The organism is Acidaminococcus hominis (assembly GCF_022484025.1).
GTDB classification, from domain to species: Bacteria; Bacillota; Negativicutes; order Acidaminococcales; family Acidaminococcaceae; genus Acidaminococcus; species Acidaminococcus hominis.
Genome location: NZ_JAKVMG010000001.1, coordinates 629,318 through 744,660, shown reverse-complemented (window position 1 = coordinate 744,660; position 115,343 = coordinate 629,318). Strand labels below are relative to the sequence as shown.

Sequence of the window (115,343 nt, the reverse complement as noted above, 5' to 3'; positions counted from 1 at the left end):
TATACGCCGGCTATGCCAAGAATGGTACGGCCAATCAGAACCAGGTAACCTTCAGCGGAGGCTCCTTGGGAGCCGATGCCTACGCCGGTTATGCCCGTAACGGCGCCGAGGGAAATACCCTGCTGCTCTCCGGCAATAGTGTAGTGCCCGGCAATGCCCTGGCAGGGTTTTCACAAACCACCGCAGCTACTGGCAATACCCTGGCCCTCAAGGACCACAGCGAAGTCAAAGGCAATGCCGCAGGCGGTGCTGTGTATATGGGCTCTGCCGCGAACAATACGGTCCTACTGCAAAATAATGGCCAGGTAGACGGCAAGGTTTACGGCGGCCTGCAGCAGCTGGACCCGGAAACGCAGGAAATGCTGGACAGTGCAGATGCGTATATAGAAGAAATAAGAAGCAGCGATCTTCCTGAGGAGAAAAAAGCGGAGCAGATTGCACAGGTCCAGGCGCGGGTGGAATACATACAACAAGCCAGTGCCGGTACAGCGGAGGGCAACCAGGTCCTGGTAAACGGAGGGGCCATTGCCGGCAATATCTACGGCGGTGCCGTGAATAGCGCAGGGGATGCAGTGGGTAACAGTGTAACCTTTAGCAGCGGCTATACCACCGGTGCCATCTATGGCGGCTATGCTGCCTACGGCAATGCTCTGGATAACACCGTTACCATCAAAGGCGGCAGCCTGGGAGGCACCTCCAGCCTCTACGGCGGCCGTCCAGGCAGTGAAGGCACCAGCTCCGGCAACACCCTGAACCTTTATACCAAGGGCAACACCGTTGAGAACCTGGACTATTTCCAGACCCTGAACTTCTACGTCCCCCAAGGCACCAAAGCAGGGGAGACCATGCTGACCGTAACCAAGAGCGCCAACGTCAGCGCAGCCGCAGTGAATGCAGGCGTCTACGATACCACCCAATTGAACCCGGGAGAGGTCATCAACCTGGTGTACAACCCCAACGGCATTACCACCGACGGGACCAGCTATAGCGTTATGGAAGGGTTGGATAAGGTTACCGACGCCAGTTTCCTGGAGCGCACTGTGCTCATCAAAAAGCAGGACCCCAACACCATCGTCCTGTATATTCCTGGCGACAGCAAGCCCACCCTGGACCCCGGCACCAAAGTCATCCCCGATGAACGGGATACCGGAACCAGCCTGGTGAACGAAGGCTCCGACCTGGCTGTCAACGATGGTTTTGAAAGCGCCCTGGCTGCCCACGAAGCAGGCTGGCTGGAAGACCATTCCATCAAAGCCAAGTTTACCCCCTATGTGGTCCTGAGCGGACACAACCTGCGCTACAACCGGAAGCAGAACCCGGTGGATACCAACGGCTTTAACGGCGAACTGGGCTTTGTAAAACGCTCCTACGAAGATGATTATATCGACACCAGCATGCCCTTCCTGGAATACGGCAACGGCAACTTTACCATCCATTATCCCACGGCCAGAGCGGACGGTGGGCAACACTACGCAGGGGCAGGCATTCTGCTGCGCAGGGACCAGAATAACGGCTTCCACTACGAAGGCATGGTCCGGGCAGGCCGTTTCAGCGGAGATATGCACGGCATCATCGGCAGCCGCAGGTTTGGCTACAATACCAGCAGCAACTACTTCGCCGCCCACCTGGGCCTGGGCAAAGTCTATACTGACGATACCAACGACTACGATTGGTACGGCAAAGTCTTCTACGCCCACCTGGGCAGCGATACCGTCCAAATCCGCACCAACGCCGGCACCACCCAGTATCAGCTGGACAGCGTGGATTCCCTCCGTACCCGGCTGGGCTTCCGGTGGACCAAGCACCTGGACAAAGAAACCTCTAGCGTCTACGCCGGCCTGGGCTGGGACTACGAATTCAAAGGCGAAGCCAAAGCCTACCACGGCGATTACACCACCCCCGCCGCCAGCCTAAAAGGCTCCAGCGAATTCCTGGAACTGGGCTGGCAGAGCAAAGACAACAAAGAGAACCCCTGGGGCGTGGACCTGAGAGTCAGAGGCTGGATAGGGAAGAAACAAGGGTTCACCTATACGGCAACGATCACACGGAGAATGTAGATGTGAACTAAATAAAAAGCATTCCCCCAAAAGTATAGAACTTTTGGGGGAATGCTTTTTTGTGTGAAATCGTGGGATGAGTGGGGGGCTGACAGGTATTGCTGAAGAAAAAAGGAGAACGTGCTACGCTTTCTACAAAAGCGTAGAGGTGTTTTTCAGAATAGATGGCGGCGCTAGCGCCGCAGAAGGAGCCTTCCCCACCCAGGGGCCTATGAATTATTGGAGTGGCCCGTCCCTCCCCTTCCTCATAGGCGGGGAGGGCATGGGGTAGTGCTGGCCGTTACGAGTGGTGATTTGATAGCTTATGTAGTGGTAATGCTATATTAACGACTAACAATTGACCAGTAGTGGTTTTAGAAGCTTCCTGCGAGCGTTGCGGCCGCATCCAAACATCCCCAAAAATATCCCAGAGGATGTTTGGTTAATAAGGCCCATGCGATAGCCGTCCAAGGAGCAAGTCCGTCAGGACGCAGCTGCTTGGAATACGGCGAACCGCTCAGGAAGTGTCGCCATAGGCGACGATAGAAGTTTAATCCAGGTATCATCTTTTAATCAATTATTCGCGGCCCTTGGCCGCAGTAGGAGCACTCTCTGTATAACCCTCAACGTTCACGGGGAGGGTGTCGCACAACGTGCGACGGGAAGGGCCGGTGCCACCTGCGCCCGCATGCGTGCGAGGTCAGTTACTTGAACAAATCCGCAATAATAATATATTTTGTGCTGCTTAGCTCCTTCCACATTGTGCTCAAAAATAAGTAATTTTAGAAACGTGGTAGTGCCTTATAGTTGACATCCATCAAGTGTGAGGGAGGTGGCGCCGGGAGGCGACGAAGAGAGTTTTCAAAGCACATAAATATCAAAAACGATATATTTTTCCTTTCATTCCAATATTTGCGGCCCTTGGCCGCTGCCTTCCCAGCCCAACAGCAGTCCCAGGCTGGGAAGGTGGGGCGCCCAGCGCCTCGGATGGGTGGCCCTAAGGCCGCTCCAGGCCCTCTGCTTGCAGGTCTCTAGCCATCCTTTCAATAGATTTTCTAAAGAATACAAGATATTTTCTCAATTCCTCGCTGAAACCGTCCAAATCTGCGTCCGTAATAACACCGTCATAGAGAAACCGCATCAGAAAATCAATCATGGTACCCTTGCTGACTTCACATCTGACCCCAGGATGTTTTTTGTCTTCACGCATTTTTTTCCAAAGGGTCCAAAATTTTGTTGATGCTGGATCCTTTCCTTGCAGGTACTGCGCGTATTCCTGAACCAATTTTCCCATATAGGCTTCCTGCCATTTCGGAAGTCTTTCCTGGTAAAGCTTCCAGTCTTTTTTGGTTACTTCATAATACACAGGCTCCATAAGCGCTCCTCCTTTACCTCAGTCGTCCTCGCCGCGCCGTTCCGTTAAAATCTCGTTCAAATCCCCACAATCCTAAGAAGGGGCGTCCCCTATATAGGGCACCGGTCTGGGAGGTCCCATTTTATACAGCTTGCAGTTCTTTGGCCCATAGCAAAAGCTCTCGAACCGGAATTTTTGGGAAACGCCCCAATCGTATTCAATGGCAACATTGGCCATACAAGCCCATTTGCAGGTGACGCATTTGCTGCCCCACCGTCTTTTGTCCAGCAGGCGGCAGCCGCGCCAGGCATAGACTTCCAAAGCAGGGACCTCTCCCACCCAGGGCGAATCCTTTGCTTCATCTACAAAAGCAGCTTCCGCCGTCTTTTTCAGAGCCCCGGCCCGATAGTAGTCGGCATATTCCCACTTGGGATACTGCTTCGTCCAGGCCGTTCCAGATATTTCATCACCAATATGAAAGCGCAGTCTGTTCTGCTGCCGTTCCGAAATGGCAATGGAAAAATCCCTGGCCTCACCGTCCGCCTTTCCCGTCAAAAACAGATTATAACCAATCATGCCATGGGTGCGGTTATCCAGCCGATAGCGCCAGACCTTGGAACGGGGCTGCACCGACAAAATACGGCCAAAAACTTGATTTTCTTCTGTTCGTTTTTCATAAAAATGCCTCCTTCAGGTGGAGTGCTTTTTGTCACAACCATTATACCCACGAAGCAATCCCAAAAGCAAACGCTAAAACGTTTGGAGTGTCCAGAAAGCCGGCAGTGTGGGATGCCCCGTGCCAACGCAAAGGGTTCCCAGGCCGCACCTACATAACCAAAATACGTACTTCACACACGTACAACAATCCTTATTTCGTACCATAAATTTGAGTACTATTACATAAATAATGAATTATATTACAAAACGCTGTACATATTATATAGTTATTTCGTATTCGTGAAAAATTCATTACATCATATTCTTTGTTTAATAACATAATGCTTATAAAATATAAAAACAATTAAAAGAAAACTGAAAAGTCATTGACAATTGTCCTCTAATGGAAGATAATTTGATACAGAGAACAGTTCTTAATTGTGCTCAAAATGGAATACGAGAAAAGGGGCGAGGTTTATGAACAAGGCATATCGAGTCATTTGGAGTCGAGTAAAACATTGTTACATCGTTGTCTCCGAACTGGCAAGAAGCCACACGAAAAAATCTGGGAACGCCAGAGCTGGGGGAAAAAGCATGGCAGCTCTTTGTACGTTCCTATTGCTCAGCAGTGCCGGTGTCGCAGGAGCAGCTGACACCACTGTTGGCGGCGGAGCAGGTGTGGCCTATGGGACGGGCAGTTCGGCACCCAAAGCGGAAAATGTGGCTATCGGGAAAAATGCCACCATTTCCTACTCTGGCGGCGTTGGGCAGCCATCTACAGGCGATATTGTTATCGGTGGTGGTGCACATACCAATAACTATATTGACCAAGGCGGTGGTATCGCAATTGGTGCCAATGCTTTTGTGGAAAATATGGTTGGAGGCTTAGAGCGATCTTTTGATTTTAATCAGGCCCAATATGATAGCATCTTTGGCATATCGTATGGATTCCCGAAAGATCCATCAAAAATGGTAACTGGTGTAGCTATTGGTCAGAATACCTATGCCCGTTCCGGCAGCGTCATGCTTGGTACTCATAATTATAAGGGAGCATTAGGCGACACAGAGGTCGATAGTGCAAATGCAAAGGCTGATAATATGTCGTTGTTTTCTACAACGGTAGGTGCCAATAGTTATACAAATGGATTATTTTCTTCCGTAACAGGCTCGTACTCCATTGCATCTTCTGATTATAGTGGTGGAACTACTAATGCTGTAAAGAATTTTGGCGCGACTATTACAGGTTCTTTAAACAGCATCGAATCGAAAACAGCATCCTCCGCTTACTCCGGCATCGCCAGCAGTATTGTTGGTGTGGCCAACAGGGTATACAATTCCAACGGAGCTTTGGTCTTTGGTGCCGGCAATGAAATTACCAATTCTGTTACTGATGTATCGGCTTTGGACCTTAATTTTGACAATGCATCGCCCAATGCACTGCGGGATAAGTTGAAAGGCATGCTGAAAGATGCCAACGGCGGCGGTTCTACCCTGGCCATTGGCGGCGGCAACACGGCGGATTATACCCTGCTGACCCAGATTTCCGGGGTCAGCAACACCATTACCGGTTCCTCCAGCACCCCTGCCAAGCTGAACTATATTGCCGGGTTCCAGAATACCATAACAAATGCTTCCAATAATATTGTCATGGGGGACAAGCATACAGTTACGGCAGAAAACACCATTGCCATCGGTGGTTTGTCCAAGGCTGAAACCCGTTCTGTGGCCAATACCACGTCCCTGGGTTATGATGCCCTGGTCAGCCAGGAGGGCGGCGTAGCCCTGGGCTACCAGTCCAAGGCGGCGGTAGACAAAGGCGCAGCGGGCTACGACCTGTCCACCAACGCAGCCTCCACCGATACCAGTTCCACCTGGAAAGCCACCGCAGCGGCCGTTTCTGTGGGCGATGCGGATAACGGCCTTACCCGTCAGATTACCAGCGTGGCAGCCGGCTCCGCCGATACCGATGCGGTAAACGTAGCCCAGCTGAAAAAAGCCGTAAGTTCCGCTGCTGGTTCTGCCGCCCACTACTATAGCGTAAAGAGCGACGAGCAGGGCGACGGTTCCAACTACAACAACGATGGCGCCAAAGGCCGAAACGCACTGGCAGCCGGCGTAAATGCTTCGGCAAAAGGCTTCGAATCGGTAGCCATTGGCTATGGCACTAAGACCACCGCAGACAACACCGTGGCCATCGGCAACGGCAGCCAGGCTATCGGCAAGCACGGCGTGGCCATCGGCGACGGTGCCACCGCAGGCTCCCCGGACAGCAACTACCTTTTTGGCAACATTGCCATCGGCACCGGAGCCAATTCCGCCGGCGGCGTTGCTATCGGTGATAATTCCAAGGCCGGGAATTACAGCTTGGCAGCTGGCCTCTATTCGGAAGCCGGCGACCGGGCCGCAGCTGCTGGGTATTCCAACAAAGCCACTGGCCAGTGGTCCTCCGCTTTGGGGGTAGGCAACGAAGCCTCGGCCCTTTCCTCTACGGCTGTGGGCAATGGCAACAAGGTGTCCGGCCTCAGCTCCGCCGCAGTAGGCGTGAGCAATAACGTAGCCCAAAATAATACCTTCGTCCTGGGCAGCCGCGTGACCACCACCCAGGCGAACAGCGTGGTCCTTGGAGCTGGTTCCGCCGACCGGGCGGCCACCAGTGAGACCAAGGGGACCATCACCCTTTCCGACGGAACCACCCGGGAATATGGGAACTTTGCAGGCACTAGCCCAACTGGCGTGGTCAGCGTAGGAGCTAAAGACAGTGAACGGCAGATCATCAACGTGGCAGCCGGAAAGATCAGCGCCGACAGCACCGATGCCGTCAACGGCAGCCAGCTCTACAGCCTGGCCAACGAAGTGGGCAAAAACGCAGACGCCATCAAGACCATTAACACCCAGATTACCAACGTCACCGCCGAAGCCGGTAAGCACACCACCGTAAAGGCCGGGGCTAACAAGAACCTGACCGTCACCGAAGGCACCAATGCTGCCGGCGGCAAGGAATATACTGTGGACCTTTCCGAAAATCTCAATATTGGTGGGCCGGGCAAAGACGGCAAGGACGGTACGGACGGCCATATGGGCATCGACGGCAAGGACGGCATCTCCGTCAAGGGCGACAAAGGCGAAGTGGGCATTAACGGCAACGATGGCATTTCCATCAAAGGCGCAGACGGCAAGGACGCAGTGGCCATTAACGGCAAAGATGGGGTCGGCCATATCGGTCTCACCGGACCTGCCGGGACCAACGGCAAGGATGGCACCAATGCCGTGGATATTTCCGTGAAGAACGGCTATAACGGCCAGGACGGCACAAGCGGCGCTGCCGGAGTAGACGGCAAGGACGGTATTACCCGCATCGTTTACGAAGACAAAACTGGAGAACATCAGGTAGCCACCCTGGACGACGGCATGAAGTACGGCGGCGATACCGGAGATGTCATCGCCAAGAAGCTGAACAACCAGGTGAACGTTATCGGCGGTATTACGGACCAGGGAAAACTCACCGCCGCAGATAATATCGGCGTGGTCTCTGACGGCAAAGACAACCTAAAGGTGCGGCTGGCCAAAGACCTGACAGGTATCACCTCCATCAGCAATGGAGGCAATACCACCATTACCCTGGGCGATAACGAAGTGAACGTGAACAACGCCAAAATCACCAATGTGAAGAACGGAGACATTTCCGAAGGGTCCAAAGATGTGGTAAACGGCGGCCAGGTCTATAATGTAACGCGGAATTTAGAACAAAAAATAGACAATTCCGCAGCACAGCTGGGCAGCCGCATCAACAAACTGGGCGACCAGGTAGAACGGGTAGGAGCTGGCGCAGCAGCTCTGGCCGCACTCCATCCCCAGGACTTTGACCCCGATGACAAATGGGACTTTGCAAGCCGGCTATGGCAATTACAAAGGAGCCAATGCAGTGGCCGTAGGCGCCTTCTATCGCCCCACCGAAGACGTGATGTTCTCCGTAGGCGGTTCCTTCGCTGGAGGAGAAAACCTGGTGAACGCCGGCGTCACCTTTAAACTGGGCCAGCACAACCACGTCACCCGTTCCCGGATAGCCCTGGCCAAAGACGTACTGGAGCTGAAGCAGCTGGTAGCCAAGCAAAGCGCCATAATCCAGCAGCTCATGGCCGGACAAACCCCAGCAAGCCCCGCAGCCCAGAACGTTGACTTCCCCGATGTACCTAAAGACCATTGGGCTTATACCTACGTGAAGACCTTGGCCGACAGAGGCTACCTGAAAGGCTATCCGGACGGCGAATTTAAAGGTAACCGTACGATGACTCGTTATGAATACGCAGCCATCATCTATAGAGCCCTGCAAAACGGCGCCCCTGTAGATGGCAATATGGGCCGCTCTTTGGGTGAATTTGGCCCCGAAATCCAAAAAGTCGCAGAAGCCGACCACTTCCGGGTAGACCGGGTTTCCGGCAAAGACAACGACCGGCATAAAATCGAACGCCTCCGGGTCAACGACCAAGACGACAAAGCCCAGCACGTATTCCGGGACGTGTACGGCAGCCAGATTAAAAAATAGAGAAAAAGCTAAGTCAAGTAAGAAAACAAACCCCACGAAAGCGTCAGTTGTTCGAAAGAATAACTGACGCTTTTTCACAGGGGGCTGGCGGGTTGTTGCGGCCAATGGACCTGAAGTGATGTGGTGCCGGGAATCCCCGCTCAGTCAGCCACTAGCGTGGCTGCCAGCTCCCCCCTAGTGGTTCGCGGCTAGCTGCGCAGCTACGTCCTACGGACTTGCTTTGCAGGCCGCTATCACAGGGGACGCATTAGCCGGCCCGCCTTTGGACCCATGTTATGGCGGACCGGATGCGTCTCCCAAAGGTTGGAGCCTTTAAATGGACGTGCGGTCAGCGGGGATGGGGGGATGAAAACAAAAATTGCTTCAAGTTGTTGAGGAATCAAGATGGAATATATGGCAGAACAGGAACCCCAACCAGGTCCTGCTTTAGAACCAGGGCAGGACCGACCTTCCCCTTCTCCAGTGCGTGCCGAGCAACGCACTGGTAAGTGGAAGGCAATGTGGCGCAAGCGCCACAAAAACATGGATGCGGACGTGCTGGTCGATAGTAGTGGAGATTTGAAAGCTAATGTAGTAATAACCGCTATACTATTGATTAATAAATGACCAGTGGGGGGTTAGTATGCCTTCTGCAAACGTTGCGGTCGTGTCCAAACAGCGATACGGGTATTCCAAAAGCTGTTTGGTGTATGCGAGCCATGTGATAGCTGCCTGTGAATCTAGTCTGCAAGACGAAGATGAACAGCTAGCAGCGAACTACTGAGAAGGTGTCGCATTTTCCTTTAAAGCCCCCTTCAAGCGTTGCGGTCACGTCCAAACAGCGTCACAGGTATTCTAGAAGCTGTTTGGTACACGTGCCCCATGTGATAGCCGTCCAAGAAGCAAGTCCGTAAGGACGCTGCTGATTGGAACACGGCGAACCACTAAGGAGGTGGCAGCCAAAGGCTGACGGAGGAAGTTTACTCGGTTTTTCGCGGCCCTTGGCCGCGATTTGCCTTCTCTTTACCTGTTCGCTATGCGAACAGGTAAAGGGGAAGGAAGGCATTGCCGAAGGCAATGCCAGGATGGGGTTCAAAACCAAGATACCTGTACTACACTCGTTGAGAACGTCGACCAAAAATCCGGTACAGAGTTTTCTACAGCTAGAGATTGCTTTACGTTCGAGATTTTGACCTAGTTGGACTACCGTCCTTCATGCACTAGCCCCAAAAGGGGATAGCATTTTCCTTTTCAGGGAAAATGCCGCAACCGGCAATAGGGGGATTCCCGGCACCAGCACACTTCAGGTACATTGGCCGCACCAACTGGTCCGATGTGTTTCCCTCCCTCCAAAACCCTGTTGACAAATATCCCCTCTTTATAGTATGATTTCTTCATAAACTGAATACTTCATCCAGAGCAGCGGAGGGAATTGGCCCTATGAAGCTGCGGCAACCCCCGGAAGGGAAGGTGCCAAATCCAACGGGAACAACCTGAAAGATGAAACCGCACAAAGGCAGCGTCATCTTTTCAGATGACGTTTTTTTCATACCTTCACGCTAGAAAAAACTGTTCTGGTTAAGTCATTCAAAAAAAGAAAGGAAGAGATGTGTATGAAACTGAAAAAAGTATTGCTGGGACTGGTTTCCGTCCTGGCAGCAGCCAGCCTGCTCACCGGCTGCGGCAACGACAAAACCGCCGACAAGTCTGCGGCACCAGCCGAAAAGAAGACCATTACCGTGGGCATTACCCCCGGCGACTCCGAACAAATCATGGAAGTAGTAAAGAAGGAAGCTGCCAAACAGGGCCTGAACGTAGAAGTCAAAGTCTTCTCCGACTTCGTGACCCCCGACCAGGCACTGGCCAGCAAAGAACTGGACCTGAACTCCTACCAGCATGAACCCTTCCTGGTGGCCTTCAACAAAAAGAGCGGCACCAACCTGGTGAGCATCGGCAAGACCTACCTGGCTCCCCTGCGTCTGTACTCCACCAAAATCAAGAACATCAACGAACTGAAAGATGGGGACAAAATTGGCATTCCCAACGATCCCTCTAACGGCGGCCGTGCCATCCTGATGCTCAGCAAACTGGGGCTGATCAAAGTAAACCCCAACGTAGCAGCTACCAGCCTGACCGTCAACGACATTACCGACAACCCCAAGCACCTGCAAATCATCGAACTGGAAGCAGCCCAGCTGCCCCGTTCCCTGGATGATACCGCAGCCAGCATGGTCAACGCCGGTTACGCCAACTCCGCCGGCCTGTCCCAGGACCTGGCCATTGCCAAAGAAGACAATACCAGCCCCTATGTGAACATCATCGCCGCCCGGGCAGAAGACAAGGATAACCCCACCTACCAAAAATTCGTGAAGATTTTCCAAAGCCCGGCTGTCAAAGAATATATCGAACAAAACTGCAAGGGCAACTTGATCCCTGCATGGTGAGAAGGTGCTGAAAAGTGAGTTTGACCCAAGAAGATGAAAAACTGGCTGCGCATTTGCAGGCCATGATTCGCTGTGCCACCGTGTCCAACTCCGACGTGAACAAGGTGGATTGGCAGGAATTTGAAAAACTCCATGCCTTGTTTGAAAAGTTTTACCCCCATATTTACCAGCTCATGGAACTGGACAAAGTGGGGCAGGCCGGTCTCCAATTCCATTTGAAAGGAACCGGCAGCGGCAAGCAGCCCCTGCTGCTCATGAGCCACCAGGACGTGGTGGAAATCGGCGACCGGAGCCAATGGAAATTTGACCCCTTCTCCGGGGATATTATTGACGGCTGCGTCTGCGGCCGGGGTACCACCGACTGCAAGCACCTGCTGCTGTCCGAGCTGGAAGCCGTGGAAAACCTCCTGGCCCAAGGCTGGCGCCCGGATTACGACTTGTACCTGAGCCTGGGCTACGCAGAAGAAGTGTATCTGGAAAACGATACCGACGCTGCCCAGCGCCTGGCCGAAAACCTGGAGAAAAAAGGCATCCGCATTGGCACCATCTTTGATGAAGGCGGCTTTATCCAGCCGGAAAAAGATGGCTGGCTGTCCGCCCGCATTGGCCTGGGCGAAAAAACTGCCGTGAACTACGAAATCTACAAAGATTCCCCCGGCGGCCACTCCAGCAAGCCCGGTGCAGGAACGGCCCTGGGCGCAGTGGCCAAAGCCATTGTGAACATCGAAACCCATCCCTTCCCGTACCGCTTGACCCCTCTGGCCAAGGACCAGCTGATTGCCAGCGCACCCCTGCAGCCCGAAGGCATCAAAGAAATCTACGCCGACCCTGAAGGACGCTGGGAGGACCTGTGCGCCCTGGCCAAGCAGAATCCGGCCCTGGACGCCTTGCTCCATACCACCATTGCCTTCACCATGGCTTCTGCCAGCACCCAGCCCAACGTGCTGCCCTCCCATGCTGCAGCCGGCTTCAGCGTCCGGGTGCTTCAGGGCGATATCGTGGAATCCGTCCAGAAATACTTTACCCAGTTCCTGCCGGAAGGAGTCAAGATTAAGCACATTTCTGGCCTGACCCCCACGCCAACCTCCACCCCGGACAGCCACGCCTTCCGGCTTACCGAGAAGATTCTCCACGAAATGTATGGAGAAAAAGTCCTGATGATCCCCGTTCTCATGCTGGGTGCCACCGACACCCGGTACTACCGGAACGTATCCCAGGACGTGCTCCGCTTCTCCGCCCACAAGAAAGACGCCCGGTGGGGCGAAGCCCATCAGGTCAACGAAAAAATCCCCATGGACGCTCTGCGCCCCAGCGTGGAATTCTTCGAAAAACTGTTGAAACTGTATTAAGAACTAAAAATCGCCCTGCAAAATCAATTGGTTTTGCAAGGCGATTTTTTAATTTCCCTACCCTTTATGCACATACCCCGTATTGCGCCCTTGGCCTACCTTGATGAGCAACCCCGACTGCAGCAGCTGGGACAGGGTCCGTTCCACGGTAATCTTGCTGATGTCCGGACAGCGGGTCATAATCTCTTTCTTGGTGATGATGCCCACGGTCTGGTCCAGCAGCGCCTTGATGCGCTCCGTCTTGGACAGCTTTTTGGCTCCCAAATACTCCACCCGGCTCTCAAACTCCCGGTACGCCTTGAGAATAGCTCCCAGCAAGTAACTGCAAAACGGTGCATAGGTGTTCTGGTTGTCGTGCCAGCCCGTGGAACTGGCCTGGAGCGCTTCGTAATACGTTTCCTTGGAATTTTCGATAATCATCTCCAGGCTGATATACTTGCCCACAATATACCCCGCTTTGTACAGCAGCAGGGTAGTGAGCAGCCGGCTCATCCGACCGTTGCCATCATTAAACGGGTGAATGCACAGAAAATCCAGCACAAATAGGGGAATCAGCAGCAACCGGTCGATTTTTTCCTCCTGCCAGGCCTGGTTGAAACTGGCGCACAAGGCTTCCAGGGCTTCTGCCGTCTGAAAAGCAGGAACCGGGACAAACCGCGTACGCTGCTTTCCTGCCGCATCCGTTTCTGCAATCATATTGTCCGCGTCCTTATAACTGCCCCCTTGACTGCTTCCTGAAAAAGAATATAAATCCCGGTGCAGCTGCAAGATGACCCGTGGAGACAGAGAAATGTAGGGGTAACTCTCGTGGATGGTGGCAAGCACTTCCCGGTAGCCAGCAATCTCCTGCTCCGAACGATTGTGGGGCTCCGCCTTGTGGCTCACCAGCTCCTTCAGCCGCTGGTCACTGGTGAAAATACCCTCAATCCGGTTGGAAGCTCCGGTGCTTTGGATTAGGGCCACTTCAGCCAGAGGTTGCAGTTCATCTCTGTTTGCTTCAAGAAATAAATCCTGCCGCCCTTTGCACTCGTGAATGGCCGTCAGCTGCTGCAGCAGTTCCAGCGACAATAGCTTTTGCACCATCGCCTCGTAGGCAAAATCCCGCATTCCAACACCTCCCTGGAAATTTTTCTACATCATTTTAACAATAAATGATGTAGAAAACAAGCAGGTGATGCAAGAAACCTAAATAAGCACAACCAGCGTTCCCGTATAGGCTTTTCTTCCTATGCGGGAACGCCTTTTCATTCCCCGCTTTTCCCTTTAAACTCTCCCCAAAACGCCTTTTCCGCTTCCCCCAGCTTCCGTCCTTTTTTCCGCACCAGGCACACCTGGCTTACCAGCTGGGGCTCGTTCACGGTCCGCCGGGGCAGCTCCGGTGCCAGGTCCAGCAACGACTCGGGGACCAGGGCAATGCCCAGCCCGGAGGCCGCCCACTGGAGGCAGGTCCGGGCGTCGTCGCAGAGGCACCGGAAGGAGAGGGACGCCCCCCAGCGGTCCCCCAGGTCCCGGAGAATGGCTTCCCACCGCCGGTACACCAATAGCGGCCGCCCCGCCAGCTCCTTCAGGGTCAGGGTGTCAGGCAGGCCGTAGAGCATGGTGGCTGACCCCGCCGCCGCAAAGGCTTCCTGGGTCAGTACCGTCCGTTCCAATCCGGCAGCAGGGAAGGGGGTGCGGATTAGGGCCAGCTCAATTTTTTCCTTATCCAGAGCCTCCAGGAGCCCATACGTATTGGCCTCATACACCTGGAAGGGCACGTCCGGGTGCTCCAGGGTAAAGTGGGTCAGACCCTTGAGGAATTTTTCCCCAGTCCCGGAGGAGATGATTCCCAGCCGCAGACTACCCTTGTTTCCCGCCTGAAAACTCCGCATATCGCTTTGGGCTGCCTGCTGCAGCTCCAGTATCTTTTGGGCGTAGTCGTACAGCACCTTTCCGGCTTCGGTGAGCCGAATCTGCCGGGCTCCCCGTTCCAGCAGTTTTACCCCGCATTCCTTCTCCAGATTCTTGATTTGCAGGGACACCGGAGGCTGGGACAGGTTCAGCCGCCGGGCACCCCCGGAAATGGTGCCTTCCTGGACCACCGCCGCAAAACAAATCAGCTGTTCTGAATTCATAGCGCTTCCTCCTATATAGAAATTAAATAGATATACACAGATGATATATAAATTATATACCATCTCCCGTGCTATGATAAGTACAGAAATTGATGAGGGGTGAAGAAAATGTTGAAAACCTTATGGCCCTATTTTAAGGGGTATGAAAAAGAGTGCGTGCTGGCACCGCTCTTTAAATTATTGGAAGCCTTGATGAGCCTATTGGTGCCGCTGGTGGTGGCGGACATCATCGACAAAGGCATTGTGGGCGGCAATACCCACTACATTTGGCTGTGCTTCTGGCTGATGCTGGGACTGGCCGTTTTGGAAGTGGGCTTCTCCTTTACCGCCCAGTGGTACGCTGCCAAAGGTGCCGTGGGCTTTACCACCAGCCTGCGCCAAGCCCTGTTCGACCACATCCAGGCGCTGTCCTATACCGAGCTGGACACCCTGGGCACGGACACCCTGATTACCCGGATGACCAGCGACATGAACCAGGTCCAGACCGGTCTCAACCTGGCCCTGCGCCTGCTGCTCCGGTCCCCCTTCGTGGTGTTTGGCTCCATGGTCATGGCCTTCACCATTGATGTGCGCTGCGCCCTGATTTTCGTGGTGGCCATTCCCATCCTTAGCGCTGTGGTGCTGGGCATTATGATCAAGAGCATTCCGCTTTTCACCAAAGCCCAGCAGGCCCTGGACCGGCTCCTGGGGACCACCCGGGAAAACCTCACCGGCGTCCGGGTAATCCGGGCCTTCTGTAAGGAAAAGGACGAAGTCAAGGAATTTGATGAAAAAAACGAATTTCTGACCCATATGAACGAAACCGTAGGGAAACTTTCCGCCCTGATGAACCCGGCCACCTACCTGCTGGTGAACCTGGCTACCGTGGTCCTGATTCGGGAAGGCGCCCTGCGGGTGAACCTGGGCGGCCTGGCCCAGGGCGATGTAGTAGCCCTTTACAACTACATGGCCCAGATGATCATCGAGCTGGTAAAACTGGCAGCCCTGATCATTACCATCAATAAATCCATTGCCTGCGCTGAGCGGCTGGAATCCGTCATGCAGGTAAAGCCCGGCATGGACTTCCCCAAAGCGGGTGTGCAGCTAACCAAGCCCCAGGCAGGAGTACCCGAAGTAGCCTTCCGGCACGTGTCCTTTGCCTATGCAGGCTCCGGCGCCGAAGCCGTTACCAATATAGACTTTGCCGCCCAGCCCGGTGAGACCATCGGCATCATCGGCGGTACTGGCAGCGGCAAATCCACCGTGGTGAACCTGATTCCCCGGTTCTACGACGCCACCTCCGGTATTGTGGAAATCGCCGGCAAGAACGTCAAAGATTACGCAGAAGGCGCCTTGCATGAACGCATCGGCGTGGTGCCCCAGCGGGCTACCCTGTTTGAGGGCAGCATCCGGGACAACCTGAAATGGGGCAAGGAAGACGCCACCGACGAGGAACTGTGGCAGGCCATAGATACTGCCCAGGCCCATGAGGTAGTGGAGGGTAAGCCCGGCCAGTTGGACTACCAGCTGGAGCAGAACGGCCGGAACCTGTCCGGCGGCCAGAAACAGCGGCTGACCATTGCCCGGGCCCTGGTGCGGAAGCCGGATATCCTGATTCTGGATGACTCCGCCAGCGCCCTGGACTTTGTCACCGACCTGAAACTGCGGCAGGCCATCAAAAAGCTGGAAGGCAATATGACCGTATTCATCGTGTCCCAGCGCACCAGCAGCGTCCGCTACGCCGACCAGATTCTGGTGCTCAGCGACGGCAAACTGGTGGGCAAGGGGACCCACGACCAGCTTATGCAGAACTGTGAAGTATATCAGGAAATCTATTATTCCCAGTACCCGGAAGAACGGCCTAAAGACCGGCCTTTGGTACTGGATGACGAGGAGGCAGCATTATGACGGACAAAAAGAACCTGAACCAAGAAGACGAAAAGCTCTTGGAAGAATTGCCCCAGGACGAAAACGTCACCAGCCTGACCACCCTGAAAAAAGTCCTGAACGTCATTGACGCCTACCGGATTCTTCTGGTCCTTAGCATCGTGCTGGCCGGCGTCAGCGTGGTGCTGCAGCTGTACGTACCCGTGCTCTTTGGCCGGGCCATCGACGGCATCGTAGGTGCCGGCCGGGTGGACTTCGCCCTGGTAGGCCGGTATCTTACCCGGATTATCGCCCTGGTGGCCCTGTCCAGCCTGGCCACCCTGATTATGAACCTCATCAACAACCGGCTGACCTACCGCACCGTCCGGGATATCCGGGCCAAGGCCATCCGCCAAATCCAGGTGCTCCCCCTGTCCTATTTGGACGGCCAGAGCATCGGCGACCTGGTGCAGCGGGTCATTGCCGATGTGGACCAGGTCTCTGACGGCCTGCTGCTGGGCTTTACCCAATTGTTTACCGGCATCATCACCATCCTGGTGACTCTGTACATCATGTTCACCAAGAACGTGGAAATCTCCCTGATGATCGTGGTGCTGACCCCCGTCAGTTTCTTCGCCGCCAAGTTTATCGCCACCCATTCCTACCATATGTTCCGCCAGCAGACCGCCGTTCGGGGCCGCCAGACCGCCCTGATCAACGAAATGGTGGGCAGCGAAAAAGTGGTGAAGGCCTTTCGGCACGAAGCCAAAGCCTCGGAACAATTTGACGTCCTGAACAAAGACCTGCAGCATTATACCCAGCACGCCCTGTTCTACAGCTCCTTGACCAACCCCTCCACCCGTGCCGTCAATAACGTCATCTACGCCCTGGTGGCCCTTTTGGGCGCCTTCCGGATCCTCAGCGGCACCATTACCGTAGGCGACCTGACCGTACTGCTGTACTACGCCAACCAGTATATGAAACCCTTTACCGACATCAGCTCCGTAGTCACCGAGCTCCAAAACGCCATGGCCTGCGCCGCCCGGGTATTTACCCTCATCGACGCCCAGCCCCAGAGCCCGGATCCCCAGGCGCAGCTGGCCTTTAAAGACGGCAAAATGGATATCCAGCACGTGTACTTCTCCTACGTAAAAGACAAGAAACTCATCGAAGACTTCAACTTCCACGTAGAACCCGGCCAAACCACCGCCATCGTAGGACCCACCGGCTGCGGCAAGAGCACCTTCATCAACCTGCTGATGCGCTTCTACGACGTGGACCAGGGCACCATCTCCATCGACGGCCAGGATACCCAGACCGTGGACCGCCATTCCCTGCGGAAAACCTACGGCATGGTCCTCCAGGAAACCTGGCTGAAACAGGGCACCATCCGGGAGAACATCGCCTTTGGCAAACCCGGCGCCACCGAAGAAGAAATCATCCATGCCGCCAAAGAAGCCCACAGCTGGGAATTTATCCGCCGGCTGCCCCAGGGCCTGGATACCGTAGTGGACGATGACAGCCTGAGCCAAGGCCAGAAACAACTCCTGTGCATCACCAGAGTCATGCTGGCCCTGCCGCCCATGCTCATCTTGGACGAAGCCACCAGCTCCATCGATACCCGCACCGAACTGAGAATCCAGGCCGCCTTCGCCAAACTCATGAAAGGCCGCACCAGCTTCATCGTAGCCCATAGACTCTCCACCATCCGCAGCGCCGACCAGATTCTTGTGATGCGGGACGGCAAAATCATCGAACAAGGCACCCACGACACCCTCATGGCCCAAAACGGCTTCTATACACAACTGTATAACTCCCAGTTTGCACAATGATGGGGGAGAATACCTACCAAGTAATTTCCCGCTGCCAAGCTGAAAGAAACCTCCCAGCTGGGCAGCCCGTTAGAACGCAGCTGCAGAAATCCCTTGCTGCAGCTGAAAAAGACCCTCCCGGGCCAACACCACCCAGGAGGGCCTTTCCCTATTTACATAAAGAGGACAAAATTTCACAGGATGTTGTCAATCTGTTTAGAAGTTGGTTAGAATTCTGCCGTATCCTAAAGAAAACCAAAAAGAGAAGGGGAGAACCCCATCCCGGTCCTGCTTTAGAATTAGGGCAGGACCGACCTTCCCCTTTTCCTGTTCGTACCAAGTGACGAACAGGTAAGTGGAAGGCAAGCGGCCGTAGGCCGCTAAAACCTGGATGGGGGACGGTGCTGGTCTGTGCAGCAGGTGGTTTGATAGTTAATGTAGTGGTGACACTATACTAACGATTACCAATTGACCAGTACATTCCTAGAACGCTTCCTGCAAGAGTGTAGGAAGTGTCGCCGCAAGGCGACGAAGGAAGTTTATCCAAGTATTTGCGGCCGCAGGCCGCTGCCTTCCCACAACAACAGCAGTCCAATGTGGGAAGGTGGGGCGCGCAGCGCCTCGGATGGGCCACTCATTCCCAAAAACACCTCTATACTTTTCGCAGAAAAGTATAGGACGTTACCTACCTCAAGTCACGTCTGTAATAACCCTATAAAATCTATCTTCAGGAGGTAAACCCCATGCTCCACACCCTACTGCATGGATACGACTCCCCGGAGGGCTAAATATTCCCAAAAACACCTCTATACTTTTCGCAGAAAAGTATAGGACGTTACCTTACTCAAGTCACTTCTGTAATAACCCTATAAAATCTATCTTCAGGAGGTAAACCCCATGCTCCACACCCTACTGCATGGATACGACTCCCCGGAGGGCAAAATATTCCCAAAAACACCTCTATACTTTTCGCAGAAAAGTATAGGACGTTACCTTACTCAAGTCACTTCTGTAATAACCCTATAAAATCTATCTTCAGGAGGTAAACCCCATGCTCCACACCCTACTGCATGGATACGACTCCCCGGAGGGCAAAATATTCCCAAAAACACCTCTATACTTTTCGCAGAAAAGTATAGGACGTTACCTTACTCAAGCCACGTCTGTAATAACTCTATAAAATCTATCTTCAGGAGGTAAACCCCATGTTCCACACCCTACTGCATGGATACGACTCCCCGGAGGGCAAAATATTCCCAAAAACACCTCTATACTTTTCGCAGAAAAGTATAGGACGTTACCTTACTCAAGCCACGTCTGTAATAACTCTATAAAATCTATCTTCAGGAGGTAAACCCCATGTTCCACACCCTACTGCATGGATACGACTCCCCGGAGGGCAAAATATTCCCAAAAACACCTCTATACTTTTCGCAGAAAAGTATAGGACGTTACCTTACTCAAGTCACTTCTGTAATAACCCTATAAAATCTATCTTCAGGAGGTAAACCCCATGCTCCACACCCTACTGCAATGTGACACGCAGCTTTTCATCTTCATCAACTCCCTGGCCGGCCACTCCGCCGTCCTGGACCACTTTATGAAACTGGTGAGCCAGTACGGCCCCTTGGCCTTCCTGCTGGTGTTTGCCGCCCTGTGGTTCAAAGGCAGCAGCCCCCAGAAACAGTTCGAAAACCGAATTTTCGTCATGCTGGCCGTCCTGGGCACCGCCCTGGCCCTGGCCATCGGTACCGGCCTTGGCACCCTCTGGTTTAGACCCAGACCCTTTACCGTTCTGGCCGTCACCCAACTGCTGCCCCACGCTGCCAATGCCTCGTTTCCCTCCAACCACGCCGTTGGCTGCTTTGCCCTGGCCGCCGCAGGCCTGAAGTATAGCCGGAAATTGGGCACCCCTCTGCTGGTACTAGCCGCCCTGGTGGCCATCTCCAGACCCTACGTGGGCGTCCATTACCCCTTGGACGTACTGGCCGGCGCCGCCCTTGGCTGGATTACCATGACCCAGGTCTATAAAGCCAGAGCCGCCTTGAGAAGAACCGCCACCCTGCTGGTCTATTGCTGCGAATGGCTTGGTGAACACTTCCCCGGTCTCAGAACCCTGCAAAAACGCTGAGAGAGCAGGGGAGCACAAGTGCTCTGGAAAATGGGAAGGCACCGCCGCAAGACAATGCACGAGCCAAAGCAAAAAACGACTCTGCAAAAGGGAAAACCAATTGCAGGCTCGTTTTTTACATTCTGTTTGGTTGTTAATTCTGAAGAAAGTAAAGAAATCTCTAGCTTCAATAACTTTCCTGCTTACTAAAGAAACTAAATAAGCAGGAAAGTCCAGCCAAGTTCCCCGGAATCCCCGCCATTTATATCTCAAATCCCCAACTTTTAGAATTTTTTGCCAAAACTGGTTATAAACGTGGTACAATTGTTACCAATAGCAATACCTGGCCGGAGGTTTCTCCCAGTCCGGGAAATACGCGGTGCTCAGCCGCAGTAACGAGGAGAAGACTAACATGAAACAATGTGACGCTAGAAACTTGTCCATGGTATTTGACCTGTACGAAATGACCATGGCCAACGGGTATTTTGAAGACAAGGAACGGGACCGGGACGACTACGTATCCTTTGATGTTTTTTATCGCAACAACCCTGACGATGGCGGCTTTGCCATCTTTGCCGGACTGGAACAGGTGCTGGACTACCTGGAAGACCTGCATTTCAGTGCCGAAGATATCGAATACCTCCGCAGCCTGCATACCTTCAGTGAGGATTTCCTGGAATGGCTGAAGGATTACCACTTCCGGGGAGACGTGTACGCCATGCCCGAGGGCACCATTGTGTACCCCAACGAACCCCTGCTGACCGTGTATGCACCCCTGATTGACGCCCAGCTGGTGGAAACCGCCATCTTGTGCCAGATCAACCACCAATCCCTGATTGCCACCAAGGCCCAGCGGATCGTAAAAGCCGCCGAAGGCCGTGCCGTCTCCGACTTTGGTGCCAGACGCGCCCACAACATGGACGCAGCCGTCTACGGCGCCCGGGCAGCCTACATTGGCGGTGCCGCCAGCACTGCAACCGTATTGGCTGGCCAAATGTTCGGCATCCCCGTCAGCGGCACCATGGCCCACAGCTGGGTCATGTACTATGACGACGAATATACCGCCTTCAAACGCTTCTCCGAAATCTATCCGGATAACGCCATCTTGCTGGTAGATACTTATGACGTACTGGATTCCGGCGTACCCAACGCCATCAAAGTGGCCCACGAAGTCCTGGAACCCATGGGCAAACGGCTGAAAGGCATCCGCATCGACTCTGGCGACCTGGCCTACCTGTCCAAGAGAGCCCGGAAAATGCTGGACGAAGCCGGCCTGCAGGACGCCATTATCGTCATCTCCAACAGCCTGGATGAATACACCATTGGCTCCATTTTGGACCAGGGCGGCTGCGTGGATTCCTTTGGCGTAGGCGAACGCCTGATTACCGCCAAAAGCGACCCCGTTTTCGGTGCCGTGTACAAACTGGTGGCCGTCCATAAGGACAAAGCCATTATCCCCAAAATCAAGGTTTCCGAAACCTTCGAAAAAATTACCAACCCCGGCCGCAAAGGCGTGTACCGGGTGTATGACCCCAATGGCCATGCCATTGCCGACCTGCTGACCATGGAAGACGAAAAGCCCGTGGATGGAGAAGAATTCCACTTTGTGGATACCCACCGTCCCTGGAAACGACTGTCCTTCACCGGCTGCAACTTCAAAGAACTCCAGGAACTGGTGCTGAAAAACGGCAAACGCACCAAACCCTCTCCCTCTTTGGAAAGCATCCGCAACTTCGTGAAAATCCAGCTGGTCAACGAAATCTGGCCCGAAGAACAGCGCTTCGCCAACCCCCATATCCACTACCTGGATATGAGCCCCACCTATTACAAAATGAAAATGACCCTGCTGGAAGACGCCAAACGGGTTAAATAACCTAGCAGTTACAACGCCAAGCAAAACGCCAAGCCCTTTTGCTTGGCGTTTTTCATGAGACAATGCGGGGGAGGAGGGGGCCCAGCGGGCCATCCCAGTTTTTCGCGGCCCCGGCCGCGATTTGCCTTCCACTTACCTGTTCGCTATGCGAACAGGAGAAGGGGAAGGGTGGCCGCAACCGAGAATAAAAAGCGGCCGGGATGGGGTTCAAAACCAAGTTTCCCAACGGGCACCGCCCGCACCCCACCAACCGTTGATTGACTTTTGTCTCCACACCCCATTTGCTGTATAATATACCTATCAACTCTATATATTTTGCGAGGCGACATCATGTCCAAATACCATCCCCATAACCTAACCCAGGCGGGACTTCTCATCGCCCTGGGCATTCTCATACCCTTTGTCACCGGTCACGCCTTCGGCGTCCAGGGAACGGTGCTGCTGCCCATGCACTTTACCGTGCTGCTGGCGGGCTTCCTTCTGGGCCCCTTCTGGGGTGCGGTCATCGGGGTGTTGACACCCCTGATTTCCAGCGTGCTTACCGGCATGCCCCCGGCCTTTCCCATGCTGCCCCTGATGATCGGCGAGCTGGGCACCTACGGCTGGGCCACCGGCCACTTCTGGAACCGGGGGTGGGGGCTGCTGCCGGCTCTCGTTGCCTCCATGGTGCTGGGCCGCCTGGTCCGGGTGCTTTTGGTGTCAGGGTTGTTCCTATTTAACGGCAAAGCCCTGGGCCTGCTGCTCTTTGTTTTTATCCTCCAAGGGCTGCCCGGCATTGTCCTCCAACTGCTGATCCTGCCCCGGGTACTCCGGGCCCTGGGCCTTGCCCAGGCAGGAAAAACCGCCCCTGCGGCGAATACAAATACCAACGTTCCCACCAAGGAACAGATAGGAGAGAATATAATGAAAGAAAACCATACCCAAAATCAGGCGCTGGAAGCCCTGATCCAAAGCGAAATGCATAAAATCGTCCACGAAGGCCAGTCCATTGCCATCCTTCAGGACGGCCAGGTGGTCTTCACGGATACCGCCAAAGGCGTGATGCCCCTTCTGAAAGTACTGCGGGCCCAGCCCGAACTGTTAAAGGGCGCCGTTGCCGTAGATAAGATTGTAGGCAAGGCCGCTGCCATGCTCTTTACCCTTGGCGGCGTCAAAGAAGTCCATACCTACATCATCAGCACCGCCGGCAAAGAATACCTGGAAAAACACCATATCCCCGTGTTCTTCCAAACGGAAATTGCCATGATTGAAAACCGGATGAAAACCGGCATCTGCCCCTTTGAAAAGTCCGTTATGGATACCGAAGACCCGGCCGAAGCCCAGCAGCTCCTGGCCGCCACCGCAGCCCGTCTCATGAGCGGCAAACGCCCCGCAGCACCCCAAGAACAAATTCAAGCAGAAGCGAAGTGATTTCATGCAAAAAGGTTGGAAACTCCTTTTTCAATCTGTAAGAGAATATCGGACCTCCATGCTCCTGACCCCTGTGCTGGTCCTGGGAGAAGTCTGCTTTGAAGCCCTGATTCCCTATGAAATTGCCCTGATGATCAACGAAATCAAGGCCGGCTGCGGCCCCGACCGCATTGGCCACTACGCCTGGATTCTCTGCGTCATGGCACTCTTAGGACTGCTCTGCGGCTACGCCGCCGGTATGACCTGCGCCAAAGCCTCCTGCGGCTTTGCCAAAAACCTCCGGCAGGACATGTTCTACCAGATTCAGGAATTTTCCTTCTCCAACATCGACCGGTTTTCCTCGGCCTCCCTGGTAACCCGGCTGACCACGGACATCCAGAACATCCAGATGGCCTTTATGATGCTGATCCGCACCGCCTTCCGGGCCCCCTTCAACCTGCTGTTTTCCTTCTTTATGGCCTACTACATGGGCGGGTTTATGGCCATGGGCTTTGTGGTGGTAATCCCCGTGCTGGGCTACGGCCTGTACGCCATCGCCAAAAAAGCCATGCCTATGCTGAAACGCGGCTTTCCCCAGTACGACGCCATGAACAGCAAAGTGGAGGAGAACATCAAAGGCATCCGGGTGGTGAAATCCTTCGTCCGCCAGGATACCGAAATCAGCAAATTCAACGTCACCGCCAGGGAAGTCCAGCGGCTCTTTACCAACGCCGAGCGCTATATCGCCCTGAACAACCCCCTGATGCAGATCTGCGTTTACGGCATCATGGTGTTCCTGCTCACGGTAGGCTCCAAACTGATCATTACCACCCAGGGCCAGGCCCTGGACATCGGCCAGTTTTCCACGCTGCTGACCTACAGCTTTCAAATTTTGGGCAGCCTGATGATGCTGTCCATGATTTTCGTGCTGCTGACCTTTACTGAAGAATCCGTCAAGCGGGTGGAGCAGGTCCTCCACGAACAGAGCGACCTGGTATCGCCCCCGGACCCCGAAACACAAGTCCGGGACGGCTCCATTGTCTTTGACCACGCCTATTTTCAGTACGACGCCCAAAACGGCGACCCGGTGCTGGAAGACATTAACCTGGATATCCATTCCGGAGAAGTCATCGGTATTGTAGGCGGTACCGGCTCCGGCAAATCCTCCCTGGTTCAGCTGATTCCCCGGCTCTACGACGTTACCGACGGCGCCGTAGCAGTAGGCGGCCTGGACGTACGCCGCTACGACCTGGAAACCCTGCGTTCCAGCGTGGCCATGGTCCTCCAGAAGAACCTGCTGTTTTCCGGCACCGTAGCGGACAACATCCGCTGGGGCAACGAAAACGCCACCGACGAAGAAGTGCGCCAGGTCTGTGAGTGGGCCTGCGCCGACGAATTCATCCAGCGCTTCCCCGACGGCTACAACACCTGGATTGAGCAGGGAGGCGCCAACGTCTCCGGGGGTCAGAAGCAGCGCATCTGCATTGCCCGGGCCCTGCTGAAGAAACCCAAGATTCTTATCCTGGACGACAGCACCTCCGCTGTGGATACCAAAACCGATGCCGCCATCCGGCAGGCCCTGCGGGACTTCCTGCCCGGCACCACCAAGCTGATTATTGCCCAGCGCCTGGCCTCCGTGGAAAACGCCGACCGGATTATCGTCATGGACAAAGGCAAAATCAACGCCGTAGGCACCAGCGAAGAACTGCTCCAGACCAATACCATCTACCAGGAAATGGCCCGGTCCCAGAACCTCCAAAAGACCGACGAAAAACTGGCCCAATCCGGGGCAGAGAAGGGAGGGCTGGCCTATGACCCAGCGTAAACCCCAGGTACACAAAATCCTCAGCTGGAGCCAGGCCAAACTGTTCATCCTGACCCTCCAGCGCTTCTACCCCCGGCTGTTTCCCACCATTGTGGGCCTGATTATCCTGAACTCGGTAATCCTGTCCATCCCCTCCATCTTTATGCAGAAGGTGGTGGCCACCCTGCAAACCGCCTGGGAACAGAACCTGACCTGGCCGGTGATCCAGCCCATCATTTACCACTATGTGAAAATCCTGGCCGTCCTGTACGTGATTTCCCTGCTGGCCAACATTACCTACAATCAGCTCCTGGCCGTCTTTACCCAAGGCTGCCTGTGCCAGATCCGGGAACGACTGTTCGCCCATATGGAAAGCCTGCCCATCCGGTACTTTGATACCCACAAACGCGGGGACGTGATGAGCTATTACACCAATGACGTAGAAGCCCTGCGCCAGGTGATCTCCCAGTCCTTTCCCCAGCTCCTGGTGTCCGCCGTTACCGTGGTGGCCCTGTTTGCCGTCATGGTGTACTACAGCGTGTGGATGAGCCTGGTGGTCGTAGGCGGCTCCCTGTGGTCCGTGGTGATTACCCGTAAAGTAGGGGGCAAGTCCGCCCAGTACTTCCTGGAACAGCAGCACGCCCTGGGCCGCTGCGAAGGCTTCATGGAAGAAATGATCAACGGCGGCAAAGTCATCAAAGTCTTCAGCCACGAAGAACTGTCCAAGGCAGACTTCAATAAAGAAAACGAAGAACTGTACCAGGCCTCCTTCCAGGCCAACAAATATTCCAACACCCTGATGCCCATTTTGAACAACGTCAGCTACCTGATCTATATTATCGTAGCCAGCTTTGGCGGCCTGTTCCTCAATTGGGACGTACCCAACCTGTCCATCTCCGGACTGCCCTTTACCCTGGCCGTGATTATCCCCTTCCTGGGCATGAGCCGGCAGTTTGCCGCCGCCATCCAGCAGATTTCACCCCAGATTAACGCCATCGTCCTGGCCATGGCCGGTGCAGAACGCATCTTTGGCCTCATGGCCGAAGACCCCGAGGAAGACCATGGCCACGTGACCCTGGTGCCCCCGGAAAAAGGCTGCAAAGCCAAAGCCCGGCACTGGTCCTGGCAGGTACCCCAGGAGAACGGCACGTACCAGTACGTACCCCTTACTGGCGAGGTCCATTTCCGGAACGTAGACTTTGCCTATGACCCCGCAAAGACCATCCTCCACGACATCAACATCACCGCCCTCCCCGGACAGAAAATTGCCCTGGTAGGCGCCACCGGAGCCGGCAAAACCACCATCACCAACCTGCTGAACCGTTTCTACGACATCACCAAAGGCACCATCACCTATGACGGCATCGACATCCACCAGATGAGCAAAGGCTCCCTGCGCAAATCCCTGGGCATCGTCCTCCAGGACACCGTCCTCTTTACCGGCACCGTGCTGGAGAATATCCGCTACGGCCGACTGGACGCCACCGACGAAGAATGCCGAGAAGCCGCAGAACTGGCCGGAGCCGATTCCTTCATCCGCCACCTGCCCCAGGGCTATAATACCCTGCTCAAAGGCGGCGGCGCCAGCCTCTCCCAGGGCCAGTGCCAGCTGCTGGCCATCGCCCGAGCCGCTGTAGCCGATCCCCCCGTCATGATCTTGGACGAAGCCACCAGCTCCATCGATACCCGTACCGAACAAATCGTCCAGCGGGGCATGGATGCCCTGATGGAAGGCCGCACCGTCTTCGTCATTGCCCATAGACTGTCCACCGTCAAAAACGCCGACCAGATACTGGTCCTGGACGGCGGCCGCATCATCGAACGCGGCAATCACGAAGAACTGCTGGAGAAACAAGGCGTGTACTACCAACTGTATACCGGCGCCTTTGAACTCAGCTGATACCCGCGCAGAACTTGAAAAGAACAATTTTGCATATACCCTAAGGAGATTCAACCCGTGCTTACCTTACACCAATCCTTTTTCTACTATCTGGGCTTTATCAATATCCTGACCTTCCTGATCTACGGCTACGACAAATTTCAGGCCAAACGCGGCGGCTGGAGAGTCTCCGAAAAAGTCCTTTTGGTCCTGGCCGCCGCCTGGGGATCCCTGGGCGCCCTCCTGGCCATGTACTTTTTCCGCCACAAAACCCAGCATAAAAAATTCATCTACGGCGTCCGCATCCTGATCATGCTCCAGGTCGCCGTCTACTGCCTGTTCTACCTCAAGTACTAACCCCGGCAGCAGTACCAAAACCCGTGAAGGGAAGTGAATACACATGAAATTCGGACTCAGAACCCCGTCCCTGACCCGTTCCCTGAAAGCCAGAACTACCGGCCGCCTCAAACGCCAGGTCAAACGCGCCCTTATTCCCGGCTACGGCCAAAAAGGCATGGGGTACATCAAAGACCCCGAACGCGCCATCAAAAACAAAATCTACCACAAGACCACCTTTTCCTTGTGGGACGTATTGAAGAAACTGTTTGGGTAGAAGAAAATATGAACAAACCAGCCTGTGAATAAGAACTCACAGGCTGGTTTGCTGTTTTTAGAAGGGTATTTGCGGCCTTTGGCCGCGGAGGGAACCTTCACAGCTAAATTGGTGGAATGAGAATATTTTTGTGTGAACTCGGGGGATGAGTGGGGGGCTGACAGGTAGAGTTGAAGAAAACGGAGAACGTGCTACGCTTTCTACGAAAGCGTAGAGGTGTTTTTGGGAATATATAAGCGGCGCCAGCGCCGCAGAAGGAGCACTCTCCGTCGCCTCGCGGCGCCACCTGCGCCCGCATGCGCGCGAGGTCAACTTCTATAGTAAATTCGCAATAACAATGTGTTTTATCCTGCTTAGTTACCCCCACATTGTGTTCAAAAATAAGTAATTTTAAAAACGTGGTGGTGCCTTATTGATTACCTCTACCAAGCATTGCGGCCGCATCCAAACAGCCAGACAAATATTGTATTTGGCTGTTTGGTGAATAAGGCCCATGTGATAGCTGCGGTTGGCATGCCTCCTTCAAGCTGGTATGCTATGAATAAAGTAGACTGGCATATAGTTAAACATCCTGGATTCGTTGAAAGGAGAGTATGTAAAATGTCTATATCGAAAGTCAGTGCAGAGGATAAATTAAAGGCTGTCAAAGCTGTTCTTGCTCATGAAGAATCACCAATGGTTTCTGCAAAAAGGTTAGGGGTTCACTGGAAAGCAGTACAGTATTGGGTAGATGAATATATAGGAAATGGTCCTGAGGTATTTAACAAAAGACAGGTTAAAAGTTATTCTGCTGATCTTAAGATCCAATGCGTAGAGGAATATCTTAAGGGCGAAACGACTATGTCCCAGCTGGTACAAAAATACGGATTAAAAAGTTCTCGTCAAATCAGAGACTGGTTAAAGAAGTATAATAGTCATGAGGAACTAAAAAGTTCGGGTACTGGAGGTGCCAAGATCATGACTAAAGCTAGACAAACGACCTTTGACGAGCGCGTTGAAATCGTAAAATACTGCATTGAAAACGGGAATGCTTACCATGAAACCGCTGAAAAGTTTAAGGTTTCCTACCAGCAAGTCAGAAATTACGTCTTAAAATATAATAAGTACAATACCGAAGGACTCATAGATGGGCGCGGACACAGGAAGCCAGTAGAAGTCCCTGAAGAAGCCCCTACAGAATATGAGTGTATGAAAGCTGAACTCAAACTGGCTAATGCAAAACTCAAAGCCAAGGATATGGAGATTGATTTCCTAAAAAAACTCGATATTGTGGAAAGGAGGCGGGATTCACACAAATAAGATATGGAGCCATTTATGAAGCCATTAAAGAACTGCACGCTGAAAAGAATTACCCTATTCTTGGCCTGTGCAAATTGGGAAAAGTGTCCCGGGCCGGCTACTACAAATGGCTTCATAGAGAGCCTTCAGCACGCGAAATTGACGACAAGGAAATTGCTAAAAGAATAGAAGAGATATACAAGGCTGACCCAGCTAAAGGGTACAGACGAATAGCTGATGACTTACGAGCCCCAAATAAGAAGATCTATCCTGACACGAAACCAATAGCAATTGGTGACGGTCGCGTTCTTCATCTTTGTCGAGTGATAAATATAAAGTCTACGATTAAATATGCCCCTAAGGGCTGCACCCAGCGTGCAATAGATCCTGCATACATTGCAGAAAATATCTTGAATAGGGAATTTAAAGCCGATGCCCCTAACCAGAAATGGTGTACTGACGTCTCAGAATTTCACTACTATGAGGGGGTAGTTGTGCATAAGGTATATCTGAGCGCGATTATTGACCTGTATGACAGACGAATTGTTTCCTATGTGATAAGCAACCGGAACGATAAAAATTTGGTATTCAATACCTTCAATAAGGCATTGTTGAAAAACCCTGGCGCGCATCCCCTGTTTCACTCTGACCGGGGATTCCAATACACCTGCAGGGATTTCCGCAAGATGATTCTAGATGCTGGTATGACGCAGAGTATGTCACGGATAGGAAAATGCATTGATAATGGCCCGATGGAAGGCTTCTGGGGCATGCTGAAAAGAGAACGGTACTATACTCGTGACTTCGACAGCCGTAAAGCTTTGGTAACGATGATTAATAACTACATGGAGTATTACAACAGTGGCCGTTTGCAGCGGAATTTGGGCCGTTTGACCCCTATGCAAAAACATAATAGCTACCAAATGGCGGCGTAGAGGTTTATATTATTAGGAACTGTCTACTTGACGGGGAGCACACCAAGCGTGAAGGAGGTGGCAGCCACTACCTTCCACGTTTACGGGGAAGGGGAACAGCCCGTAGGGTGGTGGAAAGGGGGCTGACGGAGAAAGTTTCTAATTGTAAGGACGCTGCTGATTGGAACACGGCGAACCACTCGAGAGGTGGCACCGGAAGGTGACGAAGAGAGTTTCATAAAGGAACAAATAGCAAAATAAATATATTCTGTTTGATAAAAAAGTGTTGCTTTTCCGCAGCCCTTGGCCGCAGAAGGAACCTTCCCCACCCAGGGCCCTTGGATTCTTGGTGTGGCCCGTCCCTCCCCTTCCTGTTAGGCGGGGAGGGCATCGGGTAGTGCTGGCCGGTTCTGTAGGAGTTTTTGATTGTGAATGTAGTGGTAAAGCTATCGTAACGATGAGCAATTGACCAGTGGTGGTCTGGAAGCCTACCACAAGCGTGTGGTAGGTGTCAGCCAAAGGCTGACGGAGGAAGTTAATTACTGCCTTCCACTTACCTGTTCGCTATGCGAACAGGAAAAGGGGAAGGTGCCGGCGAACTCGCCGGCGGATGGGGTTCAAAAGTAGAATGTCTGCACTACACCCGTTGAGAATGTCGACCAAAAATCCGGGTACAAAATTTTCTGTAGTTGAGTTACCATTCTCACTGTACTAGCCCCAGCGGGGACAGACCTTTCCCTTAGGGAAACTGGCCCCAGCAGGTGCCAATAGGGAAATCACAACAGCAGTTTTGCCTATCCCCTCCACCCACACAATTTTTTGTACTCTTTAACGCTCTACCACACACTCCCTTGTATCATGTACCTTTCTGTACACTTATCCTTTCATGCAATTTAGTTCCTGTCTATAACTATTCTTTCCTTAGACTTTATAAAAGAACAAGACTATAATAAAGTAGAAAGATGTGATAAATATTATAACAAAAACCTTATAACTCAAAGGTTGCGGGAAAACCTTTGCTTGCCTTGCGAAAGGGGGAAAGTCGGTGCCGTAGGGGGCACTGGCATAAAAATGGGGAATAACAATGGTAGAAAACAACACAGTTTTAGACAAAGAAAACAGCTTTTGACGGTATTGGTGCTTAGCAGTATTCTGGGGATGGGTCTGTACGCAGTACCTGCTTGGGCAGAGACGAAGACCATCAGCGGGGACGAAGTAAAGGTCGAAACCAAAACCAGCGGCGTGCAAACGACTGCGATTAATCTGGATAACGGCGGTATTGGCAGCAAAACTTCTGCCTCTGGCAATACGCTGACCATTTCCGGGGGAACAATCCCAGCTTCTGGCCCCGGCTCCAATATCTTTGGCGGCGTGGTGGCTTCTAATCTGAATTCTGCAGCAACGACGGTGAGTAATAACAGTCTGACCATTGCCGGCAATACTGCTATTGGGCAGGAAGGCGGTAAGGTTTTCCTTTTTGGTGGCTTTCTCAGTGATTATAAAGCAACAAAAGAGCCTACTGTTGAGACAGTAGGCGAACCCCAGGTCGATAACGATAAGGAACAATTTACGATTTCTGGAAATACGGTGACTGCTGCAGCAGTTAAAAATGCTGGTGAAGTATCAGTCTATGGCGGCGCCCAGGGAATACCTGACGATCCTCAATCTATTTGGATCCATAGGTACTATTTTGACGCGGGAACTGCTTCGGTGGTTAAAAATGCTGTGTATCTGGGGACTACTGCCCAAAAGGAAGCAGACGGCACCTATAGCAAAGAAGGTATTACGGAGAATACCATTTCCACAATAAAGGACAACTTTTATAGTAAGGTGTACGGCGGCTATGCTACCCAGGGCACGGCTGCAAATAACACCATAATAGCCAGAAACATCGGTCTAAACGATATTATGGTAGGCGGCATGAATTACTTCGGAGAAGCCAATTCCAATGCTGTAACTTTTTCTGGTTCCTATGGTTACGATGCCGTGATTATTGGCGGTTTTTCTGAAGCAAACTATCTCTGCCCCAATGGGGATGTAAAATACAATACGGTTTCCATCACGGATAGTATTAGCCATATGGTTATCGGTGGTTCTGCTTATGCCAATGCCAATAGACAGGGCGGTGATTTCGAAACCGCTTACTTGGGCTTCAGCGCCATTGAAAACCACGTGACAATCCAGGGTGATTCCAGTATTGACGGCGTATTTGGCGGCATGAGCCATGGCGGTGCCGTTTCTAATACAGTAGATGTAATCAGTGGAAGCGTCGCCAACATTTGGGGCGGATATTCAGAGGGCATGTTTGAATGGAATGGCAGTTCCATTTCTGCCGAAAAAAATAGCGTGACCATTGGCAAAAAAGATGGTTCTACAAAGCCTATCATTGGGTCTACAGTAATTGGCGGCCAGGCCACGTTTGAAAATGCCATACAGAATCAGGTCCAGATTTACAGCGCAAGTGTAGGGGATGAAGAGGCCTCTTTGCCAGTTACAGTAAGTCGGTCGGATTCCTATAGCCATTGGAGCGAATTCCGTCAAATCACCCATACGATTGCCGGCGGGGGTAGCAACCAATATTTCGGATGGAGATGACTTTGATGGAGGACAAGCCATTGATAACCACGTTTCCATCAATGACAGTACCATCGGGACCGAAATCTCCAACATCTACGGAGGCTACAGCGGTTTAAATGCATCAACTAATACAGTAACCTTGACCAATACAACCGCTGCTTTGGGAACAGAGACACCAGACTATAACTGGACGAAACTTGAAGCGAGGGGTATTTTTGGCGGCAAATCTGAAGAAGGAAACGTCAGTCAGAATACAGTCACCTTAGACAATTCCTCGGTGTACGGGGATACCTCCTTATATGGCGGACTCTCTTTTGAAGGGAATGTATCGGACAATAACGTCATTGTTAAGAACAATTCAGAAGTAGGTGTTGATTCCTTGTATGGCGGCTATAGCCATTTTGAGGGAACCGTTGAAAAGAACTCCATACAACTGGAGAAATCCACACTTACAGAAAATGCGTCTTTGTATGGCGGGTATGCAGGTCATGACGCTGTTTCCAATAACAAAGTTTCGCTTTCCCAAATGGATAAAAGCCAGGTTGCGGCAATCTATGGCGGCTATTCCCATGGTTATAGTAAGGATGACTTTTATGAAGCTAAAAACAATGAAGTGAATATAGAAGCCACAGAGCTGACAAATCTGGAACAACTTTATGGGGGTTATGCCTATAATGGAAATGTTTCCGGAAACAAAGTCAACCTGAAAGAGGCAACCATTACTGGAGATAACCTTGAATTAGCTGTGGCTAGCGGAAATAACAGCTATGCCAAGGACAATGCATTATCTATTGATACTTCCACCATTACAGGCCTTAGCCAAATCTATGGCAGCAAAAACGACGAAACCACCAGTGATAACAAATTTTCCATTACAGGCAGTGATTTGGCTTTTTCCAACAGCAATTCCTCTACTCTTATAGGAGCCTATGGCAGGACGGTTTCCAATAATACGTTTTCCATCTCCGATTCTAGAGTAAGCAATATGCTTATGCTTGTTGCGAATAATGCCAATGAAAATGCCCTCGACAATTCTACAACCCTGACCAATGCCAAAATCTCGGGTTTGCAGATGCTTGTTAATGCTTATGCTAATGAAACTTCCGAAAACAACAAACTTACTATCTCGGGAGGTTCTCTGACCTATGAGACAGAAACGAACGGCGAGCCAATTCCACCAGAAGCTTCACTTCTGATAGGCGGCAAAGGAAACATTATGGCCCATAATAACCAATTGGAGATTACGGGAACCTCTATAACCGATGCACAAACCATTTATGCTGGCGAAAGTGACAATGTTGCCCTTGAAAATCAGCTGACCATTACGACGGCCAATATTTCCGGTGCTTCTACGATTGCTGGCGGCAAATCTTCCGGGCTATCACAATACACTTACGAGGGCCTAACTGTTCTCAGAGATCCCTGTGCCTATTGGAACAAGGTGGATATTAGCGGCGGCAGTGTTACCGCAGAAAATATCTACGGCGGTTATGTAACCAAAAGCACAGAAGAAAGCTCGGCTGACGTGAGCAGCCATGTGTTTGAAAACGAAGTAACCCTTGGCAGCGGCGTAACGGCTGATAATGTCATTGGTGCGTACACGACTATGCCTGGTGATACCTATGGCAATACTGTTACGGTGGAAGGCGGTACCATCCAAAAGAACCTGATTGGCGGCAAAACGCCAAGTGGTGAAACTACTGGCAACACCCTGAATATTTCTGGCGGTACCATCGGCACCACCGAGGCTGTAGATGATGACGGCAATCCCATTACCAACGGCAACCTGATTGCCGCAGGCTATACGGATAACGGCGCAGCCGATAGCAACACCGTCAACGTCTATGCCGGTACTCTGGGCCACATGATGAGCCTCTACGGCGGCTACAGCACCACCGAAAGCACCGGCAATACGCTGAATCTCTACACCAAGGACAACACGGTAGAAAATCTGGGCTATTTCCAGACCCTGAACTTCTACGTGCCAGCAAACGCCAAGGCTGGGGATACCATGCTGGAGGTTACGGGCACCGCCGACGTTCACGGCGCAGCCATTAACGCCGGGGTGGAGGATACCACCCAGCTGAACCCGGGCGAAGTCATCAACCTGATCCACGACGGAAATAGCGAAATCAACACCAAGGACACCAGCTACGCCATGATGGACGGCAAGGACATCGTTACCGACGCCGCCTTCCTCCAGCGTCGGGCTTACATTAAGCCCCAGGACGCCAACACCATTGTCCTGTATGTGCCCATCGACAGCCAGCCCATTCTGCACCCGGATACAGAGGTGATCGCTGACGGCCAAGCCAATGCTGCTAGCACGGTAGCCAATGGCTCCGATGCCGCCGTCACCGACGGTCTCCAGGCAGCCCTGACCGCCTGGGCCGAAAGCCACGAAGCCGCTCGGCTTCGGGAAGACGACCATGCCGCCATGGATATGATGGGCAGCCCCTACATTTCCAGCCCGGCAGGTATGAGCATCAGACAAAGCACTTCCATGGTGGCCGCTTCACCCCTTGACGCCGCAGACGCCAAAAACGCCAACGTAACCCTCAGCGCAGAAGAAATCGCAGCTAGAGAAGAACGGGATGTAGAAGCCAAGTTTACCCCCTACGTCATGCTGGGTGGTCACAACCTGCGCTACAACAGCAGTTCTACCGTGGATACCAATGGTTTCAACGGCGAACTGGGTTTTGTCCGGAGAATCTTCAAGAAAGACTACGCCGACACCATCATGCCCTTTGTAGAATACGGTACCGGCAACTACACCATCTACAAAAACGGTACCCGGGGCGACGGCAGCCAGCGGTATGTAGGCGCCGGCATCCTCCTTCGCAGAGACCAGGAAAACGGCGTCCACTACGAAGGCCTGGTGCGGGCCGGCCGCCTTAACGGCGACTATGCCGGCCGCATTGCCGGCTACCGCACCACCTATAACTCCGGAGCAGGCTACATCGCCGCTCACGCCGGCCTGGGCAAGATTTACCGCCAGGACAGCAACGACTACAACCTGTACGGCAAATTCTTCTATTCCCATCTGGGCGGCGACAGCGTCACCCTGCACAGCAGCTTAGGCAGCGCCGATTACGAACTGGACAGCGTCAATTCCTATTGGACCCGCTTGGGCTTCCGGTGGACCAAACATCTGGATGAAGACACCACCACCTTCTACGCCGGCTTAGGTTGGGATTACGAATTTGACGGCAAAGCCACCGCCCGGTATAGAGACTACACCACCCCCGACGCCAGCATGAAAGGATCCAGCGAATTCCTGGAATTAGGTTGGCAGAGCAAAGTTACGAAAGAGAACCCCTGGGGTGCCGATGTGAGAGTCACCGGGTGGAACGGAGTGAAACAAGGCTTCACATATGGTGTAACGATTACAAGACGTATGTAAATGTGAAATAAGGTAAAAAAAGCATTCCGCCAGAAGTATAGAACTTTTGGCGGAATGCTTTTTTGTGTGAAATCGGGGGATTGGATGGGGGCTGACAGGTAGTGCTGAAGAAAAAGGACGACGTACTACAGTTTCTACGAAACTGTGCGGTGCTTTTTCAGAATATATGGCGGCGCCAGCGCCGCAGAAGGAGCCTTCCCCACCCAGGGCCTTGGATTCTTGGTGTGGCCTGTCCCTCCCCTTCCTCATAGGCGGGGAGGGCATGGGGTAGTGCTGGCCGGGACTGTAGATGTTTTTGATAGCGAATGTAGTGGTAAAGCTATCGTAACGATTAACAATTGACCAGTAGTGGCTATAGAACGCTTCCTGCAAGCGTGTAGGAAGTGTCGCCATAGGCGACGATAGAAGTTTATCAAAGCTTTTCGCGGCGCCGGCGCCGCGTCTGCCTTCCACTTACCAGTGCACTGCTTGGCGTGCACTGGAGAAGGGGAAGGGTGGCTGCGCCCAAGAGTAAAACGCAGCCGGGATGGGGTTCAAAAGTAGGCTGCCTGCACCACACCCGTTGAGAACGTCGACCAAAAATCCGGTACAGAGTTTTCTCCAGCTAAAAATTGCCCTTGGGCAATTTTTCTGTAGTTGCTTCTCAAACCCCGGCACCAGTGCTAGACCCTGCCGACCGTACTGTTATTAAAAATTCGCGAGGATTCCCTGCACCAGCACCAGGAAGTTCGCTGACCGTACTGCATCTCCCCCCACAACCAAAAAAGACAGCCTGTGTGCCAATGGGGGTGGCAACACAGGCTGTCTTTTTCAAAAACAAAACGGGAAAGGAGGCAGGATTCGTTCCAAGGGGAGGGAACATACCTGCGGGGGATAGGTTATCGCCGCAGAACTCCATGGGGGAGAAGCTCTGCTAAAGCCGTGGATTTCTCGTCCTCCGTCCACAAGTGAAAAACGCATGTCCGTCAATAATGAATTACCTATACCTTGTGAAATCGGTTCCTAGAAATTCATTGCTTGTATCTTTATTATAACATGAATAAAATGAAATACAACACACTAAAGTGTTAACAAAGCAATTTTCCAGCTTTTCCAGGCTAATACCTGGACCAGCAACCCCAGAACCCGTTCTAATCGCTTCTGACAGCCCAAACACTGCCTTGTCCGCAAGTCCCATTCCCGGCATATTTTATTTTCCTTTATCGCATAAAAAGCAAGAAAAAACGCATAAAAACTGATAAAAAGATAAAAGTGTATACTTTCGTATAATTGAAAACCACTTTTATTGCTGTTATGATGATACTAGAGCTTCAACAAGAGCGTATGGGTTAACCACCCAACCACCCTGAGCACGTTCATACCGATGGTTGGCTCCCCCTGGGAGCATGATCATAATTCCCACTTTGTGAAAAGCAGGCAGACCTCCTTAATCCCGTTTGGTGGCTGCCTGCTTTTCGTTATGCTGGGCAGCTGTTAAAAATGCGTCTTTCCTTGGGTTGAACTTTTCCGCCAATATCCTCAGCGGCGGCAACGTCCAAAGCGGCAACAACGCCTACGCCGCAGCTGGAGCCGGCGCCGGACAGGTACTGGCCCACAACAAGCTGCTGAAATTTGTGGGCGCAGATGACAACAGTGCCAGCAAGTTCTCTGTTACCACAGAAAACCAGGACGCTAAAAACGTCTACGGCAATGCCCTGAATGCTCCGAATGTAGTGAATGCAGCCATCGCCGGCACCGGCGCAGCAGCAGACTACTTTAACGCAGCCGCCAACGACCAGATTAACCCCACCACCGCTGGCCAGGCAGCCGCTATGAACAGCGTCAACGCAATGAGCGAACTGGGCGGCGTGCAGCATAGCCTGTATGCAGCAAACAACCTGTTTGACAACGCCGTGATGAACCATCTGGCAAACCACGACGAAGATAAGGACGTTTGGGCCCACTACATCCACGACAAAGAAGACATCGACGGCCTGTCCTTGGACGCCATGGGCGGAGCAAACTACGACAGCCAGTATAACGGTATCGTAGCCGGCGCCGACCTGTACAGCAAGAACGGCGTAACCGCCGGTGCAGCCCTGACCTACATCGATGGCGACATCGACGGCAACACCCTGGGCACCAGCGTGAAGAACGAAGCCAAATACTACGGTGCCAGCCTGTACGGCAGAGTGGAGCAGGGCCGCACCTCCTACTTGGGAGACATCTCCTGGCTGCGCGGCAAGAACGACCTCACCCTCAACGGCAGCGGCAAAGAAGTCACCGGCTCCGTGGATTCCAACGCCTTCAGCGCCGGCGTCCGGGCAGAGCAGCACTTTGACGTAGCCGGCGGCAGCCTGACCCCGTACGTAGGCATCCGCTACGCACACCTGGACTACGGCGACTACACCGACAGCCTGGGCATCCACCACGACAGCGACGCCTCCAACCTGTGGCTGGCACCCTTGGGCGTACGGTACACCAACACCGTAAAGACCGGTAGCTGGACCCTGAAACCTGTGGCTGAAGTAGGCTACCTGTGGACCTTCGGCGACAGAGACGGCAACGACAGAGTCAGCCTGAACGGCGCTGCCGATACCTTCGGGTATGAAGTCGCCGACGACGGCAGCTTCTACGGCAGATTGGGCCTGGAAGCCGAACACGGCCGCATGACCTACGGCATCGGCTACCAGTACCAGAAAGGCAGCAGCGTGAAGAGCAATGCGTTCACATTTGCACTGAAGTATAAGTTCTAAGGTAAAAGTAGGAAATAGAGAAATAGTACAAGGGGAGAACGTCCAACAGCTTGAAGCCTAAAAAACAGACTTCAAGCTGTTGAGGAATCAAGATAGAATATACGAAATGGCTGGAGACAATCCGTGATGGATTGCCTCCAGCCATTTTATTGCGGCGCCAGCGCCGCAGAAGGAGCCTTCCCCACCCAGGGCCCTTGAATACTTGGTGTGGCCCGTCCCTCCCCTTCCTCATAGGCGGGGAGGGCAGAGGACGTGCTGGCCGGTTCTGTAGGTGTTTTTGATAGTGAATGTAGTGGTAAAGCTATCGTAACGATTAACAATTGACCAGTAGTGGTTTGGAAGCCTACCACAAGCGTTGCGTTCACATTAGCCAAGAGCCAAAAGGCTCTTGGCTAATGTGAGCCATGCGACAGCCGTCCAGGAGCCAAGCCTGTAAGGCGATGGCGAATGGAATACGGCGAACCGCTGTGGTAGGTGTCAGCCAAAGGCTGACGGAGGAAGTTTAACCAGCCTTTTCACGGCGCTAGCACCGCATATGCAAGAACCAAACCTCTATCGACGCCTTGCGGCGCCACTTCCTACACGTTTGCAGGAAGCATGCATAAACACCACGGTTCAGTTTCTTATCAGCACTATATTTTAGATTTTACTTGGCCAGTAGTGGTTTGGAAGCCTCTTTCAAGCATTGCGGTCGTGTCCAAACAGCGCTACAAGTATTCTAAAAGCTGTTTGGTATACACGACCCATGTGATAGCGGCCTGCAAAGCAAGTCCATAGGACGCAGCTGCGCAGCTAGCCGCGAACCACTAAAGAGGTGTCAGTCACTGCGTGACTGACGGAGAAAGTTTAATTATTGCCTTCGCCTTACCAGTGCACTGCTTGGCGTGCACTGGAAAAGGGGAAGGTGCCGGCGAACTCGCCGGCGAATGGGGTTCAAAAGTAGGATACCCGCACTACACCCGTTGAGAACGTCGACCAAAAACCCAGTACCAATTTTTCTGTAGTTGGACTACCTTACGGTACGCACTAGCCCCAGCAGGTGCCAATAGGGGAATCTCCATGCAGCCTCTGCCCCTCACACCTATACTTCATACCCCCAACCACCCCACAACACAACTGCTTGTATGATGTATCTTTCTTTACATTAACAGTTTCATGCAATTTATTTTTTGTCTATAATCATTCTTTTCTTGGACATTATAAAAGAACAAGGTTGTAATAAAATTGTTGAAAATAAAGAAACATCATAACAGTGTTATCCATGTATGTAAAGGTTTCTGGGAAACCTTTAGCCGCCTAGTGAAAGGGGGGGAAAGCCAATGTCTTAGGGGACATTGGCGCTTAGTATGGGGAAACAGAGTCATCAGAATGAAAGTTGCAGCGGACAAAGAAATCGAGTTTTGACAGCGTTGGTTCTTTGCAGCATTCTGGGCATGGGAGTTGGTATCCAGCCGGTTTGGGCTGCGGATGTAACAGAGAAGTCGGTTACGATGTCTTCCGGTAGTGGGAGTGCCTACGGGGGCCAGGCCTCGGGAACGGACAATGCGGTGAACAATACGCTCACCATCAGCGGTACGGCTGAGGTAGCACTGGCCTACGGCGGCTATGCCGATCAAGGGAAGGCTACAGGCAATACGCTGAATATCTCAGGAGGATCCCTGTATCAGGGCTTCGGCGGTTCCAGCAATACCAATGAGGCTTCAGGAAATAACGTGAACCTGACCGGAGGAAAAATTATACAAACCTTGTCTGCTGGCAGCTCAAGCTCAGGAAATACGGATCACAATACCCTTTCGGTTTCGGGAATTACCCAGGAGGACAGCACAGAAGCTGCGTATCTGCGTGGGGCGCAAACTACGGGTGGAAGTGCAGCCTATAATAAAGTTGAGCTTACGAACGTTACGACAAAAGTAAAAGGCTTAGATGGCGCATTTATCATCGATGGCTCCGGTGATGCCAGCTATAACCAGGTTACTGTTACTGGCTCCTCCCTGTCAATCAGCAAGACGGATCCGGTTCTTATTAATGGGGCAATCAATGCTGGTTCTGGAAAGCTGTACCATAACACTGTTATAATAGACAGTACCAATTTAAACGGATCCGGCGCCCGGGCTGCTGACCGCAGCTATGATGTGACAGGAACTGCGGAGTATAATGAATTAATTGTTCGAAACGGCGGTAAGACAGGCTATCTGGCTTCTGCTTATCAGCGGTATGGCGATGCTTCCCATAATACGGTAACCGTCACCAGTAGCGAGGCAGCAGGAGTCCAAGGCGCCAATATCGGTCAAAAAGGAAATTCCGTAAAAAATGAAGTGGTCGTTACTGACAGCACTGTGGAAACGGCCGTTCAAGGCGGCGTGACTGCCCTTGGCAGTGCCGTAGGAAATAGCGTTACAGTAGACGGAACTTCTACCGTTTCCTGGTATGTTGAAGGTGGGAGTACCTTTGCTTCCGAAGGTAAGGTAGGCGCTGCAGGAAACCAGGTAACGGTAACTGGCACCGCCAGTGTACCTGAAGCCTATGGCGGTCGCTCCACAGGCGCAGACGTGGTAGGCAATTCCGTCACCTATAACAGCCTGGCAGGACAGACAGAAGTAGCTGTACTCGGCGGGTATTCCGTAGGCGGCAATGCTGGCCAGGAAGAGACCTTCACCTATGACGGAGTCTCCTATGAAGGCGGCAACACGGTTACCGCAGCGGGGAATAGTAGTTTCCTTGATATTATGGGCGGCTATGCAGCTGCCGACGACTCGGGCAAGGGCGGCAATGCAGTCAATAATACCGTTTCCTTTGATGGCACCCAGGGTGCCGCAGTTCAGAATATCTATGGCGGTGTTGCACAAAGCGGCAACGCTGCAAAAAACACCCTTAGCCTGAACAAAGGCACAGTAAGCATTAATGCCTACGGCGGCTACAGCGGCAGCGGCGATGCGACTGGAAACACGTTTGAGACTGAAGGCGCCACCGTTGTGGGCAGTGCCTATGGCGGCTTTACGGCCACCGGCAGCGCTTCAGATAATATTGTAACCGTTAAGAGCGGCAATCTTGGCGGCGCCACTTCCGGTGAACTGGTTGGCGGCAGAGCCCTTGTGGGCACCGCTGTGAACAACCAGGTAACGGTAGAAGACGGGACCCTTGCCCTTGTTTATGGCGGCGCCACCGGGGCCCTGCCCGTAGGCTCGGCGTCTGTTCCGGCAACGGCTGCAGCCACTGTCGGGGATGTCACCGGCAACACCGTTACCATCAAAGGCGGTACCCTGAATACCGCAGCCGGCGGCTTTACCAGTGAACTTGCCACTACGGACACGGAGGGAAAAACGCTTGACCTCCCTGCCGGGAAAGTTAGCGGGAATAAAGTCCTGGTTTCTGGCGGGAATCTTGGCTATGCCAGCGGCGGGCAAGGCGGAGAAAACGTAACAGGCAATACGGCAGAGCAGACCGGAGGTACGGTAATGTACCTGGCCGGCGGCCGGGCAAGCAGCGGAACCATCGCAGAGAATAAGGCTGCGTTAAGCGGCGGCACGGCCATGCTCGTCCTTGGTGGCTGGGACGACAGTTCCGCCAGCACCGTCACCCAAAACCAGGTTACCGTGTCCGGCGGGGAAGTAGGTATGGAAGTTGTTGCCGGTATGGCCGTCCAAGGCGACGCTACCGGCAACACCCTCACCATTACCGGCGGTACCATCGGTACCCAGGAAGCCAGCGGCAGCAACCTGATTGCCGGCGGCTATGCCTCTGCCGGCGCAGCCGATGACAACACCGTCACCATCAAGGGCGGCCTCCTGGGACACATGATGAGTCTCTATGGCGGCTACAGCACCACCGAAAGCACCGGCAACACCCTGAATCTCTACACCAAGGACAACACCGTAGAGAATTTGGGCTACTTCCAGACCCTGAATTTCTACGTTCCTGAAGGAACGAAAGCCGGGGAGACCATGCTGGAGGTTACGGGCACCGCCGATGTTCACGGTGCAGCCATTAACGCCAGCGTGGAGGATACCACCCAGCTGAACCCGGGCGAAGTCATCAACCTGATCCACGATGGCAATAATGAGATTAATACTACCGGTACCAGTTACGATATGATGGACGGCAAGGACATCGTCACCGATGCAGCCTTCCTCCAGCGTCGGGCTTACATCAAAAAGCAGGATGCCAACACCATTGTCCTGTATGTGCCCATCGACAGCCAGCCCATTCTGCATCCGGATACAGAGGTGATCGCTGACGGCCAAGCCAATGCTGCCAGCACAGTAGCCAATGGTTCCGATGCCGCCGTCACCGACGGCCTCCAGGCAGCCCTCACCGCCTGGGCCGAAAGCCACGAAGCAGCCCGGCTTCGGGAAGACGACCATGCGGCCATGGGCATGACCGCCAGTCCCTATATTTCCAGTCCTGCCGGCATGAGCGTCAGACAGAATACCGCCATGGCAGCCAATATGCCCCTTGATGCCGCAGACGCTAAGAATGGCAGCGTGCCTTTGAGCCAAGAAGAAATGGCAGCCCGGGAAGACCGGGACGTAGAAGCCAAGTTCACCCCCTACGTCATGCTGGGTGGCCACAACCTGCGGTACAACAGCAGCTCCACCGTGGATACCAACGGCTTTAATGGTGAACTGGGTTTTGTAAAGCGAGTCTTCAACAAAAATTCTGCCGACACCATCATGCCTTTTGTAGAATATGGTACCGGCAATTACACTAGCTTCAAGAACGGCACCCGGGGCGACGGCAGCCAACGGTACGTCGGCGCCGGCATCCTCCTCCGCAGAGACCTGGACAACGGCGTCCACTACGAAGGCCTGATCCGGGCCGGCCGCCTCAACGGCGACTACGCCGGCCGCATTGCCGGCTATCGCACCACCTATAACTCCGGCGCAGGCTACATTGCCGCCCACGCCGGCCTGGGCAAAATCTACCGCCAGGACAGCAACGACTATAACCTCTACAGCAAATTCTTCTATTCCCATTTGGGCGGCGACAGCGTCACCCTGCATAGCAGTATTGGCAGCGCTGATTACGAACTCGGCAGCGTAGATTCCTACTGGACCCGCTTGGGCTTCCGGTGGACCAAACATCTAGATGAAGACACCACCACCTTCTATGCCGGTTTAGGCTGGGATTACGAATTTGACGGCAAAGCAACGGCAAGATATAGAGACTACACCACCCCCGACGCCAGCATGAAAGGATCCAGCGAATTCCTGGAGCTGGGTTGGCAAAGCAAAGTTACCAAAGAGAACCCTTGGGGGGGCAGATGTGAGAGTCACCGGGTGGAACGGCGTGAAACAGGGCTTTACATATGGGGTAACCATCACGCGCCGCATGTAGCTGTGCTTGCCGACAGGCAGAAAGAGGCGTTCATTCTGGTGTAATGGTAAATGGAGTACTTCCAACAGCTTGAAGCCCGAAAAGCAGGGCTTCAAGCTGTTGAGGAATCAAGATGGAATATATGGCAGAAGAGGTCCTGACCTTATTTGGGGTCAGGACCTCTTCTGCTTTGCGGCGCCAGCGCCGCAGAAGGAGATTCCCCACCCAGGGCCTTGGATTCTTGGTGTGGCCCGTCCCTCCCCTTCCTGAAGGCGGGGAGGGCAGAGAACGTGCTGGCCGATACTGTAGGTGGTTTTTGATAGTGAATGTAGTGGTAAAGCTATCGTTACGATTAACAATTGACCAGTAATGGTTATAGAACGCTTCCTGCAAGCGTTGCGTTCGCGTCCAAACAGCGCTACAAGTATTCCAAAAGCTGTTTGGTATACGCGAGCCATGTGATAGCTGCCCAGGAATTGAGCCTGAAAAGCGAAAATGACTGGCTAGCAGCGAACCACTGTAGGAAGTGTCGCCATAGGCGACGATAGAAGTTTATCCACGTTTTGCGGCCGCCGGCCGCTTGCCTTCTCCGCCCAACAGCAATCCAAGGCGGGGAAGGTGGCTGACGCAGGAAGACGGATGGGGCCTGCACTACCAAACTTTTAGAACTCACCTTTTGCGAGCAACGGAAGTATTTCTGCATTCAGGTTTCTGCCTCGTTGCTGGTTTCATCCATTTTTATGGATGAAACCCCGTGATGAGCGCAGCGAATCACCAACGAGGAAGTCGCCACGCCGCGTTCTTCGCGAGTCTGGTGGGACCTCTACAGTTCCTTGGAAAGCGGAGTGGCGGAAGGTGCCCTTGCGCCCCCGCCGCTTCGGCGGGGCGAGTACACACAAAACAAACTTGAGCAACGTAACTGCCTCTCCGTAGTGTCCGAGCGACAAGATGCCCCGCCAACCAAGATTCCAAGAGACGGGGTTCTGTGGCGCGAGAATACGACAGGAGGGCAGCGCAGACGCACCCAAAGTACCTCCAGCCATTCTTGACGTACTAGCCTGATTACAGCTTGTGGTACACCGTTTCTGCGGGGTATGTTTTCAAAAATAGTCAGCGCTCCGTCGCTTTTTTGAAAATATACCCCAAAGAGAACAGAAATGCCAACATCGCGAACAAGCATTTCAGTTGCACCCATATTAGTAGTGGTCCGCACCAACCCAATCTCCGCCTTCCCATCAGGTCCCGCACCAGCACCAGGAAGCCCGCTGACCGCACCAACAAATAGGAGTCATGCTACTATAACCCATAATCTATATCCACAAAGAACTTTTCCTATAAATTGTCTAAAATAAAATAACTACACTTCTACTCTTATGCTATAATACAATTGTAAAAAAGTATTTAAAATGTTAACAGGATAAACATTAACGATGGAAGCTTGGAGCGGAAATGTCTTAGGGGGCATTTCTGGTACAGGAGAAGGGAGGCAGACCAGAAATTCTAGGTCTATTTCTGGCAAAAGACATGGGGACAAAAGAACACAAACAGAGTTTATCGGCAGTGCTTCTTTGCAGTATTTTGGGGATGGGGCTATATGCCGCCCCTGCGCTGGCAGCTCCGGTGACGGTGACGGGAAATATTACAAACGTCAACGGTAACGAGGATACAGGTACGCCCAGAGGGAATCAAGTGATAGTAAAAGATGCATCACAAGCTGATCCTTATACCCCAATCCGCATTAATGGTGGTTCCGTAGCCGGTACAGACACTTCTGTTTCCAATAACTCAGTCACGGTTACCAATTCTACGCTCAATGCCGAGATTTATGGCGGCGCTGGCGGCACTATTAATGAAGAAAACGTTGTGAGCATTGATGATAAGAGCAGTCTGAATAGTGTCTGGGGCGGTATTGGCACTACAGCCAATCACAACCGGGTAGAAAGTGCTGGTACTATTAGTAATTCCATATATGGCGGCCAAGGGAGTTCCGAAGCCTCAGACAATACGATTATTGCTTCTGGTGGCTCTGCAGATTACCTAGTTGGGGGCCTGGCTTCTGGTACTTCCGCCTCGGCAGCTGTAGCAAAGAACAATAAAATAGAAGTCTCGGCAGGGAATTACAATTATGTCCATGGAGCTCAAGGGGGAATACTGGAAAACAACACCGTTACCATTAGCGGCGGGAATATTCGAGTTATGGTTGCAGGTGGTATGGCAAATCAAATAGGATCATTGTCAAACAACAAAGTGATTCTTACGGGCGGCACAATAGGCAATGCTGATTCCAATGCTATAGTTGCAGGAGGGTATTATGGTAACTATGACGGTTCCGTAACCAGCAACAGTGTAGAAATGAGCGGCACCGCTGTCGTAAACGGTACCGTATATGGCGGCCTGTCCTTTGCAGGCAGCAATGTTAAGGGCAATAGTGTCAAAATCTCCGCCGGCAGTGTCAGCAAAGACGTAATAGGCGGGTATACTGACGGTTATGGTTCCTATTCGCAAGATGTAACCGGCAATAGCGTAGAACTCAGCGGCACAGCAGCCGTTTCTGGCAATGTGTACGGCGGGAAGGTTGAGGCTAATTATAACGGTTCACTGGCCGGTGCTGCCATCCAAAACACCGTCAAAATTTCGGACGTGACCCTTCCCGGCGAAGTCTACGGCGGCTACACCGCTTATGGCGACGCCACCGGCAACGCCGTCACCCTCGACAGCGGCACCTTCCAAAATAATGTTTTCGGCGGCACCGCGGTCAAGGGCAATGCTTCAGGAAATACCGTCAAAGTATCGGGCGCGACGGTTACCGGGGTCATTTATGGCGCCAATATCGGGGAGCATAATGAGAATAGCGGCTTTACAGGAACCGGCGATGTCACAGGCAACGCCGTCACTATTGAAAGCGGCACAATCAATAACAACGTCTACGGCGGCAATACGCCAAGCGGCGACGCCACAGATAACTCCGTCACCCTTGAAGGTGGCACCATTGGGGCTTCGGACGCTAAAAACACCATCTATGGCGGGTATGCGGCGGGTGGCAACGCCGTTTCCAATACGGTCACAATCAAAGGCGGTGACCTGACCAGTGATATCTATGGGGGATATTCCTCGGGGAGTGAGGCGGAGTTGTCGAATCCCGCCGATAACAATACCGTTACCCTATTATCCGGAAATGTTACTGGTTCAATTATTGGCGGTGAATCCACTAGGAATTCCGCTTCCGGCAATACAGTCACGATTGATACTACAGGGACGGGCAAGCTTACTAGCGTTACAGGCGGTATAGGCCTGACCGGGGTAAAAGACAATAAAGTCATTTTCAATGGCGGTACTACAGAAAGTCTGATTGGTGGAAATACTGTGGGCAGTTCGGATGGTACCTTTGGTTCCATCAATAATACTGTCGAAATGAATGGCGGTACGTCCACCAGGACTTTCGGCGGAGTGTCCGGAGTTTCCGCAACGAACAATACGGTAATTATCACGGGCGGTGATGCCGGAATCACTATAGGTGCAATGGTTACGGGCGACAATGTATCAGGAAATAAAGTCATACTTTCCGGTGGTACGGCAGGAACGACCCAGCAAGGCATACCTTTCGGCGTGACAGGAGGCTATACAATGGGCGGTGATGCTGCTTCCAATACAGTCACCATCAGCGGCGGTGAAGTTTCGGGTAATGTCATAGGCGGGTATGCTGCAACGTATAATGATGAAAAAAGCGGAAACGCCAACAGCAACACTGTTAATTTCTCTGGCGGAACCCTTGATACCGGAATCTATGGCGGCGAGTCGGAAGGCGGCGCAGCCGATGACAACACCGTCAATATCCTGGGTGGCACCCTGAATCCGGAAATGGACCTTTACGGCGGCTATAGCGAACTCGAAAGCACCGGCAACACCTTGAACTTCTACACCAAAGACCAGACTGTCAAAAACCTGGACTACTTCCAGACCCTGAACTTCTACGTGCCGGCCGGCACCGTTCCTGGAGAGACCATGCTAGAAGTGACCAATACGGCGGATGTGGCTGGAGCAGCAGTGAACGGCGGCATTGACGACAGTGTGAAACTGAGCCCCGGCCAGGTCATCAACCTGCTCCACGATGCCAATACCATCAATACCACCGGCACCACCTACAGCATGATCACCGGCAAAGACGTGGTCACGGATCCCGGCTTTGTACAGCACAAAGTTCTCATTAAAGAACAGGACCCCAATACCATTGTCCTGTACATCCCCGCCGGGGACAAAGGCTTCCTGAACCCCGATACCAAGCTGATCCCCGAGCAGCGGGAAGCCGCCATCAGCGAACTGGTGAACGCCTCCGATTTGGCTGCCACCCAGGGCTATGCCTCCGCCGTGGCCGCCTACGAAGCCGCCTGGCTGGAAGACCATTCCGTGGAAGCCAAATTTATACCCTATGCGGTAGTGGGCGGCCATGATTTGCGCTACGACACCGGCTCCTACGTGGACAGCCAGGGCCTTAACACCGAACTGGGCTTTGTGAAACGCACCTTTGACGGCAATCACGCCGATACCATCATGCCCTTTGCAGAATACGGCAACGGCAACTATACCAGCCACCTGGACAGCGGCGCCAGAAGCGACGGCGACCAACACTACCTGGGAGCCGGCCTGCTGCTCCGCAGAGACCTGCGCAGCGGCCTCCATTACGAAGGCATGCTCCGGGCCGGGTACCTGTCCGGAGACTTCCGGGGCCTTTTGGCTGGCCATCGGGCTTCCTACGACACCGGTTCCCAATATATCGCCGCCCATTTGGGACTGGGGAAAATCATCTCCAAAGGCCAGGACGACTTTGACTACTACGGCAAATTCTATTGGACCCATCTGGGCAGTGATACCACAAGGATATACAGCAGCCTAGGCAGCGGCGACTACCATCTGGACAGCGTGAATTCCTATCGGACAAGACTGGGCCTGCGTTGGACCAGACACCTGGGCACCCAGAACACCATCTATGCCGGCCTGGGCTGGGACTATGAATTTGATGGCGAAGCCAGAGCCCAGTACAGAGAATTTAGCACCCCCGCCCCCAGCGTCCAGGGAAGCAGCGGCATGCTGGAGCTCGGTTGGCAAAGCAAAGCAACACGAGAAAACCCCTGGGGCGCAGATCTGCGAATTACCGGCTGGACCGGAGCACAAAGAGGGGTAACATATGGGGTGACAGTAAGCAGAAGACTTTAAACGTAAGCAAGAAAGTTTAGAGCGTACCGTAACAGTCGGAATTCAGGAAAACGGAGCACTTCCAACAGCTTGAAGCCCGAAAAGCAGGGCTTCAAGCTGTTGAGGAATCAAGATAGAATATACGAAATGGCTGGAGACAATCCACGATGGATTGCCTCCAGCCATTTTATTGCGGCGCCAGCGCCGCAGAAGGAGCCTTCCCCACCCAGGGCCCATGGATTCTTGGTGTGGCCCGTCCCTCCCCTTCCTGTTAGGCGGGGAGGGCAGAGGGTAGTGCTGGCCGTTACAGGTAGTGATTTGATAGCTTATGTAGTGGTAATACTATAGTATCGATTAACACTTGACCAGTGGCGGCTTATGAAAGCTTCCTTCAAGGGTGAAGGAAGTGTCGCCATAGGCGACGATAGAAGTTTATCAAAGCTTTTCGCGGCGCCGGCGCCGTAAATGCTGGGGTGAACTTCCTCAGTCATCCCTACGGGCTGACGGCCCCTACACGCTTGCAGGGGCCAGTCTTAGGCCTGTACGAGTCATGTGCAAAACGGGTGTAGCAAAGCAACATGGTTCGTAAATATCATCACTACTCTAGTCTATTACATGACCGGTAGTGACCTGGAAGCCTACCACAAACGTTGCGGTCGCGTCCAAACAGCGTTACAGGTATTCCAGAAGCTGTTTGGTACACGCGACCCATGTGATAGCTGCCCAGGAATTGAGCCCGTAGGGTGAAAATGACTGGCTAGCAGCGAACCACTGTGGTAGGTGTCAGCCAAAGGCTGACGGAGGAAGTTTTACTGCCGTCTCCTTACCTGTTCGCTATGCGAACAGGAAAAGGGGAAGGGTGGCTGCGCCCAAGAGCAAAACGCAGCCGGGATGGGGTTCAAAACCAAAATACCCGCACTACACCCGTTGAGAACATCGACCAAAAATCCGGTACAGAGTTTTCTCCAGCAAAAAATTGCCTAAGGGCAATTTTTCTGTAGTTGAGCTACCGTCCTCACCGCACTAGCCCCAAATGGGGACAAACCTTTCCCTTAGGGAAAGTGGCACCGTAGGTGCCAATAGGGGACACAGCGAGCCCCACCCAAAACCCATAATCCCTTTCCACAAATAACCACTCCTAGAAAATTGTCCGAAATATAATAACTACATTTCTACTCTCATGCTATAATACGGGTATAAAAAAGTATCTCACTCTTTAACAAGCAATTTGGCCACATTGGAGGTTTGGTGCGAAAATGTCTTAGGGGGCATTTTCGGTATAGGTGAAGGGAGGCAGGCCAGCTGTCCTAAGGGGACTTCTGACAATTTTTATGGGGAGTAAAGAGCAGCGCAGCTGCACAGCGGTGATTCTTTCCAGCATTTTGGGTATGGGGTTGTATGCCGCTCCGGCTATGGCGGATCCGGTTACCGTGACGGGTGCTATTACCCAGGCGGAAACGACCGGCAACAGCGATACCGGTACAGCCAGCGGCAATACACTGACCGTTACGGAGGCTACGCTGGACCTGAAAAGAGCAACCGTTTATGGTGGTAAGGCTGCTGATGAACAAGCAGGCAGCGCGTCAAAGAATACGGTAACTGTCACAAACAGCAGCCTTACCAGCCTGGATATCGTTGGAGGTTACTCTTCTGGACCAGCTGAGGGGAATACCGTCATCATTGCTAGTACAAGTGCCGTTGGCTCTATAACAGGTGGGAATGGCAATAATGCCAGCAATAACCGGGTGGAAATCTATGGTTCTTCAGGCCCAAACTACGGTGGGTTTGTTGATGCAGGCGATGCGCTGGGAAACTACGTCCTGATTGATACGGCAGCCGATAATATCGGCACTACCTATGGCGGTTTTTCCCTAAAGGGTGACGCCAATGCCAACACGGTGGAAGTCAAAAGCGGCGTTGTGAACCAGGCAATCGGAGGCAATGGGGAAAACACGGCAAACAATCGTGTGATTATGAGCGGCGGAACGGATCATTATATGCTGATAGGCGGCTATGCAAATGGTTATGGAGGAACGTCATCCAACAACCAGGTCACCCTCACCGGCGGTGAAATTACCTATAATGACAGCCAAATGCCCGCTGCCAGCGGTGGCTGGGCTCCCTTTGGCAGCGCCGACCAGAATAGCGTAGAAATCAGCGGCACAGCAGCTGTTGCAGGCAATGTCTATGGCGGCGGCTCCCTTTTAGGCAATGCTGCCAATAATACCGTCAAAATTTCCAGCGGCACCGTGGGAGGAAATGTAGCTGGAGGCGCGGCACTCAATGCCGGTACTTCCTATTCCCTTACCCCCAATCCCACAAATGCCACCGGCAACACCGTGGAAATCAGCGGCACAGCAGCTGCTGCAGGCAATGTGTACGGCGGCTATGTGAACCTTTATGTTGATTATTATATTCCCACAGCGACCGCACCGGTGGGTGATGCGTCCCAAAACACTGTCAAAATTTCTGATGTCTCCCTTTCTGGCGATGTCTACGGCGGCTATACTGTTTACGGCGATGCCACGGGTAACACCACCAGCCTGACGAGCACCACCCTAAGCGGCGATGCCTATGGCGGCTATACTGCACATGGTACCGCTTCGGGCAATACCGTTTCCCTTACCAATGTCACCGCCGATACACAGATGAAAGAAATCGTCGGCGGCCGGGCTCTCATAGGCACAGCTTCTGACAACACTGTAACCGTGGAGGGCGGCACTTATTTCAATGTGTACGGCGGGGCTACAGGCTCAGCCGCCGAATACGAACCCATTGCCTCACTGCCAGCGGGTGTGACAGAGACCGGCGACGCCACCGGCAATACTTTGATCATCAAAGGCGGCACTATTTTCACCGCAGCCGCTGGCCGGGCCAATGAACTGGAGTATACCAATGCAGAAGGAAATACGGAAAATCTAGCAAAAGGCGATACTACCGGGAATACCCTCTACGTCTATGACGGGGATATTACAGCGGCCGTAGGCGGCTATGGCGGCACCAACGTCAAAGATAATACCGCCAGCATGAGCGGCGGTACCGCTGCTAGACTGGTAGGCGGGGCCACCATCCTGGGCGAAGAAGGGACCATTTCAGGAAACCATGTTTCCCTTAGCGGCGGTACTGTCACTTATTATGTAATTGGCGGCGAAGGTGCCGAAGCCGAAGGCGCCAGTACCGTCTCGGACAATAGCGTTTCCATCTCCGGCGGCACAGTCGCACAAAACGTAGCTGCCGGCACCACCGTCAGCGGCGATGCTACAGGCAATACCCTGACCATTTCCGGCGGTACCATTGGCACGACGGAAGGGGACACCAACTACATCGTGGGCGGCGCATCGGTACAGGGCGCAGCCAACGATAACACGGTCACCATCACCGGAGGCACCTTAGGCACCATGATGAGCCTCTACGGCGGCTATAGCGAACTCGAAAGCACCGGCAACACCCTGAATTTTTACACCAAAGACCAGACCGTCAAGAATCTGGACTACTTCCAGACCCTGAACTTCTACGTGCCGGCCGGCACCGTTCCGGGAGAGACCATGCTGGAAGTCACGGACACAGCGGATGTCCATGGAGCAGCAGTGAACGGCGGCATTGACGACAGCGTGAAACTGAGCCCTGGCCAGGTCATCAACCTGCTCCACGATGCCAATACCATCAGCACCACCGGCACCACCTACAGCATGATCACCGGCAAAGACGTGGTCACGGACCCCGGCTTTGTCCAGCACAAAGTCCTCATTAAAGAACAGGACCCCAATACCATTGTCCTGTACATCCCCGCCGGGGACAAAGGTTTCCTGAACCCCGATACCAAACTGATCCCCGAGCAGCGGGAAGCCGCCATCAGCGAACTGGTGAACGCTTCCGACCTGGCCGCCACCCAGGGCTATGCCTCGGCTGTGGCAGCCTACGAAGCAGCCTGGCTGGAAGACCATTCCGTGGAAGCCAAATTTATCCCCTATGCCGTCATCGGCGGCCACGACCTGCGCTATGACACCGGCTCCTACGTGGACAGCCAGGGCCTTAACACCGAGTTGGGCTTTGTGAAACGCACCTTTGACGGCAATCACGCCGATACCCTCATGCCCTTTGCTGAGTACGGCAACGGCAACTACACCAGCCACCTGGACAGCGGCGCCAGAAGCGACGGCGACCAGCACTACCTGGGAGCCGGCCTGCTGCTTCGCAGAGACCTGCGCAGCGGCCTCCATTACGAAGGCATGCTCCGGGCCGGATACCTGTCCGGAGATTTCCGGGGCGTGCTAGCCGGTCACCGAGCCTCCTACGATACCGGTTCCCAATATATCGCCGCCCATTTGGGCCTGGGGAAAATCATCTCCAAAGGCCAGGACGACTTTGACTACTACGGCAAATTCTATTGGACCCATCTGGGCAGCGATACCACCGCTATTCATACCAATCTAGGCAGCGGCGACTACCATTTGGACAGCGTGAACTCCTATCGGACAAGACTCGGCCTGCGCTGGACCAGACATTTGGGCGCCCAGAACACCATCTATGCCGGCCTGGGCTGGGATTACGAATTTGACGGAGAAGCCAGAGCCCAGTACAGAGAATTTAGCACCCCCGCCCCCAGCGTCCAGGGAAGCAGCGGCATGCTGGAGCTCGGTTGGCAGAGCAAAGCAACGAAAGAGAACCCCTGGGGCGCAGATCTGCGAGTGACAGGCTGGACCGGAGCACAAAGAGGGGTAACATATGGGGTGACAATAAGCAGAAGACTTTAAACGTAAGCAAGAAAGTTTAGAGCGTACCGTAACAGTCGGAATTCAGGAAAACGGAGCACTTCCAACAGCTTGAAGCCCGAAAAGCAGGGCTTCAAGCTGTTGAGGAATCAAGATAGAATATACGAAATGGCTGGAGACAATCCACGATGGATTGCCTCCAGCCATTTTATTGCGGCGCCAGCGCCGCAGAAGGAGCCTTCCCCACCCAGGGCCTTGGATTCTTGGTGTGGCCCGTCTCTCCCCTTCCTGTTAGGCGGGGAGGGCAGAGGACGTGCTGGCCGGTTCTGTAGGTGTTTTAACAGTTAATGTAGTGGGAATGCGATTGTAACGACTAACAATTGACCAGTAGTGGTCTGGATGCCTACCACAAGCGTGTGGTAGGTGTCAGCCAAAGGCTGACGGAGGAAGTTAATTACTGCCTTCTCCTTACCAGTGCACTGCTCAGCGTGCACTGGAAAAGGGGAAGGTGTCGGCGCACTCGCCGGCGGATGGGGTTCAAAACCAAGATTCTCGCACTACACCCCGAAGACCGCACGACCAAAAATCCGGTACAGAGTTTTCTGCAGCTAAAAATTGCCCGTGGGCAATTTTTCTGTAGTTGAGCTACCATCCTCACCGCACTAGCCCCAAAAGGGGACGGACGTTTCCCATTCGGGGGGAGTCGTATCCATTTCTCAAGGCCTTAGCCGCTGAGAAATGGAATATACGACCCCTGCGACAGCCGTCCAGGAACCGAGCCTGCAAGGCGATGGCGACTGGAATACGGCGAACCGCTCGAGGATTCCCCGCACTAGCACCATGAAGTCCGCTGACCGCACTATTCCGCAAGCCACCCTCTATCGTGCCAAGAATCCCCAAAATTTATGTAAAATTCCCTATAATCCTGCTATAATAGTATTATGTAATAACTGTCGTAACAAGATGTTTGTAAGGGAGGGTGTATTATGGGGAAAGAAAGTAAATGGCTATATGCTTCTATCATGGCTGCTGTTTTTGCTGCGGGGGCAGGCTTGCATCCAGCCCTTGCAGCGGATGTTACCGGAAAGACCACGACGGTTGACACGGAAGTAAAGGTAGACGTCTACGGCGGTCAGGGCACCGAGGCAGGGGACAATGTCACCAAAAACACGGTGACCATCACCGAAACGGGCTATGTCACGTGGGGCAGGGTCTACGGCGGCTATTCTCCTTATGGCAAAGCCGATGAAAATACGGTGGATGCAGAAAATGCGTATGTCAAAGGCACGGTCTATGGCGGCTACGTTTTTCTTGATGAAGACAATACAAGCATCACTGCACCTTTTACGGCAGACGCCAGCGGCAATACGGTTACGCTGAAAAATACCACCGTGTTTAGCCTAATATATGGTGGTTCTGTAGAGCGTATCGGCGAAGACTCTGACCTGTTCCCGTATCTGCAGCCTTCTGCTGCCAGTAACAACACAGTGACCATCACCAATGAATCAACTACACCTATTACCTATCAGGATATCTATGGCGGCTACACGACTAAGGGCGATGCCAGCGGCAATACCATCAGACTGGAAGGGACCCTCAGCGGCAGTGGGGCGGAAGCCCAAACGAATGTGTTTGTGAAATCTAGATTTCTTAAACAATCTGCATATGTAACCGGCGGTGAAACGTGGGGTGGCAGTGCCAACGGAAACAAGGTCAGCTTGGAGAACATCGGCATTAACGATAACGTTATTGGCGGTTATACAGAAAATGATCTGTATGTATCGGACGATAGGAGGGCCTACGTCAGTACCAATGGAAACAGCATATATTTAAAAAATGTGTATGGCGCAGATGACGACTCGGGAAATAATCATTGGTCCGAGGCCCTCGGTGGCTATGTGCTTGTTTTTGCAGATTTAGACCCGGAAAACGAAGGAGCACAGCTATACGGTGAGAGCAATGATAATACGGTGACTCTGGTTGGCTCACCTGACATGCCCCAGTTGGCACACATCAAAACCGCCAGTGGCAGCTATACAGAATCCAATGCAAATTTCAATGTAAACGATACGAGTTCGGCTGAGCGCTATGCTGTATCCTTGAGCAGCAATGGTAATACGGTTTCCTTAAATCACTACCAGGCAGGAAATGTCATAGCCGGCAACTCCGGCACTGCCGTATATGTTTATAAGGAATATGGTTCTCAGAAGAACTCAAGTTCTCTATCCATAATCGCAAGTGACAGGGCAAATGACAACCGCGTCTTCTTGACGGACAGCACTGTTACCCGCAACGTCATTGGCGGTGGGACCGCTGCCTATATTGAAGCGGATGAGGCCATTGACCTGGGAATGACGCTTACACAGAGCATGAGCGATACGGCCACGGGCAATACAGTCGTTCTGACAGGAAGCAATGTGACAGGACAAATTGACAATGAGGAACTACGCTATGGGCACGTGGTTGGCGGCTTGGCCTTCCAAGGTACAGCCGCAGGCAATACGGTCAACCTTTCTGACAGCACGGTAACCAGTGCCTATGGCGGCGCTGCAGGTGAGTTGGGAACAGATGGCACGTTGAGAGACGACTTGAATGAAATAGCATTCCTGAGCGACACCTACGTAGGTGCTGAGACTCAAGCTAAGCTTACCAGCAAGGCCAAAGACAATACAGTCAACATGATCAGCGGCACCGCAGATTCCCTCTGGGGCGGCTACGCAAAAGCTTTTGAAATAACACAAAGCGATTATGTAAACCATGTAGAAGTTTTCACTACCACAAACTACGACAGCGGCTCCGCCAACGGCAACACAGTCAACTACTACGGCGGCACGGTGAATCAAAGTATCATCGGCGGCCAGTCCGAATCCGCCGCAACCAACGACAACATCGTGAACCTGTATGGAACCCTGGTGGGCAGCAGTGTCAGCCTCTCCGGCGGCATTGGCAAGACCGAAAGCACCGGCAATACCCTGAACGTCTATACCCTGAACAACAGTGTTGCCAACCTGGACCACTTCCAGAACCTGAACTTCTACGTGCCAACTGAGGCCGTAAACGGAAATACCATGCTGACAGTAACGGGTACGGCAGATGTGTCCGGGGCGTCCATTCAGGCTGGCGTGGAAAAGACCACGGCCCTTAAAGGCGGGGACGAAATCAACCTGCTGTATGATGCCAAGGGCATCACTGCGGACGGGGCGACCTACGGAACCCTGGCTGGCTTGGATACGGTTATGGATGCCGGGTTTGTGATCCGGCCGGTGGAGGTAAAGCAAAAGGACGCCAACACCCTTGTGCTGCACGTCCTGGAGGGCCAAAAGGCCACACTTTCTCCGGATACCAAACTCATTGCTGAATCCAGTGCCGCAGCCCTGAACTTCATTGGGGCAGGAGCGGATACGGCCCTGGATGCCGGCTTTATGGCAGCTTCCCAGGCCAGCCAGAACAGCGAAAGCCAGAAGAACTTTACGCCCTACGTTACTATCGGCGGGCAGAACATGCGCTACGATACCGGTTCCTATGTGGACAGCAACGGCTACGCCGGGAACCTGGGCCTGGTACGGCGCATTGCCAACGATAATTCCGTAGATACCATCATGCCCTTTGCCGAATACGGCAAAGGCAACTACACCAGCCACCTGGATAACGGCAGCCGGGGCGACGGTACCCAGCACTATGGCGGCGTAGGCCTGCTCTTGCGCAGGGACCTGAACAACGGTGTATATTACCAGGCCAGCCTCCGGGCCGGCGTCATGGACGGCGACTTCCGGGGCGCCCTGGAAGGCTACCATACCACCTACGACACCCATGCCCGGTACGCCGGCGCCAGCCTGGGTCTGGGCCGGATCTACCAACAAACCGACAAAGATAGCGTGGATGTATATGGCCGATTCAATTATACCCATCTCACCAGCGATGACGTAACCCTGCACAATGCCCTTGGCACGGCGGACTATAACCTGGATGCAGCCGATTCCTACCGCACCAGATTGGGCGCCCGCTGGACCCATAATTACCAAAAGAACCAGTCCTACTACGCAGGCCTGGGCTGGGATTACGAATTTGACAGCACTGCCAGAGCCACCTATGATGGCCTCAGCACCCCGTCCCCGGAGAGCAAAGGCTCCAGCGCCCTGTTAGAACTGGGCTGGAAGAGCGACGCCACCAAGGAAAACCCCTGGGGCGCAGATCTCAGAGTGACCGGGTGGGCAGGGAAGCAAAGAGGTTTGGTGTTTAATGCATCCCTCACACGGAGACTGTAAATGTGAAAGAAAGTAAAAAGCCGCTCTCCAAAATCATGCAGATTTTGGAGAGCGGCTTTTTTGCTTGAAATCGGGGGATGAGTGGGGCGCTGACAGGTAGTGCTGAAGAAAACGGACGACGTGCTACGCTTTCTACGAAAGCGTAGAGGTGTTTTTGGGAATATATTGCGGCGCCAGCGCCGCAGAAGGAACCTTCCCCACCCAGGGCCCTTGGATTCTTGGTGTGGCCCGTCCCTCCCCTTCCTGTTAGGCGGGGAGGGCAGAGGACGTGCTGGCCGTTACAGGTAGTGATTTGATAGCTCATGTAGTGGTGACGCTATAGTAACGATTAACAATTGACCAGCAGCGATATAGAACGCTTCCTGCAAACGTTGCGTTCGCGTCCAAACAGCGCTACAGTTTTTCCAAAAGCTGTTTGGTATACGCGAGCCATGCGACAGCCGTCCGGGAATCAAACCCGTAGGGTGCTGATGACCGGAATACGGCGAACCGCTCAGGAAGTGGTGCCGGTAGGCACCGATAGAAGTTCATTAAAGCTATTTTTCGCGGCGCTAGCGCCGTAAATGCTGGGGTGAACTTCCTCAGTCATCCCTACGGGCTGACGGCCCCTACACGCTTGCAGGGGCCAGTCTTAGGCCCATACGAGTCATGTGCTAAACGGGGTATAGCAAAGCAACATGGTTCGTAAATATCATCACTACTCTAGTCTATTACATGACCGGTAGGGGCCTGGAAGCCTTCTGAGTGGTTCGCCGTACTCCAATCAGCGGCGTCCTCGCGGACTTGCTTCTTGGACGGCTATCACATAGGTCGCATATTCCAAATGTCCTTGAAAACTGAATTGACATTTGGATGCGACCGTAAAGCGTTGGAGAAGGTGTCGCCAGAGGCGACGGATGAGGTTCACTACGACTTTTTCTGCGGCCGTAGGCCGAATGCCTTCTCCTTACCTGTTCGCTATGCGAACAGGAGAAGGGGAAGGGTGGCTGCGCCCAAGAGTAAAACGCAGCCGGGATGGGGTTCAAAAGTAGGATGTCTGTACCGCACCCGTTGAGAACGTCGACCAAAAATCCGGTACAGAGTTTTCTCCAGCTAAAAATTGCCCTTGGGCAATTTTTCCGTTGTTGGACTACCTAACGGTCCGCACTAGCCCCAAATGGGGACAAACCTTTCCCCACACAGGGGGAAAATGCCGCAACGCGGCAAAAGGGGCTTTCCCAGCCGTCACCCAAGCCTTTGCGGCCGACCGCCGCATACACCTAGCCCCGCTCCAGTTATAGAGCGGGGCTAGTATGGGGTCATACCTCACCCAGTATTATTCTTGCGGCTGAAAATTTTCAAATGCCATGTTCACTGATAACCAAGATTGGGCCAAGGGCAGGAGTCGTTTGCCGTTGGGTGTCAGTTGGGTGCCCCGGGAGCCTTGCTGCCGCAGGACCAGCTGAGCACCTACCTGGCGTTCCAGCTGCTTTAGCCGATAGCTGACGGTAGCCTGGGATACATAAAGCACCCGGGAGGCTTCACTGATATTATTGACCTTAGCAATGGTCAAAAACGTTTCTACCAAATCTTTTTCCATAGGGGATGCCTCCCATCTCAAATTATGGCGGTTTCGTTTTGGGTAACAAGAAGCGATGCTTCGGCAGAGGGGTTCAAGAAATAGAAACAGAGGGTTTTGAACAAGTCCAGAAGCATCGCTTTCAAGTTTCACAAGCAATAAGCCAATAAGGCGGAAGAAAACAGATTAGAAGCCGTATAGTTCGGCGGGATTGTCGGTCAGAGCCAGGCGTCTCAGCCGGTCACTGGGCAGCCATTGGGCTAGCAGTTCCACCAATTGGAATTCGTCCGGCTTTTTCTTTTCCGTAACATGGGGGAAATCCGTCCCCCAAACAATCCGTTGGGGAGCAAACTCGGCAATGGTACGGGCAGTTTTTGTAGCATCCACCCAAGGATATACGCTGGTGGTGTTCAAATAGGGACCGGTGAGTTTAATCCAGGTGTTGCCTTTTTCCAGCATTTCCTGGATGAACGTCCAAGCCGGGTCTTTGGTGCCCAGCACCGGATCCAGGCGCCCCATATGGTCAATGACAATTTTGCAGTCCATTTTTCGGATGACGTCAGCATGCTCGGCAATTTGGGCGGCGCTCATATGCAACTGGATATTCCAGCCCAGGTCTTTTACCCGTTCGCTGAGAGGGTAGCAGTCATCAAAGGAAACAACTGCATTTTTTGGGTTCCATACGCTAAAACGCAGCCCCCGTACCCCGCCTTCATGGAGCCGTTCCAATTCCTTATCGCTGACAGTGGCATCTACGACGGCAATGCCCCTTACGTTGGCCGGCCCGAACTTCTGGATGGCGTCTAGCAGGCAGGTATTGTCCTTCCCAAAGGGTTTCGCCTGGACAAATATGGCTCTAGGCAATTCCAGCTTTTCTGCAAGATATTTATAGGTTTTCACAGTGCCAATCTGGGAAGCTGCCTTACCATCATTGGGGAAAGCAGGATCAATAATGTGCAGGTGTGCATTGCATGCCTGGGGCGGCATGGTGAAACTGAATTTGTTTGTGCTCATAATACCCACAACCTCCGTTATTTTGTTAAGACCATGGTATCATGAGTGCTATGTAATAAAAAAGCAGTTAAATGGAACGATACCGCAACTTTAGGTTGCGGATTTTTTATGTCCTTAGATGCAACCTTTGGTTGCAGACTTACAAATACAAAGTGCTTTTCATTACATGGATGAAACGGTAGCATGTAGGTGAAGGCAAGATTCGGTTGATAATTCACTGAATTTTAGAAATGCAATAAAAGGAGGCAGTTCAATGGGAAAGACAGCCATTGTAAAAATTATGGAGCGTGCATCTGGCCATCCTGTCAAGGTAGGGGAACGGGTCTGGTGCCATGTGGACCTGGCTTCCGCCAGAGACTTCGGCGGTGCCAACTGCGTGCTGCAGTTTGAAAAGGAAATGGGCAAGGATGCCAAGGTATGGGATCCCAATAAAGTAGCCTATACCTTTGACTTGCAGACACCCTCCCATTCGGAAAAGGTATCCAATAACCAGAAAATCATCCGGGAATTTGCAAAAAGACAAGGTATTCCTCATCTGTTTGACATCAACCACGGCATCGGCCAACACGTTATGCTGGAAGCCGGCCTGATCAAACCGGGGGATGTGGTCCTGGGCACGGACAGCCATATGAACCTGCTGGGTTCCGTAGGCGCCTTTGCTACCGGCGTTGGCAACTCTGACGTAGCAGCTGCGTATGTGAAAGGCCTGTGCTGGTTCCGGGTTCCGGAAACTATGAAAATCAACATCACCGGTCATTTCAAAAAAGGCGTGTGTATGCGTGACCTGCTTACCAAGATTGTAGGCGACCTGGGTGCCGGCGGCATGGACTACCTGGCAGTGGAATTCACCGGCGATACGGTAGAACGGGCTACTCTGGCAGAGCGGATTACCCTGTGCTCCATGGTAACCGAAATGAGCGGCAAGGTTCCCCTGATTATGCCCAATGGCCCTGTACTGGATTGGCTGGTAGAACGGGCTGGGAAAGAAGTGGTGGACCGGGTGAAGGCGTTGTCTGCTGACCCCGATGCTGAGTACTGCCAGGTTCTGGAATACAATGTGGACGAATTGGAGCCCATGGCCTCCTGCCCCGATGCACCGGATAATGTAAAGACTGTCCGGGAAGTTGCTGGTACCCATGTGGACCAGGTTCATATCGGTTCTTGCTCCAACGGCCGCTACGAAGATATTAAAGCTGCCCATGACGTGCTTATGGCAGGCGGCGGTAAGATCAATCCGGGCACCCGGGTAATCATCACCCCCTGCACCACGGAAGTGGAACTGCAGTGCCTGAAAGACGGCTTCGTTACGGATTTCCTGAATGCCGGCATTGTTTTCACCAATCCCACCTGTGCCCTGTGCACAGCAGAACATTACGGTGCACTGCCTGCAGGGGATGTGGGCGTAGCCACCAACAACCGGAACTTCATAGGCAAAGTGGGCAAGGGGAGCCATACCTATCTGCTTTCTCCCATGTCTGCCATGGCTACTGCACTTCGGGGCTGCATCACTGACCCCCGGGATATTTTGAAATAGGGAGGAACGCAGAATGAACAAACAAATTGGCCGTGCCTGGGTATTAAGCGATAACGTAGATACGGATTTGATTTATCACAACAAATATTTGGCGGAAACAGACCCCAAGCAAATGCCCCAATACGCTTTTGAATATTATCCGGGCATGGAAAACTTTGCCAAGGAAGTAAAACCTGGGGACTTTGTTGTAGCTGGTAAGAACTTTGGCTGCGGTTCCAGCCGAGAACACGCCGTATACTGCTTGAAATACGCCGGAGTACCCTGCATTTTGGCAGAAACCTGTTCTCGAATCTACTACCGGAATGCCATCAACAACGGTTATCCGGTCCTGTTCGTCAAGGGCTTGTCCCAGGGCATCAAAGACGGCAAGATCAAAAACGGCGATACCCTGGAAGTTGACCTGTCCACCGGGGAAATCAAAGACCAAAACACCGGTGTGGTTTTCCACGGAGATGCCGTCAGCAACCTGGAACACGAAATCATGGAAGCCGGAGGGCTGTTCCCCTATATGAAAGCCCACGCCAAAGAAGACTAAGGAGGCACACGAGTATGGAATTAAAGAAACCGGCCCTGGTCGGTACGCTGGAATCCAGCGATGTGCAGATTAAACTGTTTCCCAATCCGGGAAAAGGCATTGATATCGATTTGCAGAGCGTTGTAAAAACCCTGTTTGGTGATGCTATCGAAGCTACCATCCGGGAAGTCCTGAAGAATTTTGACGTAAAGGACGCCAGAGTAGAAGTGTACGATAAAGGCGCCTTGGATTTTGCCATCCGGGCCCGCATGGAATGTGCGGTCTGCAGAGCAGCTGAAATCCATTACGATTGGGGAAAGGAGGATCAACATGGCCAAAACTGAGCTGATGCGGACCTCCCTCTATGCTGGAGGTACCAGTCCTGTGAAAATGATTCAGGCTGGCTTCTATAATGAAGACTGCCTGGTTTACGACCTGGAAGATTCCGTTTCTTCTGGCGAGAAAGATGCTGCCCGTTTCTTGGTCTACAACGCAGTGAAATACCAGCGCCCGGCCGGCAAATATATCCTGATCCGGGTCAATGGCCTGTACTCCAAAGAATTGGACGAAGACCTGGAAGCAGCAGTACGGGCACAGCCCGACGCCATTCGCCTGCCCAAGGTGGAATATGCTGAGGAAGTCAAACGGGTGGATAAAAAAATTACTGCCATTGAAAAGAAGGCCGGCCTGCCTGTTGGCGGAATAGCCCTGTGGTGCAATATCGAATCCTATTTGGGCGTACTCAATGCCCGGGAAATTGCCAAGGCCAGCCCTCGGGTGGCAGCCATGGCCCTGGGTGCCGAAGACTTTACTGCCAGCATGAGCGCCCAGCGCACCAAGCCGGGTTGGGAAATCTTCTACGCCCGGAACACCATCCTGATGGCCTGCCGGGAAGCCGGTATTTCCGCCCAGGACGCCGTGTTTTCTGATATCAACGACAGCGAAGGCCTTCAACGGGATCTGGAAATGACCAGAACCCTGGGCTTTGACGGCAAAACCTGCATGCATCCCAGACAGATTGACAAAGTAAACGCTTGCTTTACCCCTTCCCGTAAGGAGATTATCAATGCAGTCCGAGTGCTGGAAGCTTTGAAGAAAGCTGCCCGGAATCATACGGGCGTTTGCACGCTGGACGGTGGCATGGTGGATAAACCCATGGAACTCCGGGCCCGCTCCACCTTGGCCAAAGCAGAGGCTGCTGGAATCAAGATCGGGGGTAACTTGTGATGATAGAAAATAGTTTAGGACGCAAACTGCCGGAAAAAATCGGCGATTATGTAGTAAAACCCTATCAGGGCGCCTATGTAACCCCAGCCCGGAAAGGTCCTGTGGTTACCAAGCGTACGGCAGGCCATAGAATTCCCGGAGATACCAAACTCCTGGGAAGCTTGGAGGAAGCTATCAAAGCCTCTGGCCTGCAAGATGGCATGACCATCTCCTTCCACCATGCCTTCCGGGAAGGGGACAAAATCATTGGTCAGGTACTTCTGGCCATCCGCAAACTGGGCATCAAGCATCTGCGTTTTGCCCCCAGCGCCGTGGTCAACATTTCCCAACCCTCCATTGTGGACTTTATTGAAGACGGAACCATCGACCGGATTGAAGCCAGCGGTATCCGCGGCCAATTGGGGGATGCTGTGTTGGCCGGTGAAATGGAAAAGCCGGTAATCCTCCGTACCCACGGTTCCCGGCCCCGGGCTATCGAAGCCGGCGAACTGCAGATTGACGTAGCCTTCATCGGCGCTTCTGCTGCAGACGATAACGGCAACTGCACCGGCCAAATCGGCCCCAATGCCTGCGGCTCCCTGGGTTACTCTTTCGTAGATGCCCAAAATGCCGGCTGCGTGATTGTCATCACCGACAACCTGGTGGAATATCCCTGCTGCCCGGTAAGCATCAGCCAACAGTACGTGGATTATGTGGTGAAGGTGGATTCCATCGGCGATCCTGCCAAAATTGGCGCAGGGGCTGCTCGGCTCACCAAGAACCCTCGGGATCTGATGATTGCTGAACGAACTGTGGACCTGATTTCCGCTTCCCGCCGCTTCAAAGACGGCTTCTCCTTCCAGACCGGCGCCGGCGCCATCCCCATTGCCATTACCAAATATCTGGCAGAACGGATGAAAGAACGGGGCGTCAAAGCCAGCTTTGCCCTGGGCGGCATTCCCGCAGCCATCATCGATATGTATGATGAAGAACTGGTGCGGGTGGTTGCCTGTAGCCAAAGCTTCGATAACGTAGCAGCCAGGGCCATTGTGGATCGTCCTGGGGTTATCGAAATTGACAACGCCGACTATTCCAATGCCTATAACAAAGGCGGCTATCTGAACCGGGAAGACTTCGGCGTACTGGGTGCCCTGGAAATCGATACGGACTTTAACGTAAACATCCTCACCGGATCCTCCGGCGAAATGATGGGCGGACTGGGCGGCGGCCCGGATGTAGCCGGCGGCGCAGCCATTTCCATTGTTACCATCCCCATCATCAGAGGCAGAACTCCTTCCGTGGTAAAACATGTGTTTACCCTGTGCACCCCCGGTGAAACCGTGGCAGCAGTAGTAACCGAAGCCGGAATTGCCTTGAACCCGAAACACCGGAATTACCAGGAACTGAAAGAAGATTTGGAAAAGACCTCTTTGAAACTGGTAACCATTGAAGAACTGCAGCAATTGGCTGAATCCCTGACAGGCGTCTATAAACCCATTGAAACCACCGACAAAGTAGCCGCCATTGTAGAATATCGGGACGGCACCGTGCTGGATGTAATTCGCCAAATCAAAAAGTAAACAGGATTATCCACACGGATGCCCCTTGAAGGCTGGTGCAATGATGAGAAAAACATTAGCTCAAGTCTTGGCGGACTATGCAGTGAATCTGCACTATGACCAATTGCCAAAAGCCTCCATCGAGCGCGCTAAAGAAGTTATTCTAGATGCCAGTGCCAACTTCATCAATGGACGATTTGATGCAGCTGCAGTACCCCTCCTGCAATATGCAAAATCAATCAGCGAAGAAGTTAAAACTGAAGCTACTTTCACTTTTTTGAGCGAGCAGGATTACGCACTTTCTACACGTGCAGCGATATTCGCTTATTGCGCAATGGGCAGAATGGCAGATATGGATGATGGCTTTAGTAAGGCAATGGGCCATCCTGGTTCGTTTCTGGTTCCAACATTACTGATAATGGGCAAGCTGCATAAAATCTCAGGTAAAGAAGCTATTGCAGCCCTTGTTGCTGCGTATGATGTATACGCACGGATTGCTGAAGCTTTAAACCCCTATATGCATAGGGAAAGGGGATTTGATGCAACCGGTGTATGTGGTTCTGTAGCAGCTGCGGCATTATTGGCCAGAATAATGAAATGCGATTCTGGCCAGGCCGCAAATGCTATGGGTTTAGCAGGGACTTTTTCTGGAGGAATTATAGAATGCCAGCAAGATGGTACCTCAGGAAAGTATCTCTGTGGAGCCTGGGCTGCGCTTAATGGTTTGCGTGCAGTAGATTTGGCAAGAGCTGGATTTACTGGATCACCGCAAATTTTAGAAGGGAAAAGGGGACTTTTCCAAGCCTTTCAAAGCAGCCATGGTTTTGAGACTGATCACGTATTGGATAGTTTAGGGAAGTTGTTTAAAATTAATGAAGTCTATTTTAAGCGGTTTGCCTGCCTGCGAGGTGTTCATGCAACTTTGGATGCAGCTTTGCAGTTAAAAGAAAGCTATCACCTGGTTCCTGAGCAGATTGAAAAAGTGGAAATCAGAGCATCCAGTTATTTGCTTCGTTTTGCAGAACCTTATACCAAAACTGAGATTAGTGCACAATCCAGCCTGCCTTTTACAACAGCGGTAGTACTGCTTTATGGAAAGTTGGATGCCGCAGAATTTTTGAGAGAATGTTTAAAAGATGAAACTGTGTCTCGCTTTGAAGAACGAATTATCGTAAAATATGATTCTGACTTAGAAGCATATTTAAAAGAACATCCTTCACATTTTAGTGCCAGTAAAGTAGTTGTCTATACAAGCAGTGGGAAAATTCTGACCCACACTCAGCATATACCCATAGGAGAAACAAAAGAGACGAAATTCGGCTGGGATATGGTGGCATCAAAATTTACCCATCTTGTAGAAAAAACTCCATTTGGAGTTCTAAATCAGCAATATATTCATCAAATCCAGCAGTTAGAATATTGTAATGCTTTATCAGAAATATTTGTACTAAAGTAATAATCTGATTTGTTCTTACCCAACTGAAGTCAAGCTTTTATGAATACCCTATTTTTAAGGAGATGTTGAGCGTGAAAGTCACATTAGATTTGTATGCAACTGTTGCTTTGGCACTGTTCTTTTTCTATATTGGCAGCATTATCAAAAACCATCTGAAGTTCTTGCGGAAGTTTTGTATTCCTACACCCGTTGTTGGTGGTATCCTTTTCGCCGTCATTAATCTGATTTTTCATCAATACAACATTTTGCACTTAAAGCTGGATGCAGTCTTTCAAAACCTTTGCATGGTAGCCTTCTTTACCAGCATTGGGTATTCTGCTTCTATGAAAACTGTGCGGAAAGCTGGAAAACCCATTATTTTGCTGACTGTAAGTACTGCCATTCTTATTACTATGCAGAATATTATCGGCGGTTATACTGCTGTTGCTCTTGGCCTGCCCAAATTGCTAGGGCTCTGCCTTGGGTCTATTCCTCTGGTTGGCGGTCACGGCAATGCTGGCGCTTTTGGTCCGCAAATTCAGAGTATGGGTATTAATAGTGCTACAACGGTTGCAATTGCAGGGGCAACGTTTGGCTTAGTATTCGGTAGTTTATTAGGCGGCCCAGCAGCTGACTTTTTGATTAGAAAATTTAAGCTCAGTGGTACGAATGTAGTGGAAAAGACCTTAGAAGTGGAAAACGAAGGCGAAGGCTCTACAGACGAATTGAAAATTTCTGAAAAAGAATTTATCTCTCATGTGATGCTGATGGCTTTCCATATTTTCATCTCGATGGCCTTTGGTGTTGTATTGAACGTATTGATCAAAAGATCCACTGGCATTACTATTCCAGTTTTCCTTTGCTCCATGCTGGTGGCTGTGGTTATTCGAAACATTTCCGATTATACACATCTCTATCCCACCTACGAACGGGAAGGAAATATCGCAGGTTCTATTTCCTTGAATATTTTCCTGGCTTTGGCAATGATGTCTGTAGAACTGTGGCAGCTGATTGATCTGGCTGTTCCCATGGCAATCATTTTGCTGGTGCAAGTGATCACCACTACCGCTTATGTAGTACTGGTTACCTTCCCGCTGATGGGTAAGGATTATGAAGCGGCTGTAATGTGTGCAGCTCAGATTGGCTATGGTTTTGGGGCAACCCCGAACGCTATGATGAACATCGCTACTGTTGAAGAAAAATACAGCCCCGCACCACAATCCAGATTGGTTGTACCCTTTGTAGGCGGCCTGTTCACTTCACTGATTAATGCAGCATTGATTACCACCTTTATCAATCTGTTTGCATAAGGTATATGGAGGCATTCGAATGGAAGAAACAAGTGTAAGCAAACTGGTGAATTTGTTTGATGATATGTCTTATGAGCAAATTCCCCCAGATATTCTAAAGTTAACCAAAGAATACGTTGCCGATTTTATCGGAATCTTTTGTGCCAGCACCAAAAAGAGTATGTCTCGTCAATTGCATGAGGCGTTAAAAGACAAACTGGGCGAAAAGCCTGTTGCTGAGGAACTTGCCATGTGGATGGCAAGTTCCGCCAGAATGTTGGATATGGATGATGGCCATCGTTTTGCCATGGCTCACCCTGGTGTTGTAATACAGGCCACAGCTGCTGCCATGGCTATGACTCTGCCCAAAGAAAAGGTGGATGGGAAAAAATATCTGGAAGCCATTATTAAGGGCTACGAAGTATATTGTTGGCAGGGCCGGGTGATTAATCCGTCTGCTTATTTGGAAAGAGGCATAGATGCCACCAGTGCCTGCGGCGCTGCTGCTGCCGCAGTGGTTGCTGGAACCTTGATGGGCTTTTCCAAAAAACAGCTGGTGGATGCCATTTCCTTGGCTGCAGCCGTAATTGGCGGGTTAAATCAAAGTGCAATTGATGGATCTGCCCAAAAGTATCTTGTGGCTGGCTTTGGCGCGAAAGTGGGAATTGCCGCAGCTCAAATTGCAGCTTATGGTTTAGGCGGGCCTTCCCACGTATATGAAGGAAAATTAGGCTTTGTTAACGCCTTCTCGGCTCATCCAGACCGCGAACTGTTGGAAGAACCGAAACTGCGCTGGGATATTCAATATGCATATATGAAGATTCATGCCTGTGTACGACGTATCCATGCCACGTTGGATGCTGTGAACAAGATTATGTCGGATCACCAGCTGCGGTTGGAAGATGTAAAAACGGTTCAGGTATTTGGCGGACCTTTCCTTTATGATGCAGGAACCTACGACCCCAAAGACAGTGCACAGGCACAGACCAGCGTTCCTTATGCGGTGGCAAATCTGTTAAAGTTTGGGGTAGTACGCGATGACTATATGGAAGAAAATTTGCAGAACCCTGAAATTGCTTCCCTGTCCAGGAAAGTAATCGTATTGCTGGATTCAGAAATTGCAGAGATGGCCAAAAAAGATAAAAGTTTGTGGGGCGCAGCCAAAGTACGTATTACGACAAACGAGAACAAAGAGTATGAAGTCTTGAAGAAAATTCCTGATGGTGATCGCGAATCTCCGTTCCCTCCAGGTACCATTGAAAAGAAATTCCTGGGACATGTTCAAGAAATTGCTGATGCAGAGTATGCAAAGCAACTTTGGAATACCCTTGAGTCGTTGGAACAAGTGACAAGTCCTTCCGATGTATTGACAGAAATGCTGCATCGGATTAAGGAGGCTAACTAACAATGGATTATATAATCCCTAAGCGTTTTGCTCATTTTATTGCGGAGACCACATACGAAAAGCTTCCGCAGGATGTTATTCAGATTGCCAAAGAAAGAATTATGGATACCTTGGGAGCTGCACTGGCTGGTGCCTCCCATTGGGAATATAAAGAAAACTTCCTGCAAGCCTGCAGGAAGTTTGGAAAAGGCGATACTGCTGTTATTACGGGTGGTGCAAAAGAGTTCCCGTTGGCAAGAGCGGCTATGATCAACGCTACCTTTGCTCATGGTATTGAGTTGGATGATGGCCATAAAAATGCAGGCGTACATTGCGGCGCCGCGATTATTCCTACAGCGTTGACGTTAGGCTCTGCACTGGGCTGCAGCGGTAAGGAAATTTTGACAGCCATTGTTATTGGCTATGATATTGTCTACAGATTAGCTTCAAATATGGCACCTTACCAAATCAAGAAGGGGTTTCATCCTTCTGGTAATGATGACACAATTGGCTCCATGGCTGTGGCCGGAAAATTGCGGAATTTGACGGAAAATCAATTGGAGCAAGGTCTGGGCCTTAGCGCTTTGTATGCCTCCGGTTTAATGGAAGCTACTGTAACAGGTCAGGCTTCTAAATGCATTCAGGTAGGGAATGCTGTATATAACGGCATTGCAGCCGCTTATTACGCTCAGGAAAATATGGAAGGTTCCCTCAGCGCCTTTGAAGGCAAGTCTGGATTCTTTAAGGCCAAGTCAGAAAATGTTGATCCTGAAAAGGTTTGTGAAGGACTTGGGGAGAAATTCCTGATTGGTGATACCTATAGTAAAATGTATCCTACTGCCAGACATTCCCAGCCTGCAATTGAAGCTGTCCTTGATTTGGTGGCTGAACATGGCTTCTCTTGGGAAGCTGTTGAAAAAGTATGGGTAGGGACCCACCAGGTAGCCTACGACATGACCGGTATTATCAAAGCTCCGAAGGATGCCGGAGAAGCTAAATTCAGCTTAGCTTACGGCGTTGCCCTGGCCTTGCATGAACACTGCTTTGGCATTGCCCATTTGGATGAGCGTTATACACAGGACCCCATTAATATTAAGCTCGGTAATTTGGTTACTGTCGCAGTTGATCCTGATGTTCAAAAACTTTATCCAAAGCGCAGAGGTGCCAAAGTAAAGGTCTATTTAAAAGATGGTACCGTGTATGAAAAGGAATTGTATGATTTGAAAGGGTCTCCGGGTAATCCCATTGGTTGGAAAGAACTGGAGCAGAAATTCCGGATTAATACTGAATCTGTGCTGCCTAAGAAGGAAGCAGATACATTGCTGGCTTTGATTCAATCCATGGATGAAGCCAGTCAAATAAACCCGCTGATGGATATCCTGAACACCGCCCGCTAAATGGTGGACGGGTTCAAGTCAGCAAACGAAGCACATTTTCGTTGTACTAAACGGATAAAGTTTTTCCCATAATCCGGAAGGATCTTTTCCTTTAAGGTAACCAAGGAAAATTGATTGCGAGCATCCAAACCAGCAATGGGGAATACGTTTAAATGATGTTCCGGATGAAGCTGATTCATTTCTGCAATGGAGGGAAGATACATAGTCCAGCAAATGCTGGCTGCATAATCCCGGGCGGACATCATAAAATGGATATCCAATTGGGTTAGCTCCATGACACAATTCAGCTGCAGGTTCCGTGCTTGAGCGTAATTTTCCAAGGCAATTCGAGAATTAAAGGTCTTGCGATTGAGAATAAATGGCACCTTCTGAAACATTGCCAGATCAACACCTTTTGCAAATTGCTCTTTGCAAGCAGGATAATTATCCGGAAAATATTGTGCCAGCATATTGTCAGAGATGACCAGGTACAACTGTTCATTCAGCAGCGGTTTGGATATTAACTGATGATGATCGACACCATCTTGATTAATGAGGACAAGATCCAATTCATTTTTTAAAACCCGATCCGTCAGTTCTTTTGAAACAGCGTACTCTACATCTAACAACACCTCTGGATAGAGAGCTTTGAATTCAGAAATCAACTCAGGAATTAACACCCGGTAGCGGCCTTCCGTTGTCCCTACACGGATACGGCCCTTCTTTGAAAGGCGGATATCTTCCAATTGGTTGTCCAGATTCTGTTCGAGAAATTGAACTTGCCGGAGCGTGTCTAACATCGCATGGCCTGCTGGCGTTAAAGTGAGTTTGGGGGTTCGTTCAAAGAAGGCAACATTATATTCCTGCTCCAGATTTTTAAGATATTTACTGAGACATTGGTGGGAAATATAAAGCTTATCTGCTGCATGGGAAATGCTCTTTTCTTCCGCAAGTGCAATAAAGTATTTGTAGTTGTTAAGCATAATGTGCTCCTTTCAAGATTTATATACTTATTTTATCGTTTCAAAGGCCTTCTTGCAATTATAAATTGCAAGAAAAAATAAACCATGAAATAAAAAGTTTCAGAACAAATTCTGAGAAAGAGGGTAATGATCATGACGAATTATAAACCCAATCGTAAAATCCCTGCTGTGTATATGCGCGGGGGCACTTCCAAAGCTGTTTTCTTCCATGCGGAAGATCTGCCGCAGGATGAAAAGGAACGGGATAAGGTGATTCTGAGTGCCTTTGGCTCTCCTGACCGCCGGCAGATCGATGGTATGGGCGGCGCCAACACATCCACCAGTAAGGTTGCTGTCATCAAAAAGAGCAGCCGTCCCGGTATTGACGTGGACTACGACTTTGGCCAGGTAGATGTTATGGCCCCCATTGTAGGCAAGACCATGAACTGCGGGAACATTTCCTCTGCAGTTGGCCCTTACTCCATTGATGAAGGTCTGGTCAAAGCCGTGGAACCTATCACCGAAGTGCATATCTTCAACACCAATACTAAAAAAGAAATTATTGCTCAGGTCCCTGTTAAAGATGGCAAAGCTGTAACCGAAGGAGATTTCGCCATTGACGGTGTACCGGGCACTGCTGCCAAAGTAACCCTGAAATTCGTTTCTCCCCAGGGCGCTGCCAGCGGCAAACTTCTGCCCACCGGCCATGTAAAGGACACCATTGAAGTAGAAGGCAAAACCTATGAATATAGCTTTGTAGATGCTGCCAACCCTGTTATCTTTGTGCATCCCGAAGACTTCGGCGTAAAGGGCACGGAAATCCCCAGCGAATTCAATGCACTGCCTAATTGTGCAGACATCTGCCGGAAACTGGAAGTCATTCGCGGCACTGGTGCTATTACCCTGGGCTTTGCCAAAGACCTGGAAGACGCCAAAAAGAACAGCCAAACCCTGCCGAAGATTGCTTTTGTAACCAAACCGGTGGATTACACCGCAGGCAGCGGCAAAGCCATTGGCAAGGACCAGATTGATATCGTGGGCCGCCTGTTCTCTGTAAATATGAAAATGATTGATGCCTATATGGGTACCGGCGCCATCTGCACCGTAACGGCTGCCAATACCCCTGGTACCATCGTCAATGAAATCGTTTGCGGAGACGGCAAGAACCCTTCCAATAAAGTAACCCACATTCGCATTGGGCATCCTTGGGGCATTATGGATGCTTACGCAGACCTGAAGGATAACCCGGATGGAACCCATACCGTGCTCAGCGGCAACCTGGATCGGACTGCCCGCCGTATTATGGAAGGCTATGTATACGTCCGTGATTGATGCAGCCTAAAGAAGCACCAGCTGCCTGCCTAGCAAAATACAAAAACACTCTCTTTAGGCAGGCCATAGGGGGAGCTGGGTGGAAGTAGAACGCAGCAATTGAGGAATATAGCAAAAGGACGAGAACAGAAATGCTCTCGTCCTTTTGTAATGTTTGTCATTGAAGTTGAGGCTGGGGGCCCGACCCACACCAATACCCCGCAGACCGCACGACCATTTATAAGCTCCAACCTTTATGCGGCCGCATCCAAACAGCCAAACAAATTCTGCAAGTGGCTGTTTGGATAATAAGGCCCATGCGATAGCCGTCCAAGAAGCAAGTCCGTCAGGACGTAGCTGATTGGAACACGGCTAACCGCTGGGGGAGCTGTCACCGCAGGCTGACTAAGGGAGTCGTATCCATTTCTCAAGGCTTTGGCCGTAGAGAAATGGAATATACGACCCCTGCGACAGCCGTCCGTGAACCGAACCCGCAGGGTGAAGGCGAATGGAATACGGAGAACCGCTAAATGCCGCAAAGCGGCAATGGGGGCTTGCCCAGCATTCCATATATTCTTAAAAATCCAGTACATCTTAAAAAATATAAAAATATTGATATTTATTTCTTATAATACATGTTTCAAATATTCGTTTTGGCAACCAAGTGACAACCAAGTGACAACCAAGTGACAACCAAGTGACAACCCAATATAAGTTAAGTTAAGATAATGTAAGTTAAGATAATATAATATAAAAAACATAAAAGCTTGGTGTTTTATATTTACATAGCACTACGTAGCTACAGATATACAGTTTTACTCTCCGTATAGCTTATATTTACCCGCTTACAGTGTATTACTCCTTCTGCTCTACAGAACGTTTACCACTTCGCTGCTTACCCAGAAAGCGCTTGCACACAGGCTCTGCCTGGGCTTTGCGGCACTGGTCTGGGTAATCCGGGTAGGGAGTCCTGGCGGCTATTTTGCAGTCGGCAAATGGAGATCTTACCAAATTTCGTTTTTAACGGGCGAAAAGCGTGAAATATGACCTCGGGTATGGACTGTATACAAAATACTGTTTCTGGACTGATTTTGGGCGTAATAGGGCTATTTGTACTTTTAAGATATACCCCATATTTATATTTATCTGGATTTTATTATAGCTAGCAGGGCCATGTCCTGGGGAAAATATTTCGTTAACCTGCTATGTGCAAGTATGAAACATAAGGCGCTCTTTTTGCCAATCGCAGAATAATAAGCCAAAATCAAGGCAGCTTCGAAGGGCTGAAACAATCGAGAAACCTAGGCACAGCCTATTGTTGTGTAGGGAATGCAAAAGTGAAAGAGCGACAATAAAAAACATAGAAAAGAATATTTTGTTACGCAAAGTACGTTCCGCGAGGAGCAAGTTTCACTGTGCATTTTTGACAATTTCGATTATATCATGATATTGCGTAATTGCAAAGAATGTCGAAAAATAAATTTGGGGTGAGGATTGAAAGGCCAAAATAGGAAAAGGTGGAAGTGATGAAGTATTGTATTTGTTGAAAGGCTGCCAAAATGAAGGCGGGTATTAGAAGGAAATTGTTTAAAGTCTGCTATTACGCATTGTTTCTGCAGGAACAGTGAGTATAGCAGGAGATTCTACTGTCATTTTGTTTTTGATTGTGTATTTACCAATTAATATAATTGGAAGCATACAAAAAATGGATATTTTACAACGTTAGATTTCTAAATATTCATTAAATACTTATTTGCCTTCTGTACTTAACTTTCCTACTCACTAAATCGACTTTAATAATAGGGAAGCCGTATTATACACTTGTATGTTTGGTAGCCTGGGTGATAAAATTGACAGTATAAAATGTATATAAAATACTAGCTATAGTTTAATTGCACTAATGGTTTTACTCAGGGATTGAGGGGAAATGCATGATTCTTTATAAGAATACGGCTTCTGCTTTTTGTAATGCTGTTGATGATAATCATATTGTGGATGACCTGGAAAATGCTTTCCTGACTCAGGTAGGGCATGGGGTGTCACCCAATGAAAAGAATTCCTGGAATAATTCCTTGCAGTTTATGGAGCGGGTAATTCGTAAGTCTGCGATTCCTGCGGATAGTGGTATTTTGTTGGAATACAATATTCCGGCTACTTCCAAGCGGATTGATGTGGTAGTCAGCGGTCATGATGAAAAGGAACGCAAGAACTTTGTCATTATTGAGCTGAAGCAGTGGAGCGAAGCAGAAGCAACGGATATGGACTTTTTGGTTCGTACGTATGTTGGTGGAGGCAAACGAGTGCTTCCGCATCCTGCTTATCAAGCCTATTCCTACAAGCAATTTCTGAGGGATATGAATACAGCGGTTGCGGATTCAACTCTGAATCCGTATTCTTGTGCCTATTTACACAATTATCATAAACAGACGCCGGAGCCGTTATTGGAAGAACAGTATGCTCCTATTTATGAGGATACCCCGCTTTTCTTTGCTTCGGATACCAAAAAACTGGAAAAGTATCTGGCGGAACGAGTGGGCAAGGGCCAGGGGATGGAAATCCTGGACGATATTGATTCCGGCAAAGTCAGACCTTCTAAGAAATTTATTGAATACGTTGCGGATATGCTTGACGGAAATCCGGTGTATACCTTGCTGGATGAACAGCAAGTGGCTTATGCGACTATTTTGTCCTATGCTATCAAGGCTGCGAAACGGACAACTATCATAGTGAATGGGGGACCGGGAACAGGGAAATCGGTAGTAGCCATGAATGCTTTTGTTGCGCTGCTAAAGAAAGGAAAAAATATTCGTTTTGTAGCGCCCAATGCTGCTTTTCGCTTGGCGATGGTTGATACCTTGGGTAAGGGTCGGAGAAATAGTAAAAAGCGGCTGAATGAACTTTTTATGGGTTCCTCAGCTTTTGCGGCTGCTGCTCCCTTGAGTTACGATGCAATTTTAGTGGATGAAGCTCATCGGCTGAAAGCTAAGGGCGCCTATATGTATAAGGGTGAAGGCCAGGTAGAGGATATCATTCGTTCTTCAATGGTCAATATCTTTTTTATTGACGATCATCAGCGCATCCGACTGGAAGATGAGGGTTCTGTCGCTTTGATTAAGGCGATGGCCCAAAAGTACGGGTCCGAAGTACATGAAGTAAAATTGGAGGCTCAGTTCCGCTGCGCCGGAGCAGAGGGCTTTTTGAATTGGGTGGAACATACTCTCCAAATTCGGGATACGGCCAACTTTGACGGTTGGGACAAGGAAACCTTTGAGTTCCAAATTATGGATTCTCCTCTTGCGTTGGAAAAGTATATACAGGAGAAAAATCAGCAGCATTGGAAGGCAAGAATGCTGGCTGGTTACGCCTGGCATTGGTCCACTGCAAAAGAAGGGAATCCTGATGCGGAGATTCCCGATGTCTGTATTCCAGAATTCAATTTTGCGCGGCCTTGGAATAGCCGTAAGAATTCTACTAATTGGGCTATTGATCCAAATATGCAGAATCAGGTTGGCTGTGTGCATACGTCCCAGGGACTGGAATTTGACTATGTAGGTGTCATTATTGGCAAGGATTTAATCTATAATCCGGAAACCTATGCCATTGAAGCGGTCTACAAGAATTATTGTGATGCTACGGGAAAGAAAGGTTTGAAAAATAAACCTGAAGAGTTGACCAAGCTGATTAAGAATATTTACCGTATATTGCTGTCCCGGGGAATGCGCGGCTGTGCAGTTTACTGCTGTGATAAGAATCTACAGGAATATCTGAAGAGTCGTCTGAAAAACATAACTTAAAAGGGTGGAAGGAAATCTTGGATTAGCATAGGCCGGAATATTCCGGACCATCTCTTTCACCTTCCCGGACTTTTTAGGCCACCTTGCCGGAGGCAGTAGTCCAGGTGGACTTGTAGGAATTTGCAGGCCCTGTGTCGCTTTCTGGGCGACCCACAGCTGGGGAAAGCTTGCTATACTAGGGGCAGAAGGGAAGGTGTTGTGTTATGAAGAAACTATTGTGGCTGGTGCTGCTTCTGTGTCTGAGTACTGGAACGGCGTTTGCGGCAGACTGGCAGCGGTTGGAAGAATCGGAATTAGGTGATGGCGGTGGCTTTATCGATATGGCATCCCTGCAAAAGGATGATGAAAAAGCCGTGGTGTGGCAAAAATACATCTATCCGGATGGGAAAATTGCCTTGCAGCAACTTGTCATAAAACATAAAGAAAGAAAAGATGCGCTAAAGGCAAAGTATGTTTTCGATGCTAATGGGAAAAGGAAAACAATTTATGAGGCTAAATCTGAAGCCGCTTTGTACTTCCGTGATATTTACCCCGAATCAGATGGTGAAATACTTTACACTCATTTTTGGCCTAATGAGATCAATACTTTTCCCGACCGATGGTATTATTTGGGAATCAACGACAGAGGCAATAGTTTTTATGTAGATAATTCCACAGTACAAAAAGATTCCGCATACGCTTTTGTATGGACAAAATCTGCGAGCCCAAATGGAACCTGGACTATTGCACACTATTTTATGAGACGCAAAGAAAGAACGTATACGGTACCAATCGCCTATTCTCTAGTTTACCCCGGAAAAGACGGGTATATAGATGCTGAAGGCTTTCCCAATGATGTGGAACTCATTCTGCCAGATTCGCTGGAAGAAAAGTTGTATGATGCGATTTGGTGAGGAGAGGCGTTGGGCGTAAGGTGCTGAGATATTGCTGCGGGCAATGTACATTATAGGCGTGGCGCTGGGGGGGCCTGGAGCCTTGGGGTTTTGCGAGGGCATTTTAGTGGGAAGATGGGTGTGCGATTTCTAATGTAAAATACGTCCCTGGATGAACAGAAAATTGGAAAGAAGCTGTTCTTTGCAAATTGAATAGCTAAGGAATTAAGGAAGGATGTAAGTGATGATTAGAACAAATATTATTACATTACTTATCACATTGATTATGGGAGTTTGCGTAAGCTGCAAAACAGGCGGTCTTGTCCAAATGGTAAAAGATGGAAGGTCTGCTGCTTATAAAGAAGTGCAATTGCATGGCACTGCATCAACTATGGAGGTAAAACTTCCTTTCAAAATAGCATCTGAAGGGGAAACATATCCGATTCCGGAAAATGATGTGCAGCATATGTCTCATCGTAAGGCCTTTGTAAAAGATAATGGAATTTTATGTTTTTATACTATAGCAGATAAATATAAAAACGATGATGTAAACAAACTAATAGAAGATGATAATACAAGTAATATCATACAAATGTTTGAAAAGCGTTTACAGAGTAAGGGAAATGAATATTCAAATTTAAAAATAAACGGCCAAAAATTAACAATTAGCGGAATTCCAGCTTTATTAATAGACATGACAGTTGATTCAGATAGTCTAGGAAAAAAGAAGGTAAAAATGCTAGTTATTATAAAGAACAATGAATTATGGGCCGCTGCATATGTGTACTCAGAGGATGATAAAGAGACAGAGGCGAAAGTCATTGATTCTATAAAGAATATCAGGGTTAAGGGGTAGTTTTTATGTATTGCTCTAAATGTGGGAAGAAAATAAAGGATGATTCTGTATTTTGTTCATATTGCGGAGCCAAAGTAATTCCACTGGCCGTAAAAATGGGTGATTCTTCTAGTATCGGGACACAAGAAGAACCACAAGAAAAGGATGAGATCAATTTAGATTTGACAATTCCAGATGCGGTTGAATCTTCTAATAATGGTACACAAGAAACGGAATTGGGGCACGAGAATGATGAAGAAGAGAAAAAACCTTCAAACCAGAGGAATGGCTGTTTATTATGGATCGGCTTTTTTGTGGTTTTTGCGGTTATAAGGAGCTTAGGAAACTTGGTTGCTGAAGGCGATTTAAATGTAAATCCACGGGTTGAATATACCGTCCCTGGTATTTTTACGGCAGTAATTGTAGCCTATATTTTATGGTATTATACCGGATATAAAGATATTTCGTCAGTCACTAAAAAAATAGCCGGGATCATACTTCTTGTAGCAAGCGTTATATGGGGTGTAGAAGGGGCAGTAGGATGCGGGATTTTCTTTTATGTTGTATATCGTTTATCTAAAAGCCGATAAAATCAGGTTGCAGGTGGGGAAAGCTTGCTATATTACTGGAAAGAAGGGAAGATGTTTATTGTGAAGAAACTAATGGGGCTGGTGTTGCTTCTGTGTCTGTGTACCGGGACAGCGTTTGCGGCGGATTGGCAATACTTGGGGGAATCCCAGGATGGGGCAGCCAGTGAATTTATTGATACAGCTTCTGTGCAAAAAGATAACAATGAGGCCGTGGTGTGGAAAAAATATATAACCCCGGAGGGTAAAAGTATACTGCAGCAGCTGGTACTAAAACGGAAAGTCAAAATGGCTGCGGTAAAGGCAAGGTATGTTTTTGCGCCTGATGGGACAAGAAAAATTGCCGACCTGGTGAAATCTGATTCAAAGCTGCGCTTTTTTGAGTGTTACCCTGAATCCGACAATGAAGTGATTTACGCCTATCTGTGGCCCCAGGATATCCATACTTCTCCTGACAGATGGTATTATTTGGGGACCGACAACGGGGGATGTAATTTTTATGTGGATAATTCCACCGTGGTAAAAGGCACCGAATACGCTTCGGTATGGACAAAAAGGCTGAGCCCGAAAGGTACCTGGACCATAGCGCACTATACTATGAGACGCAGAGAAAGATCGTATACGGTACCGATTGCGTATTCTCTTGTGCGGCTGGGAAAAGGCGGGTACATTGATGCGGAGAGTTTTGCTAAGGCCGCGTATCCGATCCTGCCGGATTCGCTGGAAGAAAAGCTGTATGATGCGATTTGGTGAGGGGAGTCGTTGGGCGTAAGGTGCTGAGATAGGGGTTGTATTGTTAAAGGTTCTTAGTGCTGGTACAAGAAGAACCTGGATGCGCTGGAAGGATCCCAGAGTCTTGGGTGCATAATTCGAGAGGTATCATTTTCGATAGGGCACAGATAGGGGGTACGACTTGAAAAAGATTGATAAAACGGATACGTTGCAGAAGATTTTGGAGAACCGGCATTTTTCGGTGGATTATTTTCAACGGGAGTATCGGTGGGGCAGAAAACAGATTGAGCAGATGTTGTCGGATTTCCAAAATACGTTTGAAGAATATTATGATCCGGAGAATCACGATTCTACGGTAGAAGTGGCTCATTATGGCTACTATTATATGGGGTGCATTATTTGCACTGAGGGTGACAACAAAAAAATCATTGACGGCCAACAGCGATTGACTTCGTTGACGCTGCTGCTGATTTACCTGCAAAATCTTCAAAAGCAACAGGGTCTTTTTGGGTTGGATAAAGGTGTAGACTTAAAGTCTCTGATTTATTCCGATGCGTATGGGCAAATGAACTTTAATATATACGTACCGGAACGTATTCCCTGCATGCATGCTCTGATGGAAAATGATGCTGTGTATGAGCCTGACAACGAAAGCACCAAAAACCTGATGAATCGGTATCAGGATATTGAAGAGTTGTTTCCTGAGGAACTAAAAGGGGAAGCGCTGACCTACTTTATCTATTGGCTGAAGGAGAAGGTTCTGCTTTTGGAAATTGATACGCCTTCTGAAGATGAAGCCCATACGATTTTCCTGACCATGAATGACCGGGGCTTGAGCCTGAACAGTGCGGAAATGCTGAAGGCATACATTATCCAGCAGGTGGCTGAAGCAGACCGGCTGGAAGTAAATCGCAAATGGCAGGAGAATATCAATGCCATCAAAGCCGCCAGTGCCAACGATACCAGTGGCCAGGTCAATACGGAAGATGTGGAATTTATCTCCATCTGGCTGCGGGCCAAGTATGCTATGACCCTGCGAGAAAGCAAAAAGGGGTCCAAGGATAGGGACTATGAGCTGCTGGGGGAAAAGTTCCATTCTTGGGTGCGGGATTATGCCAAGGAAAAAATGCATTTGGCCAAAAGCAGCGACTTTAAGTATTTCGTTATGAAGGAAATGTCCCGCATGACAGGACTGTACCTACGGGTAAAACAATACGGGGCAAAGCTGACTCCCGGCTTTGAGGAAGTTTTCTACAATGCCAACCGGGATTTGGGCTATCAGACAATGCTCATCCTGGCGACTGTGAAAAATGATGATCCGGACGAAATTGTCGATAAGAAAATACGGATGGCTTCCAAATTTGTGGATGATTTTGCGTCTGTGCGTATTTTTAATTTTAGCCGGGTCAATTGGAATACCAATAAATATCTATTGTTTAGGGTGCTCATAGATACCCGCAACCAGGATTGCAAAACCATGGGTCTGGTATACCTTCGGGAATTAAGAAGAATGGATGCAAACCTGGACGGAATTACCAATTTTGGCCTGAACCAGTTTACTTCCCGTTACATGCTGCACTTTTTAGCCCGATTTACTTCTTATGCCAATGTGCTCATGGGAAATCAGTCCGATTTTAATGTCTATGTAGACCGGAAGCGGAAGGGAAACACCTATGATATCGAGCATATTATGCCTAATAAACACCAGGATTATCTGGAGGCTTTCCCCGACGAAGAAGACTTTCAGAAAGCTCGTCAATCCATTGGTAATCTGATAATCCTTACCAGGGATAGAAACCGCAGCTATCAGGCTATCCAGTATGAGGAGAAGGTTAAAAACTATAGTGCGGATAATGTTCTGGCAAAAGCGCTGAATCCAGACTTCTATAACCATAATCCGCAATTTATCAACAAAGTGGCAAACGTCTATGGCTTCAAACCCATGCCTAAGATTACAGCGGATAGTATTGCGGAACGGACAAATATTTACCTGCAAATGGCCAGTGATATATGGAATCCGTTGGATATTAAGGAATTGGCAGGAGGCTGGACGCCGGAAGAAGAACGGGAATTTTTTAAAAATGTCCAGCCCAAGGAATTTACTGTCAGCTACAAAGACCGGAGCTGGGCGGATGCACTGCAGTACGGTTTCTTGTCCGCTAACAATGAAGCCAGCGGGCGCTATTTGAAAAACATTCAGACAGGGGATTTGGTTTTCTGCCTGATTGCTGGTTTTGGCTTTGTTGGTATTGGGAAATGTGTGGATTCTGCTGTCGAGATGACTAAATTTACCGTAACGGTAGCTGGAAAGCGGGTCCCTGTGGCACAAGCACCTTGGATCTCTGAACCGGACAAACAGAAGTTGAACCCTGAAAAAGAAATTTTTATCCGGGTCCAATGGCTGAAAACAGTGGCTGATCCCGCAGACGGGTATTGGGAGAAAGGCCTTACCAGCGTGCCGTTGGTGGCCTATACTTTGTCGAAAAAGGATACGTACCAGAAAGTCAAAGCGCATTTTGGGTATGAAGAAAAGTAAAGGAAAAGCTTGATAATTGCAGGGATGGGTGATGAGCGTTACTTAGCCCTTCGAGCATTTTGGATTTGAACTCCATCCGCCGGCAAGTTTGCCGGCACCTTCCTCTTCTCCTGTTCGCATAGCGAACAGGTAAGTGGAAGGCAGGCGGCCGGTGGCCGCAATACTTGGGCAAACCTCATCCGTCGCCTCCCGGCGACACCTTCTCCAACGCTTTACGGTCGCATCCAAATGTCAATAAAGTTTCTCAAGGACATTTGGAATATGCGACCTATGTGATAGCCGTCCAAGAAGTGAGCTCGAAGAGCGAAACTGATTGGAGCACGGCGAACCACTCAGAAGGCAGTCTTAACCACTACTGGTCAATTGTTAATCGTTACGATAGCTTTACCACTACATTCACTATCAAAAACACCTACAGTACAGGCCAGCACTACCCATGCCCTCCCCGCCTAACAGGAAGGGGAGGGCCGGCCAATCTAAGAATCCAAGGGCCCGGGGTGGGGAAGGTTCCTTTTGCGGCGCTGGCGCCGCCATATATTCCATCTTGATTCCTCAACAGTTTGAAGAACCTGGATTCCAAACTTCAAACTGTTGAAAGTGCTCCTTTTCCTTCATTGCTGCAGCTTATCGTGACTCGAATCTCTTCGATTTCACGCAAAAGTATTCTCATTTGACCAATTTAGCTGTGTGGGACTCCTTCTGCGGCGCTGGCGCCGCTATATATTCCATCTTGATTCCTCAACAGTTTGAAGAACCTGGATTCCAAACTTCAAACTGTTGAAAGTGCTCTTTTTCCTTCATTGCTGCAGCTTATCGTGACTCGAATCTCTTCGATTTCACGCAAAAGTATTCTCATTTGACCAATTTAGCTGTGTGGGGCTCCTTCTGCGGCGCTGGCGCCGCTATATATATTCCATCTTGATTTCTCAACAGCTTGACGCCACCCGGCTTCAAGCTGTTGTACGTTCTCCGCTTCCTCCATTGCTGCAGTTTATCGTGGCTCGATTCTCTCGATTTCACACAAAACATTCTCATTTTACCAATTCCTCCAACCTAAAAGCACCCTTCGTCACTGGTATGGTTTCCATTGGCGAGGGGTGCTTATGGTTTAGGGTTATTTGATTTGTCAGGGCCTAATTACATTGTTTTGCCCAGGGCGCGGGCTTCTTCCAGTTCTTTTTTGCCGGTGATGTCGCCTACGTTGCAGTTGCCGCCGGCCAGGACGTGGCCGAGGTTTTTCCACTGCAAATGGTTCATTAGGTGGTCGTAGTAGGTGAGGACGTCTGCAAAGTCGTTTCCTTCGGCGGCCATGAGCAGGGCGCTGGCTCTGTTATGGCCTCGGAGCAGGTTGCCGTCGCCTTCTTCCAGGGCAAACAGGCGGTCAATGGCGGTTCTGATTTGGCCGCTCATGTTCCAATAGTACAGTGGGGTGGCGAAGATGACGATGTCGCTGGTCCGGACGGCGGGATAGATTTTGTTCATGTCGTCCTGCTGGACGCAGGGGCAGGTTTTGCTGCTATGGCCGCCAAAGCAGCCTTTGCAGCCGTGGATGGTCAGGGCATCCAGGAAAAATTCGGTGACGGTGTTGCCGGCTTCTTCAGCTCCCTGGGTGAAGGCTTTTACCAGGGCAGAGGTGTTGCCAGCTTTTCTGGGACTGCCGTTCAAGATGACGATTTTTTTGTTCATTACAAACTCCCCCTAAATTGTGAAATTGACTAACCTATAGTTCTATAATATAATTCTAGCTAGAATGAGAATAAATTCAAGTACGTACATTCAGGTAGTATACTTACCTAAAGGAGAGTGTAAAATGGGCCAACGGTGTATTTCCGACGAGAATATTGCTTCCACGGGCTTTAGTTATACTTTGTCGCTGATCAACGGGAAATATAAGATGACCATTCTGTATACTCTGATGGAGTTTGGGGTGGTGCGGTTCAATGAGATGAAAAAGTACATTGCGGGCATTTCCTATAAAACTCTGAGCGCTACCTTAAAGGAACTGGAGGCCGATGCGCTGGTGCACCGGGAGGAGTATCCGCAGATTCCACCCAAGGTGGAGTATAGTTTGACGGAGCGGGGGAAATCTTTGATTCCCATTTTGGATGCCATGTGCGACTGGGGCGACAACCACAGGCTTTAGGAGGAGCGAGGTGATTTTATGACGCAATCAATAGCTGTTCTTTCGGATACCCATGGCCTATTGCGGCCGGAGGTGCTTTCTCGGATTGCTGGGTGTGATGGGATTATTCACGGGGGCGACATCAACAAGCCGGAGATTCTGGACACGCTCCGGAAAATCGCGCCGCTGTATGTGGTCCGGGGGAACAATGACAAGGAGTGGGCGGAAGGGCTGCCGGAAACCCTGCGGTTTCAGCTGGAAGGTCTCCAGTTCTTTATGGTCCACAACAAGAAGTTTGTGCCCAAGGATTTGACGGGGATTGATGTGGTAATCTTCGGGCATTCTCACAAGTATTTTCAGGAAGTGATCGATGGGCGGCTGTGGCTGAATCCTGGCAGCTGCGGGAAGCGGCGGTTTGACCAGGAGATTACGTTTGCCATGCTGACCATCGATGGGAAAGCATACCGTGTGGAAAAGATGGTCATTCCCCACGAAAAATAGTAAGGAGGCTAAGGGTATGAATCAATTTATGGAAGAAGCAATCAAAGAAGCTCAGCAGGGGATTCGGAACGGTCACGGGGGCCCTTTTGGCTGCGTGATTGTGAAAGCCGGAAAGATTGTAGGCCGGGGGCATAATGAGGTGATTAAGCAGCAGGATCCTACCTGCCACGGAGAAATGATGGCCATCCATGCCGCCTGCAAGGAGCTGGGGACCTTTGACCTGTCCGGGTGTGAGCTGTATACCACCGGCGAGCCCTGCCCCATGTGCCTGGGCGCCATCCTCTGGGCCAATGTGGACAAAGTCTACTACGGCTGCAATATTGCCGATGCCGAGGCTATCGGGTTCCGGGATAAGGTGTTTTACGAGATGGGGTCGGAGAAGAAGGAGAAGCTCATGGCGGAGCTGGATGCGGAGGCGTGCAGGAAGTTGTTTGAGGAGTATAAGGGGATTGAGGGGAAAAAACAATATTAAAGTAGGGGGCTTCAGCAAACCTTTGACCAAGCTGAAATTTCTGTTTGCTTAAAAAACAAAGCCAGCGTGTTATCGATACTCCGGTAACACGCTGGCCTTCTTACGTTCAACTATTTTCCTTAATGAATCTTGTGCTTAAATGAACTGGCTCCGTTTTACTTAAAACTTGTACCGCAGGGCTACGCTCCACAGATTGCTGCGGACGTCGCTGCCTTTCTGGTATTGATAGCCTATGCCGTAGGTCATGGAACCATGTTCGGCCTCCACACCCAGGCGGCCATAGAAACTGCCGCCATCGGATACATCGTAACCGAAGGTATTGGCGGCTCCGTTCAGGCTGACGCGATCGTTGCCATCCAGGTCACCGAAGGTCCACAGGTAGCCGGCTTCTGCCAGGGGTTTAATGGACCAACTGCCGCTCTTCATGGTCTGGCTGTAGCGCAGGCCCAAGGGAACCATCCACAGGTTGGCATTATCACTGTCGTGATGGATGCCCAGGCTGTCGGTGTAATTGCCATAATCCAGGTGTGCATACCGGATGCCCACATACGGGGTGAGGGTACCGGCTCCAGCATTGAAGTCGTGTTCGGCACGAACACCAGCGCTGTAGGCATTGGAGGAAACGCTGCCGGTGATTTCTTTGCCGCTGTTGTACTGGCTCAGGTCGTTCTTGCCATGCAGCCAGGAGATGTCGCCCAGATAGCTGGTTTCACCTTGACGGATTCTGCCGTACAGGCTCAGGCCGTAGTAATCAGCATTGTTCTTGGTGCTGGCGGTATCGGTATTGCCGGAGATGGAGCCGTCCATGTAGGTGAGGGCCAGCCCAGCAACGGTATTATCGTTATGATACAGGTCGGCCCCGGCCACTACGCCATTATATTGGGCATCGTAGTTTGCTCCGGTGAGTCCATCAAGGTCCAAACCGTCTACGTCTTCTTTGGTGTGAATGTAATGAGCCCATACATCCTTATCCAAAGTGGTGTCCTTCACGTCAGCCAGGTGGTTAGCCACAGCATTATCGAACAGATTGTTAGCCGCATAGAGGCTATGCTGTACTCCGCCTAATTCACTGAGGGAATTTGCACTGTTCAGGGCATTGGCTTGTTTGGCCAGGGAGGAGTTGACGTCTTCATTGGCAGCATTATTGACAAAGTCGGTTGCAGCGCCAGTGCCCAGGAGGGCCGCGTTTACCACATCCGGAGCTACCAGGCTGTCGCCATAAACATCATGGGCATCCTGGGATACGGTGGTGACGGAGAATTTGCTTTCGCTGTTGCCATCAGCCCCAACAAATTTCAGAAGTTTGTTATTGGTAAAGACATTTTGTGTGGTATCTGCTTTGGCGTCAGCGTACCAGGAGTTGTTCTCTTTGACGTTGGTACCGGACAGGATGTTATACGTAGTATCTTTGGAAGCTCCGGAAATGTACAATTTGGCCGAGTCAGAAATGTTCGTAGAAGATACATTGGTTAAGGCTGCTGCCTGGCTGCCGGATACGGTGCTGCCTTTTACAAGCAGGAGGGAACCAGCTCCCATGGTAAAGCTGCCGGTATCAGCTGCAGCGGCGCCGGTAGCTTTACTGTCTACGGTAATGCTGCTGCCGGTAAGATCCTGGCTGGAAGTTACATACAGGGCGGACAGGATGCCGTCAGAACCCCAGGTCAGGCCGGATTCGCTAAACAAAGCTTCTGCTGCAGCAGTATCCTGAGAGCCAAGAGTCAGGGTGGAATTCTGGCCTACAGTCACGTTGGTGTCTGCAAGGCTTTCGATGGACACTTCGGTACCATCGTTTTGGGTGCCGCCATTCCACACGGGATCCAGGTACAGGGAACCACCGTTCAGATTGATCTTGCCTGCTGTCAGGGTGGCTGCCTTATCATCCGTACCAACATTCAAAAGGGCCTTAGCATCAGCACCGGTAATCGTGCCGGCAACTGTCACATCACCAGTAATGGTGGAAGTGCCGGAGATGTTCAGGTCTTTGGCAATAGCTACCGTGCCGGTTTTGGCTTGGATGGAAGAGCCCGTCAGAGCTACATTGCCGTTCAGGGCCATTGCGCCATCAGTGGTTAAGGCTGTGCCTTCCGCAGTCGTTACATCGCCGCCTACGGTAACCGTACCGGTAAGGGAAGAAGTGCCGGAAGCAGCCAGGTCTTTGGCAATGGAAACGGTGCCGGACTGGGCAGTCAGGGAAGCGCTGGTCAGGTTAACGCTGTCTTTGAAGGCAGTGGTACCAGCTGTGGTCAGCTGCGTAGCTTTTTCTGTTGTAACTGCGCCGTCTACCGTAACGTTGCCGGACAGGGAAGAAGTACCGCTGGCGGCCAGGTCGCTAGCCAGGGTTGCCGTGCCGGTATTGGCGTTGAGGGCAGCATTGGCTAAAGCAACTTTGCCGGCGATGGTGGTCTTGCCGTTGGTGGTTACCGTACTATCCTCGGCAGTTACGGCGGCCTTCACGTTTAAGGCGTGGTCTGCGGTTACGGCTGCGGTACCAATGGTGAGGCTGCTGCCACCTTCAACCGTGACATTTGCTGCATCAGCATTGGTCGTAATGGCTTCGTCTGCTTTGCTGCCACCCAGCGTAACGCTTTGGCCGTTGGTTACCGTAAGCTTTTCTGCATTGCCCAATGCAAGGGTAGCTACATTGAAGCCGTGGGCAAGGGGAGTGGTATCTTGTTCCGTGGTGGTGTCTGCGCCAACAAGGACATTTTTGTCACCAGCGTCTAAGGTAATGGCATCCAGGACGGACGTGGCGCTGACTTTGCTAATTTGGTTGGTATCCAGGGTATTATTAGGAACACCGGTGGTGTCCACCAAATCACCGGTCATGAGCAGCTGGGTCTGTGAAGTGAAGCTGTTGTCGGTATCTGCATTATAGGTGGCCTTGCTCAAGGCGTCTTGGATATTGGTCAGATAGGCATAGCTGTAATTATCACTTAGGGACAGGGTGCCTGCTTCCAAGAGAATGTGGTTATCTGCATATATCGTATCCTTTAGACTGTTATCCGTGGTGATTTCCGAAGCGTTGGTATCCGCATTGGTGAAAATCTGATCGGCTTTTGTCGCCAGGACGGCAGTGTCAAGCAAATCCAAGTGGCTGCCCGTTGTAATGACGCTGTCCAGGTTATCGGCCTGAAGGGTACCGCTGGACAAATGGAGCCAGCTGCCGCCGGTAACCGAGGTCTTATCCTGGGTGAGCGTCAGGTTGCTGCCGCCTACATAGGCTTCCCCTTCGTTGTCTACGGTTAATTTCCCGCCTAAGGTCAGGTCGTTGGCCTCCAGCCGGCTGCCGGAAACGGAAAGGTCACCTGTAACTTTTGTGGTACCGCTGGTGATAAGTCTGCCGTTGGTTACTTCTGCATTGCCGCCTACGGTGAGGCCTTTTGCGGTAACGCCTGGCAATTGAGCTTCCGGAATCTCAGTGCTGTCATCCGCTTCACTGGCTTCGCCTGTGATAGAAAGATTTCCGGTAATGGCCAGGCTGTTTGTGGTTTTAAAAATAGAGGCAGAGTTTATTGCCGCATTGCCGCCTACCGTCAGGTCAGCAAAGCGTACGTAGCCATCACTGCCGGTTACGGTCAGGTCTTTGTCAATGGATGCCGTACCGGAAGCGGTAACGTCACTATTGGTGATTGTGGCAGAGCCGCCAATGCTCAGGTCCTTGAAGTTTGCTTTGCCTGTATTGTCATCTTTGCTGGTTTCAGATGCTCCCAGAAGCACATTCTCGATTGTGAAATCACCGGATACTTTGGTGGAATTGTTAGAAGAAAAATCAGCGTCAGCGCTTAGAGAGAAGTTGCCGCCTACAGTCAGGGTACTGTCTCCGTCAAGCCCAACGGTAGTTTCTTGCACATCAGGGGAGCCCAATCCTACTGCGGTAAAATCGCCTGTAACATTTACGGTGCCAGTCGATCCAAAATCTGCCCCGCTATTAAGCGTGAGATTGCCGCCGACAGAAAGTTTGCTTGTTTCTTCCAAATCGATATACGGTCGATTGTTTGACTCATTGTTAGAACCGGAAGCAGTGAGATCACCGGAAACATTGACCGTGCCGCGGCCGGAAAGATCGCCGCCATTCATGGTAATGCTTTTGGCATTGACGGTACTTGGCGTATCTACATATAAAGAACCACTAAATCCTTGTTTAATCAGGTCAAAGGTGGCCGTGCCCTTGTCCGTAGTTTCGTCTACACCGTTGGCTTTGAGCTTATTGGCCAAATTGTCTATGGTGAGGTTGTTGAGGTTTACCGTACCCTTATTGACTTGCAGCGAAGAAGCCAGATTGAGATCTTTTGTCAGATTTACCGTACCACCTTCAGAAAAATCGGCATCCTCGCTTTCGCCATTTTCCTGTGTGCCGGAAACGAGCGGTTCGCCAACGATAAATTCTCCATGGTAGTTATTCAAACTGCTGTTAATCGTTAAGGTGCCGGTACCATTTTTGATAATCGTAGGTGCATTCAGATTTAAATTACTAGCTGCTTTGCGAATCCCTGAAATGATAGTATCTGCATTCGCATCGGTAGCATTGGCTTCCCCGATGGTCAAGGTAGTATCCTTGGCCACATTGAAGGTTACCGTTGAAGAGGGAGCAAGATACATGAAGCCGCCACCAGAGGTGGTAATATAGTCACCCATATCATGGAACGACGAATAACCGTCTGCAGCTTGAATTGTATTGCCTGTATATGCTGCATCCTTCGTTACATTGAAAACGACATTGGAAGTTACAGCAAGGGCACCACCAACTGTGACGGTTTTGCTATTGTTAATTAATTTGTTGTTTTGGAATAAGGCATCGTTAAAGGTGACACCTGCACCATTTACGAAAAGGGCACCGCCCATGGCACTGCCTGAAGTGTTATCTTTAGAAGTGATTTCTACAGTGTTATTGCTGATGTTGACCGAATCATCAGCTTTGGTAAATTCAACTGCATCTGTCTCAGTTACACCTACATAAAGAATCCCCTGTGTTGTAGCGCTATCAGTGGATAATTTGTTCCCAGATACGTCGGAATAAACAGATCCAGCACTGGCAGTTTCAGAAGTATCAATTGATTTGCCAGTAATTGCAATAGAATCTGCTGCGAGGGCAATTCCACCTCCCATAAAATCAAGGGATCCGGCTACTAGAATGCTAGCCAATACTCGCTTTGTTAATTCTTTCCCACTTTTTTGCATAACAGAACTCCTTCCCTATATTTTTTGCTTAGCCTTTATGAAACCCCTTTCAGTCTGGATATACGGCGTCTAGCAATCTGTATTTCCAAACAACCCCATACAGCAGATGCTGATACGAATACTACTAGCTTGGCTGTGCTAACCGTAAAAAACAGAAAACATAACGATTAGAGGATTTCATAATATATGCAAAAGCAATACAAATCACTGTTATTATAATACGCTTAATAATGATGGACAATATGAAATTTACATATTTCCTAAACAAATAGAAAAATATTATAGCTAAATGATGAAATATATAAATATCGTAAAATATAATACAAAAAGAGTAGGCAAAATGCAGGGTGTAAAGAATTGCACAGGTGAAGTTATCTAGAGAAGCGACATTTTGAAAAATCGAAATTAGAAAAACAGATCTGTATGCGAATTTAATTAGACAGAAAGTTGGGAAGGTGGATACATTGGAATTCCTGGAAGGGGGAGGCGCTCAGCATGGTTGGACCCATCCGCCTTCAATTATAAACTCTTTCCGTCCCGCCGTATGGCGGGACAGCTTCCTCACGTTTGAGGAAGCTAAATAAGGAGAAAGCACCTTCCCGCAGTTCCGTACCCCCTCTGCGCCTCTAATAGCCTTGGAATAGGCGCATCTCCCCCATTTCAGCCGTTTACACGGCGAAATGGAGAAGACGAGTGTTGCTGCGGGCAGGCAGCGGCCGGTTGCCGCAAAACTTGGATGAAAAAAATAAATACCTGGGTGAACTTCTATCGTCGCCTTGCGGCGACACTTCCTTCACGTTTGAAGGAAGTGTTCATAGCAATTTACTGGTCATCTTTATATCAGCACTATATATTAGATTTTACTTGACCAGTGGCGGCTTGGAAGCCTACCACAGTGGTTCGCAGCTAGCCAATCAGCTACGCCCAATTTGGGCTTGCTTCTTGGGCTGCTATCACATGGCTCGCATTAACCAAGAGTCTTTTGATAAACTGTAGACTCTTGGATGCGAGCGCAAAGCGTTGCTGGTAGGTGTCAGCCCGTAGGAATGACGAAGGAAGTTCTTCCCCCATTGCCGCGGTGCGGCATTTCCCCTTCAGGGAAAGTCTGTCCCCGCTGGGGCTAGTGCGGCGAGGATGGTAGCTCAACGAGGTCAAAGTTTCCAACGTAATTACTTTTTGCTGGAGAAAACTCTGTACCTGATTTTTGGTCGACGTTCTCAACGGGTGTTATGCAGGCATCCTACTTTTGAACCCCATCCGCCGGCAGGTTTGCCGGCACCTTCCCCTTCTCCTGTTCGCATAGCGAACAGGTAAGTGGAAGGCAGGCGGCCGGGAGGCCGCAATACTTGGGTGGAAAAGATAATACCTGGGTAAACTTCTATCGGCACCTACCGGTGCCACTTCCTACACTCTTGCAGGAAGCGTTCTATAACCACTACTGGTCAATTGTTAATCGTTACGATAGCATCACCACTACATGAGCTATTAAAAACACCTACAGCATTGGTCAGCACTATCCATGCCCTCCCCGCCATACAGGAAGGGGAGGGACGGCCAATCCAAGAATCCAAGGGCCGGGGTGGGGAAGGGACATTTTGCGGCGCTGGCGCCGCTATATATTCCATCTTGATTCCTCAACAGCTTGAAGTCCCCCGGCTTCAAGCTATTGGAAGTGTACCATAGGCCAGGGTGGGGAAGGCTCATTCTGCGGCCAAGGGCCGCTAATTCAGGGCATAAAAATATAATGCCTTGATTAAACTTCTATCGTCGCCTTACGGCGACACTTCCTACACTCTTGCAGGAAGCATTCTATCATCACTACTTGTCAATTGTTAATCGTTACTATTGCATTACCACTACATTAACTGTTAAAACACCTACAGCACCGGCCAGCACTATCCATGCCCTCCCCGCCTAACAGGAAGGGGAGGGACGGGCCGCACCAAGAATCCATGGGCCCGGGGTGGGGAAGGCCACCTTCTGCGGCGCTGGCGCCGCTATATATTCTAAAAAACACCTCCACAGTTTTGCAAAAACTGTAGGAATTTCTCCTCTTCACAAAGCTCCTCTTGGTGTTTCGCCATATTCTTTCTTATACGCTCTATAAAAGTTGCTGGGGTCGTTATAGCCTGACAGTTGGGCGATTTCTTCTACGGGCAGCTGGGTTTGGGTCAGGAGGAGTTTGGCTCTGGTCAGGCGGATATGCAAAAGCTGTTGGGAGAAGGTTTGGCCGGTGTTTTGTTTGATGAGTCGGGACATGGATGCGGGGTGGAAGCCGAATTGTTTGCCCAGGGTTTCCAAGGTGACGGTATCCCAATGGGTTTCCATATAGGCGAGGATTTGGTCTGTAAGGGAGGTGGGGGTATCCTGGTGCTGCTGGTGGTAGGCTCTGGCGATGTAAAAGGTCAGGGACAGGGCCAGGGATTGGAGGATCTGCTGGGTATCGGGTTTGGGGTTTACGTATTCCAGGATCATGAGGTTCAGCAGCTGCCAGACGGGGGAATCTGGGGGCAGGGGGAAGTGAAGGCAGCCGTCGGCATAGCGGTTGAGTTTGGGTTCCAGGAAGAAGTGGAACAGGGCGGGGTCGGCGGCCAGCTGGGACAGGTAGTAGCGATAGAAGGCGGTGGTTTTGATGAGGACGCCGACGATGAGGCAGTTTTCGGGGCTATTTTTGCGCAGGGCGTAGCCGGAGTAGGGCTGGCCCAGGTAGCAGTCGCCTTCTTCCATAAGGACCTGGTGCTGGGACTGGGCGGACAGGGCGATGTAGCTGCCGGTGTAGGCAAAGTTGAAGAAGAAGAAGTCTTGGCGGTGGAAGCGTTCGTGGATGTGGTTTCCTTTGAAGGCGCAGACCATGCAGTCTTCGTCGGGTTCGCCCAGCCACTGGGAGATGTATTCTACCCGGGTGCCGCTGGGGTCGGGGCGAAAGTTCCAATGGAGATGGGGGAACTGGGCGGCCAATTGGTCCAGGGCCTGGGTAAGGTTTTGTTTTGGTTCCATGGTGTACCCTCCGATGTTAAGATTTACCATATAAAATGTTAACATGGGCGACTGTTTTTGGCAATGGATAGGGGTAGAATAGGAATTGCAAACGGGGAAACCCAAAGGAAATCAAGAGTCAACAGCAAAACTGATTAGCTTAAAAGGAGTGGATACCATGTATCAATTTAGTTTTTATATACCGGCGAAAGTTCTGTTTGGACCGGGGCAATTGCAGCATTTACATGAGGAAGTGCTGCCGGGGAAAAAGGCGTTAATCTGCACCAGCAACGGCACCAGCGTGAAAAAGTACGGTTATCTGGCTGCTTTGGAAAAGGAATTGGATCAGGCTGGGGTAGCTTATGAAGTATTCGACCAGATTCGTCCCAATCCTACCAGTGACAATGTGATGGACGGGGCTGCCCTGGGAAAAAAGAGCGGCTGCGACTTTACTATTGCGTTGGGCGGTGGTTCTGTCATGGACTGCACCAAGTGCATTGCTCTCATGATGACCAATGACGGGGACATCTGGGACTACAGCATTTCTGCCAAGGGCGGCAAGAAGCAGCCGGCCAAGAAGGCTGCTCCTATTGTGGCCATTACCACCAGTGCTGGTACGGGTTCTGAAGTGGATATGGCGTCCGTTATCACCAATGAAAAGTACCAGGAAAAGACAGGGATTTTCTTCCAATCCATGTTCCCGACCCTGTCCGTGGTGGATGCCAACCTGATGCTCAGCGTACCGCCTAAATTCACGGCTTACCAGGGCATGGATGCGTTCTTCCATGCGGCAGAAAGTGTCATCAACAAGAACGAGCATCCCATGGGCGAAATGTTTGCCCTGAAGGCCATTGAACTGGTGGCCAAGTATCTGCCGGTGGCCTACAAGGACGGCAGCAACCAGGAAGCCCGGGCCTATGTGGCTCTGGCCAATACGCTGGCTGGGTACTACATGCTGTGCACCTCTGAACATACTATGGAACACGTGATGGGGAGCTTCCACGACAATTTGGTCCATGGGGCCGGCCTGATTATGCTGTCTCATGCGTACTATGATTTCTTTGCCAGCCGGAAGGCCTGCGAGGAACCCATGATGAAGATGGCTAAGGCTATGGGGGTGGAGAATCCCACTTCTGGCAAGGACTTTATCGACGCTTTGGACAAGCTGATTGCCAGCGTGGGCTGTGCGGACCTGCGCATGAGCGATGCGGGCATTACCAAGGAAGAACTGAAGAATTATCCGCAAAAGGTCCATGAGGTCATTGGCGGGGATATCTGTGCAGATCCGCTGCCTCTTAGCGATGCAGATTACCTGGCGATTTTCGAAGAATCCTACCGCTGAGGCGCTGCTATGGAACGCTCGATGACGGAATACGAAAAGCTCCAGGCAGGGCTGCCCTACAATGTGAATGATCCGGAAGTGAACCAGCATAAGCTGGATGCTGCCCGGGGCTGTGCCAAGCTGGAAGCGGTTGACGTCCAGGATTTGGCCGGGAAGGACAAGGCCATCCGGGAGCTGCTGGGGAGCGTAGGGAATAACCCCAATATACTCCCTGGGTTCAAATGCGACAACGGGCAGAACATCCACGTGGGGGACGAGTTTTTGGCCAACTACAACGTGGTGATTCTGGACGTGGCGCCGGTGACCATGGGCAATGACGTGTGGATTGGGCCCAACACCCTGATTACCACGGTGAACCACCCCCTGGATGCGGCCGGACGGCGGAAGCATCTGGGCATCGCCAAGCCGGTGGTCATCGGCAATGATGTGTGGATCGGCGGCAGCGTGACCATTCTGCCGGGCGTGCATATCGGCAATAACGTGGTGGTGGCTGCTGGTGCAGTGGTGACCCATGATGTGGCGGATAACACGCTGGTAGGGGGTGTGCCGGCGAAGGTGTTGAAGAAATTGGCGGAAGACGCCGGTGCTTTTTGATATACGTTTGCTGTGCCTTCCGGGGTCCGTATTGGTCCGTAAGGTAGTTTCAGATATAGTTCGAATATAGAAAAGAAGGGCATCCTGCTTAAAAAATTTGGGCAGGATGCCTTTTTTTGGGGTGTGGTGCGGGAGTAAAATGGGTGCAGGTGGGTATTTGTTCGCGATGTTTGCCTTTCCGTTCTCTTTGGGGTATATTTTCAAAAACGCGACGGAGCGCTGACTGTTTTTGAAAACATACCCCGCAGAAACGGTGTACCACAAGCTGTAATCAGCCCCGTGGGTCAAGCTTGGCTGGAGGTACTTTGGGTGCGTTTGCGCTGCCCCTCTATCGTGTCCTTACTTTGGGCATGGGCCTCTGAAGTGCAGAAACCTTACAAAAAGCGGGACCCGCAAGGGCCTATCAGGACGACGATGAAGACTCCAGGACACTGCGGAGTGGCAGTTACGTTGCTCAAGTTTGGGAGGTATGTATGCACCCCTCCGGGGCGGTGGGGCGTAAGGCACCTTCCGCCACCCCGCTTTCCAATGGGTTGTAGAGGTCCCGTTGAACTTGCGAGGAAAGCGGGGTGACGTCTTCCTCGTTGGTGATTCGCTGCGCTCATCACGGGGTTTCATCCATGAAAATGGGTGAAACCAGCAACGAGGCAGGCCGGCTAGGTCCCGGAAAAGGCATAGCGTTGCTGGCTGGGGTTAGTGCAGAGAAAATATAAACTTCTATCGTCACCTTGCGGTGACACTTCCTTCACGCTTAAAGGAAGCGTTCTTTGGCCACAACTGGCCGTGTGCTTGCAGGGGGTAGTGTGGTAATTTTGAAAGTTCAATTGTCCTCCGGACCACTTGGTGGGCCCATTCGCCTTCCTGGCGTCAGGCACCTTCCCGCAGTTGGACTGTTGTTGCTGCGGGAAGGCGGGCGGCCAGAAGGCCGCAATACCTAGGTGGAAAAGATAATATTAAAAATATAATTTTATTGATATCTATCTATGCTAAAACTCTCTTCGTCACCTTCCGGTGACACCTCTCCCACACTTGGTCGAGGTAATCAATACGGCACCACCGCATTTCTAAAGTTACTTCTATTTGAGAACAATGTGGGGGTATATAAGTAGAATAAAGTATATTATAATTGCGAATTCTCTCTAGAAGTTGACCTCGCACGCATGGGAGTCGTATCCACCGTTCAAGGCTTTAGCCGCAGAAAGGTGGTATATACGACCCCTGTGATAGCGGCCTGCAAAGCGAACCCACAGCGTGAAGCTGCGCAGCGAGCCGCGAACCACTCGGGCGCAGGTGGCACTCGCCCTTCCCGTCGCACGGAGTGCGACACCCTCCCCATAGTGGTTCGCATTGTACCAATCAGCTGCGCTCTTCGAGCTTGCTTCTTGGAATGCTATCACAGAGGTCGCATTAGCCGGTCTTCCATTGATACATTGGTATGGACGACCGGATGCGACTCCCAAATGTTGAGGGTTATTAGACGGAGAGTGCTCCTCTATCGGCGCTTTGCGCCACTTTCCCCTTCAGGGAAAGCTTGTCCCCGCTGGGGCTAATGCAGTGAGGATGGTATCTCAACTAGGTCAAAGTTTCCAATGTAATTACTTTTTGCTGGAGAAAACTCTGTAGCCGGATTTTTGGTCGACGTTCTCAACGGGTGTAGTGCAGGCATCCCACTTTTGAACTCCATCCGCCGGCAAGTTTGCCGGCACCTTCCTCTTCTCCTGTTCGCATAGCGAACAGGTAAGTGGAAGGCAGGCGGCCGGGAGGCCGCAAAGGCGAGGATAAACTTCCTCAGTCATCCCTACGGGCTGACAGCCCCTCCACGCTTGGATGGGCCATTCATGACCCCCACTGGTCTATTGTTTATTGCTTTTGTTGTGTCACCACTACTGCAGCTATCAACACGCTCATAGTCGTGGTCAGCACTACCCCATGCCCTCCCCGCCTATGTGGAAGGGGAGGGCCGGCCAATCCAAAAATCCAAGGGCCGGGGTGGGGAAGGAACCTTCTGCGGCCATGGGCCGCCATATATTAAAAAAAACACCTCCACAGTTTGCAAAAACTGTGGGACGTCTACCCGACTGAACAGTAGAAAGTTTCTTACCTGACGCTCTGTAATGAGGGGATAGCCGAACAATATCGCTGCTCAATGTAGATTTGGAAGGGGAGGGACGGGCCATACCAGGAATCCATGGGCCCGGGGTGGGGAAGGCCACCTTCTGCGGCGCTGGCGCCGCTATATATTAAAAAATACCCCCACACCTTTCCTTCAATCCTATCTTGTACTTGGCTTGAATGCAGTGTAAAATATATGGTAACAAGGGAGCGTGCTGTAAGGTACGTAGGTCTACTATATATGTGAGGTGTGGTATTATGGGTTTCTTTTGCCGGGAAAAGACGTTGTATCATTCCATTGGGACGCGGCCTGAGTGGGAGGCGGCGAAGGTGCTTCTCTCGCAGGCGGGGATTGAGTTTTCGGCTTGTTCTATGCCCAGTGAGGCGCCGATTTGTGGCTGTGGGGCAAAGTTGGACATCCGGGATTTTGGGCCCAATGGAAAGGTTGACCGGGAGGCGTATTATATCGATGTGCCGGAGACGTTATGGGAAGCGGGGCGCCGGATTCTGCGCAGTGCCAATATTGTGACGGTGGAGCCGGGGGACGATCTGGTGAAGTGATGGTGGGCTGTGAATATGCTTGAAATGGTGAATCAGCAGCCTTGCAAAGCCGGAGAACAACCTGGTGAAGTGAATCAGGGCCAAAAGTGGCTCTTACGCTTGGAAAATATTTATCAGAATCATTGCAATATTATAATTGCTATGCTATAATTTATCCTAAAGAATAAAGTTTCTTGTTTGGCCATTCTGGGAGCTCCTTTCCAATGCTTTCACATTAATGAGGGGCAGGTGACAGGAATGGATTTATCGTACGAGGAAAAGAAATTTGCGCTGCTGGCGAAAATCCGCAGTGCCAAGACTCCGGAGGAGATGACGTAGCTGTATATGCAGCTGGACGAACTCGTCTCTGGAGCTGTGGAACAGGAAAAGAAAGCTGCTGAAGGCAAGTCTTAGGCGGTGGGCCCCGCCTGGGCCGCCAGGCAGCAGGTCCCTGACCGGACTCTCACCCCGGTCGGGGGCTTTTTTTGTGTTCTTTTGGGGCCTAAGGCTGTTTCTTTTTTACGGGTTTTATTTTATAATAGAGAGTGGCGAAAATTTGTTTGTTCTCAACGGGTTTTTGGGAAGTTCGGGAAAGTTTGGCGAGGGTCCCAAAAGCTGCGGTGCTGGAGAGAAAGGATGGGGCGGCCATGACCGGTCCTATGGATAAATCAAAACAAGAGACGTTTCTGCGGCTGAAGGAGCAGTACCAGTCGGAGCCGATTAAGCCCCGGAAGGTGCCGGAACCGGAGGTATTGCCGGAACAGCTGCAGAAGCTGCGGGCCTTGGGCGCGGCTTGCAATGCGCAGAAGGAGTATATGTCCTGGGAAGAGATTTTTGTGCGGCAGGGCAAGCTGGTGGAGGACTATGAGGACGATTACACTTATGATCTGCCGGTGCTCCATTATTTTCCTACGTACCAGTCTCTGCGGGACAGGGAGCTGCGGGGGTATTTTGGCTGGCGGACCCGGCTGCGGCATCATGCGGCGGAGCGTACGTCGCTGACCTATGCGTATATTTATATTTACGAGCTAATCAATCAGATTGGGGTGAAGTCCCCGGAGGAGGGCTTCCAGAAGCTATTGGAATTCCAGGACGAGTACGGGAGCCTGGATTCCCGGATTTTGGCCAATATGAATACCTGGCTCCGGGACTATGTGCTGTATTACCAGCTGGACCCCAAGCTGCTGCCGGACACGCACAGCGGGCAGATGGACCAGGCGTATCTGACGCTGGTAAACTGGCAGCAGGCATCTGACCAGGAGTTGTTCCAGGCGCTGGGCACGTTTTCTACCTACCGGATGGACCGTTCCAAGCTCTATAAGGAGGATACGGACCGGTACGTGCGGCTGATGGCGGGGTGCTGCCGGAAGCTTCAGGAGTATTATCTGTCCCACCGGAAAAAGTCCTTCCAGGAGGAGTTCCTGGGGGTGGAGGACTACGAGTGGATTTCTCTTTTTTCCTCGGCGGTGTTCTTTAAGAGGCAGGATACCCGGACGTATGCGGTGCAGCTAACGCCGGTGTGTACCTATAGTAATAAGGAAGGTATCTGGACGGTGCAGCGGCTGCGGTATGAAACGGCCAAGCACCGGAAGCTGGGAAAGCTGGTAAAGACCATTGAAGGGGAGCTTCGCACGCTGCTGGGGTACCAGGAATTATTGCAGCCCTATCACTACAAGTGGCTGACCAAGCTGGTCACGGGGGTGTTTGAGGACTGGCAGGCGGAGGAGGACCGGAAGAAGCGGGCCCAGGTGAATCTGGACGCAGCGGTGCTGGACAAGATCCGGCAGGAGGCGGCCATTACCCGGGAGCGGCTGATTACGGAGGCCGACCTGGGGGAAGAGGAGCCGGAGGTGCCGGAGGAAGAACCGGTGCTGCCGCTGCCTGGCGGTGCGGCTGCGGGCGAAGACTTGTTTGCCTCGGGGCAGGACGTTAAACCGGCGCCTAAGGCTGCGCAGCAGTTGGTGCAAAAACCCCAGGCTTCAGCGCAAGCTCAGGGGCTGCCCTGGAACCTAACGGAAGCTGAGCTCCATTACCTGAAGGATATTCTGGAGGGCAAGCCCACGGGCTGGGTACAGGAGCAGGGGCTGATGGCGGACCTTTTGGTGGACGGCATCAACGCCAAGGCGCTGGACGTGCTAGGAGACAATGTGCTGGAGGGGGATCCTCCGGAACTTGTGGAAGATTATCTGGCGGACGTGCGGCAGGCGGTGGAAGGTGCGCCAAAGGGCGTGGAAACTTCCCAGCAAGCGGCTGCTGGGGCTGCGCCCTGGAACCTGACGGCGGACGAGCTGGAATATTTGCAGGATATATTAGAAGGAAAGCCTACGGGCTGGGTCCGGGAGCGGGGGCTGATGGCCTCGGTGCTCTTTGACGGCATCAACGACAAGCTCTTTGAGGAGTTTGGGGATACGGTGCTGGCTGGGGACCCGCCGGAAGTGCTGGAAGATTATATAGAGGAAGTCAGGGAAGGGCTGGCGGCAGTTTCTCCCCTGGAAAGGAATTAATCAATGAAGATACCAAAACGCATTGCCCGGACGCTGATTACGTCTCTCAAGGGGGGCGTAGTGCCCCGGATTGGTCTGCCGTACATTACGGTGGGCCGGAAAAGTGAAATTGAGGCCCTGCTCCACGATGTGGACGCCATTGCGGACGGGGGCGCTTCGTTCCGCTTTATTGTAGGGCGTTACGGCAGCGGCAAAAGTTTCCTGATGCAGACCATCCGGAACTATGTGATGGAAAAGAATTTTGTGGTGGTGGATGCGGACCTGTCTCCGGAACGGCGGCTCCAGGGCACCAATGGCCAGGGGCTGGCTACGTACCGGGAACTGGTGCGGAACATGGCCACCAAGACGAAGCCTGAGGGGGGCGCACTGAACCTGATTCTGGACCGGTGGCTGAGCCGGGTGCAGGCGGAGGTCATGGAAGAAAGTGGGCTGCCGGCTGCGGACCCGGGGATTCGGCCGCTGATGGAACGGAAGATTGCCCAGGTTATCGGGGCGCTGGACGAAATGGTCCACGGGTTTGACTTTGCCAAGATTTTGACCCTGTACTACCAGGCTTATGCGGAAGGGAATCAGGAGAAGAAGGCCAAGGTCACCAAGTGGTTCCGGGGCGAATACCATACCAAGACGGAAGCCAAGCAGGAAATGGGCGTTAACGTGATCATCAACGATGACGACTGGTACGAATACCTGAAGCTGTTTGCGTGCTTTTTGAAACAGGCGGGGTATGCGGGGCTGCTGGTGTGCATCGACGAGCTGGTGAACATCTACAAGGTGCCTCACGCCATTACCCGGCAGTACAACTACGAAAAGATTCTGACCATGTACAACGACACGCTCCAGGGGAAGGCCCACTATCTGGGCATCATCATGGGGGGCACGCCCCAGTGCATGGAGGATCCCCGGCGGGGGGTCTACAGCTACGAGGCCCTGCGGTCCCGGCTGGCGGAAGGCCATTTTGGGGGCACCCACAAGGACCTGATGGCGCCGGTGATTCCCCTGCTGCCGCTGACCAACGAGGAAATGCTGATCCTCATTGAAAAGCTGGCGGAGATTCACAGCAGTCTGTACGAATACCAGTCCCATATCAAGCCCAAGGATTTGGCCAAGTTTATTGAGATTGAGTTTGGCCGGATTGGGGCGGATTCCCATATTACGCCCCGGGAAGTGATTCGGGACTTTATCGAGGTGCTGGATATTCTGTACCAGCATCCGGAACTGACGGTAACGGAACTGCTGGGGTCCGACCAATTCCAGTACGCCAAGAACGACGTGCAGGAAGGGGACGCTCCGGCGGAGTTTGCGGAATTTACCGTGTAAGGAGAGAATATGAGTATATTTGACCGTTATGCACCGTTTGTCCAGGATTTCATCTACGACCATGGCTGGGAACAGCTGCGCCCCATTCAGGTGGCGGCCGGAGATGTAATCCTGAACACGGACGAGAATTTGCTGCTGACGGCGTCTACGGCTTCCGGCAAAACGGAAGCCGCCTTTTTTCCTATTTTGTCGCTGTTTGCCCAGGACCCGCCGGCGTCGGTAGGGTGTATTTACATTGGGCCGTTAAAGGCTCTCATCAACGACCAGTTCCAGCGGCTCCAGCCTCTGTGCGAGGAGGGCGGGATTCCGGTGTGGCACTGGCACGGTGATGTGTCCCAGTCCCACAAGGCTAAGCTGTTAAAAAAGCCGTCGGGGATTTTGCAGATTACCCCGGAATCCCTGGAGGCCATGCTGCTCCACAAGCATATGGCCATTCCCAAGCTGTTTGGGGACCTGCGGTTTGTGGTGATTGACGAGGTGCATTCCCTGCTCCGGGGAGACCGGGGCGGGCAGACGCTGTGCCTGATTGAGCGGCTGTCCCGGCTGGCGGGGGTGAATCCCCGGCGGATTGGGCTGTCGGCTACTCTGGGGGACCCGGAGATGGTGGGGAAATTCCTGTCGCTGGGCACCGGGCGCCGGACGCTGATTCCCACGGTGAAGGGGCCGGGCAGCAAGTGGCGGCTTTCCATGGAGCATTTCTACGTGAAGGACGCCCAGGCCGGGGAGGACAAGACGGATATTCAGGCGCTGCCGGTGCTGGAGGAGAAGACGGACGAGGCGCCGGTCCAGGCGGACCCGGGGCTGGGGTATATTTTTGAGCACACCCGGGGGAAGAAGTGCCTGGTGTTTGTGAATTCCCGGGAAGAATGTGAAGGGGTGACCACGTCCCTGCGCCAGTACTGCGAGCTGAACCATGAGCCGGACCGGTTTTTGATCCACCATGGGAATTTGTCGGCGTCCTACCGGGAAACGGCGGAGATGTTAATGAAGGAAGACGACAAGAATCTCACTACGGTGACCACCTCCACCCTGGAGCTGGGCATCGATATTGGGCGGCTGGAGCGGGCGTTCCAGATTGATGCGCCCTGGACGGTGTCGTCGTTTTTGCAGCGGATGGGCCGGACGGGACGGCGGGACCTGCCGCCGGAGATGTGGTTTGTAATCCGGGAGGACGAGCCGGAAATCCGGGCCATGCTGCCAGCCACCATTCCCTGGAAGCTGCTCCAGGCCATTGCGCTGGTGCAGTTGTATTTGGAAGAAAAGTGGGTGGAACCGCCCCGGCTGGACCGGCTGCCCTACAGTCTGCTGTACCATCAGACCATGAGCGTACTCCAGGCCAACGGGGAAATGTCTGCGGCCAGCCTGGCGGGAAAGGTGCTGACCCTGCCGTATTTTCACCGGATCAGCCAGGAGGACTACAAGGTGCTGCTGACCCATCTGCTGGATACGGACCATCTCCAGCGGACGGAGAAGGGCGGGCTGATTGTGGGGCTCACTGGGGAGCGGATTACCAGCTCCTTTAAGTTCTACGGGGTGTTCCAGGAGAACGAGGAGTACACCGTGCGCTGCGATTCCCAGGAGCTGGGGACCGTGGTGGCGCCGCCTCCGCCGGGGGAGAAGATCGCCATTGCTGGCCATGTGTGGCGGGTGCTGGAGGTGGACCGGAAACGGCACGTGATCTACTGCGAACTGGTAAAGGGGAAGGTGCCGGCGTACTTTGGCGAGTGCCCCGGGGACCTGCACACGAAGATTTTGGAACGGATGCGGGAGGTGCTGCGGGAAGACCGGCAGTACCCGTATCTCATGAAGAACGCTGTGGCCCGGCTGACCCAGGCCCGGTTCACCGCCGTCCAGTCGGGGGCGGTGAAGCAGCCCCTGATCCAGCTGGGGGGCAAGATGTGGTGCCTGCTGCCCTGGCTGGGGACGTACGGGTTCCTGGCCATGGAACGGTTCCTCAACCTGAAGGTGGGGCCGGAAGTGGGGCTGAAGAATCTGGATTCCTTCCGGCCGTACTTCATGCAGTTTACCATGGAAGCGGACGCCAAGACGTTTTTTCAGACCTGCTATCGGAAGATTGCCGAGGACATCGACCCTATGGAGCTGCTCTACGAACATGAAGTGCCGGAGTTTGACAAATATGATGAGTACGTGCCGGCGGAACTGACCAGGAAAGGGTTTGCGCTGGGGGTGCTGAATTTGGAAGATGTGAAGAGAAGAGTGAAGGAGTGGGAAGAGGAGGGGTATTGAGCAACGGGGCCGAATTTGCCTGTGGCAAATTTGGCTACTGAAACTCTGCTGTTCGTTTTCCCTTTTTGCTGGCATTTTGGATTGGGTGGGCGTGATGCGTTACTTAAATGGGTGCAGGCCCATTCGGGGACTGGGATGGTGTTAGCAATGTTGGCCTTTCCGTTCTCTTTGGGGTATATTTTCAAAAACGCGACGGAGCGCTGACTGTTTTTGAAAACATAGCCCGCAGAAACGGTGTACCACAAGCTGTAATCAGGCTAGTACTGGCAAATTTGTTGTAGCTACCCTAGTGCGTCTGCGCTGCCACTCTATTGTGTCCTTACTTTGGGCATGGGCCTCCCAAGTACCGACACCTTACCAAAATCGGGACCCGCAAGGGCCTATCAGGACGACGATGAAGACTCCAGGACACTGCGGAGTGGCAGTTATGTTGCTCAAGTTTGGGAGGTATGTATGCACCCCTCCGGGGCGGTGGGGCGTAAGGCACCTTCCGCCACCGAGCGTTCCAATAGGCTGTAGAGGTCCCGCCAGACTGCGAGGAACGCACAGTGACGACTTCCTCGTTGGTGATTGTTGGAAAAATGGGGCAATCACAGTCGAAGGCATTTTTAATCAAAAGGCCTTCGACTGGCGACGAGGAAGACACTTACTACCACCATAGTTCGTTGCTTGCAATAGGCTCGTGCAAGAAATTTGGTAGTGCTGACCCCATCCGAGGCGCTGCGCGCCCCACCTTCCCCGCTTGGACTGCTGTTGTGCGGAGAAGGCAGGCGGCCGATGGCCGCTAATCGTGGGTGAACTTCCTCTGCCGACTACGTCGGTATCTCCTTAGTGGTTCGCAGCTAGCTGTTCATCTTCGCTCGTAGAGCTCGATTCACAGGCTGCTATCACATGGCTCACATTAGCCAAGAGCCTATAATGCTCTTGGATGTGAACGCAACGCTTGAAGGAGACTTTCGTAACCACCACGGTTCAACTTCATATCGGCACCATATTTTAGATTTTACTTGACCAGTAACGGCTTGGAAGCCTACCACAGTGGTTCGCAGCTAGCCAATCAGCTACGCCCAATTTGGGCTTGCTTCTTGGGCTGCTATCACATGGCTCGCATTAACCAAGAGTCTTTTGATAAACTGTAGACTCTTGGATGCGAGCGCAAAGCGTGTGGTAGGTGTCAGCCATTACCTTCCACATTTATGGGGAAGGGGAACCGCCAGTAGGGTGGTGGAAAGGGGGCTGACGAAGGAAGTTTTTCCCCATTGCCGCGTTGCGGCATTTCCCCAAGGGGAAAGTTTGTCCCCTTTTGGGGCTAGTTCAGACCGTTAGGTAGCTCAACTACAGAAAATTTGCCAATAGGCAAATTTTAGCTGTAGAAAACTCTGTACCGGATTTTTGATCGTGCGGTCAGCGGGGTATAGTGCAGGCATTCTACTTTTGAACTCCATCCGCCGGTGATTCCACCGGCACCTTCCTCTTCTCCTGTTCGCGCAACGCAGCGAACAGGTAAGTGGAAGGCATATGCGGCGCTAGCGCCGCAAAAAAAACGGATTGAACTTCCTCCGTCAGCCTAGCGGCTGACACCTCTTTCACGCTTGAAAGAGGCTTCCAGACCACTACTGGCCAATTGTTAATCATTACTATTGCATTATCATTACATTAACTGTTAAAACACCTACAGTACCGGTTAGCACTACCCCATGCCCTCCCCGCCTAACAGGAAGGGGAGGGCCGGCCAATCCTAGAATCCAAGGGCCGGGGTGGGGAAGGAACCTTCTGCGGCCGGAGGCCGCGAATGTATGATTAAAAGATGATACTTGGGTGAACTTCTATCGTCGCCTTGCGGTGCCACTTCCTACAGTGGTTCGCTGCAAGCCAGGCGGCGTCGCCCTACGGGCTCGCCTTCTGGGCAGCTATCACATGGGTCACGTATTCCAAATATCTTTTGGATAATTTGGGAAGATATTTGGACGTGACCGCAACGTTTGCAGGAAGCGGTCTAGGCCGCTACTGGTCAATTGTTAATCGTTACGATAGCTTTACCACTACATTCACTATCAAAAACACCTACAGTACCGGTTAGCACTACCCCATGCCCTCCCCGCCTAACAGGAAGGGGAGGGCCGGCCAATCCAAGAATCTATGGGCCGGGGTGGGGAAGGAACCTTCTGCGGCCGGAGGCCGCGAATGTATGATTAAAAGATGATACTTGGGTGAACTTCTATCGTCGCCTTGCGGCGACACTTCCTACAGTGGTTCGCTGCTAGCCAGAGTGGTTCGCGGCTCGTTGCGCAGCTTCACCCTGCGGGTTCGCTTTGCAGGCCGCTATCACATGGCTCATATTAACCAATTCTCTGCGGCTTGCAGCCTTGATAATTGGATATGAGCGCATTATTTTCGCCTTTCAGGCTCAATTCCTGGGCAGCTATCATATGGCTCGCGTATACCAAACAGCTTCTGGAATACTTGTAGCGCTGTTTGGACGCGAACGCAACGCTTTACGGTCGCATCCAAATGTCAATGCAGTTTCCCGATGACATTTGGAATATGCGACCTATGTGATAGCCGTCCGTGAGCCGAACCCGTAGGGTGAAGGAGAACGGAGCACGGCGAACCACTCAGGAAGCGTTCTATAACCACCACTGGTCAATTGTTAATCGTTATTATAGTGTCACCACTACATTAAGCATCAAAATACCTATAGTACCGGCCAGCTTCTATTTTTCCTCAAAAAAACGACTTGTAAGCCCATTTTTGGGTTCACAGGTCGTTTTTGTTTTCTTCATTAGCTTAGTCAGGCAGTCTGTGGTTATTCAAACATTTGGTCTGCGTCTTCGTCCAGGGCTTCGATCAGGAAGCTGACGGGGCGGAAGCCGTCGTTGCAGGAGGCTATAAAGGCGTTTTTGTCTTTGAGTTCTCCGTCGTAGAAGTTTTTGGCGCCGTGGGACAGGGCGAAAACGTATTCCATCATGGATTTCCAGGCGTTGTCGCACAGGCCTTTGGGTTTTTGCCAGCCGTTGGAGATGAAGGTCATGCCTTCGGTGTTGTAGTCGCAGGGGGTGAGGCCTGGGGTGGCGTATTTGTCTACCAGGTCCTGGTTCCACCCGCATTTGATGACGGTGATTTTTACTTTTTTCATGAAAAATTCCTCCTTTTATTGAAAGCGGCACTGGTGTGCTTTTGTTTGGTAGCAGGCGTCGCAATGGATGCATTTGGCGGGGCTCAGGTCTCCGCTCATCCAGCGGTTGGGCAGCTGGGGTTCGCGGATCAGGGCTCTGCTTAGGGCGAAGGCGTCTATTTTGTCCTGGTCCAGGAGTTGTTCCAGCTGCTGGGGCTCATTGTTGCAGCCGGTGAGGACGATGGGGATGGGGCATTTGGCTCTGACGGCTTTGGCCAGGTCCTGGTAGCAGGAGGGGTGGCGATTGCCGTTTTCCCAGGGGGCATGGTCTCCCAGGACTTCGATAAAGTCCAGGCCGCCAGCATAGAGGTGCTGGCAGAGGCCGGCGCATTCGTCGGCTGCATAGCAGGGGGCTATGGGTAGGGGCTGGTCCTTGTGTTGGGCAAGGATCCGGCGGATTTCAGCCTGGGGCTTAAAGTAGAAGCTGAATTTTGCGCAGATGGGATAGTCCGGCAGCTGGGCTTTGATGCCCTGGATAATTTCTACGATAAGGCGGCAGCGGTTCTCGGGGGTTCCGCCGTAGGCGTCCTGGCGCTGGTTGTAATAGGGGTTAAGAAAGCGGTACAGCAGCCAGCCGTAGGCCAGGTGGAGCTGCACGGCGTCAAAGCCGCACTGTTTTGCCCGGACTGCGGCGGCTATGTAGAGCTGGCGGATCTCTGCCAGGTCTTCCGGGGTCAGGGCGTTTACGTCGAGGGTTTGCTGCCCGGTTCCGGGTCTGACGTATTGGTACATATTCAGCTGGGGGATGATGGCGGCGCCGGAGGCGTGGGCTATAGCCACCAGTTGTTGGTAGGCGGGGATCAGGGCGTCGGTGTACAGGCGCATATTGTTTCCTATGGCGTTATTGCGCTCACAGACATCGGTGAGTTCGGTGATGATGGTTCCAATCCCGCCCTGGGCCAGCTGGCGATAGTGCTGGTACAATTCTGGGGTAGGGGTTCCGTCGGGCCTGCAAAGGGCCAACCAGGTGGCTGAACGGAACAGGCGATTTTTCAGGTGCAGTCCGCAGAGTTCTGCTGGCTGCAAGATTTTCAGCATATTGGCTCCCTCCTTGCTTTTTCGTTAGGTATAAAATATAATTTTAGAGAGAATAATGCAAGTACGCACATTTTTGTTCCTTGAAAAGGAGGCTGCAAAATGGACAAATACAAAGACGAGGTCCTGAATAAATGTCCTATTGTTTATGCCATGGAGATTATCGGTTCCAAATGGAAAATTCCCATTCTCTGGAATCTGACCCAGGAGGATAATCTGCACTACAATGAATTGAAGCGCCGGATTGCGGGGGTAACCAACACCATGCTTACCAGGGCGCTGCGGGAGCTGGAGGAGGCGAAGCTGCTGGTGCGCAAGTCTGCGGGGACCGTGCCGCCGTCGGTGACGTATCAATTGACAGACCTGGGAAGACAACTGCTGCCCTCCCTGGACGGACTGTACGCCTGGGGTGAGGCCTACCAAAAGCGGTAGTGCGTGCGCTCCGAAGTGGCTGCATCGATACCTAAAACGTATACTCTTCCATAGGAAAGAACAAATAGACAAGGGGCAAATGGGGGTCTATACTAATAGTAGTATGTGACTTTTGTATATGTATTCTGGAAAAGAGGTTATGGAGTATGGCAACGAAATTTGCTGAGGATTTTCATAATAAGCTGGTGGCTGGGGCTGCCCGGTCTATGCGGGATACGGATCCGGAGTTTGTGGAGCGGTTCCACAATTTTGCGTTTGATGAGGTAATCCACGATGTGGACCTGGACGACCGGACGCGGTTTATGGCGATTCTGGCTACGCTTTTGGGCTGCCAGGGTATCGATATGTACCGGAGAATGGTAGTGGGTGCGCTGAACTACGGGGTAATGCCGGTGGAAATCAAGGAGATTGTGTACCAGGCTGCGGCTTATCTGGGCATGGGCCGGGTGCTGCCGTTTCTGATGGCCACCAATGAGGTATTTACCCAGCGGGGGATTGCGCTGCCTCTGGAACCTCAGGCAACGACTACCACGGAAACCCGGCTGGAAGGCGGCCGGAAGGCACAGATGGATATTTTTGGCGAGGGCATGAAGGATTTTGCCACCAGTGGTCCGGAGGAAACCCGGCACATCAACAAGTGGCTGGTGGACAACTGCTTTGGGGACTATTACACCCGGAAGGGGCTGGACCTGAAGCAGCGGGAAATGATTACGTTCTGCTTCCTGTCCGCTCAGGGCGGGGCTGAACCGCAGCTGATTGCGCATGCCAAGGGGAATTTCAACGTAGGCAACGACCGGGCTTTCCTGATTAAGATTGTGTCCGCCTGCCTGCCGTTTATTGGTTATCCCCGGAGCCTGAATGCCATCAACTGCATCAAAAAGGCAGCGGAAAAATAAGGCGGTGAAGCCATGCTCCGGCAAGTAAAATATTTCCAAGCGGTGGTGACCTGCCGTTCGTTTACGGAGGCGGCGGCACTGTGCAATATTTCCCAGTCGGCCATTTCCCAGCAGATCCAGGCGCTGGAGCGGGAGCTGGGGGTCAAGCTGCTGATTCGGGAAAAGCGGAAGTTTGCCCTGACGCCGGCAGGAGAGTTTTTTTACCAGAGGAGTTTGGGTCTGGTAAAGGAGTTTGACAAGCTGTGCGAGGAAACGGTGCAGCTGGGGGACGGGACCCAGCCCAAGCTGGTGATTGGGTACCTGAAGAACTACTTTGGGGACGAGCTGTCCTATGCGGTGGCGTCGTTTCGGAAGGCGTACCCCCAGATTACGCTGGAAACCTTCAGTGGGACCCACGAGGAGCTGTATGAGGCGCTGCGGACGGGGCGGGCGGACCTGGTGCTGAACGATCTGCACCGGGCGCCTTCGGACCGGTATGAGAACTACTGGCTGTCCAAAACGTATCTGCATGCGGCGCTGGGGGCCTCTCTGCCTTTGGCCAAGGCCATTGGGGTTACCATGGAAGACCTGAAGGACCTGCCCTGCATTTTGATTACGCCTCCGTCCCAGGAGGAAAACGAGCGGCTGTTCTATCAGGAATATCTCCAGGTGAAAAGTGATTTTTGCCGGGTGGATACGCTGGATGAGGCGGTGCTGAAGGTAATCTCCGGCCAGGGCTATCTGCTGCGGGAATGGACCAGCTCTACGGGTCCGGCCAAGGAATTGGTGAAGTGTGTCCCGGTGCTGGACGACGGCAAAATTTTTACCCGGGACTACTATGCGTTCTGGCAGCTGCCGCCGGGGAAGAAGTATGTGCCGGTTTTTGGCGAGGAACTGAAGAAACAATTTAGCGGTCAAAAATAAGGCCGAATTCTGTGGGGCCTGGGTGTGTGGGGCCAGACGGAACGGGCCAAAGGAGTGAGTGCTATGAAGCTGAAGAAACTGCTGGTGACGGCTCTGGCGGCGGCCATGCTGCTGGCCACGGCGGCCTGCGGGGAAAGCGGGGCGGCGTCCAAGACCAGCGGGCAGGAGAGCGCAAAACCGGCCCAGCCGGCGCCAACGTCCACAGTGACCAGCTGGAAGGGGATTCCCAGCAGCAAGATTCTGGTGGCGTACTTCTCCCGGGCAGGAGAAAACTATGATGTGGGCTACATTAAGGTGGGGAATACCCATCTGATGGCGAATATGATTGCCCAGGCTACCGGGGCCAAGGAATTTGAGATTACGCCGGTGAAACCCTATCCCCAGGAGTATAAGGCGACTACGGAAATTGCCAAGAAGGAACTGAAGGAAAAGGCTCGGCCGGCCATTCAAGGTCCGCTACCGGAGCTGAAGGACTATGACGTGGTGTTCCTGGGCTATCCTATTTGGGGCGGCGATATGCCCATGGTGGTGTATACGTTCATGGAACAGGAAAATTTCCAGGGCAAGACAATAATTCCGTTCTGTACCTCCGGTGGGGAGTACATGACCGGGGAGGAAAAGAATATTCCCCAGTATGCCAAGGGTGCCCGGGTGCTCCAGGGGCTGGGGCTGGAAGGCGCCGTGGTGCAGAAGAACCCGGACCAGGCAAAGCCCAAGGTGGAGGCCTGGCTGAAGGGGCTGGACCTGAGCAAGTAACGGGTGTTCGTGTTTGTGGATAGAAAATTGCATTGGATCGGAGGATTGCAGTATGGAATATGATGTGCTTGGCAAGACGGATATTCGGGTTTCTAAGGTCTGTGTGGGCTGCATGAGCTTTGGCAAGGCAGGGACCATGCACGATTGGACGCTGAATCCGGAGCAGAGTGAAGCGGTGATTCACCATGCCCTGGACCTGGGCATCAACTTTTTTGATACGGCCAATGGCTACTCTGCCGGGACCAGTGAGGAATACCTGGGGAAGGCGCTGAAGCATTTGGTGCCTCGGGACCAGGTGGTGATTGCGTCCAAGGTGTATTTCAATCCGGGGCGGCTGTCCCGGGAGGCGATTTTCCGGGAAATCGACGGGACGCTGAAGCGCCTGGGCACGGATTATCTGGATTTGTACATTATCCACCGGTTTGACTACGAGCATCCCATTGAGGAAACCATGGAAGCCCTGGACGAGCTGGTGAAGAAGGGTAAGGTCCGGGCCATCGGGGCTTCGGCCATGTACGGGTACCAGTTCTACAATATGCAGCTGTGTGCCCGGGACCACGGCTGGACCCAGTTCTCCACCATGGAAAACCACTACAACCTCCTGTATCGGGAAGACGAGCGGGAACTGATTCCCATCTGCAAGGAGTGGCGGGTGTCCCTGATGCCCTACAGCCCCTTGGCAGCAGGCCATTTGACCCGGAATACCTGGACGGCGGATACCCTGCGGAGCCAGACGGACCGGGTGGCCATGGGCAAGTACGACCGGACGGAGCAGCAGGACCTGGAGATTGTGCACCGGGTGCACGCCCTGACCAGCAAGTATCCCGGCACCACCATGACCCAGATTGCCCTGGCCTGGCAGTGGGCCAAGGGCGTGACCGCTCCCATTGTGGGGGCCACCAAGGCCAAGTATTTGGATGATGCTGCGGCGGCACTGAAGGTGAAGCTGACCCCGGAAGATATTGCGTTCCTGGAAGAACCGTATCTGCCGCACCGGATTGTGGGGGCCATTGACAAGAATCCGCCCCAAGATGTGATGTTGTTGGATGAGAAGAAGTAACGTGAAATAGCGTGAAATTAAAAACCGTACTGCTTCCTGAGATGAGGAAGCAGTACGGTTTTTTGGGTTGTGCAATTAATGAACCTGAAGTGTGCTGGCCTGGGGAATCCACGAGCGGTTCGCTGCTAGCCAGTCATTTTCGCCCTTCGGGCTCAATTCCTGGGCAGCTATCGCATGGGCCTTATTGACCAAACATCCGTGGGATGTTTGGATGCGGCCGCAAGCGGTTCGCCGTGCTCCGTTCACCTTCACCCTGCGGGTTCGGCTCACGGACGGCTATCGCAGGGGTCGTATATTCCATTTCTCTACGGCCGAGGCTTTGAGAAATGGATACGACTCCCAAAGGCTGGAGCTATGGGCGCCCTCTGGGCATATCCCTTTTGTCAGCCATTCGGCTGACATTTCCCCTTCAGGGAAAGTCTGTCCCCGCTGGGGCTAGTGCGGCGAGGATGGTAGCTCAACTACAGAAAATTTGCCCGTGGGCAAATTTTTGCTGTAGAAAACTCTGATTTTTGGTCGTGAGGTCGGCGGGGTGTAGGTGTGGCCGGGCCCATCCGAGGCGCTGCGCGCCCCACCTTCCCGCAGTTGGACTGTTGTTGCTGCGGGAAGGCAGCGGCCGGTGGCCGCAATACTTGGGTAGAAAAGATAATACCTGGATAAACTTCCTCCGTCAGCCTAACGGCTGACACCTACCACACGCTTGTGGTAGGCTTCCAAGCCACTACTAGTCATCTTTATATCAGCACTATACATTAGATTTTACTTGACCAGTAATGGCAACGAAAGCTTCCTGCAAGCGTTGCGTTCACGTCCAAATATCTTCACAAGTTACCTAAAAGATATTTGGAATACGTGACCCATGTGATAGCTGCCCAGGAAGCAAGCACGTCAGTGCAAAGCTGACTGGCTTGCAGCGAACCACTGTAGGAAGTGTCACCGAAAGGCGACGATAGAAGTTCAAACAAGTATTATGATTTCCAATCCCAGTATTTGCGGCCTACGGCCGCTGCCTTCCACTTACCTGTTCGCTGCTTAGCACGAACAGGAGAAGGGGAAGGTGCCGGCGAACTCGCCGGCGGATGGGGTTCCGGTTCAGGCGGCGCTGGTGCCGCTATATTTTCCCACCGCAATCTAAACCCAAAAAGAGCAACCACAGATGGGGCTGTGATTGCTCTTTTTGGGTTTTCATATATGGGAAGTGCACTTTCCCCGAAGGGAAGGGGAAAGTCTATTAGAACTTGTACCGCAGGGCCAGGCTCCATACGTTGCTGCGTACGTCGCTGCCTTTCTGGTACTGGTAGCCCAGACCGTAGGTCATGCGGCCTTTTTCGGCTTCGATGCCCAGGCGGCCATAGAAGCTGCCGGAGTCGGATACGTCGTAGCCGAAGGTGCTGGAGGCGCCGTTGATGTTCAGGCGTTCGTCGCTGTTGCGGTCGCCCAGGGTCCACAGGTAGCCTGCTTCGGCAATGGGTTTCACCTTCCAGCCGTCCATCGCAAAGTCTTGGGTATACCGCAGGCCTACGGGGATCAGCCACAGGTTGGCGTTGTCGCTGTCGTGGTGGATGCCCAGGCTATCGGTGTAGTTGCCGTAATCCAGGTGGGCATAGCGTACACCTGCATACGGGGTCAGGGTGCCGTCACCGGCTGCGAAGTCGTGTTCGGCACGTACGCCGGCGGTGTAGGCATTAGAGGAAACGTCACCGGTGATTTCGCTGCCGCTGTTGTACTGGCTGAGATCGTTCTTGCCATGCAGCCAGGAGATATCGCCCAGGTAGGAGGTCTGGCCTCTGCGTACTCTGCCGTACAGGCTCAGGCCATAGTAGTCGGCGTCATTCTTGGTGGAAGCGGTATCGGTATTGCCGGAGAAGGAGCCGTCCATGTAGGTCAGGGCTGCACCGGCCACTACGCCGTTCTTATGGTACAGGTCGGAACCTACTACCACGCCGTTATACTGGGCGTCATAGTCTGCACCGGACAGGCCGTCCACAGCCAGGCCGCGGATGTTTTCCTTATCATGGATGTAATGAGCCCACAGGTCCTTATCCAGGGTGGTGTCTTTGACGTCAGCCAAATGGTTGGCCACAGCGCCGGTAAACAGGTTACCGGCTGTGTACAGGCCATGCTGTACGCCGGCCAGTTCGGTGAGGGAGGTGGCGCTGTTCAGGGCATTCACCTGAGAAGCGGTGGTGCTGTGTACATCGCTATTGGCCGCATTGCCAAACAGGGTACCTGCGGCACCGCCAGCGGCTACAGCTGCGGAAACTACGTTAGCTGCATTCAGGGCATTGCCGTATACATCGGTGGCATCCTTGGCTTCAGCGGTTACGGAGTATTGGGTATCGCCGTTGCCTTCGGCACCCACAAATTTCAGCAGTTGGTTATGGGTGAACACGTTGCTGGTGGTGTCTGCGTTGGCATCGGCATACCAGGCGTTGCCGGATTTCACGCTGGTACCAGAGAGAATGTTATAGGTGGTGCCTGCGGTGGCGCCGGAAA

Annotated in this window: 67 protein-coding genes, 2 pseudogenes and 1 riboswitch (2 of these 70 running past the window's edge); of the genes and pseudogenes, 56 read left to right on the top strand and 13 right to left on the bottom strand. The window is 51.8% G+C overall.

The window, feature by feature from the left end; translation table 11 throughout:
* Nucleotides 1-2,057 carry the 3' portion of an autotransporter outer membrane beta-barrel domain-containing protein gene (locus tag LKE88_RS03100; protein ID WP_276802736.1) on the top strand. 1,357 nt of this gene lie to the left of the window's left edge, so only the last 2,057 of its 3,414 coding nucleotides appear in the window; its start codon lies off the left edge, out of view; the stop codon is at nt 2,055-2,057.
* A gap of 976 nt (nt 2,058-3,033) precedes the next feature.
* Here LKE88_RS03100 and LKE88_RS03095 read toward each other — a convergent pair.
* Both LKE88_RS03095 and LKE88_RS03090 read right to left on the bottom strand, forming a co-directional pair.
* Entirely contained in the window at nt 3,034-3,411 is a 378-nt protein-coding gene (locus LKE88_RS03095; protein ID WP_199614758.1) for a hypothetical protein, read from the bottom strand.
* Nucleotides 3,412-3,483: 72 nt separating this feature from the next.
* Complete coding sequence (locus tag LKE88_RS03090; protein ID WP_276802734.1) at nt 3,484-4,020, bottom strand: hypothetical protein; 537 nt, start codon at nt 4,018-4,020, stop codon at nt 3,484-3,486.
* 504 nt (nt 4,021-4,524) lie between these two features.
* On the opposite strand from LKE88_RS03090, the pseudogene LKE88_RS13235 reads away from it, so the two are divergent.
* From LKE88_RS13235 to LKE88_RS03065, 7 genes and pseudogenes are all read left to right on the top strand, one after another.
* Nucleotides 4,525-4,656 (top strand): annotated as a pseudogene (locus tag LKE88_RS13235) (ESPR domain-containing protein); the annotation flags it as partial.
* Nucleotides 4,642-6,042, top strand: a pseudogene (locus tag LKE88_RS13230) (S-layer homology domain-containing protein); the annotation flags it as partial. The pseudogenes LKE88_RS13235 and LKE88_RS13230, both read left to right, overlap by 15 nt.
* Nucleotides 6,034-8,073, top strand: a complete 2,040-nt coding sequence (locus LKE88_RS13225) for a hypothetical protein (RefSeq protein WP_434735296.1) — start codon at nt 6,034-6,036, stop codon at nt 8,071-8,073. The pseudogene LKE88_RS13230 and the gene LKE88_RS13225, both read left to right, overlap by 9 nt.
* On the top strand, nt 7,970-8,590 hold the full coding sequence (locus LKE88_RS03080) for an S-layer homology domain-containing protein (RefSeq protein ID WP_231086421.1): 621 nt from the start codon (nt 7,970-7,972) through the stop codon (nt 8,588-8,590). The genes LKE88_RS13225 and LKE88_RS03080 overlap by 104 nt, the downstream gene beginning before the upstream one ends.
* Before the next feature lie 384 nt (nt 8,591-8,974).
* Nucleotides 8,975-9,196 carry a hypothetical protein gene (locus tag LKE88_RS03075; protein ID WP_105325458.1) on the top strand — a complete coding sequence of 74 codons (222 nt, stop codon included), beginning with the start codon at nt 8,975-8,977 and terminating at the stop codon, nt 9,194-9,196.
* A gap of 780 nt (nt 9,197-9,976) precedes the next feature.
* A riboswitch (SAM riboswitch) is annotated at nt 9,977-10,076 on the top strand.
* Nucleotides 10,077-10,182: 106 nt separating this feature from the next.
* Nucleotides 10,183-11,013 (top strand): MetQ/NlpA family ABC transporter substrate-binding protein, encoded by an 831-nt coding sequence (locus LKE88_RS03070; protein WP_105325459.1) that lies wholly within the window; start codon nt 10,183-10,185, stop codon nt 11,011-11,013.
* Between the two features lie 14 nt (nt 11,014-11,027).
* On the top strand, nt 11,028-12,362 hold the full coding sequence (locus LKE88_RS03065) for a M20/M25/M40 family metallo-hydrolase (RefSeq protein ID WP_231086423.1): 1,335 nt from the start codon (nt 11,028-11,030) through the stop codon (nt 12,360-12,362).
* A gap of 57 nt (nt 12,363-12,419) precedes the next feature.
* Here the strand turns inward: LKE88_RS03065 and LKE88_RS03060 are convergent, their stop codons facing one another.
* Both LKE88_RS03060 and LKE88_RS03055 read right to left on the bottom strand, forming a co-directional pair.
* Nucleotides 12,420-13,469 (bottom strand): Fic family protein, encoded by a 1,050-nt coding sequence (locus tag LKE88_RS03060; protein ID WP_105325460.1) that lies wholly within the window; start codon nt 13,467-13,469, stop codon nt 12,420-12,422.
* 137 nt (nt 13,470-13,606) lie between these two features.
* Entirely contained in the window at nt 13,607-14,476 is an 870-nt protein-coding gene (locus tag LKE88_RS03055) for a LysR family transcriptional regulator (protein ID WP_158572374.1), read from the bottom strand.
* 111 nt (nt 14,477-14,587) lie between these two features.
* Between LKE88_RS03055 and LKE88_RS03050 the strand changes: the two genes are divergently transcribed.
* The 18 genes from LKE88_RS03050 (at nt 14,588) to LKE88_RS02965 (ending at nt 58,187) form a co-directional block, all read left to right on the top strand.
* Entirely contained in the window at nt 14,588-16,363 is a 1,776-nt protein-coding gene (locus LKE88_RS03050; RefSeq protein ID WP_105325537.1) for an ABC transporter ATP-binding protein, read from the top strand.
* Nucleotides 16,360-18,153: an ABC transporter ATP-binding protein gene (locus tag LKE88_RS03045; RefSeq protein WP_105325462.1), complete on the top strand. Its 1,794-nt coding sequence runs from the start codon at nt 16,360-16,362 to the stop codon at nt 18,151-18,153. Before LKE88_RS03050 ends, LKE88_RS03045 begins: the two co-directional genes overlap by 4 nt.
* 1,492 nt (nt 18,154-19,645) lie before the next feature.
* Nucleotides 19,646-20,263 carry an undecaprenyl-diphosphatase gene (locus LKE88_RS03040; protein WP_105325463.1) on the top strand — a complete coding sequence of 206 codons (618 nt, stop codon included), beginning with the start codon at nt 19,646-19,648 and terminating at the stop codon, nt 20,261-20,263.
* Nucleotides 20,264-20,654: 391 nt separating this feature from the next.
* Entirely contained in the window at nt 20,655-22,115 is a 1,461-nt protein-coding gene (locus tag LKE88_RS03035) for a nicotinate phosphoribosyltransferase (protein WP_105325464.1), read from the top strand.
* A gap of 330 nt (nt 22,116-22,445) precedes the next feature.
* Nucleotides 22,446-23,525: an ECF transporter S component gene (locus LKE88_RS03030; protein WP_105325465.1), complete on the top strand. Its 1,080-nt coding sequence runs from the start codon at nt 22,446-22,448 to the stop codon at nt 23,523-23,525.
* A 4-nt stretch (nt 23,526-23,529) separates the two neighbouring features.
* Entirely contained in the window at nt 23,530-25,329 is a 1,800-nt protein-coding gene (locus LKE88_RS03025) for an ABC transporter ATP-binding protein (RefSeq protein WP_105325466.1), read from the top strand.
* A complete protein-coding gene (locus tag LKE88_RS03020; RefSeq protein ID WP_105325467.1) occupies nt 25,316-27,208 on the top strand; it encodes an ABC transporter ATP-binding protein in 1,893 nt (630 codons plus the stop codon). The genes LKE88_RS03025 and LKE88_RS03020 overlap by 14 nt, the downstream gene beginning before the upstream one ends.
* Nucleotides 27,209-27,265: 57 nt before the next feature.
* Entirely contained in the window at nt 27,266-27,544 is a 279-nt protein-coding gene (locus LKE88_RS03015; protein ID WP_199614912.1) for a DUF1294 domain-containing protein, read from the top strand.
* 43 nt (nt 27,545-27,587) lie between these two features.
* A complete protein-coding gene (locus tag LKE88_RS03010) occupies nt 27,588-27,800 on the top strand; it encodes a hypothetical protein (RefSeq protein WP_105325468.1) in 213 nt (70 codons plus the stop codon).
* A gap of 537 nt (nt 27,801-28,337) precedes the next feature.
* Nucleotides 28,338-29,099 (top strand): helix-turn-helix domain-containing protein, encoded by a 762-nt coding sequence (locus tag LKE88_RS03005; protein ID WP_276802725.1) that lies wholly within the window; start codon nt 28,338-28,340, stop codon nt 29,097-29,099.
* Entirely contained in the window at nt 29,096-30,013 is a 918-nt protein-coding gene (locus LKE88_RS03000; RefSeq protein ID WP_105325363.1) for an IS3 family transposase, read from the top strand. Before LKE88_RS03005 ends, LKE88_RS03000 begins: the two co-directional genes overlap by 4 nt.
* A gap of 1,050 nt (nt 30,014-31,063) precedes the next feature.
* Nucleotides 31,064-32,587 (top strand): hypothetical protein, encoded by a 1,524-nt coding sequence (locus LKE88_RS02995; protein ID WP_276802723.1) that lies wholly within the window; start codon nt 31,064-31,066, stop codon nt 32,585-32,587.
* Complete coding sequence (locus tag LKE88_RS02990; protein ID WP_276802721.1) at nt 32,547-35,972, top strand: hypothetical protein; 3,426 nt, start codon at nt 32,547-32,549, stop codon at nt 35,970-35,972. Before LKE88_RS02995 ends, LKE88_RS02990 begins: the two co-directional genes overlap by 41 nt.
* 1,496 nt (nt 35,973-37,468) lie before the next feature.
* A complete protein-coding gene (locus tag LKE88_RS02985) occupies nt 37,469-38,707 on the top strand; it encodes an autotransporter outer membrane beta-barrel domain-containing protein (protein ID WP_158572343.1) in 1,239 nt (412 codons plus the stop codon).
* 1,400 nt (nt 38,708-40,107) lie between these two features.
* Complete coding sequence (locus LKE88_RS02980) at nt 40,108-44,085, top strand: beta strand repeat-containing protein (RefSeq protein WP_276802720.1); 3,978 nt, start codon at nt 40,108-40,110, stop codon at nt 44,083-44,085.
* A 1,624-nt stretch (nt 44,086-45,709) separates the two neighbouring features.
* Nucleotides 45,710-49,231 (top strand): beta strand repeat-containing protein, encoded by a 3,522-nt coding sequence (locus LKE88_RS02975; protein ID WP_276802719.1) that lies wholly within the window; start codon nt 45,710-45,712, stop codon nt 49,229-49,231.
* 1,367 nt (nt 49,232-50,598) lie between these two features.
* On the top strand, nt 50,599-53,964 hold the full coding sequence (locus tag LKE88_RS02970; protein ID WP_158572344.1) for a beta strand repeat-containing protein: 3,366 nt from the start codon (nt 50,599-50,601) through the stop codon (nt 53,962-53,964).
* Between the two features lie 944 nt (nt 53,965-54,908).
* Nucleotides 54,909-58,187, top strand: a complete 3,279-nt coding sequence (locus LKE88_RS02965) for an autotransporter outer membrane beta-barrel domain-containing protein (RefSeq protein WP_105325473.1) — start codon at nt 54,909-54,911, stop codon at nt 58,185-58,187.
* A gap of 1,315 nt (nt 58,188-59,502) precedes the next feature.
* Here the strand turns inward: LKE88_RS02965 and LKE88_RS02960 are convergent.
* Both LKE88_RS02960 and LKE88_RS02955 read right to left on the bottom strand, forming a co-directional pair.
* Nucleotides 59,503-59,766 (bottom strand): LysR family transcriptional regulator, encoded by a 264-nt coding sequence (locus tag LKE88_RS02960; protein WP_105325474.1) that lies wholly within the window; start codon nt 59,764-59,766, stop codon nt 59,503-59,505.
* A gap of 165 nt (nt 59,767-59,931) precedes the next feature.
* Nucleotides 59,932-60,759 carry an amidohydrolase family protein gene (locus tag LKE88_RS02955; protein ID WP_105325475.1) on the bottom strand — a complete coding sequence of 276 codons (828 nt, stop codon included), beginning with the start codon at nt 60,757-60,759 and terminating at the stop codon, nt 59,932-59,934.
* A 253-nt stretch (nt 60,760-61,012) separates the two neighbouring features.
* On the opposite strand from LKE88_RS02955, the gene LKE88_RS02950 reads away from it, so the two are divergent.
* The 9 genes from LKE88_RS02950 to LKE88_RS02910 all read left to right on the top strand — a co-directional run bounded on the left by LKE88_RS02950 (nt 61,013) and on the right by LKE88_RS02910 (nt 71,077).
* Nucleotides 61,013-62,293, top strand: a complete 1,281-nt coding sequence (locus LKE88_RS02950) for a 3-isopropylmalate dehydratase large subunit (protein WP_105325476.1) — start codon at nt 61,013-61,015, stop codon at nt 62,291-62,293.
* A 13-nt stretch (nt 62,294-62,306) separates the two neighbouring features.
* Nucleotides 62,307-62,828, top strand: coding sequence for a LeuD/DmdB family oxidoreductase small subunit (locus LKE88_RS02945; protein ID WP_276802717.1), 522 nt, complete (start codon nt 62,307-62,309; stop codon nt 62,826-62,828).
* 14 nt (nt 62,829-62,842) lie between these two features.
* Nucleotides 62,843-63,151 (top strand): citrate lyase acyl carrier protein, encoded by a 309-nt coding sequence (gene citD / locus LKE88_RS02940; protein ID WP_118287055.1) that lies wholly within the window; start codon nt 62,843-62,845, stop codon nt 63,149-63,151.
* Nucleotides 63,138-64,034 (top strand): HpcH/HpaI aldolase/citrate lyase family protein, encoded by an 897-nt coding sequence (locus LKE88_RS02935; protein WP_118287056.1) that lies wholly within the window; start codon nt 63,138-63,140, stop codon nt 64,032-64,034. The genes citD and LKE88_RS02935 overlap by 14 nt, the downstream gene beginning before the upstream one ends.
* The gene (citF, locus tag LKE88_RS02930) at nt 64,034-65,593 is read left to right on the top strand and encodes a citrate lyase subunit alpha (RefSeq protein WP_105325480.1); all 1,560 of its coding nucleotides are present in this window, start codon (nt 64,034-64,036) and stop codon (nt 65,591-65,593) included. The genes LKE88_RS02935 and citF overlap by 1 nt, the downstream gene beginning before the upstream one ends.
* Nucleotides 65,594-65,633: 40 nt before the next feature.
* The gene (locus tag LKE88_RS02925; RefSeq protein WP_276802714.1) at nt 65,634-67,028 is read left to right on the top strand and encodes an MmgE/PrpD family protein; all 1,395 of its coding nucleotides are present in this window, start codon (nt 65,634-65,636) and stop codon (nt 67,026-67,028) included.
* 71 nt (nt 67,029-67,099) lie between these two features.
* Nucleotides 67,100-68,317: a sodium/glutamate symporter gene (gltS, locus tag LKE88_RS02920; protein WP_158572346.1), complete on the top strand. Its 1,218-nt coding sequence runs from the start codon at nt 67,100-67,102 to the stop codon at nt 68,315-68,317.
* Between the two features lie 19 nt (nt 68,318-68,336).
* Nucleotides 68,337-69,701: an MmgE/PrpD family protein gene (locus LKE88_RS02915; RefSeq protein WP_105325483.1), complete on the top strand. Its 1,365-nt coding sequence runs from the start codon at nt 68,337-68,339 to the stop codon at nt 69,699-69,701.
* A gap of 2 nt (nt 69,702-69,703) precedes the next feature.
* On the top strand, nt 69,704-71,077 hold the full coding sequence (locus LKE88_RS02910) for an MmgE/PrpD family protein (RefSeq protein WP_276802711.1): 1,374 nt from the start codon (nt 69,704-69,706) through the stop codon (nt 71,075-71,077).
* Here the strand turns inward: LKE88_RS02910 and LKE88_RS02905 are convergent.
* Nucleotides 71,074-72,039 carry a LysR family transcriptional regulator gene (locus LKE88_RS02905; protein ID WP_118287059.1) on the bottom strand — a complete coding sequence of 322 codons (966 nt, stop codon included), beginning with the start codon at nt 72,037-72,039 and terminating at the stop codon, nt 71,074-71,076. The two genes, LKE88_RS02910 and LKE88_RS02905, sit on opposite strands and share 4 nt — an antisense overlap.
* Before the next feature lie 132 nt (nt 72,040-72,171).
* Between LKE88_RS02905 and LKE88_RS02900 the strand changes: the two genes are divergently transcribed.
* From LKE88_RS02900 to LKE88_RS02870, 7 genes are all read left to right on the top strand, one after another.
* The gene (locus LKE88_RS02900) at nt 72,172-73,350 is read left to right on the top strand and encodes a 2-methylaconitate cis-trans isomerase PrpF family protein (protein WP_118287068.1); all 1,179 of its coding nucleotides are present in this window, start codon (nt 72,172-72,174) and stop codon (nt 73,348-73,350) included.
* Nucleotides 73,351-75,260: 1,910 nt separating this feature from the next.
* A complete protein-coding gene (locus LKE88_RS02895) occupies nt 75,261-77,123 on the top strand; it encodes a DUF2075 domain-containing protein (RefSeq protein ID WP_118287060.1) in 1,863 nt (620 codons plus the stop codon).
* Nucleotides 77,124-77,326: 203 nt separating this feature from the next.
* A complete protein-coding gene (locus LKE88_RS02890; RefSeq protein ID WP_118287061.1) occupies nt 77,327-78,016 on the top strand; it encodes a hypothetical protein in 690 nt (229 codons plus the stop codon).
* Between the two features lie 223 nt (nt 78,017-78,239).
* On the top strand, nt 78,240-78,851 hold the full coding sequence (locus LKE88_RS02885) for a hypothetical protein (protein WP_118287062.1): 612 nt from the start codon (nt 78,240-78,242) through the stop codon (nt 78,849-78,851).
* Between the two features lie 5 nt (nt 78,852-78,856).
* Complete coding sequence (locus LKE88_RS02880; RefSeq protein ID WP_118287063.1) at nt 78,857-79,420, top strand: zinc ribbon domain-containing protein; 564 nt, start codon at nt 78,857-78,859, stop codon at nt 79,418-79,420.
* A 51-nt stretch (nt 79,421-79,471) separates the two neighbouring features.
* Nucleotides 79,472-80,170, top strand: a complete 699-nt coding sequence (locus LKE88_RS02875) for a hypothetical protein (protein WP_118287064.1) — start codon at nt 79,472-79,474, stop codon at nt 80,168-80,170.
* A 160-nt stretch (nt 80,171-80,330) separates the two neighbouring features.
* Nucleotides 80,331-82,685 (top strand): DUF262 domain-containing protein, encoded by a 2,355-nt coding sequence (locus tag LKE88_RS02870; RefSeq protein ID WP_118287065.1) that lies wholly within the window; start codon nt 80,331-80,333, stop codon nt 82,683-82,685.
* 1,137 nt (nt 82,686-83,822) lie between these two features.
* Here LKE88_RS02870 and LKE88_RS02865 read toward each other — a convergent pair.
* Nucleotides 83,823-84,371: a flavodoxin family protein gene (locus tag LKE88_RS02865; protein ID WP_118287067.1), complete on the bottom strand. Its 549-nt coding sequence runs from the start codon at nt 84,369-84,371 to the stop codon at nt 83,823-83,825.
* Nucleotides 84,372-84,495: 124 nt separating this feature from the next.
* Between LKE88_RS02865 and LKE88_RS02860 the strand changes: the two genes are divergently transcribed.
* Genes LKE88_RS02860 through LKE88_RS02850 form a run of 3 tightly spaced genes read left to right on the top strand, consistent with a single transcriptional unit; the run spans nt 84,496 to nt 85,780 of the window.
* A complete protein-coding gene (locus tag LKE88_RS02860; protein ID WP_118287151.1) occupies nt 84,496-84,828 on the top strand; it encodes a winged helix-turn-helix transcriptional regulator in 333 nt (110 codons plus the stop codon).
* A gap of 18 nt (nt 84,829-84,846) precedes the next feature.
* Nucleotides 84,847-85,308: a metallophosphoesterase family protein gene (locus tag LKE88_RS02855; RefSeq protein ID WP_118287152.1), complete on the top strand. Its 462-nt coding sequence runs from the start codon at nt 84,847-84,849 to the stop codon at nt 85,306-85,308.
* Between the two features lie 16 nt (nt 85,309-85,324).
* A complete protein-coding gene (locus tag LKE88_RS02850) occupies nt 85,325-85,780 on the top strand; it encodes a nucleoside deaminase (RefSeq protein ID WP_118287153.1) in 456 nt (151 codons plus the stop codon).
* Nucleotides 85,781-85,939: 159 nt separating this feature from the next.
* Here LKE88_RS02850 and LKE88_RS02845 read toward each other — a convergent pair whose 3' ends face one another.
* A complete protein-coding gene (locus LKE88_RS02845) occupies nt 85,940-90,415 on the bottom strand; it encodes an autotransporter outer membrane beta-barrel domain-containing protein (protein ID WP_276802705.1) in 4,476 nt (1,491 codons plus the stop codon).
* A 70-nt stretch (nt 90,416-90,485) separates the two neighbouring features.
* Between LKE88_RS02845 and LKE88_RS02840 the strand changes: the two genes are divergently transcribed.
* Nucleotides 90,486-90,737 (top strand): hypothetical protein, encoded by a 252-nt coding sequence (locus LKE88_RS02840; RefSeq protein ID WP_199614792.1) that lies wholly within the window; start codon nt 90,486-90,488, stop codon nt 90,735-90,737.
* Nucleotides 90,738-93,013: 2,276 nt separating this feature from the next.
* Here LKE88_RS02840 and LKE88_RS02835 read toward each other — a convergent pair.
* Nucleotides 93,014-93,955, bottom strand: a complete 942-nt coding sequence (locus LKE88_RS02835; protein ID WP_118287155.1) for a helix-turn-helix transcriptional regulator — start codon at nt 93,953-93,955, stop codon at nt 93,014-93,016.
* A 157-nt stretch (nt 93,956-94,112) separates the two neighbouring features.
* On the opposite strand from LKE88_RS02835, the gene LKE88_RS02830 reads away from it, so the two are divergent.
* From LKE88_RS02830 to LKE88_RS02810, 5 genes are all read left to right on the top strand, one after another.
* Nucleotides 94,113-95,276, top strand: coding sequence for an iron-containing alcohol dehydrogenase (locus tag LKE88_RS02830; RefSeq protein WP_276802704.1), 1,164 nt, complete (start codon nt 94,113-94,115; stop codon nt 95,274-95,276).
* A gap of 21 nt (nt 95,277-95,297) precedes the next feature.
* Nucleotides 95,298-95,870 (top strand): sugar O-acetyltransferase, encoded by a 573-nt coding sequence (locus LKE88_RS02825; RefSeq protein ID WP_276802702.1) that lies wholly within the window; start codon nt 95,298-95,300, stop codon nt 95,868-95,870.
* A gap of 3,311 nt (nt 95,871-99,181) precedes the next feature.
* Nucleotides 99,182-101,026, top strand: coding sequence for a TerB N-terminal domain-containing protein (locus LKE88_RS02820; protein WP_158572359.1), 1,845 nt, complete (start codon nt 99,182-99,184; stop codon nt 101,024-101,026).
* A 3-nt stretch (nt 101,027-101,029) separates the two neighbouring features.
* Nucleotides 101,030-102,343, top strand: coding sequence for an ATP-binding protein (locus tag LKE88_RS02815; RefSeq protein WP_118287160.1), 1,314 nt, complete (start codon nt 101,030-101,032; stop codon nt 102,341-102,343).
* 9 nt (nt 102,344-102,352) lie between these two features.
* Entirely contained in the window at nt 102,353-104,590 is a 2,238-nt protein-coding gene (locus LKE88_RS02810) for a DEAD/DEAH box helicase (protein WP_118287161.1), read from the top strand.
* 2,806 nt (nt 104,591-107,396) lie between these two features.
* Here LKE88_RS02810 and LKE88_RS02805 read toward each other — a convergent pair.
* Together LKE88_RS02805 and LKE88_RS02800 are read right to left on the bottom strand one after the other, a co-directional pair.
* Nucleotides 107,397-107,726 (bottom strand): TIGR04076 family protein, encoded by a 330-nt coding sequence (locus tag LKE88_RS02805; RefSeq protein ID WP_276802700.1) that lies wholly within the window; start codon nt 107,724-107,726, stop codon nt 107,397-107,399.
* A 15-nt stretch (nt 107,727-107,741) separates the two neighbouring features.
* Complete coding sequence (locus LKE88_RS02800) at nt 107,742-108,803, bottom strand: NADH:flavin oxidoreductase (protein ID WP_276802699.1); 1,062 nt, start codon at nt 108,801-108,803, stop codon at nt 107,742-107,744.
* A 99-nt stretch (nt 108,804-108,902) separates the two neighbouring features.
* Here LKE88_RS02800 and LKE88_RS02795 point away from each other — a divergent pair, with 99 nt between their 5' ends.
* From LKE88_RS02795 to LKE88_RS02775, 5 genes are all read left to right on the top strand, one after another.
* Nucleotides 108,903-109,232 (top strand): winged helix-turn-helix transcriptional regulator, encoded by a 330-nt coding sequence (locus tag LKE88_RS02795; RefSeq protein ID WP_276802697.1) that lies wholly within the window; start codon nt 108,903-108,905, stop codon nt 109,230-109,232.
* A gap of 146 nt (nt 109,233-109,378) precedes the next feature.
* Entirely contained in the window at nt 109,379-110,128 is a 750-nt protein-coding gene (locus LKE88_RS02790; protein ID WP_276802696.1) for a carboxymuconolactone decarboxylase family protein, read from the top strand.
* 12 nt (nt 110,129-110,140) lie between these two features.
* Entirely contained in the window at nt 110,141-111,031 is an 891-nt protein-coding gene (locus tag LKE88_RS02785; protein ID WP_276802694.1) for a LysR family transcriptional regulator, read from the top strand.
* Nucleotides 111,032-111,094: 63 nt separating this feature from the next.
* Nucleotides 111,095-111,787 carry a flavodoxin gene (locus tag LKE88_RS02780; RefSeq protein WP_276802693.1) on the top strand — a complete coding sequence of 231 codons (693 nt, stop codon included), beginning with the start codon at nt 111,095-111,097 and terminating at the stop codon, nt 111,785-111,787.
* Nucleotides 111,788-111,839: 52 nt separating this feature from the next.
* A complete protein-coding gene (locus LKE88_RS02775; protein ID WP_276802692.1) occupies nt 111,840-112,847 on the top strand; it encodes an aldo/keto reductase in 1,008 nt (335 codons plus the stop codon).
* A gap of 1,231 nt (nt 112,848-114,078) precedes the next feature.
* Here the strand turns inward: LKE88_RS02775 and LKE88_RS02770 are convergent.
* On the bottom strand, nt 114,079-115,343 hold the final stretch of the coding sequence (locus LKE88_RS02770) for an autotransporter domain-containing protein (protein WP_276802690.1). 3,478 nt of this gene lie beyond the right edge of the window; 1,265 of the gene's 4,743 nt are visible here — the last part of the coding sequence; its start codon lies off the right edge, out of view; its stop codon occupies nt 114,079-114,081.

What these genes read in the sequence shown, in the direction of transcription:
- LKE88_RS03095 (WP_199614758.1), bottom strand. Translation starts at nt 3,411, where the DNA reads ATGGAGCCTGTGTATTATGAAGTAACCAAAAAAGACTGGAAGCTTTAC.
- LKE88_RS03075 (WP_105325458.1), top strand. Translation starts at nt 8,975, where the DNA reads ATGGAATATATGGCAGAACAGGAACCCCAACCAGGTCCTGCTTTAGAA.
- LKE88_RS03070 (WP_105325459.1), top strand. Translation starts at nt 10,183, where the DNA reads ATGAAACTGAAAAAAGTATTGCTGGGACTGGTTTCCGTCCTGGCAGCA.
- LKE88_RS03060 (WP_105325460.1), bottom strand. Translation starts at nt 13,469, where the DNA reads ATGCGGGATTTTGCCTACGAGGCGATGGTGCAAAAGCTATTGTCGCTG.
- LKE88_RS03055 (WP_158572374.1), bottom strand. Translation starts at nt 14,476, where the DNA reads ATGAATTCAGAACAGCTGATTTGTTTTGCGGCGGTGGTCCAGGAAGGC.
- LKE88_RS03045 (WP_105325462.1), top strand. Translation starts at nt 16,360, where the DNA reads ATGACGGACAAAAAGAACCTGAACCAAGAAGACGAAAAGCTCTTGGAA.
- LKE88_RS03040 (WP_105325463.1), top strand. Translation starts at nt 19,646, where the DNA reads ATGCTCCACACCCTACTGCAATGTGACACGCAGCTTTTCATCTTCATC.
- LKE88_RS03035 (WP_105325464.1), top strand. Translation starts at nt 20,655, where the DNA reads ATGAAACAATGTGACGCTAGAAACTTGTCCATGGTATTTGACCTGTAC.
- LKE88_RS03030 (WP_105325465.1), top strand. Translation starts at nt 22,446, where the DNA reads ATGTCCAAATACCATCCCCATAACCTAACCCAGGCGGGACTTCTCATC.
- LKE88_RS03025 (WP_105325466.1), top strand. Translation starts at nt 23,530, where the DNA reads ATGCAAAAAGGTTGGAAACTCCTTTTTCAATCTGTAAGAGAATATCGG.
- LKE88_RS03020 (WP_105325467.1), top strand. Translation starts at nt 25,316, where the DNA reads ATGACCCAGCGTAAACCCCAGGTACACAAAATCCTCAGCTGGAGCCAG.
- LKE88_RS03010 (WP_105325468.1), top strand. Translation starts at nt 27,588, where the DNA reads ATGAAATTCGGACTCAGAACCCCGTCCCTGACCCGTTCCCTGAAAGCC.
- LKE88_RS03005 (WP_276802725.1), top strand. Translation starts at nt 28,338, where the DNA reads ATGAATAAAGTAGACTGGCATATAGTTAAACATCCTGGATTCGTTGAA.
- LKE88_RS02995 (WP_276802723.1), top strand. Translation starts at nt 31,064, where the DNA reads ATGGGGAATAACAATGGTAGAAAACAACACAGTTTTAGACAAAGAAAA.
- LKE88_RS02970 (WP_158572344.1), top strand. Translation starts at nt 50,599, where the DNA reads ATGGGGTTGTATGCCGCTCCGGCTATGGCGGATCCGGTTACCGTGACG.
- LKE88_RS02965 (WP_105325473.1), top strand. Translation starts at nt 54,909, where the DNA reads ATGGGGAAAGAAAGTAAATGGCTATATGCTTCTATCATGGCTGCTGTT.
- LKE88_RS02960 (WP_105325474.1), bottom strand. Translation starts at nt 59,766, where the DNA reads ATGGAAAAAGATTTGGTAGAAACGTTTTTGACCATTGCTAAGGTCAAT.
- LKE88_RS02955 (WP_105325475.1), bottom strand. Translation starts at nt 60,759, where the DNA reads ATGAGCACAAACAAATTCAGTTTCACCATGCCGCCCCAGGCATGCAAT.
- LKE88_RS02950 (WP_105325476.1), top strand. Translation starts at nt 61,013, where the DNA reads ATGGGAAAGACAGCCATTGTAAAAATTATGGAGCGTGCATCTGGCCAT.
- LKE88_RS02945 (WP_276802717.1), top strand. Translation starts at nt 62,307, where the DNA reads ATGAACAAACAAATTGGCCGTGCCTGGGTATTAAGCGATAACGTAGAT.
- citD (WP_118287055.1), top strand. Translation starts at nt 62,843, where the DNA reads ATGGAATTAAAGAAACCGGCCCTGGTCGGTACGCTGGAATCCAGCGAT.
- LKE88_RS02935 (WP_118287056.1), top strand. Translation starts at nt 63,138, where the DNA reads ATGGCCAAAACTGAGCTGATGCGGACCTCCCTCTATGCTGGAGGTACC.
- citF (WP_105325480.1), top strand. Translation starts at nt 64,034, where the DNA reads ATGATAGAAAATAGTTTAGGACGCAAACTGCCGGAAAAAATCGGCGAT.
- LKE88_RS02925 (WP_276802714.1), top strand. Translation starts at nt 65,634, where the DNA reads ATGATGAGAAAAACATTAGCTCAAGTCTTGGCGGACTATGCAGTGAAT.
- LKE88_RS02915 (WP_105325483.1), top strand. Translation starts at nt 68,337, where the DNA reads ATGGAAGAAACAAGTGTAAGCAAACTGGTGAATTTGTTTGATGATATG.
- LKE88_RS02910 (WP_276802711.1), top strand. Translation starts at nt 69,704, where the DNA reads ATGGATTATATAATCCCTAAGCGTTTTGCTCATTTTATTGCGGAGACC.
- LKE88_RS02905 (WP_118287059.1), bottom strand. Translation starts at nt 72,039, where the DNA reads ATGCTTAACAACTACAAATACTTTATTGCACTTGCGGAAGAAAAGAGC.
- LKE88_RS02900 (WP_118287068.1), top strand. Translation starts at nt 72,172, where the DNA reads ATGACGAATTATAAACCCAATCGTAAAATCCCTGCTGTGTATATGCGC.
- LKE88_RS02895 (WP_118287060.1), top strand. Translation starts at nt 75,261, where the DNA reads ATGATTCTTTATAAGAATACGGCTTCTGCTTTTTGTAATGCTGTTGAT.
- LKE88_RS02890 (WP_118287061.1), top strand. Translation starts at nt 77,327, where the DNA reads ATGAAGAAACTATTGTGGCTGGTGCTGCTTCTGTGTCTGAGTACTGGA.
- LKE88_RS02885 (WP_118287062.1), top strand. Translation starts at nt 78,240, where the DNA reads ATGATTAGAACAAATATTATTACATTACTTATCACATTGATTATGGGA.
- LKE88_RS02880 (WP_118287063.1), top strand. Translation starts at nt 78,857, where the DNA reads ATGTATTGCTCTAAATGTGGGAAGAAAATAAAGGATGATTCTGTATTT.
- LKE88_RS02875 (WP_118287064.1), top strand. Translation starts at nt 79,472, where the DNA reads ATGTTTATTGTGAAGAAACTAATGGGGCTGGTGTTGCTTCTGTGTCTG.
- LKE88_RS02865 (WP_118287067.1), bottom strand. Translation starts at nt 84,371, where the DNA reads ATGAACAAAAAAATCGTCATCTTGAACGGCAGTCCCAGAAAAGCTGGC.
- LKE88_RS02860 (WP_118287151.1), top strand. Translation starts at nt 84,496, where the DNA reads ATGGGCCAACGGTGTATTTCCGACGAGAATATTGCTTCCACGGGCTTT.
- LKE88_RS02855 (WP_118287152.1), top strand. Translation starts at nt 84,847, where the DNA reads ATGACGCAATCAATAGCTGTTCTTTCGGATACCCATGGCCTATTGCGG.
- LKE88_RS02850 (WP_118287153.1), top strand. Translation starts at nt 85,325, where the DNA reads ATGAATCAATTTATGGAAGAAGCAATCAAAGAAGCTCAGCAGGGGATT.
- LKE88_RS02845 (WP_276802705.1), bottom strand. Translation starts at nt 90,415, where the DNA reads ATGGGTGACTATATTACCACCTCTGGTGGCGGCTTCATGTATCTTGCT.
- LKE88_RS02835 (WP_118287155.1), bottom strand. Translation starts at nt 93,955, where the DNA reads ATGGAACCAAAACAAAACCTTACCCAGGCCCTGGACCAATTGGCCGCC.
- LKE88_RS02830 (WP_276802704.1), top strand. Translation starts at nt 94,113, where the DNA reads ATGTATCAATTTAGTTTTTATATACCGGCGAAAGTTCTGTTTGGACCG.
- LKE88_RS02825 (WP_276802702.1), top strand. Translation starts at nt 95,298, where the DNA reads ATGACGGAATACGAAAAGCTCCAGGCAGGGCTGCCCTACAATGTGAAT.
- LKE88_RS02820 (WP_158572359.1), top strand. Translation starts at nt 99,182, where the DNA reads ATGGATAAATCAAAACAAGAGACGTTTCTGCGGCTGAAGGAGCAGTAC.
- LKE88_RS02815 (WP_118287160.1), top strand. Translation starts at nt 101,030, where the DNA reads ATGAAGATACCAAAACGCATTGCCCGGACGCTGATTACGTCTCTCAAG.
- LKE88_RS02810 (WP_118287161.1), top strand. Translation starts at nt 102,353, where the DNA reads ATGAGTATATTTGACCGTTATGCACCGTTTGTCCAGGATTTCATCTAC.
- LKE88_RS02805 (WP_276802700.1), bottom strand. Translation starts at nt 107,726, where the DNA reads ATGAAAAAAGTAAAAATCACCGTCATCAAATGCGGGTGGAACCAGGAC.
- LKE88_RS02800 (WP_276802699.1), bottom strand. Translation starts at nt 108,803, where the DNA reads ATGCTGAAAATCTTGCAGCCAGCAGAACTCTGCGGACTGCACCTGAAA.
- LKE88_RS02795 (WP_276802697.1), top strand. Translation starts at nt 108,903, where the DNA reads ATGGACAAATACAAAGACGAGGTCCTGAATAAATGTCCTATTGTTTAT.
- LKE88_RS02790 (WP_276802696.1), top strand. Translation starts at nt 109,379, where the DNA reads ATGGCAACGAAATTTGCTGAGGATTTTCATAATAAGCTGGTGGCTGGG.
- LKE88_RS02785 (WP_276802694.1), top strand. Translation starts at nt 110,141, where the DNA reads ATGCTCCGGCAAGTAAAATATTTCCAAGCGGTGGTGACCTGCCGTTCG.
- LKE88_RS02780 (WP_276802693.1), top strand. Translation starts at nt 111,095, where the DNA reads ATGAAGCTGAAGAAACTGCTGGTGACGGCTCTGGCGGCGGCCATGCTG.
- LKE88_RS02775 (WP_276802692.1), top strand. Translation starts at nt 111,840, where the DNA reads ATGGAATATGATGTGCTTGGCAAGACGGATATTCGGGTTTCTAAGGTC.